This window comes from Tessaracoccus sp. MC1756 (genome assembly GCF_014164735.1).
Classification (GTDB): Bacteria; Actinomycetota; Actinomycetes; order Propionibacteriales; family Propionibacteriaceae; genus Arachnia.
Genome location: NZ_JACJFZ010000001.1, coordinates 976,126 through 1,091,468, shown reverse-complemented (window position 1 = coordinate 1,091,468; position 115,343 = coordinate 976,126). Strand labels below are relative to the sequence as shown.

Below are 115,343 nucleotides of genomic sequence, written 5' to 3'. Positions count from 1 at the left end.
CGCGCAGCCCCGGGCCAACGCCTCGATCAGGATGATCCCGAAGGACTCCCCGAAGCGGTTGGGGGCCACCAGCACGCGGGCCTGCTCCAACCAGCGGTTCCGCTCCCCGTTGCTGAGGGAGCCGAGTTCGCGGACCTGCGCCGCTCCCCCGGTGCCGGGGCCGATGGCCACAAAGGTCGCCTCGGGAACCAGATCGGCCAGGGCCGCGAAGGTGGGGTACCCCTTCCGCGGTTCGTTGAGCCGGCCGACGAACAGGACCACGTCGCCCTGCTTCGCTGCGGGGGGCACGATGGGCACCTCCACCGCGTTGGGCACGACGACCGGAGCCGCGCCCGTGACGATGCGCGCCGTCTCCGCTGCCGCTTCCGACACCGCGATGCTCTGGCGAGGCGGCAGCAGCGCCGCGCGTAGCCGGAGCGGAACGCCGAGGAGCCCGGGCCGGAAGTGGGCGTGGTGGGTCACCACGAGTGTGTTGCGGGCCGAACGCGCCACCGCATAGGCGACTCCTGGCGTCAGCGGCTCGTGCACGTGGACCAGGTCGGCGCCGTCGATCGCGGCGCGGGCCTTCATCGCCTGATCGGGCAGCACGCCCAGGTGCGCCACTGAGCCGTTGAACGGCAGGCTGACCGCCCTTCCCAGGAGGTGCACGTCGTCGTTCGACGGTCCCGTGCCCGGTGCCACCACGAAGGGCCGGTGGCCACGGCTCCTGAGCCAGGCCGCGAGCCCGAGCACGTGCGTCGCCACGCCGCCCGGCTGGTCCAGCGAGTACGGGCACACGAGCGCGACGCGGAGGCTCACACGAACACCTTGCGCAACATCAGCCAGCTCTCCGGGTGTCGCCGCACGGCATCGGCGAAGACCTCCACGGCACCCGTCATCAGTTCCTCGGCGCTGTCACCCCCGATGGGTTCCGAGACTTCCAGCCTGAGCCGGTCACCGTCGAAATACGTGGTGGTGACCCGGAGATCGGCCCCCGTGCGCCGCGCGAGGAGCGCCGGACCGGCAGGCACGCCCACGAGCGCGTCGGCCCCCGGCCACGGCACTTTGAGCCCACGGGAGGTGAGGTCACGGTCGGCCAGCAGGCAGACCAGCCGGCCGGCCGTCACGTCCTCGGCCAGCAGTCGCATCACGTCCGGTTGGTCGACGGGGTAGATGATCATGCCCATGCCGGCGCGGGCCTCGGCGAAACGCTCGTAGACCCCGTTGGGCAGGCGTTCGGCGACACTGACCACCTTGAGCCCGACCCTGGCCGCCCAGGCACCGGCGAAATCCCAGGAACCCATGTGAGGCAGCGCCAGGACCAACCCAGGACCGGCCACCGACTCTCGCAGCCTCGCCAGGTGGTCGTCGTCGATCGACACGACCCGGAGGATCTCCTCGTCGCTCCACCCCGCAAGGCTCAGTGACCAGAGGTTGTTGCGGATCCAGTTGGCCAACAGACGACGGCGTTGCCCGCTCGTCGGTTTGGCGCCGGTTGCGTGTTCCACCGAATCTGCCCACGCGTCGACGGCCGGCAGCCGCTTCAGCGAGACGAGTGGCCCGGCCAGCCGCGCGAAGGCGTCGCCGAGCCGCCGGGGCACCCGTCGGCCCACCGCCCAGACGACCGTGCTGAGGTCCACGTCAGCGGTGCCAGGCCTCGGCCAGCAGCCTGCGGGCGTCGCCGAGGAGTTGCGGCACGGCCTTGGTCTGAGCGATGACGGGCATGAAGTTCATGTCGCCCTTCCAACGCGGCACGATGTGCTGGTGCAGGTGCATGGCGATGCCCGCCCCCGCCACGTCGCCCTGGTTCATGCCGATGTTGAAGCCGTGCGGCTTCGAGACGCTCCGCACCACGCGCATCGCCTCCTGGGTGAGCTCGGAAACCTCGCGGGTCTCCTCAGGCGTCAGGTCCGTGTAGTCGGCGACGTGCCGGTAGGGGCACACCAGCAGGTGTCCGGGCGAGTACGGGAACAGGTTCATCACCACGTACGCGTGCTCGCCGCGGGCGACGACCAGTCCGTCGTCGTCCGTGCGCTTGGGTGAGGTGCAGAACGGGCAGTCATGGCCGCCCGTCGGCTTGCCCTCCCCCTCGATGTAGACCATGCGGTGGGGCGTCCAGAGCCGCTGGAACGCGTCCGGCACACCTGGCAGCGTGCCGGACGCCTCGAAGTCGTCCATCGTCACTCGCCGGCGGTGGGCGACTCGTTGGAACGCGACGCGATGAAGTCGAGGATGGTGGTCACCGCGTCGTCGACACTCACGGCGTTGCGCTGCGACCCGTCACGGAACCGGAACGACACAGTGCCGCCGTCGCGGTCCTCGCCGCCGGCGATCAGGATGAACGGGGCCTTGCCCTGCGTGGCGTTGCGAATCTTCTTGCCGAACCGGTCGTCCGAGGTGTCGAAGTCCACCCGCACGCCCTCGGCCTGCAGTTGCGCGACGACGCCGCCGAGGTACTCGTCGAACTCCGAGGCCACCGGGATCGCCGTCACCTGGACCGGCGACAGCCAAGCAGGGAACGCGCCCGCGTAGTGCTCGATGAGCACGCCCATGAAGCGCTCGATGGAGCCGAACTTCGCCGAGTGGATCATCACCGGCTGCTGGCGCGAGCCGTCGGAGGCCGTGTAGTGCAGGTTGAAGCGCTCCGGCTGGTTGAAGTCGTACTGGATGGTCGACATCTGCCAGGTGCGCCCGATAGCGTCCTTCGCCTGGATGGAGATCTTCGGACCGTAATAGGCCGCGCCACCAGGGTCGGCCACCACGGGAAGGCCCGATTCGCGGGCGATGCCCTCGAGAATCTCGGTGGCCTCGGCCCACTGCTCGTCGGAGCCGATGAACTTGTCCTTCTTCTTGCCGTCCTCGTCGCGGGTGGAGACCTCCAGCGCGACGTCGGTGAGCCCGAAATCGTTGAGCAGCGACAGGACGAAGCGCAGCAGGTGCCGCACCTCGTCCGGCGCCTGTTCCTTGGTGCAGTAGCTGTGCGAGTCGTCCTGGGTGATGGAACGCACTCGGGTCAGCCCCTGCACCACGCCCGAGGCCTCGTCGCGGTACACGGTGCCGAACTCGAAGAAGCGCAACGGCAGGTCCCGGTAGGAACGGCCCCGCGACGAGAAGATCAAGTTGTGCATCGGGCAGTTCATGGCCTTGAGGCGGTACGCCTGGCCACCCTTGACGACGTTGCCCTGCTCGTCGCGCTCGGCGTCCTCCAAGATGGGGGGGAACATGCCATCGGCGTAGTACGGCAAGTGGCCGGAGGTGTAGAACAGTTCCTCCTTGGCGATGTGCGGCGTGCCGACGTAGTCGAAGCCCTCCTGGATGTGGCGGGTGCGCACGTAATCTTCCATCTCGCGCTTGATCACACCCCCGCGGGGGTGGAACAGCGGGAGGCCGGAGCCCACGATCTCGTGGAAGCTGAACAGGTCGAGTTCGGTGCCGAGCTTGCGGTGGTCACGCTTGGCCGCCTCGTCCAGCCGGGTCTTGTAGGCCTGCAGTTCGTCCTTCGACGGCCACGCGGTGCCGTACACCCGCTGCAGGCCGGCGTTGCGCTGGTCCCCCCGCCAGTAGGCGGCGGACGTGCGGGTGAGCGCCCAGCCGTTGCCGAGGTAGCCGGTGTGCGGGATGTGGGGGCCCCTGCAGAGGTCCTTCCACGCCACCGAGCCGTCGCGGTTCAGGTTGTCGTAGATGGTGAGTTCGCCGGCGCCGACCTCGACGGAGGAACCGTCGTCGTCCGAAGCGCTGGACTTGTCGGAGATGAGTTCGAGCTTGAACGGCTCGTCAGCCAGCTCCGCGCGGGCCTCTTCGTCTGTCACGACGCGGCGCACGAAACGCTGGCGCGCCTTGATGATCTGGCCCATCTTCTTCTCGATGGACTTGAGATCGTCAGGGGTCAGCGGGTCCACCTGGAAGTCGTAGTAGAAGCCGTCGGTGATCGGCGGCCCGATGCCCAGCCGCGCGTCCGCGTGCAGGTCCTGCAGCGCCTGCGCGGTGACGTGGCCGCACGAGTGGCGCAGGATCGAGAGGCCCTCCGGGCTGTCGATCGCGACCGGCTCCACGATGTCGCCGTCGACCAGTTCGCGCTGGAGGTCCAGGAGTTCGCCGGCGACGCGCATGGCGACGACCGTGCGGTCCTCACCGAAGAGATCGAGCCCCGTGGTCGTGGTAGTCAGCTCCACCTGGTCCGCCTGGTCGTTGCGGTGGACGGTGATGACTCCACTCATGGGGCACTCCTTGTGGTGTGGTCGGTTGATCTGACGACCCCCATTGTGCCGCGTGGAGCGCAACCGTGGTAGTTGGGTCCCATCACTGCCGCGCCGTCCTGATCGCGCCGATGGAGGCGACGATGACGCAGGCCATCGCCACCCATTCCGGCCAGCGCAGCCACTCCCCCAGCACCATCCAGGCGAAGAGGGCCGCCGCGGCGGGCTCGAGGCTCATGAGGATCGAGAACGAGGCGGCCTTCAGGGATCGCCTGGCCTGGAGTTCCATGGCATACGGGATCACGGTGCTGAGCAGCGCCACGGCGGCCATCACGCCGAGCACCCTGAGGTCGCCGAACGCGCCGTCGGCCAGCAGAGTGCCCGGAACGATCAGGGCCGCGGCGCCGATGAGGCTGCCGACGGTGAGCCCACTCATGCCCTCCCATCGCCTGCCCACGGGTCCCGCCAACGCGATGTAGGCCGCCCAGAGGGCGCCGGCAGCCAGGGCTAACACCATGCCGAGCCGGTCCACGACGGTGGGGCCCGCGCCCAGCAGCACCACGCCGGTCGCCGCGAGCGAGACCCAGAGGATGTCCAGCCACCTGCGTGAACCGAGCACGGCCAGGGCCAGTGGGCCGACGAATTCGAGCGTGACGGCCAGTCCGATGGGGATGCGCTGGAAGCTGAGGTAGATCAGCATGTTCATCCCCGACAGACACAGGCCATAGGCGACGACGACCAGCCAGTCGCGGGCGCTCCGGCCAGTCACCCGGGGTCGGGAGAAGGCGAGGAAGATGACCGCGCCGATGAGGGCCCGCAGGAACGCGAGGGTGACGGGATGGGCCGAGTCGAAGATGGACTTGGCGATCGCCGCCCCGAACTGGACGGAAGCGATGGCGATCAAGACCAGGACGACGGGGCGGGGCACGGCCCGACTCTACGCTGCCAGTGCGCTCCGGCTACTGGGCGCGGTGCTGGTCGCGGAGCATCGTCAGAGTCCCGAAGCGGCGCTCGGCATGCGGGAGACTCACCTCGCGGAGGTAGTCGGCCACCTCTGCGGGGCCGTGCTGCTCGAAGTGCCGGATGAGGCTGCGGATGTCGTCGGGATGGCGGTTCTGGCTCATTTTGGCCTTCGCCTCGATCCGGTCGATCTCGAGTTCGACGCCGACGATGGCGCGCGACATGAGGCCCAACTTCTCCGCCCCGACGGCGTCGAGCACTTCGGGCTCCTCCATGCGTTCGGTCAGGGCGCTTGCGGCGCGAAGCGCTGCGTCGGGACTCGGGTCGATACGCACGGGGCCCCAGGCATGGATCGTCAGGTAGTCCCATGTGGGGACGTTGGGCAGTTCCTGGTTGGTGGCGTACCAGTGGGGCGAGACGTACGCGTCGGCGATGTCCAAGATGGCCATCCCACGGCCGGTGATCGGGGTCCGGGCCTGGGGGTTGTTGCGCACCAGGTGGGTCACCAGCACGCGGGATCGGCCGCGGGATTCGCAGTGCATGGGGACGAAGGTCGACAGCGGTCCGTCTTCATGGACGGTCACGAGATTGCCGGGACGCACCTCGGCGAGCAGTTGCTGCAGGCGGTCCTCGGGAAGGCTGAAGTGGTCTGGCACGTGCACGCAGCCACCCTAGGCGCTGGCCGTGCTGGCGCCGCCTCCGGGGCGGGTCATTTTCTGTCCACCGCGCCCCGTCCTGCATCATTGTCCTTGCATGAGAGGAGATACGTGCTCACAATTCTCTGGGCGATCGGCATCACTGCGGAGGGAATGACCGGGGCCCTGGCCGCCGGCAGGGAACGCATGGACCTCTTCGGCGTCATCATGGTCGCGCTGGTCACGGCGCTCGGTGGCGGATCCATCCGCGACGTCCTGTTCGGGCACTATCCGCTCACGTGGGTCCGCGATCCCGAGTACGTGTTGCTCGTCGTGCTCGCAGCCGTCATCACCATCTCTATCGCCGGGATCATGAAGTACTTCCGGCAACTGTTCCTCGCACTCGATGGTCTCGGTCTGGTGGTCTTCTCCATCCTCGGAGCGCAGGTGGCCCTCGACATGGAACTGGGCATCATCATCGCGGTCGTCGGTGCCGTGGTGACCGGCGTGGCGGGCGGCATCATGCGGGATCTCTTCTGTGACCGGATCCCGTTGGTGTTCCGGGAGGAGTTGTACGCCTCCGTGTCCGTCATCGCCGCGCTGCTCTTCGTGGGTCTGTTGGAGGTGGGCGTCGCCCACAATGCGGCGGTGGCCGTCACCCTGGCCGTCGGTTTCGCCCTGCGGATGCTGGCCATCAAGTTCCGCTGGCGGTTGCCCGTCTTCGAGTACCAGGATTCAGCGGTCGACGGGCGCAAGGCCCTTCGGAAGGTCGCGCTGAGCCTCCGCAGCCTCCGTCTGCTGCGCCTCCAGGACCGTCGACCCGTCATCGACGACTGAGCGCTACCGCCTCAGTTCACTGACGCGTCGCCCCGTGGAGATGACGTCCAGGTCCCACACGACGCGCTCCGACTCAGTCGTGAGGTCGACGGGGATCAAGCCCACGGAGCCAATGGGGAACCCTCGCGACCCATTTCCGGGAAGAGTCGTCCCCGAACACCACGATTTGAGTGTGGCGCATCAGCCGCAAATAGAAAAGACACCCGGCATGGCCGGGTGTCTTCTGGTGGGCGGTACTGGGTTTGAACCAGCGACCTCTTCCGTGTCAGGGAAGCGCGCTACCACTGCGCCAACCGCCCGAGGTGGAGACGGGATTTGAACCCGTGTACACGGATTTGCAGTCCGTTGCCTCGCCTCTCGGCCACTCCACCGGGTGGAGGGTTACCCTCCCCTTGTGGGTCTGGGAGAGACCTTGATCTCCGAGCGGACGACGAGATTCGAACTCGCGACCCTCACCTTGGCAAGGTGATGCTCTACCAACTGAGCTACGTCCGCTTCGCGCTACCGCTGCTCCCCTTCCGGTTTGCCGCGTTCGGCGCGTAGAGAACATTAGTCCACGGATTCAGCAAAGTGCAAATCGCCGGTTCCTCAGCGCGATCACGCGCTGACCCGTTCACCCAGCCAGTCCGCGATCACCTGCTCCACCCGCTCCAGCTCCCGGCTCAGGGTGTGCGTACCGTCCACGAGGGCGACGCGCCTCGTCGCACCCTCCTCCGGGAGCCCGAACGGGTCTTTCCTGCCTTGGACGACGAGCACCGGGACCGACACGGAGTACAACTCGGACCCCCGGTCCGCGCCCTTGGGCGACACGAGCGGGAAAGCGAGACACAGCACCGCCGAAGCACCCACCTCAGCCGCGGACCGGCACGCCACCCGCGCCCCGAACGAGCGACCACCCACGACCAGGACGCCGCCGGGCACCTGCGGCCGGAGCTGCCCGACTACCTGCACCCACGCCCGCTCGGCGTTGGCGATGGGCGGCGGCAGACTGCGACCGGCGACCCTGTAGGGCTGCTCCACCAGCGCCACGACGAAGCCCGCCTCCAGACCCGCCTTCAGCGCGGCCCTGAGATCTGCGGTCTCCACTCCCCCGCCAGCCCCGTGCCCGAGCACCATGAGGCCCGCGGCGCCTGCCGGATAGGACACGTGAGCCCGCGCATTTCCCGTGGTTGTGGGGACCTCCAGGACCTCAGTTCGCATTCTGGTTTCCGATCCGCTAGAGTTTTTCTTCGCTAGGGCGATTGGCGCAGTGGTAGCGCGCTTCGTTCACACCGAAGAGGTCGGCGGTTCGAAACCGCCATCGCCCACTCTAGTGGGGCTTTCCGACGCTGGTTTTGCCCACCGAGGGCCCGGAGGAATGAGGCGATGACAGCACCCGCGATCGTACTCGTGGCCGACGGCCCCGACGACGAAGCTGTGAACTCCTCCCTGGAGGCCATCCTCGAGGACCTCCGTAGTGCGCGCAGCGACCTCCGGGTCTTCCTCGGCCGCATCGGCGGCCCCGAGCCCCGGCTCGAAGACGTGGTGGCCCAACTCGTCGCGGACGAGGTGGCAGAGGCGGTGCTGATCCCCCTGGACCTCGTTTCCGCAGCAGATCACGCCCCCGTGCTCGACACCTTCCAGCGTTCTCCAGACATCCACCTCGCTGTCAGCCGCCCCGTGGGCCCGGCCAGCGAACTGCTGAACATCCTCGACGAGCGGGTCAGGGAAGCGTTGCACCGCGGCGGCGCCCTCGAGATCGACGGACTCATCCTCGCGGCGCCTGCCGGCGGCGACGTCCGTGGCTCATCGTTGCTGGCCCGTCGCGCCCGCCAATGGTCGGCCCACCACCGGATCCCGGTTCAGTTGGCGGTCGACGAGGGCAGCGGCAGGGCCACCGCGTCCGCGGTCGCCGCCCTGCGCGGACAGGGGCGCCGTCACATCGCCGTCGGAGGCGTCTTCCTGGCCCCCACGCCGGACTACCATGCCCACGCCCATGCGGCGTTGCGCGCCGGGGCCATCGCCGTGACCTCGCCCATCGGCCCCACTCCCCATCTGAGGCAGCTCATCCTCGCCCGCTATGCGTTCGGCGCGATGGAGTTGCTCGACGGCACCCCCACGCAGTTGTCCGCGGAGGTCTTGGAGGGCGAGGAGGACTGATCAGCTTGCGGTGGCGATTATCATCGTCTTCATGACTGACCAGTACGTCCCGAAGCTGATCAAACCGGATACCGAATGGCGCGAGCAGCTCAGCAAGATGGAGTACCACGTCCTTCGCGAGGCCGGCACGGAGCGGCCGTTCACGGGCGAATACACCGACACCGAGGACGAGGGGGTCTACGAATGCCGGGGCTGCGGCGCGGAACTGTTTCGCAGCAATGAGAAGTTCCACTCCAACTGCGGCTGGCCCAGCTTCTTCGCCCCGCTGGCGGAGGAACGCGTCCGCTACATCGAGGACAGGTCGCTGCCCGGTCGCCCCCGCGTCGAGGTGCGGTGCAGCAACTGTGACGGGCATCTGGGCCACGTCTTCGAGGGCGAGGGCTATGAGACGCCCACCGACCTGCGTTTCTGCATCAATTCCGTGTCCCTGAACCTGCGCCGTTCCTGAGCAGGGCTTCTCGGCGCGCCACCACCGAAAAGCGTGGCGCCGCGCTTAGAGTGGCGACGTGCCCGCGAATGTCACCAGCATCACTCCAGAGCCGTTCAGCCGCGCTCTCCGGGAGTTGACGGCGATGAACTGGCGTTCCGGCATCACCGCGGACGAGATCGGCTCTCCCCAGCGCATTGCCCCCTATTCGGTGGCCATCGCCGCCGAGCTGTTGGAGGACGATGAGCCCTTGGCAACGGGGCGCCTGATCCTCCTCCACGACCCGGCGGGCAACGACGCATGGGCCGGCACTTTCCGCCTCGTGACCTACGTCCGCGCCGAGGTGGACCTGGACATGGTGACAGACCCCCTTCTCCCTGAAGTCGCCTGGTCGTGGTTCACCGAAGCGCTGGAGAGCCACGGCTGCGATGCCTCGGCACTGGCCGGAACAGTGACCGCCTCCTACGGTCGAGGCTTCGGCGAGATGGTCCAGGAACCCGACAGGGCGGACGTCGAGCTGCGCTCCTCATGGACGCCCCAACTCGACGGCGCGCACTCGCTCACCCCGCATCTCGCGGCTTGGCAGGATCTGCTCGGCCAGGTGGCCGGGCAACCTCCCCTGCCGCCGGGCGTGGCCACCCTCCCGGTGGGCCGCAACCTATGACCTATGTGAACAGCAGCCGCGAGCCACTCAAGCCCGTCGTCGACACCCCTCAACTCCTGGCGGAGTGCCTCGCGGCCCTGCGCGCCGGCAGAGGGCCGGTGGCCTTCGACACGGAACGTGCGCACGGCCACCGGTACTGGGCGAAGGCCTATCTGCTCCAGATCCGCCGTGAAGGCTCGGGGACGTGGCTGATCGATCCGATCGCCTTCGAGGAGGGCGGGGAACTGGCTGACCTCAGCTCGCTCGTCGACGCGTGCGGCACCGCCACCTGGATCGTCCACGCCGCCACCCAGGACCTGCCCTGCATGCAGGAAATCAACATCATCCCGCCGCGGATCTTCGACACCGAACTCGCCGCGCGCCTCCTCGCAAAACCCGGCGCATCGCTCGGGGCCCTCCTTGAGGCCGAGCTCGGCGTCAAACTCCGCAAGGCACACTCCGCCGACAACTGGTCGCGCAGGCCGCTCCCCGAATCCTGGTTGATCTACGCCGCACTCGACGTGGACTACCTCCTCGAACTGTCCAAGGTGCTGGCCACCCACCTGGTGCTGGCCGGTCGCGAAGAATGGTCCGCGCAGGAGAACGACGACATGCTGGCGCGTTTCAGCACGCCGCCGAAGCCCCGCGAGGACCCCTGGCGGCGCCTCAGCGGCCTCACCACCCTCAGGACGCCGATGCAGTACGCCGTGGCCCGGGAACTATGGCTGGCGCGGGACGAGGTTGCCAGGCGCCGCGACCGGCCGCCAGGCTGGATCCTCCATGATTCGGCGGTGTTGGCGGTCGCCGCCCTGGCCCGCGACGCGGTACCGAGCGCGGCGCAGGTCCAGAACCTCCCGGGCTTCAGCTCCCAGCCGGGGCAGCGCTACGTGCATCACTGGCTGGCTGCACTCGAACGTGTCCGGCGCCTGCCGCCGGAGCAGTACCCTGCCAAACGCCTGCACACCCCCGGCGTGCCGCACCCCAGGTCCTGGGATAAGGCGAATCCGGAGGCAGCGTTGCGCTGGGCAGCGGTGCGGCCCGCCGTCGACGAATTGGCCTGCGACCTGGGGGGGCTCCAGCCCAGCCTGATCGCACCGCCCGCGGTGTTGCAGGAGGCGCTCTACCGTCATTCAGAGGTGACGCGAGAGGTGCTCCTGGAACTGGGCGCCCGGCCGTGGCAGGCTGACTTCCTGGCCCCCGCCATCGCGGAGGCGCTCGGTCAGGCCTGAGCGTCCTCGACGGTGACGTCGACCACCTCGGTAGAGAGCAGGTCACCCAGCACGGACAGCGCCGTGGCGGCGGCGGTGAGCCCGATGCGCTCCAGCACTTCGTCGCGTGAGCCATGCTTCAGGAATTCCTTGGGGATGCCGAAGTTGCGTACCTTCACCGCTGCGTCCTCCATCGCCAACTGTGCCCCCAGCCTCTGGCCGACGCCACCGTCGACGAGGTTGTCCTCCAAGGTGACCACGAGGTCGTAGCCGCTGGCCAGCGACACGAGGTCTGGGCTCACCGGCAGGGCCCACAGCGGGTCGACGACTGCGGCGGACACCCCCTGGTCATCGAGACGCTCGGCGAGATCCATCGCCACCCCCACGAACTGCCCGTATCCAACGATGAGCACCTTCGCCTCTTCGGGCCGGACCAGCACGTCGACGCGGTTGATCCCCTCGCCCACGTGGGCGATCTCCGGCATTTCGTCCGGCAGGCGTTCCTTCGAGTAGCGCACGACGGTGACCGCATCGTCGACCTCCACCGCATGGTCCAGCGCTGCCACCAGACGGGTCTGGTCGCGCGGTGCCGCCAGTTGGAGGTGCGGCACGATGCCCAGGAGCGTCATGTCCCACATGCCGTTGTGGCTGGGCCCGTCCGTGCCGGTCACGCCGGCCCTGTCCAGCACCAGAGTGATGCCGGCCCTGTGCAGCGCCGCGTCCATGAGCACCTGGTCGAAGGCCCGGTTCAGGAACGTGGCGTAGAGGGCGACCACCGGATGCAGGCCGGCGCGTGCCAGGCCGGCCGCGGAGACCACGGCGTGCTGCTCGGCGATACCGACGTCGAAGATCCGGTCCGGGAACGCCGCTGCGAAGCGGCCCAGCCCGGTGGGGTTGAGCATGGCCCCGGTGATGGCCACCAGGTCTGGGCGTCGCTGACCGAGCTGCACGATGGCTTCGGCGAACGCGTCCGTCCAGGTGGCCTGCACCGTCGCCGACAGCGGCTCTCCGGTGAACTCGTTGATCTTGCCGACCGCGTGGAAGCGGTCCTCCTCGTGCTCCTCGGCGGCCTGGAAGCCCCTGCCCTTGCGCGTCACGCAGTGCACGATCACCGGGCCGCCGAACTGGCGTGCCTGTTCCAAGTGGTTGGTGAGGGCCGTGATGTCGTGCCCATCGATGGGGCCGGTGTACTTGATGCCGATGTCCGAGAACATCGTCTGGGGCGCCAGGACGTCCTTCACGCCGGTCTTGAAACCATGCATGAGGTCATAGACCGGCCGCCCGAACACGGGGATGCGGTTCACGCCGCGCTTGATGACGCTCAGCGTCTTCTCGTAGCGGTGATCCGTGCGGAGGCCGGCCAGGTGGTTGGCCAGCCCGCCGACTGTGGGTGTGTAGGAGCGGCCGTTGTCGTTGACGATCACCACGAGGCGCAGGTCGCCGGCGTCAGCGATGTTGTTGAGGGCCTCCCAGGCCATACCGCCGGTCAGCGCTCCGTCGCCGACGACCGCCACGACCGTGCGGTCCTCCCCCTTGATGCGGAACCCCTTGGCCAGACCCTCAGCCCACGAGAGGGCCGATGAGGCGTGCGAGTTGCGCACCCAGTCATGTTCCGATTCGTCAGGTTCCGGGTACCCGGAGATGCCCTCCTGCTGGCGGAGGGTGTCGAAGAGAGGGGCGCGGCCGGTGAGGATCTTGTGGACGTAGCTCTGGTGACCGGTGTCGAAGATGATGGGATCTGACGGCGAATCGAAGACCTTGTGGATGGCCATGGTCAATTCGACGACGCCGAGGTTCGGGCCCAAGTGGCCACCGGTGCGGCTGACCTTCGTGATCAGGAAGCGCCTGATCTCGTCAGCCAACTGCACCAGTTGTTTCCTGGACAGCGCCCGCAGGTCATGGGGGCTGTGCACCGAATCCAACAGAGACATGCCGTCAATAGTAGGCCCTAAGAACCAATGGGCCGGGCCAACGTGCGGGCGGAGGTCACAGCCGGGGGACGAAACGCACGTCCCGGAGTGCCTGTTCGACGAGCTCCACTCCCCTGGCCACCCGGACCAGCCGGGCCTCCTCCTGCTGCAGGACGACCGCAGCCTGATCCACCGTTGCGGTGTCCACCACACCCGACAACGAGGTGCGTACCCCCGCCAGACCGCTGCGCGTCGCCACCAGTTGGGCCGCGACGAACTCCCGCGCCATCCGTGCCAGCACGACAGGGTGACGGCGCAGCACCTGGTACCCCCGGTATTCCGACGGGCAGGAGTCGAGCAGGAAAGATTCCGCCGTCTTCAGCCAGCCGCTGGACCCCGGTGGGCGCACGGCTCCGGGCCAGCCCGGCGGCACGTACACGCGGATGACTTCATCTTCATCGAACATACCTTCTATTGAAGCTCAAGGCCCGGACAAAATCGAGCGCCTGCTCCAATCGACCTCACCTTTCCGCGAGGTCAGAGGTTCAGCTCCGGATCTCCGGCGTCCCCTCCGTGCTCCCCTTCGCGGGGCCAGTGAACAAGCCAACGATCAACGCTGCGACAGCGCCGACCAACACGAAACGCTTCATCGATGCGAACATATGACCCTCCAATCGGTCCCTCCAAGCAGAACCTGACCAGATGACGCGACGCCCACGGCGACGTGAACTGCAGATGTCGGTCGGATGACGATGTTCAAACCCTCCCGGCACGCAGGGCAGGCCGCCCCGCGTCTGCTGTCCCGGCTGAGGGGAAATCGACTTCGGCCCTGGCGGTTCCCGCGAGGCGGTCGCCATGGCGCAGGAACTGGGGGTCGACCGTTAACGACACAAGAACCGGGCCGGCTCCCGAAAGGGGACCGGCCCGGTTCGTCTGCGCTCAGATCAGGCGTTGGCCAGATTACGCAGCACGTACTGCAGGATGCCACCGTGCTGGAAGTAGCTGCGCTCCCCCGGCGTGTCGATGCGGACGAGAGCCTCGAACACGGTCTCCTTGCCGTCGGGGCTCACCGCAGTGACCTTGACGGTCTTCGGCGTCACGTTGTTGTTGAGCTCGGAGATGCCTTCGAAGGAGAAGGTCTCCTCGCCGGTCAGGCCCAGGGAATCGGCGCTCTCGCCGGCCGGGAACTGCAGCGGGAGGACGCCCATGCCGATGAGGTTGGAGCGATGGATGCGCTCGTAGCTCTCAGCGATGACGACCTTGACGCCCAGCAGCGCGGTGCCCTTGGCCGCCCAGTCACGCGAGGAACCGGAGCCGTACTCCTTGCCCGTCAGCACCACGAGCGGGGTGCCCTGCTCTGCGTAGTTGACGGCAGCGTCGTAGACGGTGGTGACGGGGCCGTCGGCCTGGGTGAAGTCACGCGTGAAGCCGCCTTCGGTGCCCGGTGCGATCTGGTTGCGCAGACGGATGTTGGCGAACGTGCCGCGGATCATCACTTCGTGGTTGCCGCGACGGGAACCGTACGAGTTGAAGTCACGACGCTCCACGCCGTTGGCCGTCAGGTACTCGCCCGCGGGCGAGTCCGCCTTGATGGAGCCGGCTGGGGAGATGTGGTCCGTGGTGACCGAGTCGCCCAGCTTGAGCAGCACCCGGGAGCCGGAGACGTCCTCGACGGGCGCCGGGTCGGCCGGCATGCCCTCGAAGTACGGGGGCTTGCGGACGTAGGTGGAGTCGTCCTCCCACTCGAACGTGTCGCCGTCCGGGGTGGGCAGCGAGCGCCAGCGGTCGTCGCCGCTGAACACGTCGGCGTAACGCGAGGAGAACATCTCCGCGCTGATCGACCCGGCGACGACCTCTTCGATCTCCGCCTGGGTGGGCCAGATGTCGGCCATGAACACGTCATTGCCGTCCTGGTCCTGGCCGAGCGGCTCCGAGAAGAGGTCGATGTCCATCGTGCCGGCGAGCGCGTAGACGATGACCAGCATGGGGCTGGCCAGGTAGTTCATCTTCACGTCCGGGTTGATGCGACCCTCGAAGTTGCGGTTGCCCGAGAGCACCGCCGAGACGGCGAGGTCGTGCTCGTTGATGGCCTCGGAGACCTCGGTGATGAGCGGACCGGAGTTGCCGATGCAGGTGACGCAGCCGTAGCCGACGAGGTTGAACCCGATGGCGTCGAGGTACTGCGTGAGGCCGGCCTTCTCGTAGTAGTCCGTGACCACCTGTGACCCCGGCGCCAGCGAGGTCTTGACCCACGGCTTGCGGGTGAGGCCCTTCTCGACGGCCTTCTTGGCCACCAGTGCGGCGCCGATCATCACGCTCGGGTTCGAGGTGTTCGTGCACGAGGTGATCGACGCGATGGTGACAGCGCCGTGATCGAGATCGAAGCTCGAGCCGTCTGCCAGCGTGACGGGCACCTTCTTGACCACACGGTCAGGCGATGCGCCGTTCCCGGCGCCGTGCGGCGCGGGCGAATTGTCCGTCTCGCCGGGAGTGGGCTCGGTGGGGTCCGAGGCGTCCATCGTGGAGTTCACGGCCCTGTCGTAGCCGTTGTAGTCGGCCTCCGGCTCGCCCGCGTAGGCGACCAGTTCCTGATGGAACGCGGTCTTCGACTGGTCCAGCCTGATGCGGTCCTGGGGACGACGGGGACCGGCGATCGACGGGACGACGGTGGAGAGGTCCAGTTCGATGTACTCGGAGTAGACCGGCTCGATCGAGGGGTCGTGCCACAGGCCCTGGGCCTTGGCATAGCTCTCGACGAGGGCGATCTGCTCCTCATCGCGGCCCGTCAGGCGCAGGTAGTCGGTGGTCTTCGCGTCGATCGGGAACACGGCGATGGTCGAGCCGTACTCGGGGCTCATGTTGCCGATGGTCGCGCGGTTGGCGAGCGGAACCTCGGCCACGCCGTCACCGTAGAACTCGACGAACTTGCCGACCACCTTGTGCTCACGCAGCATCTCGGTGATGGTCAGCACGAGGTCGGTGGCGGTGGTGCCTTCGCTCAGCTTGCCGGTCAGCTTGAAGCCGACGACGCGCGGGATGAGCATGGAGACGGGTTGGCCCAGCATGGCCGCCTCGGCCTCGATGCCGCCCACACCCCAGCCGACGACGCCCAGGCCGTTGACCATGGTGGTGTGCGAGTCCGTGCCCACGCAGGTGTCGGGGTAGGCCTGCACCACACCGTCGACGCTGCGGGGGAAGACGACGCGGGCCAGGTGCTCGATGTTGACCTGGTGCACGATGCCGGTGCCGGGCGGGACCACCTTGAAGTTGTCGAACGCGGTCTGGCCCCAGCGGAGGAACTGGTAACGCTCGCGGTTGCGCTGGTATTCGATGTCGGTGTTCTGCTGGAACGCGGTGGGCGTGCCGAAGACGTCGGCGATCACGGAGTGGTCGATGACCATCTCGGCCGGCGACAGCGGGTTGACCTTGGAGGCGTCACCGCCCAGGGCGACGACGGCCTCGCGCATGGTGGCCAGGTCGACGACGCAGGGTACGCCGGTGAAGTCCTGCATGATCACGCGCGCCGGCGTGAACTGGATCTCGTGGTCGGGCTCGGCGTTCGGGTCCCAGTTCCCCAGGAACTCGATGTCTTCCTTGGTGATGTTGGCACCATCTTCGGTGCGCAACAGGTTCTCCAGGAGGACCTTGAGGCTGAAGGGCAACTTCTCGGAGCCCGGCACGGAGTCGAGCCGGAAGATCTCGTACGAGGTGCCGTTGACGTCGAGGCTCGACTTCGCCCCGAAACTGTTGACGCTCATCCTTCTCCTTTACTTGGCTGACGCCAGGTTATCTTGATATCAAGATACCGCACAAGCTGCGGGCGCGCGGCGGCGTCGCCATCCTTCGCCCATCCTAGGGGGTCAGCCGCTGCCTAAGAGGCTGGGTGGAGGATCGCGACGCACTCGACGTGGTGCGTCATCGGGAACAGGTCGAAGCCCCGGATGGAAACGGGCTCGTAGCCCTCAGCGGCGAACGTCTTCAGGTCGCGCGCCAGTGCAGCCGGGTCGCACGCGACGTAGGCGATCGCCCGTGGGCGTCGGGCAGCCACCGCCCGGACCACGCCGGCTCCCGCGCCCTTGCGCGGCGGGTCGAGCACGATCAGGTCCGCCCATTCCGGCAACTGCCGGTCAGCACGCTCGACGGGCAAGGCGTAGAACTCGCCCTCGGGCACGTTGCGCCTGGCGAGTTCAACCGCGCCGCGGCCAGCCTCGACCCCCAGCACCAGGCAGCCGGTGTCGGCCAGCGCCCCGGCGAACAGTCCGACGCCGCAGTAGAGGTCCATGGCCCGCTCCCCCGGCCCGGGACGCAATCCGTCCAGCACGGCTCTGGCCAGGGTTTCGGCGGCGTACGGGTGCACCTGCCAGAATCCGCCGGCGGCGACGGTGTAGGTCCGTCCGAGCACCTTCTGCTGCACGGGATCCGGACCCTTGAGTCGCCGGCCACTGATCATCGTCACGCTCCGGTCCGCCACGGTCACCTCCAGGTCGACGCCGGGATCGGCGAACGCCTGCAGTTCCTCGACGGTGGGCCCGGGGGCGGCGATGAGGCAACCCTGGTCCGGCAGCGGCACGATGTCGTGCGAGCGCCGGGCCCGCAGACCGACCGTGCCGTCGTCGTCGACGGCGTAGCGCACGCGGGTGCGCCAGTCGAGCAGGCCTCCGGGGATCGCCTCGACTTCGCCGTCCCAGGTCAGGCCGGCGAGCCGTTCGAGTTGCTCGGCCACCACGGCCGTCTTGAGGGCGAGTTGCGTGTCGGCATCGGCGTGCTGCCAGTCACAGCCACCGCACCGCCCGGCGATGGGGCAGGGCGGTGCCACGCGCCCGGGCGCCGCGTCGAGCACCTCCGTCACGCGGCCGCGGTCGAACTTGCTGCCGCGGTCCGTGATCTCCAGCCGGACCCGCTCCCCCGGCAAACCGCCGGTGACGAAGACGACCTTCCCCTCGAGCCGCCCGACGATGTATCCGCCATGCGCCACGCGCTCCAACATGACCTCGGTCATCATCTACCGATCCTTGGTTGAGACGCGCGACGGGTCAGGTCGTGGCGCCTGCCCGAACTGCGCAACTGATAGGGCACCGACGTCACCATGACGCCCTGCATGAAGTGCAGCCTGGTGCGGATGAGCAGCGCCGTCTGGTTGTGCAGCAACTGTTCCCACCAGTGTCCAACGACGTACTCGGGGATGTAGACGCTGACGACGTCCCGCGGATTCTCCGAGCGAAGCTCGCTGACGTAGCGGATGAAGGGGCCCGTGATCTCACGGTAGGGAGACGCGATCACCTTGAGCGGGACGCCGAAGTCCTCGTCCTCCCACTCGTCCAGGATCTGCTCCACCTCGTCGTCGTCGATGGCGACGGTCACCGCGGTGAGCGTCGTGGGCCGCGTGGCGCGGGCGAACGCGATGGCCTTGACCGTGGGCAGGTTGACCCGCTGCACCAGGATGACCCCCCGCACCCGGCTCGGGAGGGCGCGATCGGATTCCGGCGTGAGGGCCAGTTCCCTCGACACCGCCTTGTAGTGGTTCGAGATGGCGAGCATGACGAGGAACATCGCGCCCATCGCCACGAGGGCCAGGTACGCGCCGTGCGTGAACTTGGAGATCAGCACCACGAGCAGCACGATCCCGGTGAGGGAGGCGCCGATGAAGTTGATCACCCGGCTCCGCACCATCTGGCGGCGCTCCGCGGGGTCGTGTTCGGTGCGCAGCGCGACGGTCCAGTGCCGCACCATCCCGATTTGCCCCACCGTGAAGGAGATGAATACCCCGACGACGTACAGCTGGATGAGGGCCGTGACCGAGGCGTTGAAGGCCAGCACCAGGGCGATGGCGCCCAGCGACAGCATCACGATTCCGTTGGAGTACGCCAGCCGGTCACCGCGCGAGTGCAGCTGGCGTGGGAGGTACCCGTCCTTGGCCAGGATCGACGCCAGGGAGGGGAACCCGTTGAAGGCGGTGTTGGCCGCGAGGAACAGGATCAGCATGGTGGCTGTGATCATGATGTAGAAGCCGGGCTGGAACCAGTCCATGAACACCACACGGGCCAACTGCCCCGTCACCGTGGTGGCGGCGCTGTGGATGGTGTTGCCCGCGGCGTCGACGTAGTGGGTGCCGGTCAGCTCGTCGATGAGGTGCACCTTGGTGAGGTTGGCCAGCGAGATGAGGCCCACCAGCATGGTGATGGCCATGAGGCCCAGCAGCGCCAACACGGTGGCGGCGTTGCGGCTCTTGGGCGGCCGGAACGCCGGCACTCCGTTACTGATGGCCTCCACGCCGGTCAGCGCCGCGCAACCCGAGGAGAAGGCGCGGGCGAGGATGGCGATCAGGGCCCAGCCGGCCAGGTCGGCCGCGCCGTCCGGGCGCACGACGATCAGGTCTGCGGTCTCCGACTTGAGGTCGTGGCCGAGGACGAAGATGCGCAGGAGACCGATGGCGATCATTGAGAGCATGGAGACCATGAAGACGTAGGTCGGGACGGCGAACGCACTCCCGGACTCGCGCACGCCGCGCAGGTTCACGAGGGTGAGGAACGCGATCACACCGACGGCAGTCCAGGCCTCGTAACCCTCCAGGAACGGCGCCATGGCCTTGGCGTTGATGACGCCGGCGGACACCGACACCGCGACCGTCAGCACGTAATCCACCATGAGGGCCGACGCGACCGTCAGCGCGGCGTGCCGGCCGAGGTTCTCGCGCGCCACTTCATAATCTCCGCCGCCGCTGGGATAGGCATGGACGGTCTGCCGGTACGACGCGACCACGGCCGCGACGACGATGGCGACCAGCACGCCGATCTCCCAGGAGAACAGGAAACCCGCCATGCCTGCCAGGGACAGCGTGATGAGGATCTCGTCAGGCGCATACGCCACGGAGCTCAACGCGTCGGAGGCAAACACGGGCAGCGCGATGCGTTTCGGCAGCAGCGTCTCGCCCATCTGGGCGTTGGCCAGACGTCGTCCCACCACCATGCGCTTGAGCGCCGAGATCACGTTCACAACGCTCAACGTAGACCTGTTCCCCCCAAATGTCATCGGCGCACCCTGGTGCTATGTTCGGATCACACGGGTGCTCATCCCGACCGTCGGAGGAGACAAGGGTGCATATCGTCATCATGGGCTGCGGCCGCGTGGGGGCCATGCTCGCCACGGGTCTCGAGAAGCGGGGCCACAGCGTGGGGGTCATCGACCAGAACCCTGAAGCGTTCCGCCGGCTGGGCAATGACTTCAAGGGACTCACCGTGGAAGGCATCGGGTTCGACCGCGAGGTGCTGGAGGCCGCCGGCATCCGCCGCGCAGACGCCTTCGCTGCGGTCAGCTCCGGCGACAACTCCAACATCCTCTCGGCCCGCGTGGTGCGGGAGAACTACCACGTCGACAACGTGGTGGCCCGCATCTACGACCAGGGCCGCGCCGAGGTGTTCGAACGATTGGGCATCCCCACCGTCGCGACCGTCAAGTGGACCGTGACGCAGATGCTCCGCCGGCTGCTCCCCGCGGGCAGCCAGCCGGTGTGGTCAGACCCCACCGGGGACGCCCGCCTCATGCAGATCCACGTGCACAACGGCTGGGTGGGCCGCCGGGTCAGCGAGCTGTCGGCGGCCGCCGACGCGCCCATCCCGTTCCTCCTGCGGGTGGGACGCGGCCTGGTGCCGGACCGCGACACGATCTATCAGGACGGCGACCTCATCTTCGTCGCCTGCTACACAGAGCGGGTCGATGAACTCGAGACGCTCTTCGCCAACGCCCCCGGCCGGAACTAGGAGGACGAGATGCGCGTCGCCATCGCGGGAGCAGGCAACGTGGGCCGCTCCATCGCCCGTGAACTGATCGCCAACGGTCACCAGGTCCTGCTGATAGAGAAGGATCGCTCCGCCATTCACCGCGGGGCTGTCCCCGGTGCCACCTGGCTCGAGGCTGACGCCTGCGAGCTCAGCTCGCTCGAGGAGGCGGAGCTGGACCGCTACGACGTGGCCATCGCGGCCACTGGTGACGACAAGGCCAACCTCGTCCACTCCCTGCTCGCCAAGACCGAATTCGGCGTGCCCCGCACCGTGGGCCGGGTCAACCACCCGGGCAATGAATGGATGTTCGACGACCAGTGGGGCGTCGACGTCTCCGTCTCCACGCCCCGCCTGATGTCGGCCCTCGTCGAGGAGGCCGTTTCCACCGGCGACCTGGTGCGGCTGCTCACCTTCACCAAGTCGACGACCCATCTCTCTGAGATCCGGCTTCCCGTGGGTTCGCGCTTCATCGGCCACCGCATCCGCGACATCCAACTGCCCGGCGATGCCGTGCTCGTCGCGATCATCCGCGACGGGGCGCCGCTGACGCCAGAACGTGACCGCGCCTTCGAGGCGAGCGATGAACTGCTGTTCCTGGTCACCCAGGAATCGGAGCCGGACCTGGCCGAGCTGTTCGACCCGGATTCCGAGCCTGAGGAGAGCTAGGGGATGATCTCGAAGTCCGGGTTGTAGATCACCGGATTTCCGTCCTCATCGGCGAGCCTGCCCGCGACGCGGATGTGGCGCCCAGGCATGAGGCATTCGAGCCGGCTGCGGCCCATCCAGATCAGGCGAACGGTGCCGGAGCCGTCGTTGACCTCCGCCTCGAGCCAACCGTTCTCGGCATCAGAGGTGATGGAGACGATCTCGCCTCGGAGCTTCACACGGCTGCGCGGCTCGCACCGTGCCAGTTGCTGGGCCCCGCTGTCCTCGGCGCGCTGGATCAGCTCAGTGGCCTCCAACTCCTCGATCGGGGTCACCCAGCGCCGCAGCCGCTCTCGGAGCGACGTACGAGTCATTTCTCAGTCCTCCTGCGCCGCCTGCTGCTGGGCCTGCTGCGGCACCGTCATGGGGAGCAGGCTGCCAGGTGCTGCCGGCGCAGTGCCGCGACGGACGACGAGGGCGCTGAAGAACTCCCGCAGCGCCACCTGGATGTCTTCATTGGTGGGCTCGAACGTTGCCTTGCCGAGGAGAACACCCCGGAGCACCCATCCGGGGCCGGGCACCAACCAGGTGCGCGACACGTGCATGGCGGGATTGCCGTTCGGGTCTGTCATCGGCAACGACCGGCGGACCTCGGCACCGAAGGGGCCCTCGACCAGTTCGATGCGCCCCTTCTGCTGCTGGGTGGCGCGGATAATCTCGGAGCGGATCTCGGGCACCATCGACGACTTTCCGGGGCCGGCGAAGACCGCCACCTCGAGGGCCGACTGGTTACCGTCGCCCACGAGCAGGGACTGCACGATGTTGGTGTCCTTGTTGACCTGCAGCTGCAGTGACATGCCTTCGAAGGGCGTGAGCACGAGCGTTCCCAGGTCCAGGCGCTGCACCTCGTCGGCGTCGGCCTCGAGGTCCACCTCTTCGATGTCGAAGGGGCCCCAGTCACGGTCGAATTCGGCGTCCCACAGGGCCGCCTGGGCCTCGATCGGCGTCACTTCGGGCCGCGCCTCGGCTTCTGCCGGGCGGTCGTCCACTTCTTCCGCGATGCGCTTGTCCACCACTTCAGTAGCCGGCCGGCTCTGTTCGGCCTCAGCGGGGCGCTTCTTGCGTCCGAAAATCACAGGTCTTCCTTCTGATCTCAGGGTGTGGTGAAACCACCAGTTGAACCATACCCACCGATCCCGCGCGAAGTCTCATCGAGATCGTCCACAGGCGTGAAAGAGGCCGTCATGAAAGGCATGATCAGCAACTGCGCGATCCGGTCCCCGGCGCTGAGCCGGATGGGGTCGTGCTGGTCGAGGTTGATGAGGCATACCTTGATCTCGCCGCGGTAGCCGGCGTCGATGACCCCGGGTGAGTTGACGATACTCAGACCGGCCCGCGCCGCGAGACCTGACCGGGGCGTGACCAGCCCGACGTGACCGTCGGGGATGGCCACCGCGACTCCGGTGCCCACGAGGCGGCGCTCCCCCGGCGCCAACACCGCGTCCTCCGTCGTGCGGAGATCAGCGCCGGCGTCGCCCGGGTGCGCGTAGCTGGGGAGGTGCCCGACGGCAGCGACGGTGTTGATGTTCATCGCGCAATCTCGCTGAGCGCTGCGGCGAGTTCGGCGGGGCGCCGGGTGCTGACGAGCCACCGCGAGTGCGGGTCTGCCGGGTCCGCCAACTCCACCCGCACCAAGCCGTCGATGAAGGGTCTGGTGAAGAGGAACTCGCGGTTGTCGGCGCCGGGGCCGAGCGCCTGACGGGCCGCCTCGCCCTCAAGCGCGGTCACTTCGCCGATGTATTCCCGCTCGAGCCTGTTGCGCCCCGCGGTGAAGGCTTCGCCGTCGACGCTCAGGCGGGTGGCGCTGTAGGCGACGAGGCCCAGCCCGACGCCCACGAGGGTCAACGCGACGACGCTGATGGCCAACCACAGTTCGAGGTAAGCGAGCACGGCGACGGCGATACTTGCTACGAACAGGAGGCCGATCACGATCCACCACCAGGGGATGTGCAGGCGTTCGGAATAGCTCACGACAGTCACCTTAACCCGTGGGCATAATGGGCATGGATCTGGTGCCGGCGAAAGGAACCTTCATGGCAATGACCGAGAAGATCATGTGGAAACTCTATGCGGGAGCTGCAGGTGCCGTCACGACGATGGTGGTGCAGAAGACCATCACGAAGGTCTGGGAGGCCGCCACCGGTGAACCGCCGCCGGACCCCAATGATCCGGAGGCCCCGCTGGTCAACGGGCTCATCTGGGCGGCCGCCAGCGGCCTGGGGGTGGGAGTGGCGCAGCTCGTCATGAACCGCTACGTGCATCGCCGCTGGATGGCCAACTACAGCCACAACGGTCCGGGCAAGCTGCGCTCACGCCTCACCTGACCCAGCTGTCAGACGCAGTCGACGCAGTAGTACTGGCCGTTGCGTTCCTCCGCGAGCTGCGGGCGGGCCTTCACGAGGAAGCATGAAGCACACGTGAACTCGTTCGCCTGCCGCGGCAGGACGCGCACGGTCAGTTCTTCGTGGGACAGGTCAGCTCCCGGCAGTTCGAAGGATTCGGCCGCCTCGACCTCGTCCTCGTCAACCTTGCCTGAGTTCTTGTCAGCGCGACGCGACTTCAACTCCTCAAGCGAATCCTCGCTCATCTCCTCGTCGGTCTTGCGGGGAGCGTCGTAGTCCGTTGCCATCCGTGTATGTCCTTTCGTTGCCGCGATCGCGCTATGTGTACCACATCCCGCCAAAATGTGGGATACCCGCTCGGCACCTGTGTTTGCGAATGTGCACTTCCTAGCGCTCTGCCTACCGCGCGACGAGGGCGTACGCTGGTAAGTTGTCCCAGACAGTAGCCAGCCGTACGAGGAGCCCAATGGACCACTCTCTGACCCCACGGGAGATCCAGACCCGTGTCCGTGCGGGTGCCTCCATCGAGGATCTGGTTGCGGAGAGCGGAATGCCGGCCGAGCGCATCGACGCATTCGCCGGCCCAGTGCTCGCCGAACGCGAACATGTCGCCCAGACGGCCCAGGTGTCCACGGTGCGCCGTCGGGGCGAGTCCGGCACGCACAGGCGTCTCGGCGAACTGATCGCCACGAGGCTCCGCACGCGCAGCATCGACGCCGACGACGTCACGTGGGACGCGTGGCGCCAGTCAGACCTCAAGTGGCGCATCGTCGCCCGTCTCACCTCCGACGTGGAGGCGGAGTCCAGGGTGGCCGAGTTCGTGTTCGACCCCAAGGGTCGCTTCTCGGTGGCCCACAACTCCGACGCACGCTGGATGATCGGCGAGGAGGCGCGCGGCGACGCTCCCCCGGAGGAAGAGAACACCATCGACTTCCACGATGAGCTCGCCCTGGTGCGGGCCACGCAACCCGTTTCGCACCCCGGCGACGAGGTCCCTTCGTCGGAGTTGATGCACGACAGCAACGAGGACACCTCCGAACTCGACAGCCTGTATGACATGTTGAGCGGCATCAGCGAAGACTCGGTGCGCATCTACACCGGCATCCTGGACCCTGTGCAGCCGGAGGAGGCCCCAGTAGTCGCTCCCGAGGTGCAGGACGACGAGGAACCCGCCGTGGATGAAGAGGCTGAAGACCTCGCCGCCCCCGAGGAACCCGCCGAGGGGGCACCGCAGGATGAGGTCACGACGGTGATCGAGGACGAGCCGGTGACCGAGGTGGCGAAACCCACCCAGGACGCCCTCGTGGAGGCTGAGGACGAGCAGCCGAAGCCCAGCCGCCGTCGCCGTCGGGCGAAGGTGCCGAGCTGGGACGAGATCATGTTCGGCGGCCCCACCAAGTAGCAGGCGGGGCGCCCACAGCACGAAGGAACCCCCGGGCTTCAAGCGGTTTGCTTGGAGCCCGGGGGTTCTGTTTCAGCTAGTGGGCTGACCGCCTGAGGCGGGCGCGTGAGGCGCCCGGCTCAGGTGAGGGTCAGCCCCGCTTCTCGGGTCCTCCGAACATCACGATGTTGTTGAAGACCCACTCGTTGCCCTGCGAGAAGCTGTACCCACCCGCAGGCTTCGCGGTGGCCGCGTACACCGTCGTCATCGTGTAGGAACGGCACGCGCCCCTCCCCGTGGCCGGGGTGTCGCACTCGGTCTTCCACTGACGACCGGCCGAGGTGAACACGCCCTCGGTGGTTGAATCGATGTCACCCAGCGGGTTGCCCTTCCAGGCCTGACGGGTCATGTACGGCAGGTACGTCAGGTTGTTGAACGCCCACCCGCTCTCGCGGACGAACTGGCCGTTCTCCATCTTGACCACGGTGGCCCAGATCTCCGTGCGGCAACGCTCCGTCTGCGAGTACGCCTCACAGGTCGTGAACCACTGACGGCCGTTGAACTGGTGCTTGCCCGGCAGGGTGTAGGGCACCGTCGGGACGTACTTGTCCGAGGTCGGCGTGGTCGTCGGCCTGCCCGAGGGCGTGACCGTCGGCTTGACCGACGGCTTCACGGAGGGCTTGACCGACGGCGACACCGACGGGCTCGGCGACGGCGTGGCCTTCTGGGCAACGGTCAGCGTGAAGCTGGCCGTCCCCGCGTTGCCCGCCTCATCCGTGACGGTCACCATGACGGTGAACGCACCCGACTCCGAGGGCGTACCGGCGATCAGGCCAGAGACCGGATCGATGGTCATACCGGCCGGGAGCCCGGTGGCCGTGTAGGTGAGCACGCCGGGGCGATCATCGGTGGCTTCCACCTGGATGGACACCGCGGTTCCCACTGTTCCGCTCTCTGCGGCGATGGCCGAGAGCACTGGGTCGGTGACGTCCGGACCACAGGTGACGGGCGGGGCCCACGTCTCCGGCACCGGGGAGACGACCACCGGGGGGTCGGTCCAGTTCGAGCGGAACTCGAGTTCACCGATGGTGGCGAACTGGTCGGCCGTGGCGTAGTTCTCGGTGATCAGGATGCGCACATACCGGGCCTGAAGGTCCAGATCGAAGTTCGTGGCGGTGCGACCACGCGGCAGCGTCTTGGCCTCGGCCTCGGTCCACGTCGCGTTGTCGGTGCTGTACTGGATGGTGAAGTTCGACACCTGACCGTTGTCGCTGCCCTGGCGCGGCACCCACGTGAACCAATCGAGATCCTGGACCTCGCCGAGGTCGACGTTGATGGTGTGCGGCATCGACGCGATGGGGGCCGCCCACCGCGAGTGCCAGAACGTGGCACGATCACCGTCGACCATCGCCTTGGCCACGCCGTTCGGCGCGGTCTCGTTGGTAGCCTCCGACGACGCGGTGACCGAGGCCCCGCTGATGAGGTCGCCGGTGACGGGGATTGCGCTGGAGTCGACCTCGATGACCTGCTCCGTGAAGCGGCCGTCGACGTCGGTGACGCGGAACAGGTACTCGCCGCCCTCGGTCTGGTAGGTGACCGGCATCGTCAGGTGTGCGTTGCCGTCCTCGTCGGTCATGAACCGCCCCTGGATGGATGGGTCCTGGACCTTGGAGTCATTCGGGCCGACAACCTGGATCGGGTCCTTGCTGAACTGGATGGTGGCGAGGCTGTTGGGCGTGAAGCCCGACAGGTCGGCCACCAGTCGCGAGTTGTCGTGCACCCTTGCCTCGGCGTTGACCACGGCGACGCCAGGCGCAACGCACACGTCAGGTGCCCACGCGACAGGCACTGTGTACCCCGCCTCGACGGTGACCTTGCCGGTCACGACGCGGCCGTCAGAGAACGTCACCGTCGCGTCGAAGGAGCCTTCGGCGGCATAGGCATGCTCAGCGCCCACCAGATAGCGCGAGCCTGAGTGCACCGGGGTGCGCTCCTGGACCGGCGTGAAGGTGGCGTCCACCACTGGTGAGCCATCACCGAAGTCCACGGTGGCGGTCAGGGGGGCTGTCAGCTCCGAGTTGCTGCGGCCGTCGGCGTCGTCGACGGTGTCGACCTGGATCGACGTGCCGTCAGCCGAGACCTTGGTTCCCGGGGCTGCGATGGTGGCAGGCTCCACGAGCATTGCGGTGCCCGGGGCTGCCTTGGCGTCCACACCTGCGGCTGCGACGTCCCAAGCAACCTTGGGGCTGTCGTAGAAGTTGGAGTCCTTGGCCAGCAGCCTGGCGCCCATGGGCTCCATCCGCTTCATGAACTGCGTCACGTTGCGCTGTGCCTGCGGGGTCCAGCCGACCTCCGCGTGGGACATGGCGCGCGGGAACATCATGAACTCGTTCTGCGAGCCCCGACGGATGGTCTCGGACCACATCGGTCCCTCCATGCCGAGGAGGTCGTCCTCGGTCACGGCAGGCAGATTTGACTCCGCAGGGGGCTCGACGACCGACAGCGGATCCCAGGTGTAGTAGTGGTCAAGATCGCCGATGCCGGCCCAGGTGAGGCCGATGGGCGTCTTGCTCGAGTACTTCATGTCCAGGTACGCGCGCGTGGACGCGGACACGACCACCTTGGCGCCGGCCTGGATCGCCTCGTAGGTGCGCTGGGTGCCACCCGTCCAGTACTGGACGACGTCGCCCTCGGAGAGACCCGCGTCGGCGAACTCGTTCCAGCCGATGGCGCTCTTGTCGAGGCCGCGGATGATGGTGATCACCTGGCGCACGAACGACTGGTAGTCGGCATGCGGGGTGGCATGGGTCTCGTCCCCACCGACGTGGATGTACTGGCCAGGCGTCATCTCAGCCAACTGGCCGAAGATGTGTTCCAGGGCCGTCCAGGTCTGGGGATTGTTCACGTCGAGGGTGGATTCGCCCACGTTGCCGTTGTTCTGCTCGACGGTGTTGCCGTAGACGGTCGCGAACGGCCGGCTGCCCGTGCTGTTCAACTCCGGCAGGGAGTGCAGCATGGCACCGGTGTGGCCCGGCACGTCGATCTCGGGCACGATCGTGATCTGGCGCTCCGCGGCGTAGGCGACGATGTCGCGGTACTGCTCCTGCGTGTAGTAGCCGTTGCGGCCGAGCTCCTGCCGGTAGCCGAAGTGCTTGCCTGCCTCCGTCTCGGCCATCGACAGGTTCCCGCCGATGCGATGCAGGCGGGTGTAGTCGATCTCGTCACCCTCAGCGCGGCCGTCGTTGGTGATCTCGATGCGCCAGCCCTGGTCGTCTGCCAGGTGCAGGTGGATGCGCGAGATCTTCACCGATGCCAGGGTGTCGATGATGTTCTTCAGGTCGTCGACCTCGATGAAGGACCGGGCGACGTCGATCTGGGTGCCGCGGTGCACGTAGCGGGGGGCGTCCTCAACCGTGACAGCGGGCGCAGTCCATTCGGTGTAGACGGTGTCGGGCGAGTAGATCATCGGCGGCAGCAGTTGGAGGAGGCTCTGAGCGCCGTTCCAGAGTCCGTGCTTGGCCTTGGCGGTGATCGTGGCGCGGCCCTCGGCCGTCACCAGCCTGTAGGGCTCATCCGTGCTCGGGGTAGCAACGGCGGGAACCAGCGCGGGGTCCACCACGAATTCGATCGCGTTGCTGTCTGCAGCAGCCACGATGGGCAGTGCATAGCCAGTGGCGGCCCGCAGTTGCGCGGCGAGCAGTTCGGCGATGGGGGCCGCCTCGCCGGAGGCGACGATCCGGGTGTTCGCGTCGAGCGTGAAGGGCTGGCCGTCGTCCTCAGTCACCTTGACCGGCAACGGAACCAGGTTCACTGCGCCTGACGGTGGGGCCGGCGGAGTGGGTTCGGCACCGTTCCACACCTCGAACTCGTAGAGCGACACGCCCCACTTCGACCCGCCGATGGGCGTACGCTCCTCGGCCTGCATGCGCACGTACTGCCAGGCCTCGCCGACGGTGGCGGCGTTGAGGGTCTGCTTGTCCAGGCCGGCCGTGCCGTCGGGCGGGCACGTGGGCCGGATCGACGAGGTGGCGTCGGTCCAGACCGTCCCGTCATTCGACACCTGCAGTTTGTACTGCGCGGCGCAGGCGGCTTCCCAGTGGATGTTGACGTGATCGACGACGGTGGGTTCCGCCAGCTTGACCTGCAGCCAGGCCTGATCCGAGTGGTTCGAGGACCATCGGGAGGTGAGATCCCCGTCGACGGCCATCTGGTAGGTCCATCGGCCGTCGGAGAGCTCATTGCCGGAAGCCGACACGGTGGATCCGTTCGACGTCAACGCGACGTTGGTTCCGATGTCCTCGGCGGACGCCATCGTCGGCGCCACCATGGCGGCTACGCCGCTGAAGGCGACCGCCAACGCGGACACCAGGGCAGCCAGGCTCCTGGACTTTCTTCGCACGTGCATCATCGCACCCTTATCTCTCGAGGCGCGCCACGCAACTGTGGCACGGTTGCCTGCGATCCTCCCCGACCCATCGGGGCATTGGGAACCGAGGACGCCGTATTGCGAAGAGCGAGTGCGCGTTTGCGCAGTGGGATCAGTGGCTTGTCACAGGGCACTGTCGTCGAAAGGCAACGGATCCGGAGACAGCGTCGCCCGAGCCCTCGTCGCGGTCATCCGCCGCCGGTGGTGCATGCGGCACAGCACCTCGTAGCGCACCTCTTCACCCGCCGCGGTGTCACCCACCACGACCTGCGAACCCTCGGTGACCATCAACCCGTCGACGGTGCGCGCGTTGTGGGTTCCGCGGGCGCCGCACCAGCACAGCGGCCCCAGCGACAGCATCTCGAGCCTGTCTGCCAGCTCCACCAGCCGCTTGGAGCCCGGGAACAACTCCGTGCGGAAATCGGCGAGGATCCCGAACGCGTAGACGTCGAGTTGGAGTTCGTCGACGATCCGCCCCAGCTGGTCGATCTGTTCCGCCGTGTAGAACTGGACCTCGTCACACACCAGGTAGTCGACGATGCGGCCGCTGGTCAGCTCGGTGATGACGTAGCGCCAGAAGTCGAACTCCGCTGAGACCTCGATCGCGCGGGCGCTCAGCCCCAGTCTGGAGGTGATCACGCCCTGCCCCGCCCGGTCCTGAGAACTGAAGACCCGTCCCCGCCGTCCATGGGTGGAATGGACGTGGTCCAGTTGCAGGGCCATCGTGGACTTGCCACAGTCCATCGGTCCGCTGTGGAACACAAGTTCAGCCATGTCTCCTCGGCATCCTGATCGCTTCTTCGTACACCTCGACGTAGGCGTCGGCCATGTCCGGTGGCCGCAACCGCACGTCCACCTCGCGGTATCCCCGGCGCAACGCTGCAAGCCGGCCGGGTTCCGCCATCTCCCGTAGCCCGACGGCCAGCGCCTGCATGTCCGGGGCCACCAGGCGGCTGGTGGCAGGACTCAGTCCGGCGGTCAGCCGGTCGTCGCAGTACAGCACCGGCAACTCCGCGGCGCCGGCCTCGAGGATGACCATGGGCTGCACGTCGAAGCGGTACGAACTGAGCACCATCGCGTCCGCCGTCAGGTACTGCTCGGCCACGGCCTCGCGCTCGGAGAGCGACCCGAGGAACCGCACGCCCGGCCCGGCGAGGGTCTCCAGACGGGAGCGCTGGTCGCCGTCGCCGACAATGACCAGCTCGGCGCCGGGGATCCCGGCCCGGTTGAAGGCCCGGATGGCCACGTCGAGGCGTTTCTCCTTGGCGAGTCTGCCGATGCTCAGGAAGCGCACTGTGCTGCTGTCGGTCCTGCGCGGGGTCTCCACGCCGACGAAGGTGTCGGCCGACGCGTTGCGGATCTCCCGGCCGGCGATGGGCTGCGCGACGGCGGCCTCGATGTTGTCCAGCATGTACTGGGCGGGACTGGTCACGAGATCGACGTGGGCCGCGATCCACCCCAGGGAGCGCCAATCCATCCGCGTGAAGAAGCCGTTGTTGTCCGGTTCTGCCGTGCGGGGCGGCAGCGCCGAAGTGAAGCGGGGCGGCCGTTGTGAGGCCAGCGCCAGCGCGCGGGTGACCAGCACCTCGTAGCCGAGCGACCCGAACACCGCCTTCACCGGCAGTGTGCTGTGGGTGCCGGCGATATTGGCGTGGAAGGTGTGCACGTGAGGGATGTTCTGCAGCCTGGCCAGGCGGGCAGCCAGCACCACCGCTCCCCTCTCCGTCTGGGAATGCACGACGTCGAACGCGGCCTTCGCGGAGATCCTGCGGGCCCGGCGCTCCGTCGGCTGCAGCACACTCAGGTGCGAGGGCAGGCCCTCCTTGTACAGCACGGGGCAGGCGATGGTCCGCACCCCGGCTGGCGGCACCAGGTGCCGGTCCGGCGCGATGAGGGTGACGTCGTGGCCGAGGCGGGTGAGTTCCTCCAGCTGCGTCTGTACGGATCGGGAGATGCCCCCCGAGGCGGGGAAGAAGTCGTCGATCAGGATCGCGATACGCAGGCTCACCGGCCACCCCCGTGCATCAGCAGGGGGACCTCCATCTCGGCCGCAGTGAGGGAGCCGTGCATGCCCACCAGGGAGAACTCGCCGGGCGTGGCGTACGTCATCGCCGCCCAGGTACCGGTCATCGCCGCCACGACGTCCCCGATGCGCGCGGAACTCATGTTGGACACGTTGGGTCCGAACCAGCCCGCCTCAATGGCCTCTTCACGGCGGAGCACCAGCGCCCGCTCACCGAACACCGATTCCCACGCCCAGGCCAGGGCCCGGGGGTCCTCGCCGTAGATGTGGCGGAATCGGGGCTCGCCGCCCAGGTGCGAGTAGCCGGCGAGCCGCGGTTCATCCTCGACTGTGACGCGAGTGTCCTCCGGGACGTTCAGCATGCCGTGGTCGCCGGTGATGAGCAGACACACCGACGGCGGCAGGGCCTCCACGAGGTGGGCGACGTAGTCGTCGATGACGGCCAATCGGTCAAGCCACTGCCAGCTGCCCGTGCCGTGCGAGTGACCGTCCGAGTCGAGGAGCCGTTCGTAGAGGTAGACGACGTCCGATTCGCGCAGCGCTTCGGTCACGTGGCCCGTGATCTCGTCCACATCGCCCTCATTGGCCACCGGGAACAGCCGGGTACCCGCGAAGGCCACCCTGGTGAGTGCGCTGCCGGCGAACCGCCCCAGCGTCACGGCCGCGCTGGGCCGCGCCTGGGAGGCCAGGCGCTGGAACACGGTGGGCTTCTGAGCGAAGCCCTCGATGTCGTCGGGGCCGCCCTCCCAGGTGAGCGAATTGATGACCCGGCCCACCGTCGGCTCATAGAAGCTGTAGCCCATCACCCCGTGCTCACCAGGCGTGGCGCCGCAGCCCAGCGACGTCAGCGAGGTGGCCGTGGTGGACGGCACGGAGCAGGTGAGCCGGTGGCCCCGGTCCAGGAGGCCGGCCATGGTCTCCGCGTGCGCGGCGTGCTCCCTGAGCTGGTGCCAGCCGAGCCCGTCGATCAGCAGCACGACGTACTGCCGGGCCTGGGGGATCTCGATCAGGGGGATCTCACCATCGAGCCGAGCCACGACGCTGGGCAGGAGGTTGGCGAGCGACAGGTCCCCGTAGCGCGGATCCACGAACGTGAACATCAGGCGACCACCAGCTGGAGGGCGGCCCCGAAATCCACGAGTCGCTTGGCGTTCTCACCGTCCGCCGCGGGGCTCATGCGCACGGTGATGTCGTCGGGCTGCAGCACACCCGTGTAGCCATGGTCCGCCTCGCAGGTGGGGTCCTCACACGTGGCCGGGCCCAGGTCGAGCCGACGAGCGGCGCCCCAGACGATCGTCAACCAGGCTTCGTTCAGACCGGAGCGCGTCTCGGGATTGGCCATGGCCCGCGTCACCACGACCGAGTCGATGGCCCGCAGGGCGACGACCTCAGAGGTGGCGAGCGCCTCTGCGCGGCCGCCCTCCCCCTCGTCGATGTGGCAGATCTGCAGCTGCTGCTCCGTGAGCACCAGCACCGTCATGTGCCGGTGCAGTTCGTGCCCCGCGAAGGTCGCCTCGTGTTGCACCAGGTAGTGCAGCACCGGTCGCCCCTGCAATCCCATCAGCACTGTCTCGGCAACGAGGCTGGGATAGAACCCGCATTCGGCGATCTCGTCAATGAGGCCGGTGGGGAGAGTCTGGTTGTCGGCGGTCACCGGGCCATTCTGTCACGGAGCCGGATAGGTTTGGTTCATGGCCTCTCGCCCCTTCATCGCAGCCCGCATGGAAGACCGTCTCAACTCGCTGCTGAACAGCGCGCTCGACCGCAGGGGCTGGCAGGAGTCGATCATCTCCTACACCGGCTACGGCACCAGCGAACAGTTGCGCATCCTCGCCAGGGTCGTGCTGCGCCCCTCGGACACGCTGGGCATCGTGCAGGCAGCCTCTGCCCTCATCTACCGCCGGGGCTGGCGCAACTTCATGGCCGCGGCCAAGGTCAACGCCATGGTCACCGTGGTGATCGGCGACGTCCGTATCCCCGTCCAGGCAGACAGGGGCGGCTTCATCGACGTGCGCGTCCGAAACCCAGGGCTGGCGCCAGGCTGGCACTCAGTGACCCTCGAGGGCGAGGGTGGCGCCTCCGCGCTGGCCAGCGTCCAGGTGATCGGTGACGACGTGGACTTTGGCATCGTCAGCGACATCGACGACACCATCCTCAGCACCTCGCTCCCCCGGCCGATGCTCGCCGCCTGGAACTCGTTCGTGCTGACGGAACAGGCCCGCCAGGCAGTCCCCGGGATGGCGCGGCTGTACCAGCAGCTGCTCGCCCAGCACCCCGGCGCCCCCATCATCTTCATCTCGACGGGGGCATGGAACACGTTCCCCATGATCAAGCGGTTCATCTCCCGGCACGGCATCCCGCAGGGCGCGATGCTGCTGACGGACTGGGGCCCTACCAACACCGGCTGGTTCCGCAGTGGCCCGGACCATAAGCGCCGCTGCCTGCGTGAACTGGCCCGCGACCTCCCCAACATCCGCTGGGTCCTCGTCGGCGACGACGGCCAGCACGATCCGGACCTGTACGCCGAGTTCGCCAGTCTCCAGCCCGAGCATGTCCGCGCCCGCGCCATCCGCCAGTTGACTCCTGGCGAGCACACGTTGGCCCACGGCCTGCCCATGGAGGTGCCGCAGAGCGACGAAAGGTGGGAACCCGACACGGCGCCGGAGGTGCGTGCGCCTGACGGCGACGGTTTGGGCGATAAGCTCTCCAGGTTGCTGTAGTCCCACAACCTGAGGAGAGCGCCCGATGACCAAGCGGACGATCGACGACGAACTGAATGAGGAAGAACACATCCTCGACGTCGACGTCACCCAGGAGATGGAGACCAGCTTCCTGGAATACGCCTACTCGGTCATCTACTCCAGGGCACTGCCGGACGCGCGCGACGGCCTCAAGCCCGTCCAGCGTCGCATCCTCTACTCGATGGACCAGATGGGGGTCCGCCCCAACGTCAGCCACGTCAAGTGCGCCCGTGTCGTGGGCCAGGTCATGGGCCTCCTGCACCCCCACGGCGACACCGCCATCTACGACGCGCTGGTGCGCATGGGGCAGACGTGGTCCGTCCGTCTCCCCCTGATCGACGGCCACGGCAACTTCGGCTCCCTCGACGCCGGACCGGCCGCGATGCGCTACACCGAATGCCGGATGGCGCTGCCCGCGCAGGCCATGACCCGGGGCATCGACGAGAACACCGTCGACTTCAAACCCAACTACGACGGCAAGGAGACCGAGCCGGTCGTCCTGCCGGCCGCGTTCCCCAACCTGCTGGTCAACGGCGCCGCGGGCATCGCCGTCGGAATGGCCACCAACATCGCGCCGCACAACCTCGTCGAGGTGGTCGCGGGCCTCCAGCAGCTCCTGAAGAACCCCGGAATCGAACTCGACGAGCTGATGCGCCACATCCCCGGCCCGGATTTCCCCACGGGCGGCAAGATCGTCGGCCTCGACGGGATCCGCGACGCCTACGCCACCGGCCGCGGTTCCCTCAAGCTGCGTGCGACCACCCGCATCGAGAAGGTCAGCCCCCGGCGCATGGGCATCGTGGTGACCGAACTGCCCTACATGATCGGCCCCGAGCGCATCATCGAGCAGATCAAGAAGGGAGTCCAGGAAAAGAAGCTCACCGGCATCGCCGACGTCAAGGACCTCACGGACCTCGCCCACGGCACCCGCCTGGTCATCGAGGTGAAGAACGGCATCAACCCCGAAGCCCTGCTCGAGCAGCTCTTCAAAGCCACCAAGCTCGAGGACACCTTCGCAATCAACGCAGTGGCCCTCGTCGAAGGCCAGCCGCGCACGCTCACACTGAAGGAGATGCTGGAGGTCTACCTCGACCACCGCCTCGACGTCACCCTGCGCCGCACGAACCACCGGCTCGCCAAGGCCGAAGAACGCATGCACCTGGTGCGTGGTCTCATCATCGCCATCGCCGACATCGACGACGTGATCGCCATCATCCGTTCCTCCGACGACGGCGCCCAGGCGAAGGAACGCCTCATGGGCGCCTTCGACCTGGACGACGCGCAGGCCACCTACATCCTCGATATGCAGTTGCGGCGCCTCACCCGGTTCTCAACCATCGAGTTGGAGAAGGAAGCCGACGAACTGGCCACCACCATCGCCGGCCTGCGCGAGATCATCGAGGACCCGGCGGTGCTCCGCCGTCTCGTCAGCACGGAGCTGGCCGCGATGGCCAAGGAGTTCGGCACCCCGCGTCGCACCATCCTGCTGGCCTCCTCCGGCGTGCCCACCACTGTGAAGGCCGCGCCTCTCGAGGTGCCGGACCATCCCTGCTGGGTGCTCCTGAGCGGCACGGGCCTGGTGGCGCGCACCAGCGACTTCGGCCCGCTCCCCACCGAGGGCCGGGCCGCGCACGACGTGGTCATCGCCCGGGTGAAGACGAGCGCCCACGGCGAATTCGGCGTGTTGACCAACCGCGGCCGCGTCATCCGCTGCCGCGCCATCGAGTTGCCCACCGTCCCGCTGACGGCTTCGGGAACCAGCCTCCAGGGCGGCAGCCTCGCCCACGAACTGTGGCCCCTCGACCCCGGCGAGCGGGCACTGGGCCTGACCACCTTCGACACTGAGTCGCCGGGGCTGGCCATCGGTACCCGCCACGGCATCGTCAAGCGGGTCCGCCCGGATCTCCTGGTGCGCGACTCGTGGGAGGTCATCGCCCTCAAGGACGGCGACGAGGTGGTCGGCGCAGTCGAACTGCACGACGAGTCGAAGCATCTGGCCTTCCTCAGCACCGATGCCCAACTGCTGCATTTCCCAGCGTCCATCGTCAGGCCCCAGGGCCGCACCGGTGGAGGGATGGCCGGCATGAAGCTGTCCCCCGGCGCCACCGCGGTCTGGTTCGGCGTGGTCGACTCCGCCACGGACGACGTGGTCACCATCTCCGGCTCCTCGACCTCCCTGCCCGGTACCGAAACCGGCTTGGCGAAGGTCACGGCGCTGTCCGAGTTCCCGGCCAAGGGCCGAGCCACGGGCGGCGTGCGCGCGCACCGCTTCCTGAAGGGCGAGGACACCCTCCTCATCGCCGCCATCGGCCCACGCCCAGTGGTCGCCGCGGCGTCGAGCGGTTCGCCGGTGGAACTGCCGCGCGAACAGGGCCGACGCGATGGCTCCGGGACTCCGCTGTCTCAGCCGGTGACGATGCTGGCGGGCCGTGATGCAGGCGTCGCTCCCCGGACAGAGCCCGGCGACACCCTCTTCGGGGAGTAACATTTCCGCGACGAAGGGATGCACCTCGCATGAGCGACTTTGACGACCTGATGGCGGCCAACAAAGCCTACGCGGCGGATTTCACTGATGGTTACTTCGACGGCATCGCCAAGGCGGGCGTCTGCATCGTGACCTGCATGGATTCGCGCATCGAGCCACTCGACATGGTCGGGTTGCGGATCGGCGACGCGAAGATCCTGCGCTCCCCCGGGGGACGGGTCACCACGTCGGTGGTCACCGGCTGCGTGCTGAGCGTCCAGCTCCTCCAGGTGGACCGCATCATGGTGGTGCCGCACACCCGCTGCGCCATGGCTTCCGGCACCGATGAGGATCTCCGCAGGGTCATCTCCGCCAAGACCGGCACGGACACGTCCTGGCTCTCGTTCGGGGCCAACCCCGATCAGGCTTCGCGGCTCCGCTCGGACGTGGACATGATCGCCAACCACCCGCTGATCAAGGGTCACGCGGAGGTCGGCGGCTTCATCTACGACGTTGACACCGGCCTTCTGACCCAGGTCCTCTAGCTCGCTGCTCGCCACCTCGGGGGGTGCTGCCTAGCTGAGCGCGGCGAGCGCGTTGCGCACGTGCTCCTCGCTCAGTTGGGCGGCGCGCTCCCCGTCGCCGGTTTCCAGGGCGTCGACGATGTGTACGTGTTCTTGGACCAGCCTGGCGCGCAGTTCCTCCCACTGCGCCAGGCGCTCTTCAGCGCTGAGGATCCTCTCTGCCACCGCCTCGCGGATCGCGATGGTCATGTCGCGGATGAGCCGGTTCTCGCCGGCCGCGGCGATGGCGACGTGGAACGCGGTGTCCAGGTCGTTGAACGCGGCGGGCCGGGTCACGGTGACCATCTCCTCGGCGAGGCGCCTCACTTCTCCCATCGGCTGGCCCACGGCAGCCAGCGCGGCGGCGCGCTCCAGCACCACGCGCGTCTCGGTGATCTCGGCGAAGGAGACTGCCTCCAGCGCGACGTGCAGTTTGAGCATCCGGCCGAAGGCGACCCCCTGCCCCGTCCCGACGGTGGTACCGCCGGCCCGCCCGGTGGCCGAGCTCAGCACGCCTTGGGCCTGCAGCACCTTGATGGCCTCACGGACCGCGCTGCGGCTTGCCCCGAGCTGGCTGGAGAGCTCGCGCTCGTTGGGCAGCCTGTCACCGGCTCCGAAGCGCCCGGCGAGGATCTCGCCCGTCAGGTAGTCGAGCGCGTTCTCAAAGCCGCCGGTGGTCATAGCACCCCATTGTGTCCCATCCAGTTGACAGCCGCGTCTCCAGAGCTTATGGTCTGACCATTAGTAATGGTCAGACCATATGAACGACGGAGTTCACCGATGTTGCTGGAAACCTTCCAACCGGTCACAAACCCCCTGGGGGCCCAATGGCTGTCCGCGCTCGTGGCGGCCGTCCCGGTCATCGCGATGCTCATCACCCTCGGCGCGCTGCGCTGGAAGGCCCATCTCGCCGGCCCCTTCTCCTGGGCCACGGCTGTGCTGGTCGCCGTCACGGCCTTCGGCATGCCGCTGACCACGGCGCTGGCCACCAGCGTGCACGGCTTCGTCTACGGCCTGTTCCCCATCATCTGGATCCTGCTGACCGCCATCTGGATGTACGAGGTCACGGTGGCCTCCGGCCGCTTCGATGACCTGCGACGGACCTTCTTCCTGATCTCCGATGACCCCCGGATCCTCGGCCTCCTCATTGCGTTCAGCTTCGGCGGCCTCCTCGAGGCCCTCGCCGGCTTCGGCGCCCCCGTCGCCATCACCGCCGCCATGCTGATCGCCATCGGCTTCTCGCCCCTGCGCTCTGCGCTCATCGCACTGCTCGCCAACACCGTCCCCGTCGCGTTCGGCGCCGTCGGCCTTCCGGTGCTGATGGCCGCCAAGACGGGCGGGTTCGACGACGTGCTGGCCATCTCCCCCATCACCGGCCGGCTGACCGCACTGCTGTGCCTCGTGGTGCCCTTCCTGCTCCTCGCGGTGATGGACGGAAAGCGCGGCCTCCGTGAGGGCTGGCCCTTCGGCCTGGTCGTCGGCGTCACCTTCGGCATCGCCAAGTGGATCGTGTCCGCCACGCCCCTCTACAACCTCACCGAGGTGTTCGCTGCCGTGAGCAGCGTCATCGTGGCCATCGCCTTCCTCAAGATGTGGCACCCGAGGGGTGGCGCGGAGGCGGCCGAACGGATCGGCATCAAGATCGACCCCGCCGTCGAGAAGGACGCTCCGGTCGATGCCCGCCGCACCTCGGGCGAGGCACTGACCGGAAGCCGGATCATGATGGCACTGGTGCCCTACCTGCTCGTCATCGTGGTGTTCGGACTCGCGGCCCTGCCGCCGGTGAAGGCCGCGCTGGCCGCCACCGACGTGAAGTTCGCCTGGCCCGGCCTGGGCGGGCTACTGGACGTCGCCGGCAACCCGGCCGCTCACCAGTCCTACACGCTCGCCTGGGCGTCGACGCCGGGCATCCTGCTCGCCTTCGTGGCCATCGTCACCGGCCTCATCTACCGGATGGGCATCGGAGAGATCTTCGGCGTGCTGTGGACCAACGCGAAGAAGCTGCGCTTCGCGATGCTCACCATCGGCAGCGTCGTGGCGCTGGCCTACGTGATGGGCGACTCGGGCCAGACCCTGGCGCTCGGCCTCTTCTTCGCAGGCGCCGGCGCCCTCTACCCCTACGTGGCCCCGGTCCTCGGCTGGATCGGCACCTACGTGACCGGCTCCGACACGTCGGCCAACATCCTGTTCTCCAGCCTCCAATCCGGAGTGGGCGCCGAGATCGGCCCAGGCTCGCACCTCGGCACCGAATCGATGCGCGCGCTGCTCGTCGGCTCCAATGCGGCCGGCGGCGTGGTGGGCAAGATGATCTCGCCGCAGTCGCTGACGATCGCCGCCACCGCCATCGGCATCGCCGGCGCCGAGTCCACGATCCTGCGCCGCATCATCGGGTGGAGCTTCGTGCTGCTCGCCCTGCTGTGCCTGCTCTCCGGGCTCATGTCCACCCCCGTGCTCTCCTGGCTGCTCCCCTGATCCCCCGAAAGGCCACTGCCATGAACGCCAGCCCCCACGTCGCGTTGTTCGCCACGTGCATCACCGACACCATGAAGCCGTCGGTGCCCATCGCCACAGTGCGACTCCTCGAGCGCCTCGGTTGCCGCGTCTCGTACCCGGAGCGCCAGACCTGCTGCGGGCAGATCATGACCAACACCGGTTATTGGGACGAGGCGGTGCCCACCGTGCGCAATTACGTGCGCTCGTTCGGGGACTACGACTACATCGTCGCCCCCTCGGGTTCCTGCGTCGGTTCCGTGCGGGAGCAGCACCCGATGCTCGCCCGCCACGCCGGCGATGCCGGCCTCGAACGCGACGCTACGGCGGCTGCGACCCGCACCTACGAGTTGAGCGAGTTCATCGTCGACGTGCTGGGGGTCACCGACGTGGGCGCCTACTTCCCGCACCGCGTGACCTACCACCCCACCTGCCACTCGGTGCGGGTCGCCAAGGTGGGCGACCGCCCCCTGAGGCTGTTGAGGGACGTGCGCGGCATCGACCTGATCGACCTGCCGAAGGCCGAGGAATGCTGCGGCTTCGGCGGCACCTTCTCTCTCAAGAACCCTGACGTGTCCATCGCCATGGCCTCCGACAAGGCCCGCCATGTGCGCACCACCGGCGCCGAGTACCTGGTGGCCGGTGACCACGCGTGCCTGATGAACATCGGTGGCGTGCTGCACCGCGGCCGCTCCGGCGTCAAGACCATCCACCTGGCCGAAGTCTTGGCCGCCACCGAGGAGGACGCGCGATGAACCGCCGCACCCCTGAGCCCGGCTCGTGGCTGGGCATCCCCGAGTTCCCACAGGCAGCGAAGGCGAGCCTGCAGAACGCGGAGCAACGCAAGAACCTCACCCACGCGACGTCGACCATCCGGGCCAAGCGCATCGTCCGCGCCTCGGAGGTGCCCGAATGGGAGGAGTTGCGCACCGCGGCGGCCCAGATCAAGGACCGCGTGGCACGCCACCTCGAGCGCTATCTCCTTCAGGCGGAGGAGACCATGACAGCAGCCGGCATCACCGTGCACTGGGCACGTGACGCAGCTGACGCCAACCGCATCGTCACGGACATCGCCAAGGCCAAGGGCGTCGACGAGGTGGTCAAGATCAAGTCGATGGTCACCCAGGAGATCGACCTCAACGAGCACCTGGAGGCAGAGGGCATCGCCGCCTGGGAGACCGACCTGGCCGAACTCATCGTGCAGTTGGGCCATGACCTGCCCAGCCACATTCTCGTGCCCGCCATCCACCGCAACCGCTCCGAGGTGCGCGAGATCTTCAAGGAGGAGATGGGCCGCTATGGGAGACCCGCCCCCGAGCCCATCTCCGACGACCCGTCCGAACTGGCCGAGGCCGCCCGCCTGCACCTGCGCGAGAAGTTCCTGCGGGCGAAGATGGCGGTCTCCGGCGGCAACTTCATCGTGGCCGACACCGGCACGCTCGTCATCGTCGAATCCGAGGGCAACGGCCGCATGTGCCTGACCCTCCCCGAGACGCTGGTCTCCGTCGTCGGCATCGAGAAGGTGCTCCCGACGCTGGAGGACCTCGAGGTGTTCCTCAAGTTGCTCCCCCGCTCGTCCACCGGCGAGCGCATGAACCCGTACACCTCGATGTGGACGGGCGTGACGCCCGGCGAAGGCCCGCAGGACCTCCACGTGGTGCTGCTCGACAACGGACGCACCGATGTCCTGGCCGATCCCGAGGGCCGCGCTGCGCTGCGCTGCATCCGCTGCTCCGCCTGCCTCAACATCTGCCCCGTGTACGAGCGGGTGGGCGGCCACGCCTACGGGTCGCCGTACCCCGGCCCCATCGGCGCCATCCTCGGCCCGCAGCTGCGCGGCATGGACGACGCGAACACCCGCGCGCTGCCGTTCGCCTCGACGCTGTGCGGCGCCTGCAACGAAGTCTGCCCGGTGCGGATCCCGTTCACCGACATCCTGGTGCACCTGCGCCACAAGGCCGTCGAACACAAGACGGCCAAGCACCCCACCGGTGAGCAACTGCTGATGAAGGGCGCCGGCTGGGTGATGAAGGACGGCCGGAACCTGGCGTCGGTCCAACTCGGTAGCCGCTTCGCTGGCCGCATTTTCCGCGGCAAGTGGCTCGGCCCGATGCCCATCCCCCTGGCCTCGCGCTGGCTGCAGGCCCGCGACGCCGAAGCCCCACCCACGCAGACCTTCCGCCAGTGGTGGAAGGACGAACACGAAGGAGACGCAGAATGAGCGCGCGTGAAGAGGTGCTGCAACGCATCCGGCGAGCCACCAAGGACGTCACCGAGACGGATCCGATGATCGACGTGCCCGTCGACTGGGCCTACGGCCGCCCCCTGGGCACCAAGGACGTGATCGCGGACTTCGTCGAGAAGGTCGAGGACTACAAGGCCGCGGTCCGCCGCTGCGCCCCCGACGGGGCGGCGGCCATGATCGTCGAAGCCCTGGAAGCGTTGGACACGAAGAGCATCGTGGTGCCGGCGGGGTTCCCCGAGGCGTGGGTCGCGGCGCTCCGACATGCCGGCTTCGCGCTGCACCGCGACGACCCGCAGTTGACCCACGCCGAGCTGAACGCCATCGACGCGGTGGTGACGACGGCGGCGGTCGGCATGGCGGATTCGGGCACGATCGCCCTCGACCACAGCGAGGGTCAGGGCCGCCGCGCCCTGACACTGCTCCCGGACCGCCACATCTGCGTGGTGCACGAGTACCAGGTGGTCAGCGACGTTCCCGAGGGCATCGCCCGGCTGGCTCCGGCGATCCGCGAGCGTCGCCCGGTCACGTGGTTGAGCGGCGGCTCAGCGACGAGCGACATCGAGTTGAGCCGGGTCGAGGGCGTCCACGGGCCGCGCCACCTCTCCGTCGTCCTCGTCGCTGATTGACGCTGGCCCGGCGGGCGGGGACCAGCGTCAGGCGTCGATGCGATCCGCTTCGAGCGCGTAAGCACCCTCGATGATGAACTCCTTACGGGGGGCCACGTCGTTGCCCATGAGGACTTCGAAGACACGCTCGGCCGCTTCTGCATCGTCGACGGTGAGCCTGCGCAGCATCCGGTGCTTCGGGCTCATCGTGGTGTCTGCCAGCTGGTCCGCGTCCATTTCGCCCAGGCCCTTGTAGCGCTGCGGCTCCTTGAACTTCTGTCCCCGCTTGGTGAGTTCGAGCGACTTGCGCTGGTACTCGGCATCCGAATACGTGTAGATGTACTTGTCGTAGCCCTTCTTGGGGTTGATCAGCTCGAACCGGTGCAGGGGCGGAACGGCTGAGAACACGCGGCCGGCCTCCACAAGGGGGCGCATGTAGCGGAAGAAGAGCGTGGCGAGCAGGCAGCGGATGTGGGCGCCGTCGGAATCCGCGTCCGCCATGAAGATGACCTTGCCGTAGCGTGCCGAATCCACATCGAAGGAGCGGCCGGAACCGGCGCCGACCACCTGGATGATCGAGGCGCACTCGGCGTTCTTGAGCATGTCGCCGATGGAGGCCTTCTGCACGTTGAGGATCTTGCCGCGGATGGGCAGCAGCGCCTGAAACTCCGAATTGCGGGCCACGTTCGCGGTGCCCAGTGCGGAGTCGCCCTCCACGATGAACAGTTCCGTGCTGTCAACTCCGGTGGAGCGGCAGTCCTTCAGCTTGGGCGGCAACGTTGAGGATTCGAGGGCATTCTTGCGCCGCTGGGTCTCCCGGTGCGCGCGGGCCTGCACGCGCGTGCGCGCGGCCGAGACCACCTTCTCCTGCAGGGTGCGGGCCATCTGGCGCGTCTTGGGGGCGGTGAGGAACTTGCCCATCTCCGACTCCACGACGCGGGCCACCAGCCGGTTGACGGCGGGCGTGCCCAGCACCTCCTTGGTCTGCCCCTCGAACTGCGGCTCGGCGAGACGCACCGTCACGACGGCGGTCATGCCTTCGACACAGTCTTCCTTGACCACCTCTTCGCCGGCCTTCAGGAGCCCGCGGGTGCCCTCGTAGGACTTGACCAGCGCACGGGTGAGGCCCCGCTCGAAGCCCTGCACATGGGTGCCGCCCTTCGGGGTGGCGATGATGTTCACGAACGACTTCAGCACCGTGTCGTAGCCGGTGCCCCAGCGCAGCGCGATGTTCACGTCGAGGTCGCGTTCCACGTCGGTGGGTGTCATCGCGCCACTGGCGTCGAGCATGGGCACGGTCTCCACGAAGGAGTCCCTGCCCTCCAGCCGGATGATTTCGGTGAGCGCGGCGTCAGGCGCCAGGAAATCAGCGAACTCGGCGATCCCGCCCACGTGCAGGAACGTTTCGACGGCGGGTTCGCCGTCGCGCGCATCCGTGACCTCGATCTTGAGGCCGGGCACCAGGAAGGACGTCTGACGCGCGCGGTCGTGAAGGTGGCGGAGGGACAGTTCCGCGTCTGCGAGGAAGATCTGCCGGTCCGGCCAGTACCGCACCCGGGTGCCCGATGTGGCCTTGGCCACCTTCTTGATCTTGCGGATGCCGCTGCTGGGGGTGAAGTCCGCATCGGGGCCTTCGCCGTCGAAGATGCCGGGCACACCGCGGCGGAAGCTCATCTCCCAGGTGCTGCCGTCGCGGTCCACCTGGACATCCAGGCGCGACGACAGGGCGTTGACGACGGAGGCGCCGACACCGTGCAGGCCGCCGGTGGCCGTGTAGGACGAGTTGCCGAACTTGCCGCCGGCATGCAGCTTGGTGAAGACCACTTCGACGCCGCTGAGCCCGGTGCGGGGTTCCTTGTCCACCGGCACACCGCGGGCGTGGTCGTGCACGCTCACGGAACCGTCGGCGCCCAGGGTCACCTCGATCTCCTCGCCGAAGCCAGCCAGCGCCTCGTCCACGGCGTTGTCGATGATCTCCCAGAGGCAGTGCATGAGGCCGCGGGTGTCCGTCGAGCCAATGTACATGGCAGGCCGCTTGCGCACGGCCTCGAGCCCTTCGAGGACGAGAAGGTTCTTCGCCTCGTAATCACGGGACAGCGGTGGGGTCTTCGGGGTCTGCACCCAGACAGGTTACCCGTGCGCACCGACTGACCGTGTCAGTGAAACGCGGCCGCGGCGCCCAGGGAACATTCCGCGCCCCGGGTACGTTGATACATGAGAAGGTAAGAAAGATAAGGCAGGAGGCCATGATGACCGAACTCGCAACGGATCCCACCCTGACCGCTGTCGATCGCTGCGATCGCTGCGGCGCCCAGGCCTACCTGCGCGTATTCCTCCAGTCCGGCGGTGAGTTGCTCTTCTGCGCCCACCACGCCGCTGCCCACAAGGAGAAGCTCCTTGAGGTGGCCACCCGGATCCAGGACGAAACCAGCAGGCTCAACCAGAACTGAGCCAGCGCTGAATGAGGGCCCGCGCAAGCGAGGCCCCAGCAGGGAGGATCACCTCACCCGCAGCCAAGGCGGCGGCGAGATCTGACCGGGTGTAATACGCACCCTCAGAGATCTCGTCGCCGTCCACTGTTATCTGCGCATCTTCGGCACGGGCCTGGAACCCGAGCATCAATGAACGAGGCATGGGCCACGGCTCGGAACCGAAGTACGTCAGGGACGTCAGCCGTGCCCCCACCTCTTCGTGCACCTCGCGGTGCACCGCCTGTTCGACAGACTCACCCGCTTCGATGAACCCTGCGATGACCGAGATGCGTCCGCGCGCCCACTGCGCCTGCCTGGCCAGCAGCAGCCTGTCGTCGGGATCTGTGACCGCCACGATGACGCACGGGTCGATGCGGGGGAACTGCAGTGCTCCGCAGCCGGTGCAGATGCGCCGGGCACCCGCCTGATCCGGCCTGGTGCCCGAACCACAGTTCTCGCACGGCGGCTGCCCGGCGTGCCACCGGGCGAGCGCGACGCCGGTGGCCAACGGGTCCAGTGAATCCGGATTGGTGTCACGCCAACTCATGGCCTCGCCAGAGACTGCGTCGACGCCCCGGGCGAACCAGGCCACACCGTCGACGATGCCCAACAGGATGTCTTCAGGCTGCCGCTCCCCCGGCGACCGGAGGGCGCGCGGGCGTCCCTGCTCCGACGCGATCGCGCCCTCGGCGTCCACCTCGACGACCACGGCGCCCCTCCACAGGGCCTCCACCTCAGCTGCACCGCGCCCGATGGGCAGCCGGTCCAGCGGGGAGCGATCCAGCCACCTGCTCATGAATCAGCAACCTCCAGCGCCCCGTCGACGAGGCCGACGGGGGCCTCCACGAACCGCAACTGGTCCGTCAGCACATGGTAGAACGCCGCACCCACGACAGCCGGGTCCACTCCACGGGCCTCCGCCCAGGCCTGCCGGTACACCGCGAGTTGTAGGGGCTCTGCTGCCTGGTTGGAGGTCTTCCAGTCCACGACGAGGTACTCGAGCCCGTCCCGGGGCCAGGCGTAGACAGCGTCGATGCGACCGCGCAGCACGTGCGGGCCGCGGCGCATGAGGAACGGCACCTCGACGCCCATCGGCATCCGGTGCGCGAACTGACCGGCCTCAAAAGCCTCGATGAGCCTGGTGAGTTCTCCCGTGGCCACCGTGGGTTGCGCCTCCAGTTCCTCCAGCGAGGCGGGGAGTAGGAAGCGTTCCTGAAGCCATTCATGGAACCTGGAGCCCACGCGGGCGGCCGTCGAAGGTCTGCGGGGCATGCGCCGCAGCAGTCCGGCCGCGAACGCGCTTTGGTCCGTCTGCAGGGCGATCAGCGCGGTGGCTGACAGCCCGTCCGGCAGCGCCACCGAGCGGTGTCCGCGGCGCTGGGCCAGTTCGGTGAGGTGCCTGATGCTCTCGTCCCAGGCGGCGACAGTGGCGGCGTCCTCGTCCGCTATGACACCCGACTCCCACGTCCATCTCAACTGGTCCTGTTCGGTGGCATCGGCCAGTTCGGTGGCCCGGGTGATGAGCTCAGCGGCCGACGCGCGCCGCGCGATGCCGGCCTCGTCGAGTTCGACGGGCCAGACGGCCCGGGCCGGCTCTGCCGGGATGGGGTTGGTATCCGACGAGCGGGAGGCGTTGTCGAGGTACGTGCCGGCCGCCTCGCAGAGTTCGCGGATCACGGTGAAGTACGGGGACTCTGCCCGGGGACGGATGTTGCCGGGCGTCCAGAGGTGGGCCGAAGCCAGCAACAGGCGTTTGGCGCGGGTGGCGGCGACGTACGCCAGCCGGTCCTCCGAGAGGCGGTGTTCGTCCTTCAGTGCGTCGCGGTACGCGTCGATGCCCTTCTTGGTGTGCTCCCCCAGTTGCGGAATCGAGCCCGCGTCGCCGCGCAGCGGCGCGGGCAGCACGTCGGCCCGCTGGGGCCACACTCCGGACCTCGACTCCGAGGGGAAGACCTTGTCGACGAGGCTGGGCAGGAACACCGTGTCCCACTCCAGGCCCTTCGCGCGGTGGACGGTCATGAGCTTGACCGAATCCTCCTCGCTGGGCACGGCCTGCATGAGGCCTTCACCGTGTTCGGATTCGGCATCGAGGTAGGCGATCAGACCGGTGAGGCTGCCGTCGCCATCGACGTCGACATAGCTGGCCACCTCTGCGACGAACCTGGCGACCTGCGTGGTGTCGCCTCCGGTAGCGATGAGTTCGGCCTCCAACCCGAGGGTGGCGATCACCCTCGTGACGAGGTCTGCCACCGGCTCGGAGGCATGCCGGCGGAGGGTGGTGATCTCGTGGTGGAAGCGGCCGAGCCGCCGGCGTCCCTCCGCGCTCAGCGGCGCGTCCCCGGGGTCCGCCACTGCGTCGAGCAGACACACCACCTCGCCCGGGTCTGCCTGCGTGACGGCCCTGATGAGGTCGTCGCTCTCCAGGGTGTCGACGGCGGATTGCGTGGCCAGTTCGCGTGCCCGCGCCCCCAGCACCTCCATGTCGGTCAGCCCGAGGTTCCACCGCGGCCCGGTGAGAAGCATGGCGACCTCCGGGTTGGCCGTCACGTCGTCCAGCACGCGGAGGGTCGCGACGATGGGGGCCACTTCGGGGAGGCCCAACAGCCCACCGAGGCCGACGATCTCGACGGGCACGTCGCGGTCACGCAACGCCTCGAAGATGGGCGCCAGCGCCGCGTTGCGCCTGACCAACACGGCCTGGTCCTTCCAGGACCGGCCGTCGTCATGCTGTGCGATGACGGTCTCCGCCATCCAGTCGACCTCGTGGCGGAAGGTGTCGAACATGGCTGCTGCCACCGCTCCGGCCGGCGCCCCCTCGGGAGCCACGAGCGACACACCATCCTCGCCCGGAGCGGCATGCAGCCCGGAAGCCAGCGAGTTGCCCACCTCCAGGATGCGGTGGCCGCTGCGCCGGTTGATGCTGAGCGTCTGGCGTTCGGCGGGGGCACCGTCTGAGCGGCGGAACTGGTAGGAGAACTCGAGGATGTTGCCGGAGGCGGCGCCCCGCCACCCGTAGATGGCCTGGTAGGGGTCTCCGACAGCAGTGACGGGGAAGCCCATCGCATCCGAGTGCACCGGCCCGGTGAAGAGGCGCCGCAGCAGTTCGGCCTGTGCGGAGGACGTGTCCTGGTACTCGTCCAGGAGCACCACCCGGAACCGGTGGCGCAGTTCGCGGCCCACATCCGGGACCTCCGTGACGAGCCGGACGGATTCGCGCAACTGGTCCGCGAACTCTACGACGCCGAGACGGCGCTTGAGTTCCTGGTAGCGCATGACCAGCGAGAGGAGCTCGCGACGCTCCTCGGTCGCGTCCAGCGCCTTCGCCACGTCGCGCATGACCTTTCCCCGGAAGAGCGGCGCTTCGAGAAAGGCCTTTTCGCTCTGCGCCGACTGCTCGAGGATCTGGCGGGGGGTCACCAGGTGGGAGGCCATCTCGGCGTCCAGGGAGAGGACCCGTTCCGGGATGGAGTGGTGACTGAGGCGGCTGATGCTCCGGAACGGCCCCGGCGCATCCGCCACCACCCTGGTGGCGAGGCGGAACCGGCTGGCTCCGGTGATCATGACCGGGTCCCTGTCGATGCCGATGCGCAGACCGAACTCGCTCACCAGGCGGGCGGCGAAGGAATCGTAGGTCATCACCAGTTCGGCGCCCTCGCCCTCCGCGCCGGTCAGCACCCTGGCGCGCGCAAGCGCATCAGCCACCCTGCCGGCCAACTCTGCCGCCGCCTTGCGGGTGAAGGTGAGTCCCAACACCTGTTCCGGACGGACCTGACCGGTGCCCACCAACCAGACCACCCGCGCGGCCATGACGGTGGTCTTCCCACTGCCTGCGCCGGCGATGATCACCGCCGGCTCGAGCGGCGCGGTGATGCACGCCAGCTGCTCGTCCGAGAACGGAATCTCCAGCGCGTCACAGAGTTGCTGAGGATCTGTGAACAGCCGGGAACGGATGGGGTGGATGGTCATCGGTGGCCTACCTTCCCCGGCGCGGCGAGTGCCGGGCACGAAGCCTTGAAGGGGCAATAGCGACAGGCGGCGCACTCGGCCGCCTCGAACCGGCCGCTGCGCAGGATGTCCACGGCGGTGGCGATCCTGTCGTGCACCCAGGTGGGCCCCACTGTGAGTTCCTCCCCCTCGATGGCCGGCACGTCGTCGATGGATGGCTGTTCCACCACCGACGGGAGCGTTTCGCCGCCCCGCAGGAACATCAGAGCGGGCGGCGCGACGCCGGTGCCCCGGCCGGCCACGTCGTTGAAGGCGCCGAGGCTGGCCGCCAACTGATAGATGCCCAGCTGCGGGTTGTCCACCACCTCCGGTGACCGCTGCACTTTCCTGGCCGTCTTGAGGTCCACGACGCGCAGCCTGCCGTCGGCAGTGCGCTCGAGCCTGTCGACGGTGCCCCGGAGCACCACCCGTTCCCCCGCCACCTCCAGCCCCACTTCGAACGACTTCTCGACGGCCAGGAGCTCGTGCGGGTTGGTGGTCTGGTAGTTCGCGAAGCGCTCAAGGGCAGCAAAGATCTCCGAGCGTTCAGTGGCCGACAACCACTCGGTCTCGAACGGGATCTTCTCCCAGACCTCGTCCAGCCTGGCATGCATCTGTGCGGCGGTGAGCCCCTCGGTGGCGGCGTGCTTGGCCACGACGTGGACGACGTCACCCACCGAAGCGCGCGACTGCCGGGACGGCTCCGCCTGGGCTCGCCGCGAGAGGAACCACATGCGCGGGCAACTGAGCAACTGCGCCAGCGAGGACCCGTTGAGGTGGATGGGGCCACGGTGTTCGTGCGCGGTTCCGCTCGTGTCGCGCATCCCCCACCAGGTGCCGGGCGAGGCACCCGGGAAAGCCGACGCCCCGTCGGGGTTCTGCACCGTGGCCATGGCCGCGAGCCGCAGCGCCGCGGCGCGCCGGAGGCCCGGTGCCGCTGTCTCATCCGTCATGACCCGCCGCAGTTCGCCCACCAGGGCTGAAGCGGACAGGAGTTGGCCCGGCCGACCGTTGACGCGGTGGACCTCCACTCCGAGCTCACCGAGGAACCGGGAGGGGCGCCCGCCCTCGCCGTCGACGCCCTGCACCGCCGAGACGTGCAGGCCGGCGCGGGCACGGCTACAGGCGACGTAGAACAGTTGCCGCTCAGAGGACAGGTGTGATGCCTGCCCCGGGGCGGCGAGGCCGTCGGGGCCGAGGCGATCCGGGTCCACGAGCAGCCCGGCCCGGGTGAGGCGGGGCCACAGCCCCTCCTGGACGCCGATCACCCAGACGCGTTCCCACTCGAGGCCACGCGTGCGGTGCGCCGTCACCACCCGGACGCCCCGGCCGCCGATGTCGAGTTCGCGGCCGGTGTCTGCCGGGATCTCCTGCCCGGACAGCTCGGCGATGAAGGTGCGGGCACCGGCGCCACCGCGCAGGTCATCTGCACGGGAGGCCTGTTCGAACAACTCGACCATGGCGTCCAGATCCGCGTCTGCCCGACGGGATCCGCGCAGCGCGCGCTCCTGCAGCTGCTCCGGCCACCCCGTTGCCGACCACAGGTGCCACAGCACCTCCTGCACCTCTGCGCCCCGCTCCGCCAGCGCCGTCCCCTCGGCCAGCAACCCGGCCAACGCAGCGGCCTGGGCCGCTTCTGGGAGGTCGATGCCCTCCAGCAGCGACGGCTCGGAGAGTGACCTGCTGAGGAGCACCGCCGACGTGCCCTCAGCCCGGTGCCGGGCGAGGAGCGCGCGGCCCAGCCGTCGCTGGCCCACGCCGTCGAGGCCGCAGAGCGGCGAAGACATCAGCAGGCGGGTCTCGTCCGCCTCCGGAGCGCCACCGTCGGCGCAGATCCGCAGGGCGAGCAGCAACACGGAAACGGCCGGTTGTTCGGCCAGCGCGATCTCGTCACCGGAGACATCGACGGGGACGCCCAACCTGACGAGTTCCTTGGCCACGGCGCTCAGTTGCGCGCGACCGGCCCGGGTCACCACCACCAGGTCTGCCCAGGACAGACCGTCCTGCGCCACCGCGGACCTCAACTGCGCGGCGACCTGCGCCAGTTCCGCGGATTCGTTGTCGTAGACCGACACCGTGACCACGCCGCCGCCGAGCACGGCCGCGACGGGCGGTGAGGCCAGGCGCTGATCGAGGCGTTGCCGCAGGACCTCCAGCGACTCCGCCAGCGCGGCCCGGCTCCGGAAGCCGCCCGTCAGCTGCGCCCTGCCGGCACCTGGAAGGGCCGCCAGGTCAGCCATTGCGGTGGGGCTGGCGCCGCGGTAGCCACCGATCCGTGAGTGCGGATCCCCCACCGCCAGCACCGGCAGGCCCAACCGCGCGAGGTCTCCGACGAGACCGACCTGTGCATGGTCCGACTCGTGCGCGTCGTCGACGAGGACGGCGTCGAACGCGGCGCGCACTCCCCCGGCGACCGACTGCTCGGTGAGCAGCAGCCGCGTACGGTAGACGAGCTCGGCGTAATCCAGCGTGCCCGCGAAATCTGCGACGGTGAGGTACTCCTCGATGAAACCGGCGGCCGCCCGGAACAGTTCGTCGCCGCCCGCGGTGGCCATGGCCGCGATGGACTCCGCGTCGAGTGACAGCTGGCGCGCCCGCGCCAGCACCTCTCGCAGTTGCCGGGCGAACGCCCGGGTGCCGACCGCGGCCCTGAACTCGTCCGGCCAGGCCTCCGGGCCCATCCCCTCCAGGAGTTCGCGAATCCGGGCCTCCTGCTCCGGCGCCCGGAGCAGGCGCCAGGGGCTGTCCTCGTGGGGCCAGAACCGGCGCAGCAGGCCGAGGGACAGGCCGTGGATGGTGGTGACGTGAGCCTCGGTCTGTGCCCTGTCGAGCCTGCGGGTGATGTCACGGCGAAGCGTCTGCGCCGCGGCACGGGAGTGGGCCAACACGACCAACCGCTCCAGCGTGGACCCCCCCGCGACCCTGGCCGCAGCCGCCTCCGCGATCAGGGTGGTCTTGCCCGAACCGGGCCCACCGAGCACCACCGTCACGCCGTTGGTGGGCGTCGCCAACTCCGCCTGTTCGGCCGTGAGGCCCGGCATGACGACATGGCGGGGCGGCACCACTCGGAAACTCATGGGCACCATGCAACCATCCTGGGGCGACAAATTCACGCCAGCCCATGCCATGCTGGGATCAGGAGGTCGGGCATGAACGAGCGGATCACCACTGAGATCGACGGGTTGACGCTGAACCTGAGCAACCTGCACAAGCCGCTGTTCCCCAGCGGGTTCACCAAGGGCGAACTGATCAACTACTACGTCGAGATCTCCGAGGTCCTCCTCCCGCACCTGCGGGACCGGGCCCTGACCCGGGTGCGCTTTCCCGACGGCACCACCGGCGACTCGTTCTACGAGAAGAACGCCCCCGCCGGCACACCGGCCTTCGTTCAGACCGTGGACGTCGCCACCAGCGCCGGCACGGTCAGCTACGTGACGGCCACCCAGCGGGCGGATCTCGCCTGGTTGGCGAACATCGCGTCGATCGAGCTGCACACCCCGCAGTGGCGCACGACGGAGGCGACCGCCCACGAGGACGGAATCGTGATCGACGGCGAGGACGAACCCCGGGCGACCTCACTGGTTGTCGATCTCGACCCCGGTCCCGGCGTCACGCCGGACGAGATCGCCAAAGGCGCCATCATCGCCGCCACGACGCTGGCGGAGGTAGGGCTCGAGTCGCACCCCAAGAGCTCTGGGAACAAGGGGCTCCAGCTGACGGTGCCCATCGCGCCCACCCCCGCCTCGCAGGTGTACCAGTTCGCCCAGTCCTTGGCCCGGCACCTCTCCCAGCGGCATCCCCAGCGCTTCGTGGCCACCATGGCCAAGAACGCCCGGGCCGGGTTGGTCTTCGTCGACTTCGCCCAGAACCTCGCGGCCCGCAACACGGTGGTCGCCTATTCGGTCCGCGGCCTCGAGGTGCCCTCGGTGGCGACTCCCCTCACCTGGGAAGAGGTGGCGGCCCTGGGCTCCGACACGCCGGTCCGGACACATCCCACCGCCATGCTGGAGCGGGTGCAGAAGCTAGGCGACCTCTGGCAGTCCACGCTGCCAACAGCCACAAGCCCGGCGCTGCCCGGCCCCCTTGCCTGAGAGGATGGTGTCCATGACGGACCAGTCGACACCGCAGCCCCGCTCCGAGCGCGCGCATTACGTGCGTGAGCCCGCCCCCTGGGTGGCCGGGTGCAGCGACACCGGCCGGCGGCACCGCTCCAACCAGGACGCCATGTGCCTGGCGGTCCGGACAGAACCCCGCTCCGAGGCGGTGCTCGCGGTCGCCGACGGTGTCACCACCGCCCATGGTTCCGAACTGGCCTCGTTGGTGGCCACGGAGGCAACGGTCGAGACGCTGATCAACGCGCTGAACGCCGGGACACCGGCCAACGTGGCCTTCGTGCAGGCCTTCGCCGCCGCCAACGACGAGGTGCTCGCCGCGGCTGAAGACCCTTCGGCGTGCACACTCATCGCGGCCGCGATCCTGCCCGGCATGATCGCCGTCGGCAACATCGGCGACTCCCGTGCCTACTGGTTCAGCGACGACGGCTCAACAGACCTCCTCTCGGTCGACGACTCCATGGCGCAGGCGCGCATCATGCTGGGCATGTCCCGCGACGACGCCGAGCAGTCCAACCAGGCCCACGCCATCACCAAGTGGCTGGGTCGCCAAGCCACCAACGTCACGCCGTCGGTCGTCACCCTCCAGCCCCAGAGCAACGGCTGGCTCATGCTCTGTACCGACGGGCTGTGGAACTACGCGAGTTCCCCGGAGGACATGTCGGCGCTCTTCAGCGCCTGCGTCAGCCGCTGCCCGAACCCTCCCGCGCTGGCCGAGTCGCTCGTCGCGTGGGCCAACGAGCAGGGTGGCAAGGACAACATCACCGTGGTGGTCGCACGCATCGAGCAGTGACGCCTGGCCCTTGGCGGCGCCGCTAGAGTTGGCCGCATGGAGATCAAGATCGGCATCACCGACGTCGCCCGCGAAGTCAGCATCGACACCACTTCCTCGTCCGACGAGGTCATTGCGCAGTTGCGGGAAGCGATGGAGAACTCAGGGCTCCTGGAACTGACGGACGTGAAGGGCCGCCGGGTCGTCATCCCCGCCTCGCGCGTCGGCTACATCGACATCGGCAGCGCCAGCACGCGAACCGTAGGCTTCGGAGCGGTCTGAGACACCGGCTGCGGTAGAGTGGGCCCTCGCGGGCGCACTCTGCCCGTCTCCGGTCGCGGCTCCCGCGCCGTGAGCTCACTCGAAAAGGTCAGTACCCTGAGCGACAACGAGATTGCAGGCAGCGACACATTCGCTGACCTCGGCATCCACGAATCCATTACCTCGGCGTTGGCAGAGACGGGCATCGTCCATCCCTTCGCCATCCAGACGCTCGCCATCCCGCTCGCCCTGCAGGGCGCCGACGTGATCGGCCAGGCCCGCACCGGCACCGGCAAGACCCTCGCCTTCGGCGTCAGCCTGTTGCACCGCATGGTCACCCTGTCGGACGGCGAGAAGCCCGCGCACGGCAAGCCCCGTGCCCTCGTCGTGTGTCCCACCCGTGAACTCGCGCTGCAGGTCGGGCGCGACATGGACATGGCAGGCAAGCATCTCAAGATGCGCGTCCTCACCATCTACGGCGGCACCGGCTACGACGAGCAACTCGACACTCTCGCCACGGGCATCGACATCGCCGTCGGCACCCCGGGCCGCCTCCTGGACCTCGCGGACCGCGGGGCGCTCGACCTGGGCAACGTGCAGGTGCTCGTCCTCGACGAAGCCGACGAGATGCTCGACCTGGGCTTCCTGCCCGACATCGAGCGGCTGCTGCGCAAGACGCCCAAGAACCGCCAGACCCTGCTGTTCTCCGCGACCATGCCGGCGCCCATCCTGGCGCTGGCCCGCGCCACGCTGAACAAGCCCATCAACATCCGCGCCGAGGGCCACGACGCAAAGATGACCGTCCCGGACATCGAGCAGTTCGTGTACCAGGCCCACGACCTCGACAAGCCGGAAATGGTCGCCCGCCTGCTCCAGGGCCGCGAGACCACGAAGGTGATGGTCTTCTGCCGCACCAAGCGTGCCGCGCAGCGACTCACCGATGAGCTGGTCGATCGCGGCTTCGCCGCCGCTTCCATCCACGGCGACCTCAACCAACAGGCCCGCGAGCGCGCGTTGAAGAAGTTCCGCTCCGGCACCATCCAGGTGCTGGTGGCCACCGACGTCGCGGCCCGCGGTATCGACATCCCCGACGTGAGCCACGTCGTGAACTACGAATGCCCCGACACGGACGCCACCTACGTGCATCGCATCGGCCGTACCGGCCGCGCGGGCAACAACGGCGTATCCGTGACCCTCGTGGACTGGCAGGATCTGCACCGCTGGAAGATGATCGCCCAGATGCTGGACCTCGAGCTCGCGGAGCCGGCCGAGACCTACTCGTCATCACCGCACTTCTACACGGACCTCGACATCCCCGAGGGCACCAAGGGCCGCGTGCCCGGCACCATCGCGGCCAAGGAGCGGGCTGAGACCAGCCTCCGCGGCACCGGCGAACGTCGGGCCAGCCAGCGCACCGCAGCCGAGGCCGGCGCCCCGCGCCGTCGTCGCCACCGGGCGACGGAGGCGGAGGGCGACCAGCCGGCGGCCCAGCCCGCGGCGGAGCGCAAGCCGCGACGTCGTCGCCGCCGCACCCGCGCCGGGGTTGAGGTCAAGCCCGAGAGCTGAGCCTCAGCTCAGTAGGACATCTGCATCGCCGACCGGACCTCATCGAGGGTCTGGTCGGCGATTGCGTTGGCGCGCGCATTGCCAGCGGCCAGCACTGATTCAAGGTGGCCGGGGTCAGCCTCGAGCTCCGCGCGTCGGGCACGGATGGGGGCGAAGTACTCGTTGACCGCTTCGGTGACGAGCTTCTTCAACCCGCCGCCGCCACCGTCGCCGACCTCGGCCGCGACATCCTCCGGTTCCCTGCCCAGGCAGAGACCCGCGAGGTTGACCAAGTTGGACACCTCCGGACGGTTCGCCGGATCATAGGTGATGTGGCGGTCCGAGTCCGTGACGGCGCGCTTCAGCAGCTTGGCGGTCTCGTCGGCGCTCATCCGCAGCTCGATGGTGTTGCCCTTGGACTTCGACATCTTCGTGCCGTCCAGGCCCAGCACCGTGCCGGACTTCGAGAGCAGCGCCTCGGGCTCCGGGAACACCGGCCTCGACGCGTCCGCCCGGCCGTACCGCTCGTCGAAGCGACGGGCGATCACGCGCGCCTGCTCGATGTGTGGCAACTGGTCCTTGCCCACTGGCACCAGGTTGGCGCGGCAGAAGAGGATGTCGGCCGCCTGGTGCACCGGGTAGGTGAGCATGAGGCCCGACATGGGGCGCTCACCCGTGTCGTCGAGTTCGGACTTCACGGTGGGGTTGCGCCGCAGCTCGGCGTCGGTCACGACGGACAGGAAGGGCAGCATCAACTGGTTGAGGGCGGGCACAGACGAGTGGGTGAAGATCGTCACATCGGCCGGGTCGAGGCCGATGGCCAGGTAATCGGTGAGCAACGAGTAGACCCGCTCGCGCAGGGGGCCCACGCCGTCGCGGTCCGTGATCACCTGGTAGTCGGCGATGATGACAAAGGTCTCCACGCCCTGCTGCGCCAACCGGACGCGGTTCTGCAGCGAACCGAAGAAGTGGCCGATGTGCAGGTGCCCGGTGGGGCGGTCGCCGGTGAGGATGCGGAACTGCGACGGATCCTTGGCGAGGGCCGCTTCGATCTCCTTGCTACGCGCGGTTGAACGTGCGAGCGACGCGTCGATGTCGAGGGAGATCTCTTCGGTGGACATAGGATTAACCTGCCTGGGGTGAGTGGGTGTGGCCCAAGCTTAGCCAACCGTGCCGGGTCAGACGATCTGGCCGCCCCTGCGCCTGATCCTGGCGAGCAGGTCGCGGAAGCCGGACTTCCGCGTCAGGTTGGCGCCGAGTGGGTTGTTCTTCTTGCCCAGGCCGTGGTAATCGCTCGACCCCGTGCGCAGCAGCCCGAGGCGGCCACCCATCTCGAACAGGAGTGAGCGGGCGTCGTCGTCGTGGTCCGGGTGGTCCACCTCGATGCCCTCCAACCCGTAGTCCCGCACGAGCTGCTCCAGGTAGGGCGCGTCGATGACCTCGCGTCCCCTGCGCGCCCACGGATGGGCGATGACGGCGACACCCTTGGCGCCGTGGATCAGTTCGATCGCCCGCTCGAGCGACGCCGCATACCGCTTGACGTAGCCGGGCCGGTCCTCGTCGAGCCACACCTTGAAGGCCTCGTCGCGGTCCGCGATGTAGCCCTTGGCCACCATCGCATCCGCCACGTGGGGACGGCCGATGGCCGGCGCGCCCATCGCCACCCGGTTGACGTCGTCGATGGTCAGTTCCAGACCTGCGGCGTTGAGCTTCTCGATCATCATGGGCAGGCGGTGGCTGCGGCCGTGCCGGATCCGCGCCAGTTCCTCGCCCAGGTCACGGTCGTAGATGTCGCAGCCGTACCCCAGTAGGTGCACCGCGCGACCCTCCACCTCTGTGGACATCTCGATCCCGCACAGGACCTTCAAGCCGATGCGCTTGCCTGCCTCCTGCGCCTCGAGAACTCCGCCGAAGGTGTCGTGGTCTGTCAGCGCGATGGCGTCGAGCCCCGCCTGGAACGCCTTCATCACCAGCGTCGTCGGCGTGTCGGTGCCGTCCGAGACGCGCGAATGAGTGTGCAGGTCGATTCTCATGGCCCTCATCCTAGGGACTGGTGAACCCGGTTTTGGCTGGCCGTGGATAAGTCTCACGGGCAAGTAGTCTGGGGTCATGGATCTGGACTACACCCACACTTATGCCGCAGACCCCGAGCGCGTCGTCGGTCTCCTCCGCAATGAGGACTTCATCGCCGATGTCGCTGTGCACGCCGGTGCCACCGAGCACAGCGTCGACATCACACCGGACGCGACGACGCTGATCATGTCGCTGCCGGTGCCTGCCACCATCGCCAAGTTCATCGGTTCCTCCATGAAGCTCAAGCAGGTGTTCCGCTTCGGCGACGTGGCTGCAGACGGCAGCGTCCGCGGCACCGTGGACGTGGACGTCCCCGGAATGCCCGTGGACGTGACGGCCGACGCCGAGATGCTCCCCCAGGGTGACGGCACCACGCAGGGCCGCTACACGGGGGACCTGAAGGTGAAGATCCCCCTGGTGGGCAAGAAAGTCGAGGCGCAGGTCGAGCCGTACATCCGTGACGCCTTCGCCGGTCTGGAGCGCCGCGCGGCTGATTGGCTCAGCCGCTGACGTGAGACGGCGGCCTCAGCCGGCCTTGCTGGCTGAAGCCTCCTCGCGCCGCCTCTTCGCAGCCTCGACGGAGGCCTTGAGCGCAGACATCAGGTCGATGACGTCGCCCGTGGGTGCGGACCGGTCCGTCTGCTCCGGCACCTCGGCGCCCGCAAGCTTCGCCTCGACGACCTCGAGGAGCGCGGCGCGGTAGGAATCTGTGTACGCCTCCGGGTCGAACTCGCCCTCCAACTGCGCGATGAGGAGCTTGGCCATCTCGATCTCCGCGTCCGAGATCTTGACCTCCTGCGACGGAGCGGCGAACTCGCCGTTGCGCAGTTCATCCGGCCAGTACATGGTGTGCATCAGCAGGAGGTCGCCCTGCGCGCGGATCAGCGCCAGGGATTCGCGGCTGCGCAACGCTACCTTGACCACGGCGACTTTGTTCTCCTTGGCGAGCGCCTCGCGCAGCAGCACGTAGGGCTTCTGGCCTGCTGCCTCCGCCTCAAGGAAGTACGTGCGCTGGAAGAACGTGGGATCCACCTCGTGCTCGTCCACGAACTGCACCACGTCGACGCTCTTGAGCGTGCTGAGCGGGAGGTTCTCGAAATCTTCATCCGTCAGGATGGCAAGGCGCCCGTCTGCAGCCTCATACCCCTTGGCGATGTCCGCGAACTGGACCACCTCGCCGCACTTCTCACACACGCGCTGGTAGCGGATGCGGCCCCCGTCGGTGGAATGCACCTGCCGGAAGCTGATGTCCTTGTCCTCCGTGGCCCCGTAGAGCTTCACCGGGATGGAGACCAACCCGAAGGACACCGAGCCTTTCCAGATTGAGCGCGGCATGTCAGCTACCTCCCTGGTATTCTACCTTGTCATTCCAGAGTAGTTCGTGGTTCTCGAGCAGCGCCTGCACCTGCGGCTGTCCCCAGGCCTGGTCGATGGTGAGCCCCTTGGCGATGGCTGCGGCGTCTGCGACGTCCACCCCTGGCTCCTCGCTGAACCAGGCGATCATGGCGCGTGGCGGGCACTGCGCGAGCACGACCTGGCCGTTGGCCGGGTCCTCGCCGGGCACCACCGCTGCCTCATCGACCTCTGCGACGACGATGGTGCGCTCCCCGTGCTGGGCCAGACCTGCCACCGAGGCGAGCACCATGGCGGCGTGTTCGGCAGCTTCCGACTCGTCCTCGCCGTACTCCAGTTCCGCCAGCAGTTCGGGCGTGTCGGTGTAGGCCGTCCGGTTCTCGACGGCAGGCTCGCCCAGGAGCATGCCGAGCTCGTCAGACGCGATGGGGATGAACACCAGTTGACGCTTCACGGACCCCACCCTAGTCCCGCACTGTGACACAGAGGAGGGGTTTGCTGCGCGGGCCGCGGAATTCGGGGTAGGTTCGTGCTGCCATGAAGCTCTTGTCACGCCTCGTCGTCGCGTTCCTCACTGCCGTCGCGCTGGTCGCCTGCGGCGCGCCGGCCTCCGCTCCCCCGCAGACCATCGAGCTGGAAATCACGGACCCGCCCGCCGCCACCCAACGTATCGAGGTGGCGCTCGGGGCGGAGGTCACGATGCGGATCACGACGGCCATCGCGGACCACGCCCATCTGCACGGCTACGAACTGGAGGAGTTCACGGAGGCGGGACAGACCATCGAGTGGACCTTTACCGCCGACATGGCGGGCAGCTACGAACTCGAGTCCCACACGACCGACAGCATCTGGGCAGACGTGGTGGTGTCGTGATCCCGCTGCACGGGATCGCCTCACGCTCAGACCTGCCCCTCCCGTTCCCTCTGGTCGTGGCCGGCGGGGCCGTCGTGCTGATCATCACATTCTGGGTGGCGATCTTCGCGTGGAAACGGTCCCGTTTCCAGCAACAGCAGGGGCGCGAAATGCCACGGCTCACGCGCTTCGTCGACTCCCCCGTCGTCTCCCGCACGCTGAGGGTCATCGTCGCCCTCATCTGGCTGCTGATGGCTGCGGCGCTGTTCCTGGGGGTCGACCGCATCGACAACCCCGCGCTGGGCTTCGTCTACGTCCTGGTGTGGGTGGGGCTGGTCCCGTTGGCGCTGCTGTTCGGCGACGTTCACCGTCGCACGAACCCTCTGCGTCTCCTCCTCCGCTTCAGGGGCGCCACAGCCCCGGCGCCATTCCAGTCGACGGCATCGGTTCTTCCCGCGGCCCTCGCGCTGCTGGCCTTCCTCTACCTCGAACTGGTCCAGCCCGGTGGCGCGACAGTGCCCGTCCTCCGCTGGTTCGCCGTCGGATGGCTCGTCTGGGTCACTGCAGGCGTGCTGCTGCGGGGCCAGCGCTGGATCCAGCAGGCGGAACCCTTCGAGGCCTATGCGACGACGGTCGCCCACATGTCGCCGTGGGCCCGCAACGCGCGCGGCGTCCTCCTCTGGACCAACCCGGTGCGGAATCTGGCGTCCTGGCGCGCCCCCCGGCACTTGGCGCTCTTGGCCTCCGTGCTGCTGGGCGGCACCCTTTTCGACGCCCTCTCCAACACCGGCCTCTGGGTCCGCGGCACCCAGGAGCTGGACGGATGGCTCTGGCCTGTCAGCACGCTGGCGCTCCTGGCCGCCGTAACGCTCATCTACGGGCTGTTCTGGCTGGGCACCCGGCCGTACCGCGGGCTCTCGATGGATGCGCTCGCTCCCGGGCTCGTCCCGCTGGTGGTGGGCTATGCGCTCTCGCACTACGGCACCATGCTCTACCTCGAGGGCCAGCGCACACTCATCCGGTTCAGTGACCCGTTGGGCCGTGGCTTGAACCTCTTCGGCACCATCGAAGCCGCACCGGACACTGCGCTGTTCATGTACCCGACGTTCATCGCCGTGGCGCAGGTGCTGCTCATCGTCGGCGGGCACGCGCTCGGCGTGCTGGTGACGCACGACATCGCGCTGCGGAGCGCCCCGGCCCAAGTGAGGATCCACCTGCCCCTGCTCACCATGATGGTGGTCTTCACCATGGGCGGACTGCTGCTGATGTTCGGCGGCTGAGCTTCACAGGGTGTTGTCCGACGGGCCCGAGGTGTTGTCCGGATCCAGCCGGGTGTTGTCCGTTGCCAGTGCGGTGTTGTCCGTTGCCCTGAAAGGCGTGACCCGGGAGAGGGCCGCCATCTAGCGTCTCCGGCATGAACTCCTCCAGCATCACGCCCCTGTGTCCGTCCCCCGCCGCCCAGCAGACACCGCCGCAGGCCGTCCGCCTGATCCACGTGCTCCTCGAAGCGATGGCAGGCCGGAGGGCCCTCCATCAGGTGCGGCCGTTGCTGTCCGCCACGTCGTTCATCCGGCTGGCTTCCTACGCCGACACGGGGCTCTTCCGCCGGATGGCTGTCGGGCCGCTCAAGACCCAGATGCCCACGCCCCGCGCGGTGGAGGCGACGGTGTCACTCCTCTGCGCCTCGCGCATCATCAGCTGCGCGATCCGCCTGGACGTGCACCGGGACCGGTGGGTCTGCACGGAACTCGCCGTGCTGCGCCCAGCCGCCATGATGGCGGCCTGAGGATGCCTCAGACCGCTCCGGCGGGCCTGCCGTGGCAGACCTTGTACTTCTTGCCGGAACCGCAGGGGCAGGGCTGGTTGCGGCCCACCTTCGGCTCCGACTTCGTCACGGTCACCCCGGTACGCGTGGCCTCACCGGTCTCGTCCGGCGCAGAGTAGGAGAGGTTCCTGTCGCTCTTGCGCTCGAGGCCCCTGGCCAGTGCGGCCGGGAGTTCCTGCTGGGGCTCCTCAGCCGGGACCTGGATCTTCGGGGTCTTGACCCTGTGGGCCGTCTTGGAGGGGAGGCTCTCGGTGAGGGAATCGACACCGACCGCAGACCCGTCGCCGTCGGTGACCAGGCCCACGTTCAACTGGGGCTCGGCCGCCGGCGCAGCCACCTCGAGGTTGAACAGGTAACCCACGACCTCTTCCATGAAGGCGTCCATCATGGCGTTGAACATGTCGCCACCCTCGCGCTGGTACTCGACCAGCGGGTCGCGCTGTGCCATGGCCCGCAGGCCGATGCCCTCGCGGAGGTAGTCCATCTCGTAGAGGTGCTCACGCCACTTGCGGTCGAGCACCGTCAGGAGGACCTGGCGCTCCAACTCGCGCATGGTGTCCTCACCCAACTGCTCCTCACGCTTCTTGTAGGCGGCGTCCGCGTCCTCGAGGAACATCTCGACCAGTTCGCCCTGCTCGGGCAGGTCGTCGGCGATGTCGTCCATGTCGATGGACACCGGGTACAGCGTCTTGAGTTCGGTGAACATCGTCTCGATGTCCCAGTCCTCCGGGATGCCGACGGTGTGCTGACGCACCACGTCGCTGACGACGCGCTCGGTGGCGGCCTTCAGCTGGGCCGAGACGTCGGCACCGTCCAGCACCTGGCGACGGTCGCCGTAGATGGCGTGGCGCTGGCGGTTCATCACGTCGTCGTACTTGAGGACGTTCTTGCGCATTTCGAAGTTCTGACCCTCGACCTGCTTCTGCGCGCCCTCGATGGACTTCGACACCGACTTCATGTCGATCGGCACGTCGTCGGGGACCTTCATCATGAGCAGCGCGCGCTCGAGCAGCTCCGGGCGGAAGAGGCGCATGAGGTCGTCGCTGAGCGACAGGTAGAACCGCGACTCGCCCGGGTCCCCCTGGCGACCGGAGCGGCCTCGCAACTGGTTGTCGATGCGCCGCGACTCGTGACGCTCAGAGCCGACCACGTACAGACCGCCGAGCTCAACGACCTCTTCGTGCTCCACCTTCACCTGGTCCTCGAGCGCCTTGAGCGTCTCGTTCCATCGGGCTTCGTACTCCTCGGGCGTCTCCTGGGGGTCCAGGCCCTCCTTGCGCAGCTGGAGGTCCGCGAGGAACTCGGGGTTGCCGCCCAGCATGATGTCGGTGCCTCGGCCGGCCATGTTCGTCGAGACAGTGACCGCACCCTTGCGGCCGGCCTCCGCGACGATGGCGGCTTCGCTCTCATGGTGCTTGGCGTTGAGGACCTTGTGCGGGACGTTGGCCTTCTTCAGCAGCGCCGAGAGCACCTCGGACTTCTCGACGGAGGCCGTACCGATGAGAACAGGCTGGCCCTTGGCGTGCCGCTCCGCGATGTCGCGGACGATGGCCTCGTACTTGGCCTCCTGCGTACGGTAGATCAGATCCGCCTGGTCGACGCGTACCATGGGTCGGTTGGTCGGGATCGTGATGACGCCCAGACCGTAGATCTTCTGGAACTCGCCCTCTTCCGTCTTCGCGGTACCGGTCATGCCGGCCAGCTTCTCGTACATGCGGAAGTAGTTCTGCAGCGTGATGGTGGCCAGCGTCTGGTACTCGTCCTTGATCTTGACGCCTTCCTTCGCCTCCAGCGCCTGGTGCAGACCCTCGTTGTAGCGACGGCCGGCCAGCGTGCGGCCGGTGTGCTCGTCGACGATGAGGACCTCGTCGCCCGCGAGGACATAGTCCTTGTCGCGCTTGAACAGTTCCTTGGCCTTGATGGAGTTATTCAGGTAGGAGATGAGCGGCGTGTTGGCCGACTCGTAGAGGTTCTCGATGCCGAGTCGGTCCTCGACCTTCTCGATGCCCGGGGCCAGGACGGCGATGGTGCGCTTCTTCTCGTCCACCTCGTAGTCGACGTCACGGCGCAGCGTCAACGCCATCTCGGCGAACACGGGGTACCACTCGTGGTTGTCCTCGGCGGGGCCGGAGATGATCAGCGGCGTGCGGGCCTCGTCGATCAGGATGGAGTCGACCTCATCCACGACGGCGTAGTGGTGGCCGCGCTGGACCATGTCAGCCTTGCGCAGGGCCATGTTGTCGCGGAGGTAGTCGAAGCCGAACTCGTTGTTCGTGCCGTAGGTGATGTCGCAGTTGTAGGCGGCACGGCGCTGTTCGGGAGTCATCGACGTCAGGATGGCGCCCACTTCCAAGCCGAGGAAGTGGTGAAGGCGGCCCATCTGCTCGGACTGGTACTTGGCGAGGTAGTCGTTCGTGGTGACGACGTGCACGCCCCTGCCGCTGAGGGCATTCAGGTAGGACGGGAGGGTGCCGACAAGGGTCTTGCCCTCACCGGTCTTCATCTCTGCGATGTTGCCCCAGTGGAGGGCGGCGCCGCCCATGATTTGTACGTCGAAGTGACGCTTGTCGAACACGCGGACCGACGCCTCGCGGACGGCAGCGAAGGCTTCCGGCATGATGCGGTCCAGGGACTCCCCGTCCGCGATCCGGTCACGGAACTTCTGCGTCTCTTCGCGCAGCTCCGCGTCTGACATCGCCTGGAACTCTTCTTCGATGGAATTGACCTGGTCGGCCACCTTCCGCAGCTTTCGGAGCTGTGCTCCCGAGCCGAGGCCGCTCAGAAAGTCCATGATTCCCACGGGGCGCATCCTTCGTGTCGCGTTGCGTGCCGGGCCGGTGCCGACTACCGCCAGCCATCCTAACCCCACTCACCAAGGGCCGCAGTACAGCGCTCGCCCCGACTCTTCAGCGGGGGCGAGCGCTGTGGGCCGGTGGCTCAACTCACATCGAGCTGGATGACGCCGTAGTTGTAGGCCTTGCGGCGGTAGACCACAGAGGGACGGCCGGATTCGGCGTCCTGGTACAGGAAGAAGTCGTGGCCGACGAGTTCCATCTCATCCAACGCCTGCGCCAACGTCAGGGGCGCAGTCTCGAAGACCTTCTCGCGCACGACGAGCGGGCCGTCGCCGGTCACCACGAGGCCGGCGACGTTCGTGACGGGCACGCCCTGCTCCTCTTCCTCGGCCGCCTCGGGTGCGGGAGCGAACTCGGGGACGGCGCCGGTGCGCAGGCCACGGTGGGTCTTGCGCCGGTCTGCCGCCCGACGAAGCTGGGACTTCAGTCGGTCGAGGGCTATCTCAAATGCAGCGGTCTTGTCTTCGGCATTGGCTTCGGCACGGATCACGGGTCCCCTGCTCCGCAGAGTCAACTGGACCGTGGTCGCGTCGGACGGGTTCCTCGTCCCCTCGGATGCCTGGAATTCGACTTCAACCCGAATGACCCGGTCACGCAACCGTTCAATGGTTGCCAAGCGCTCGCTGACGAACTCCTTGACCTCGGGGCTGATCGTGCACTGACGACCTGTGACGACGATGTCCATCTTATCCTCCGTCTATCAGGGCTTATGCCCACTGACGACTTACTACACGCCCGGGAGGGATCCCGGCCGGTATGCACAACGCCGCAGGTCGCCCAGCGAGCTGGGCCTGCGGCGTGTCCATGTACCAACGCTACCCTCACCCTCAAGGGTGCGTCACGCGTTTGCAGGTGTGTCCCGGAAGTTTCTCCGCCTGGGCGATCACGGCGCCGCCCAGCACCGGCACGCCCGCCGCCCGCAAGGCGCGGACCGATTCCCGCAGCGAGGCACCCGAGGTGGCGACGTCGTCGACCACGATCACCGGCGACCCGTCTGCCTGCGCCACCATGGAGTGCGCCAGGTTGCTGCTGCGCTGGAGCTTCCCCAACCCTGACTGGTCCTCCCCCGAGCGTGACCGCGACAGCAAGGGCCTCCATGGCATCCCACAGCGCCCGGCGGCCCGGGCCGCGAGCCACCGGGCATGGTCGAATCCCCGCTCCCGCACTGCCGAGGGCCGCGACGGCACGGGCACCAGAACCGCGTCCGGCGGGGGGCCGAGCCCCACCACGGCACGGGCGAGGATGTCTCCCAGCGCGGCGCCCAGGTGCAGGCCGCCATCATCCTTGTACCGGGGGATCACGTGTTCGAGCACAGGGCGGTACTGACATGCCGCCACCAGCGGCACGTCGAGCCCACGGTCGATCAGTTCCGGCGGATCAGAGAGCAATGCGCGGCAACCGGCACACAGCCCCCAGCCCGGGGCCTGACAGCCGGGGCACGATGCTCCGAGGAGCAGATCAGCGGCGGCGTGGAAGAAGGTCAACACACCCCCACTGTGGCCAACGCGGGGGCTGCTCCACCGTTGTCCACAGATCAGCCGGGATAGGCCACCGCGGTCACCTCGTCCGCCAGGCGGGTCCACCGGGTGCGTGCCTCGTAGCGCCAGGTCACGTCCAGGTCGGTCGTGACCGCTATCGGTCCGCCGCCCAGACGCACGTTCGACGCGATGTCGACGATTCCGCCGGTGATCGCGCCCAGGTCCTGCACCACCGAGCCGTCCAGTTGCGCGGTGAAGATCGAGCGCACACCAGCGCTCGTGGCGGCCACCGCCAGGGACGTCTCCGCCTGCCAGGTGGGCGCCACCGGGTCCGTCAGTGCATCACCGGCGGGCGCGACGATCTCCAACGGCCGCCACTGGGTGGCGGTGACCGGGTTGGCCCCCAGGAGGGAGGCCACGCCGAGCGTCGGCACCCCTCCGACGTCTGCCACGATCAGGACCCGTGCGCGGGAGGGCGACACGGAGAAGTCTCTGATCCGGCCCACTCCCACCTCCGCGCTGACCAGTTGCGCCTGGCCCTCACGGTCGATGGTGGCCATGCGGGGGGTCCCGCTCATGTCGTCGCCCAGGAGCCACAGCGCACCCAGCACGAATTGAGGAGAGCGCAGGTTGCTCAGCGGGAGGTCCACCTTCGAGACGGGGCCACCCAGCCCACCTGTGGACAATTCGGTGCGGTCCTCGTTGATGACGGCCATGCTGCCCCCGTCGACGGAGACAGCCACGTCCGCCACCCGGAAGCCGATCTCCGGCATGATCTCGAATTCGTCCTGGCCGGTGATGCGACCCACTCGTGAGCGACGCACGCCGAACAGGTCCGTGGCCGCCGCGCGGGACAGCACCTGGTAGCCCTGTTGCGTGGCCAGTTCGAGCACGCCGTTGGCCGAAGCGCCCGGGATGGGTACCGTCCGGCCGCCCTCTCTCGTGACGATCATGCCCGTGACGCGCGGGATGGACGTGAGCGTCCACAGCAACTGGGCGCCCAGCCGGCGCAGGTCGTCGTCGCCCAGGACCACGGGCAGCCGGGCGAGGTCCACGGTCACCACGCCGCTCTGGTCGATGGTGGCGCCGCCATCGCCGAGCCTGACCCCCCGCGGCAGCGCGTCGATGACCGAGCGGCTGATCTCCTCGGCCGGGCCCCTGAACAGGGCCTGCAGCACGTTGCTGGGGGTGAGGAGCGATTCCGGCAGGTGGATGGGGTCTGGCACCACGTGCGCGCCCACGCGGCTCATGAAATACAGCGTGACGCGCGAATAGTAGCGCTCAAAGTTGTAACGGGTCAGTAGGAGCCCGTCGGGCGGGGCGCCGATCCGCCATTGGCCCTCCTGCTCGACGAGGCCGAAATCATGCTCGAACGGTTCGGTGTGCGCGGTGTAGCGATGGGTCTCGTCCACGTGTCCGATGGCCGTACCGGTGGCCGCCGCGGCATCCATCCCGCCGGTGACTTCGCCGTCGAACACGAGGGCGTCGACGGGGGCCCAGACCGACGCCGCCTCGCTGGTGAGGTACTCCCGGGCGATGGCGTATTCACCGTCGGGGTCTGCCATCGCCTGAAGGAAGCCCTCAACGAGACGCACGGGCGTCATATCCGCGCTCGGCGGCTCCGGGGCGATGTCGATGCCCCGTGGCTGCGCGGCCAGAGGCACCTGCTCGACGGGCCCGGACGTTGCGATCGTGGTGCAACCGGTCAGTGAGAGCAGGAGTGCCGTGAGAGCGGCGACAGCACGTCTCATGCGCTCACCTCCTTGTCATCGGCCGGCACGACGGCCAGCGGCGAACTGGTCAGTTCATGCCCCGATTCCCGGGGCAGTGTCAGCCGGAACTGGGCGCCGCGCCCCGGTCGCCCCCAGGCCGTCAGCCACCCGCGGTGCAGCCGGGCGTCCTCCATCGCAATCGCCAGCCCCAAACCCGTGCCGCCCACCAGCCGGGTGCGGCTGGGATCGGCGCGCCAGAAGCGGTCGAAGACGCGGGCCGCGTCCTCCGCCTTGAAGCCGACGCCGTAGTCGCGCACGGTCACCGCCACCGCGTCATGGTCCGAGGCCACCCTGATCACCACCGGCCTGCCCTCGCCGTGTTCGATGGCATTGGTGATCAGGTTGCGCAGGATCCGCCTGACCCGGCGGGTGTCGACTTCCGCAGTTGTGCCCTCGTCCACCTGTTCGAACCGCAGCTCGACACCCAGGGCCCCAGCCATCGACCGGCTCCCTGCCACCTCTGCGGCGACCAGGGACGCGACGTCGGTCTCGTCCAGGGCGAGCACCGCCGCGCCCGCGTCGAATCGCGAGATTTCCAGGAGATCCGCCAGCATGAGGTCGAACCGGTCGATCTCGAGGCTCATCAGTTCCGCCGAGCGCGCCGTGATGTGGTCGAAATTGCTGCGCGCATCGTGCAACACATCCGCGGCCATCTTGATCGTGGTCATGGGGGTGCGCAGCTCGTGGGACACGTCGCTGACGAAGCGTTGCTGCAGTGTGGACAGCGTCTCGAGCTCACGGATCCGCTGCTGAAGCTCTGCGGCCATCCGGTTCATGGAGGTGGCCAGCACCGCCAGGTCGTCCGTACCGCGGACCAGCATGCGCTCCCCCAGCTGGCCGGAAGCCAGCTGCAGCGCGGTGGTGCTGGCCTTCCGCACCGGCCTCACCACCTGCACCGTGACGAGGTAGGAGATCAACCCGAGTGCTGCCACCAGCGCCACGCCGGCGGCGATGACGGCGCCCTGCAGGGCGCTCAGGGTCTGCAGTTCCGTGGTCATGGGAAAGATGTAGAACACCGGGTAGCGCTCCCCGGTCTCACCGATCAGGGCGGCACCGATGGCCCAGCCGGGTTCCGGCTGCATTGTGGGGTCAGTGAAGACCACCCGCGTCGGGGTGATGAACATGCCCTGGTCCTGCTCCACCCGGTTGCGTAGCTCGACCGGCACGGACTCGGCGCGGATGCCGGTGGAGGTGAGGCTGGAGACCGGCCCCTGGATCACCACCCGGTACTGCGCCGCCTGGGCGTCGGCGAGGTCTGCCAGCCGGCTGAGAGATTCATGGATCGCCGCGCCGCGCGCCTCCGGCGTGCGCAACTGCTCCTGCATGAAGGCATAGACGCCGGAAGCCTCGTTCAGCGCCGCCTGGCGCTTCGTCTCGACGACGCCCGCCGTGGCCTGACGCATCAGGACGACCCCGGCCAGCGTCATCAACGCCATCGACAGGCCGAGCGTCGAGATCAGCACCCGCAGCGGCAGGGAGCCCCACCACAGTGCCTTGAGCCCTCGCGCGGGACGTGCCCGGGTGCTGTCAGTTCTGCGTTTCACCGGCGCGGTATCCAATGCCGCGGACCGTGATCACGATTTCGGGGTGCTCCGGGTCCTTCTCGATCTTCGCCCGCAGCCGCTGTACATGCACATTGACCAGGCGGGTGTCTGCCGAGTTGCGATAGCCCCACACCTCATCGAGGAGGGCCTCGCGGGTGAAGACGTGGGCCGGGCGGCGTGCCAGGGCCAGCAGCAGTTCGAACTCCAGCGGGGTGAGCGGCAGGTGTTCCTCGCCCCGCTTCACGAGGTGGGACGAGACCGAGATCGCCAGATCGCCGATGGTCAGGATGTCCGAGCCCACTTCCCCGCTGGTGCGGCGCAGGCGGGTGCGGATCCGGGCGATGAGTTCCTTCGCCTTGAACGGTTTGGCCACGTAGTCATCGGCCCCCGCCTCGAGGCCGGCCACCACGTCCGAGGTGTCGGACTTGGCGGTCAACATGACGATCGGTACGCCGGATTCGGCGCGGATGTCGCGGCAAACGGAGACTCCGTCGCGCCCCGGCAGCATGAGGTCGAGAAGCACGAGGTCAGGACGGGACTGTCGGAACTCCTGCAACGCCTCGTTGCCCGTCCCGCACCGGACGGTCTCGAACCCCTCCTGGCGCAGGACGATCTGCAGCATCTCTGAGAGCGCCGCGTCATCGTCCACTACCAGTATCCGGGCTTTGCCCTTGGCCTCGGTCACCCCAGCCTCCTTGCTCTGCCGTCAATGGTAGCGAGAGGCCGTGGACGTCACACTGCAGTCATCCGCAGCGGGCCTCCCGGCATGGTGTGCAGCATCCGCAAAGTCTCGGCGTTCTCGTCGAAAATGGTCGCGATCCTCAGCGAAGCGTCTCTCCACCCATCACCGCGGTGCAACGCAGCGTAGCGGGTTTCCAGCTGGCCCAGAGTGGCCTCGACCTTACGCATCCGCCAGTTGCGGGCACGGGGCGACGTGGCCGAGGGCCCTGTCCTGGCGACGGCGCACTGCAACTCGGTGGCGGCGCACATGGTCACCGCCCGCTCCAGCAGCATGTTGGTCACCATCCTGGCCTGCTTGCAACCCGTGACGATGCGTTCGACGCTCTCGGCGAAGGCCAGTTCCTTGCGCTCCTTACGCGTCACGTCCGCCACGTGGCTGTCCTGCCCGTCGCCGGTCCATTCGCTGTTCCGGATCCGGCCCTTGTTCGCGCGGACGGTTGCCACGATCTGTTCCTGCTGCTGCATGACGTTGCCCCACTGGCCCGCCGCCTCCCCGAGGAGATCAGGGGAACGCCTGCTGGCCCCCAGCCAGGCATGGTGGGCGCTGATGGCCGTCAACCGGGAGTTGATGCTGATCCAGAGACCCACCGCCTCCGCTGCGATCCAGGGTGCCCGGATGGTCTGGCCCAGGTTCTCGAGGCGGCTGAGGACGAGGAAGTTCTCCACCACGTCGTTGCGCATCGCCGTCCAGGCGAGGCTGCGCGCGGAGGACAACGAGTTGCTGATCGCGTCATAGCGTGGGCTGCTCACGAGTTCATCCCTCCGAGGCTGTCGGTGGCCTGCGTTTCGTTCTGGTCGTAGTTGTTGGAGGCGGCGTCCAGCGCCATCGCCTGAGCTTCGGCCTCGAGCCCAGCGTCAGAGGCGGCCTGCACGCTGCTCTCCACCGCGGTGCGGTAGGGCGGCACCGCCTCAGTCATCACGCCGAACATGGCTCCGGGCTCCGGCGTGGACATGATCGTGTCCTGCATGGGCTTCGACCGGTCCGCGAGGTCGCTCCAGTTGGTGGATTCCCTGCGCAGTTGATCTGTGTTCACCGAGTAGTCGGAACCACCGGTGGAACTGTACGTGGAGGTGGGCTGCGCGAAGGAGGTGCTGCCCGATGGGCGGGTGCCCGTCTGGCTGCCCGTGCTGGTGTACGTGGGGCTCGTCGAGGTGTTCGTGGTGCCGTCCTGGGGACGCACGCCCGTCTGGTGGCCCCCGTCATACTCGAAACCACCGCCAGACTGCGAGCCCGGCGAGTTGGTGCTGGGATCGGTCTCCGAACCGCTGGCATCCCCGGCGGCCACCGGACCGCCCGGGTAGTAGCCGGTCGACGGGGCCTGGGTGCCACCCGGCCCGCTGCTGCCGGGCAACGTCGTGCCTGGAACGGTGGTGCCTGGAACGGTGGTGCCGGGTGCCGTGGTGCCGGGTGCCGTGGTGCCGGGCGCCATGGCGCCCGGGGCGTAGGAGCCGCTGCCGGGTCCCTGCTGGTAGACCGACTGCAGGCCGGTGGCCTGGACGCCTGCGGTGGGAGCGGTGTTCCTGCCATCCCGCTGGCGGACCTTGCTCAGTGGGGTGTCCGGGACGCCGTCTCCGTCCGTGTCGACGAGCGGGTCCTCGATGATGCGACCGTCACTGTCCACTGCGACCAGCTGATCGAGACCGCTGCGACGGAGGGCCTCCCGGAGCTGCTCCGCGTCCAGAGAGTCCTCCGTGCCGGCTGCCATCAGGCCCCCACCGGGCGCCGTGAAACCGCCAGGGCCGAACATTGCCCCGGACGTACCGGAACCCGACGGTCCGAACAGCGACGGGCCAGCGAGCCTGCCGGCCTGCGCCCCCTGCAGCATGGTGGGGATGCCACCACCTGCGGCGCCGGGGCCGGCCGACATCATCGGCTGCATGGCGCCCGCCCCACCCGGGGCGGCGCCCACGCCACCCACGGTGGCGTTGGGAGGCATCATCGCGGGGGGCATCGCTCCTGCCCCGCCACCCTTCTTCCCACGGGTGCCGGAACCGCGCAGTGCCATCGCGGCGGCCTTCCTCCGTCGACGGTCCTCGCGGTTCTTGTCCGTCTCGGCGCCCGTGACTTCGCCGGGCACGGCGTATTCGTCCTCGTCCAGCGCGCCCCAGGGATCCGGCGCCAGGGGTCCGTCGATCCGGGCATGCAGTTGGGGTGAATCGAAGCGTACTTCGTCGCCCTTGTTGTGGTCCGTCATCGGGTTCCCTTCGCCATGATGGTGAGCAGGTCTCGCTGTGCCTGGAAGAACTCACCGGCCAGCTCCTCGTGTTCGCCGGGCACGAAGTGGGGCGGGTGGTAGTTGGCATACGCGCTGCGTGCTGTCTGCAGCACAGCGGCGGAGATGTGTTCGGGGGTGGCGGTGCGCAACCAGTTCCGGTCGAACCGAACGGCCTCGGCCAGGCCCGACCAGGTGAGCGACACGGAGACGGGACCACGCTGGGCCACCGTCTTCTCACCGTCGATGTCGGCCCACCTGATCTCGTGGTCCGGCCTGTCCCTGAGTGCCGCCTGTCGCTCGCCCAGGGCCACGATGCGCTCCTGCACGGCGTCGAAGTCATCCCACGTGAGGGTCGACTCGGGATCCGGAGTTGGCTCCGGCAGAACGGTGAAGTCCAGCGGATCAGAGGCACCGGCGGATCGTAGCGAAGCGGCGAAGAAGGCCTCTTCGAAGGCGTCCTCCAGCGTGCGGTTGGGTCCGAGGATCTCGCGCCAGCGCGGTGAGACGTGCACCTTCGTGAGTTGCCGGACATCCTCGTCGACCCAGATCCGCACCGCGAGCCGGGCATCGGCGAAACCGTGCGAGGGGTGCCACTCGTGCGAGTCGTCGGCGACGGCGGCTGCCTCAGCGACAACGTCTGTTGGAGGAGCCAGGATCTCGTCGTCGAAGTCGTCGTCGGTCACGAACGGCCCTCCTCGGTAGCGGCATACCCCCGAAGTCTTACATGCGGAGGGGTCACCTCTGTGACCCGCAATGGTCAGTTCAGAGCGGGTTCGTCCGTCCATGTGGACCATCTTCCGGGGAGGCCGCCCATGCGTCGCAGCACGCGGCGCCACAGGCCGTCCGGATTGCCGAACACGTCGTCGGCGCGCACCTCTGTGCGGAACCACGAGCCCCGGATCAGTTCGCCCTCGAGTTGCCCGGGCGACCACGAGGAGAGACCGACGAAGAGCCGCAGACCGACGAAGGAGGATTCGAGCAGTTCGCTCGGGAACCGGAGGTCCACAAGCCCGACATCGCCCGCGAGCCGCTCCCAGCCGGGCGGTTCCACACCTTCTGCGGCCGGCTTGCCCAGGGCCAGCACCACGTCGCTGTTGACCGGGCCTCCTTCGAAGAGGATGCCAGGTGGGCTGAGAAGCGGTGCGAAGTGAGCCGCGGCGGCCTCCGGCGGCATGTCCGAGACCATGTTGAGGCAGACGCCGACGGTGCCCTCGAGGTGGTGCTCGACGATCAGGACGACCGAACGGTCGAAGTAGCCGCCGCGCCCAGGCTGGGTGGCGACGAGCAACTGACCCACGGCGATCGCACCGGTATGCATGCCCACCACCCTAACGGGCCCGCGTGACGAGGGCGGCAAAAAACCTCGTGCCCACCCGCTGGTCAGCGGGTGGGCACGAGGCACAGGGGTGGAGGTGGCGGGAATTGAACCCGCGTCCTCAAGAGATGTTCCAGGACTTCTCCGGGCGCAGCCGACATTGTCGTTTTCTCGGTCCCTGCACTCTTCGTCGGCAAGTCGCAGACAGACCCAGCATCAGTGAAGTCCCGAGTAGCCCCTGATACGCAAGCTACTCAGCAAGCCTTCTAAATGAGGCCAGGTACCGGACCGAAGGCTCGTCCGGGCTGACCCTTCGGTCGCTGATCAGGCAGCGAGAGCGAAGTCAGTGCTGTTGTTGTTGGCACTTATTGGTTTCCACGCAGCGTTTACGAGATAAACGTGGATCCTCGGCCCGCTTCTCCTGGGACTACCGTCCCGAGTCGAAACCAGTCACCCCCTGTTGAGTTGTTCACACCATTCTAGCGCATGTCAGCGAATCGCCTGCTTCGGCCGCTGCGTCCTCGCGAGCAGGAACGGCTCGAGCCGGCCGGTGCCGGACTGTCCGTTGAACGCACGGACGGACGCCCAGATCGTGCCGCCGAACCAGGCCAGCCACGCCAGGAACAGGAAGCCCTCAGCCCCGAACACAATCCCCAACAGGAACGCTGCTGCGGCCACGGCAGCAGCCGTCAGTTGCAGACTCAGGGCCCGGCTCGCCTCCCACCAGACCCGGCTACCCGGCGTGGCCACAGCCTTGACGACGACCGGACCGAGGAACCAAGTGAAGAGCCCGGACAGCTGGGTCAGGCCCGCTCCGAGGTTCTCTGCGGGGGCGGGCTGACCGGGCCTCGGCCTGGTGAGCACAGCGGGAGCGATGCGGGCCAGTCCCACCAGGGACCGGTTCAACTCCACGCGGTCGCGGGCGTTCAACGCGAGGTCCAGACGCCGATCCAGCTCCGCCTCATCGATGGAGCGGTCCGCGTAACAGGCCTGCAGGTGGTCCACTGCACGGTCTCGCTGCTGGTCGGTCACTCCGGGGAACTGCTGGTACTCGCTCATGCATCCATTGTCGTCGGAGGCCCGCCTCTGCAGTACCGGGAAGCACCCTGAAAACGACCCTGGACGGGCCCGGGTCAGGGTCTCAGCGGTTGTTGTACTTGTTGCGGTGCGCCAGTGCCCGCTGCATCTCGCGCTGAGCATCGCGCTCGGCGATGGCGTGGCGTTTGTCCCAGTCCTTCTTGCCCGTGGCGACGGCGATCTCAACCTTCGCGTAGCCGTCCTTGAAGTACAGGGACAACGGGATGAGGGTGCGGCCCGAGTCGTCCGTGGCGCGGGAGAGCTTGTCGATCTCCTTGCGGTGCAACAGTAGCTTTCGGGTACGGCGGGCAGAGTGGTTGCGCCAGGTGCCGAACTCGTACTCCGGGATGTTGGCGTTGATGAGCCACGCCTCGCCCTGCTCATCGACGGTGGCGTACGCCTCCGCGATGGTGGCGCGGCCTGCACGCAGCGTCTTGACCTCGGTACCCGTCAGAACAAGGCCGGCCTCGAACACGTCACCGATGTGGTAATCGTGTCTGGCCTTCCTGTTCTGTGCGACGAGCTTCTTTCCGGTCTCCCTGGGCATCCGGTAATTAAACCACGCCTCAGTTGAACCAGCCGGACAACGGGTTCACGACCCGGCCGTTCTGCCACACCATCAGGTGCAGGTGGCAACCGGTGGAGTAGCCCGTGGAGCCGACATAGCCGATGACCTGGCCCTGCTTCACCCGGGTACCCACGCCCACGATGTAGTGGGTGGCGTGGTTGAAGCCGGTCGTGACATAGGCTCCCCGGACATAGCCGTGGTCAATCATCAGCCGGTTTCCATAGCCGCGGTTGAAGTAGCGCTCCGTCACAACGCCGTCCGCGGGCGCGCGGAGGGGGGCGCCGCACGCGGCGCCGAAGTCGGTACCGTCGTGCAGCTTGCGGTAGCCGAGCACGGGGTGCAGGCGCATGCCGTACCTGGAGGTCAGGCGACCCTCGACGGGTCGGATGAAGACGGAATTGTTGCGAGAGGAGCTGGATGATTTCTTCGGCGCTGAAGCGGCTGCCGCGGCCTGCGGTTTCGGGGCCGGCTTCTTGGCGGCCGCCGCCTTGGCAGCCGCTGTCTGTGCGGCAGCGTCGCGGGCCGCCTTGTCACGGGCAGCCTTGTCGCGGGCAGCCTTCTCGCGAGCGGCCTTTTCTGCGGCGGCCTTCTTCTGCGCTTCGATCCGCTGCTGGATGCGCTTCTCGACGTCGGCGTTCTCGGCCACGAGTTCGCGCTGACGCGTCTCCTCGGCGACGACCTGCAGGCGGGCGCTCTCTTCGGCCTTGTCCCTTGCGGCCACCAGGTCGGCGACCTGGGCCCGCAGTGCCTCGGCCTGCTCCTGAACCGACTGCTTCTCGTCGAGTTGACGAGCGGCGGCCTGCCGGGCCTCGTCGGCGACATCGCGCGCGGCGTCGGCGGCCTGGCGGGCGTCGTCAGCAGCCTGCTGGGCAGCATCGGCCCGGGACTCCGCGTCCTCCAGGGAAAGTCGGCGCATCTCCAGTTCGTCGAGTTGCACCGCCGAGGAGGTCATGAGGTTCTGGGCCAGCTGCGCACGCTGGTTGAGGTTCGACGCGTTGACGTCGGTGAAGATCAGGGCGAGGTTGACCAGGCCGGTGCTGTGCTGGGTGGTGACCAGGATCTCTTCGTTCAGCCGGCCGTTGACCGAGTCGAGGGCGGCCTGGGCTGCTGCGACGTCGGCCCTGGCCTGGTCGAGTTCATGGTTGGCCACTTCGAGCTTCTCGGTGGCGACGTCCAGTTCCTGTTCGGCGACGGCGAGCTCGTCGGCGCGCTGCCTGTCGAGATCCTCCGCGGCGCGGAGTTCCGATTCGGCCTTGGCCAGCTTGGCGCCGGCGTCGGCCAGCTGCGCGCGGGCCGCTCGGGCGTCCTCGACGGCCGAATCCCGCGCGGCTTCAGCGTCGTCGATGACGGAAGCCTGGCGCGCGATCTCGCGCTGGAGGTCTGCCTTGCGATCGGTCAGATCATCAGCCTGGGCTGGTGTCCAACTCGCGAATCCCAGGAGGACTGCCAGCACGCCGGCGACGATGCCACGGGGCAGACCTGAGATCCATGTGCGAACTGCGGGCGGGGGGGGAAGTTCCCGGTTCACGCTCGTCTCCTTATCAGATACGCAGATATCTTCTGGTTGCGAGCAGCGTCGGGATGATGGCGAGGCCAACACCTACCGCTGCAATGGACACAATGGCAGCCGCCAACTCTCCCCAGCCAATCCAGGGTAAAGCGGCGATTGAGGTTCGAGCGTTCTGGTCGATGATGAACCAGTAGCCCAGCGTGAGGGTTGCCGCAGCGATGACGACACCGATGAGGGCGGCGATCAGTGCCTCCAGCAGGAACGGCAGGAGGATGTAGATGTTCGACGCGCCGACAAGCCGCATGATGCCCATCTCTCGCCGCCTCGAGAACGCGGCCATGCGGATGGTGTTGACGATCTGCAACGCAGCGGCCAGCAGGAGCAGCAGGCTCATGGTGATCGTGGCCCACTGCAGGGCGCCGAACCACTTGAAGATGGGCTCCAGGATGGAGTTCTGGTCTTGCACCGCCTGCACGCCCTGGAGCCCGCGAGCCTCACTGGACACGCCTGCGTAGTTCTCCGGGTTGTTGAGCTTCACTCGAAAGGAGTCCTGCATGTCTTCCACGGTGCGGGAGTTGACGGCCGGCGAGTCCCTGAAGACGCGCTGGAACTCGGCAAGGGCCACTTCCTTGGACTCGTAGACCACCTCGGAAACCTCCGGGTTGGCCTCCAGGGTCTGCCGGATGGAGTCGCGCTGCGCGTCGGTGGCGCCCTTGCCGGGCTCGCAGCGGCCGCCCTGGGTGTCCGGAGTGCAGAGGAACACCTGGACGGTGATTTTGTCGTACAGAGTGCGCTTGGTGAGGTCGACTTCCATCGACGTCAGGAGTCCGGCCCCCAGGAGCGCCAGCGAGACGGACATGGTGACGACGACCGCGATCGTCATGGCGATGTTGCGCTTGAGACCGGACCAGGTTTCGCGAAGTGAATGCCGCATGATGTGTGAACTCTCCCCTACGCCGAGCCGTAGATGCCCTTGGCCTGGTCGCGGACGAGTTCCCCGTCGCGCAGTTCCAGGACCCGGCGACGCATCTGGTCGACGATGGACGAATCGTGGGTGGCCATGATGACGGTGGTGTCGACGCGGTTGATCCGGTCGAGCAGTTTCATGATGCCCACCGATGTTTCGGGATCGAGGTTGCCCGTGGGTTCGTCGGCGATGAGGATCTTGGGGCGGTTCACAAAGGCGCGGGCGATGGCGACGCGCTGCTGCTCGCCACCGGAGAGCTCCTCGCAGGGCCGGTCCTCCTTGCCGGCGAGGCCGACCATCTCGAGGGTGTCCGGGACGACGCGGCGGATCTCCCGGCCGGGGCGCCCGATGACCTGCAGCGCGAACGCCACGTTCTCATAGACGGTCTTGCCGGGGAGCAGCCGGAAGTCCTGGAAAACCGTGCCGATCTGGCGACGGAGCCCGGGGACCTTCCACTGCGCGAGCGTGCTGAGGTTCTTCCCGGCGACGTACAGGGTGCCCTTCGTCGGGCGATACTCGCGGAGGATGAGCCGCAGGAAGGTGGACTTGCCGGAACCGGACTGGCCGACGAGGAAGACGAACTCTCCCCGGGCGATCTCGAGGTTGACGTTCCTCAGGGCAGCGCGTTGCTGTCCTGGATAGAACTTCGTGACGTCCTCGAACGTGATCACAGGGGCACTCCGACGGTTGGGGAAGAAGCTGAGAAACTCTCAGCGCGAACGAGTCTAGGTGAGCCGGACTCCCCAGTGCCCAGCGACACGCCGTGGGTCAGGCGCCCGTCTCGGCCTTCTTGCGCCAGCGGATGCCGGCGTCGATGAAACCGTCGATGTCGCCGTCGAACACTGCATCCGGGTTGCCCACTTCGTGCTCAGTGCGCAGGTCCTTGACCATCTGGTATGGGTTCATGACGTAGGAGCGCATCTGCGCACCCCACGAGTTGCCGCCGTCGCTCTTGAGCGCGTTCATCTCCTTCTCGCGCTCCTGACGGACCCGCTCCAGGAGCCTGGACTGGAGGACGCGCAATGCTGCGGCCTTGTTCTGCAGCTGCGACTTCTCGTTCTGACAGCTCACGACGATGCCGGTCGGCAGGTGAGTGATGCGGACTGCGGAGTCAGTGGTGTTGACCGACTGACCACCGGGGCCAGAGGAGCGGAAGACGTCGATGCGCAGATCCGACTCCGGGATGTCGATCGAGTCGGTCTCCTCCGTGACGGGGAGCACCTCCACGCCCGCGAAGGAGGTCTGGCGGCGGCCCTGGTTGTCGAAGGGCGAAATGCGTACGAGCCGGTGGGTGCCCTGTTCGACCGACAGCGTGCCGTAGGCGAAGGGCGCCTTGATGGCGAACGTGGCCGACTTGAGCCCCGCCTCCTCGGCGTAGGACGTGTCGTAGATCTCGGTGGGGTATCCGTGGCGGTCCGCCCAGCGCAGGTACATCCGCATGAGCATCTCGGCGAAGTCTGCGGCGTCGACCCCGCCCGCCTCGGCACGGATGGTGATCAGGGCGTCACGCGGGTCGTAGTCACCCGAGAGCAGCGTGCGGACCTCGAGCGCCTCAATGTCCTTGCCTAGCTTGTCCAACTCACGGAGGACCTCCGCGGTGGTGTCGGCGTCGTTCTCCGCCTCGGCCAGCTCGAGCATCAGTTCCGCGTCGTCGAGACGCGAGCGGAGACCGACGAGCCGGTCCACCTCGCCCTGCTTCGCGGACAGCTGGCTGGTCACGCGCTGGGCGTTCTCCTGGTTGTCCCAGAGGTCCGGGGCCGCCACCTGCTCCTCAAGTTCGGCGATCTCGGCGCGGACCTTGTCAAGGTCGGCGACGGCCTCGATGGAATCGAGGGAATGGCCGAGGTCGGTCAGGCGGGAGGAGAGATCATCATTAGCCACAATCGATCATTCTACCCCGCGACGCCGGTTTCGCGCTGTCCAGCGTGTTTGCCGGGAGCTGGGCCAAGCTCAGGTAAGACTGGAGGCAATGTTTGGGTACGCGCCTGACCAGCGGTTATTGTCACAGCCGACGGCCTGACAGTGACCACACGATGAAGGACGAGACTTGATGAAACGGATCGGCGCAGGACTTGCGGCGTTGCTGACGGCGACGTTGGGCATCGTGGCACTGCCACAGACCGAGGCGGCCGCAGAGGTCGATGTCTACACCACCCCTGGCACCCACATCCTGAACGGACGCGAATGGCGCACCAGCTGCGAGCCCTACTCCTCGACGGTTGACCGCTGCCGGGCCGAGATCAAGGCGACCGTGGTCAAGGTCGAGGCCGGCCAGTTCGTGGAGGTCACCGACTGGGCCTTCAACAACCTCACGTACAAGCCGAGCCCCCGCTCCAATTGGAAGGGCAACCCGCTCGGGGAAGCCGGCGACTACGTCATCGACGGGCGGCAGTGGCGCACGGAGTGCGACACCGCACAGACCGGCAACGACGCGTGCCGCAGCTACATCCTGACCACGGTCTACGGGGTCAAGACCATGACCCCGCGCACCTACGAGCAGTCCAATCAATGGGTGTTCAACAACATCGTGCGCTTCAGCGTCACACCCCCGCCGCCCACGCCGACCGTGCCGCCCAAGCCGACCTTCTGCAACGCCGCCCCGCTGCCGGCCGGTTTCGCGCTCACGGACACGGGTCGCCCCTACGTCATCAAGGCGCCCTACACCCCCGTCGACATGTACAACCCGACCTCGATCAGCAACTTCATCAGGAACACTTCCAGGGCCAGCAACGACGCGACGACCGCCAAGGCGCGTGAGGACCAGAAGTGCCTGGCGCTGCTCGCCGCTGGGCACCTCATGAACGGATCGGAAACCACCCGGAACGCCGCCGGCGAGATCGTGCGCTGGTTCCCGTATATGTTCCGCTTCAGCGCCAACCCGACGACGGACGACCTGACGGCGCCGTGGCATTCCGGCCTCGCGCAGGGCGGCGTCCTGACCACGTTCACGCTCCTGACGGACCTCACCGGTGACCGCTCGTGGCTCACCCGTGGTGCGGAAACATTCCGCAGCTTCGAGGTGCCGGTCTCGGAGCCCGGCGGCATCCTCAACCGCGACACCGAACACGGTTTCCTCTGGTTCGAGGAGTACCCCACCACCAAGGACGGCCAACCGCTGCCCACCACCGTGCTCAACGGCCACATGGAGGCCCTCATCGGGCTCAACCTGTGGCACCGACGCATGGTCGCCGAGCAGTCCGCCGGCCGCACCCCCGTCAGCCAGCCAGCTGAGATCAAGGCCCTCGTCGACGAGGCCCTCAGCACGTTGGAGCCCATGCTCGACCTGCACGAGGTGGACATCGACGGCGGCACACTGACCAGCTACGACGCCGTGCGCGGCTACCCCGCCGCACCGCTGCGGGTCAACGGCGCCTCGACGTTGAAGGTGACCTCAGCCGCCCTGAACAACAAGGCGGTCACCCTCCCCCGCACGTCGGAGACCTGGGATCGCGACGCCTACCTCGTCAACGGCGACTTCGCCACCGTGAAGGACGGCATGCCCGAGGGCTGGACCAGGCTCGGCAGTGCCACGTACTCCGGGCCCACCAGCGGCCACTACCGCATCCGCTCGGGAGGCAACGCCTGGCAGGGGCTGGAGTTCGGCTGGGCGGAGAACCCGAACAAGGGCATTCCGTCGAGCTGGCTGCAGGACATAGCCGGCAAGCCCATGACGTTGACCCTGCGCGCCTCCATCTCCTACCCCAGCGGCAGGGCCGGCGCTTCGGGTCGCATCGCACTGTACGAGCAGTGCGGCACGGACGTGAAGCTCCATTACGAGAACGTACTGCGCGGCAGTGGGCAGTGGGCCGACTACACCTTCGGCTTCAACGCCCCCAAGGCCGGCTGCGACCTGCGGGTTCAGTTCATGGTGAGCCCTTACAACCGCGACGACACCGTCTTCCTCCTCGACGACGTGCAGCTCAGCTCGCAGCAGACCATCGGCTCGTCCCTGAAGCCCGCCTACGACCTGAAGGTCTACCGCACGCCGGAGAACATCCTGTCGCTGACGGGTTCGGGCAAGGCCACGGTTCAGGCCCACTACAACGGTCGCTGGCAGGATTTCGCCACGGTCGACCTGACCGCGGAGCGCGTCGACATCGTGATCCCGGAGCGGTTCACGGGCCGCAACATCCACCTCGGCTACCACGAGACCCACGTCGGTGAACTGATGGCGCTCTACCGCGCCTTCCCGCAGCACGGGTACCTGCTCGAGTACGCCCAGCGCTGGGCGCCCATGGCACCCTCCGTGCACCACACGGTGCCCAGGCCCACCACCACCACCACGTCGAGGGTGGGCACGAGCACCATGAGCATCGAGAGCGTCATCGACGAGGCCTACGAGTACCCGCTTGTCGACCAGTTCACCGGTCTGCCCTACGAGGAACTCGAGATGCTCGACGAACTCGCGAAGCCGGCGAAGTGATGCGGCGCCTCGGCACCATCCTGGTGGCCAGCGTCGTCGCGTTGCTGGGCGTGGTGGTTCCCACTCCCGCTGCGGCCGACGTCGACGTGTACACGACGGAGGGGACGCACAACGTCAACGGCCGCCTGTGGCGCACGGACTGCTCCATGTACTCCACCACCGTCGAGCGGTGCCGCACGGAGATCCAGGCCACGACGGTGACGTTCAGCGGGAGTCGCTACGTCGAGCAGCGGGGATGGGTGTTCAACAACCTCACCTACAAATCCAGCCCTCGGGCCTCGTGGTCCTTCATGAACCCACTGGTCACCCCCGGCGACCACACCGTGAACGGCCGACGGTGGCGCACCGAGTGCGACACCGCCTGGACGGGTTCCGGGGGCTGCCGCTCCCAGCTCATGGCCACCGTGATCGAGAAGGGTCCCACCGGGCAGTACCAGACGGTCAACAAGTACGTGTTCAACAACATCGTGCACGTCACCCCGGTGCCGTGCGTCGTGTCCCAGGCCCAACTGCGGGCGGATGTGAAGATCCCCACCACCGTGCTGCAGGGCTGCACGAAGTCGGCGCAGAACGCCACCTGGGCAGCCGTGGACTTCCCCGTCGTGCTGCCCGACGGCTACCGCTTCATGTCCACCGCGTTCTACCGCCTCTCCGGCAGCACCTGGCGGCTGGCCGTGCGCAGCAGCGCGAACTGGCAGGTCTGCCAGTGGGCCCGCGACAACGGTGCTCCGCAGGACCTGGTCACCAAGCACCTCGCGTTCTGCGCGCGGTGAACCCGGTGTGCGCTGAGCGCGATCGCCTGTCACAATAGGGGTCGCCGTTCGGCGTTTCGGGGCGCATAGCTCAGTTGGTTAGAGCACCTGCCTTACAAGCAGGGAGTCGGGGGTTCGAGTCCCTCTGCGCCCACCATCCCCGACACCGAGACGAGGTTGAGCGATGAACGCCACAGACTTCCCCATCACCCGGTGGACGACGCGGCATTCCGGCACGAACGGCTACGTCTCATCCTGGGGACCCATGCTCTCCGGCGTGACTCCGGTCGCCGTCCCCTAGTCCCGATCGCCCCTGCGGGCCGGTCGGGCGATGTTTTCCTGGCGATCCGACCGAGAGACACCCCCATGGACGACACCCGACGCTTCTTCCCCCGTTACGGCTCCTTCACCGAGGCGCTGCGCATCGGCGCGGTCCTCCGCAAGGAGACCGTCGGCGGCATCCTGCTCGTTGCAGGCGCCGCCCTCGCCATCATCTGGGCCAACTCGCCCGCCGCCGAACACTACTTCGCGCTGCGTGACTTGGAGATCGGCTACGAACCCTGGCACCTGCGCCTCAGCATCGGCGCGTGGGCGGCCGACGGGCTGCTGGCCATCTTCTTCTTCCTGGTCGGGCTCGAGTTGAAACGCGAGTTCGTGGCCGGCGACCTGCGCAGCGTCCGTACGGCCATGGTCCCGATCGCGGCGGCTGCCGGTGGCGTGGTCGTGCCGGCGCTCATCTACGCGGCGATCGTGCGCCCTTATCCGGGGCTCCACCATGGTTGGGCCATCCCGACGGCAACGGACATCGCGTTCGCTGTGGCGGTGCTGGCGATCATCGGATCACACCTTCCCTCCGCCCTGCGCATCTTCCTCTTGACGCTCGCAGTGGTGGACGACCTCCTGGCCATCAGCATCATCGCGATCTTCTACACGGACAGCGTCCACTTCGTGCCGCTGCTGCTCGCGCTGCTCGCCATCGCTGTCTACGGGTTTGTGGCGCAGCGCTACCGGGCGTTCTTCGGCCTGCGACCAGCAGCTGCATGGTTCGTCCTGCTGCCCATCGGCACCGTCGCCTGGGCGCTGATGCATGCCTCGGGCATCCACGCGACCATCGCCGGCGTCCTCCTCGGCTTCACCATCCCGGTGCTGCACCGCAGCAGCGCACCCCCCGAGGTGCAATCGCGCCCCGGCTTGGCCGAGGAGTTCGAACACCGCTTCCGCCCCCTGTCCGCAGGCTTCGCGGTGCCCGTGTTCGCGTTCTTCTCGGCAGGCGTGGCGCTCGGTGGCTGGGACGGCATCAGGGAGGCCGCCACGCATCCCCTGACACTCGGTGTCGCGGCCGCCCTGGTCCTGGGCAAGCCCATCGGCATCGTGACGACGACCTGGCTCATCACGCGGGCCACGCGGACCAGCCTGGACCCGGCGCTCCGATGGACCGACCTGATCGGGGTGGGGCTGTTGGCCGGCATCGGGTTCACGGTGTCGCTGTTGGTGGCCGAGCTGAGTTTCGCGGCGGGCACCGTCGAACACCACACCGCCAAGGTGGCCGTCCTCGGCGCCTCCGTCATCGCCGCCGTCGTGGCCTCCATCCTTCTCAGCGTGCGCAACGGCCGATACAAGAGGATCCAGGCCCGCGACCAGAGGGACGCGGACCGCGATGGCGTGCCCGACGTCTATCAAACGGGACCTGAAGACATCACGTGATGGCACTGAGATTCCCACGCCGAACCGCCCTAGTGTCCGCCGTCGCGGGGCTGGCAGGGGTCGCGACCGGCGCCGGCTTCGAGCCGCTCGGGTGGTGGCCGCTCTCCATCCTGGGAGTGCTCGTGCTCGGCGTCACGGTGCGTCGGGCCCGCACCTTCCCGCAGGGCATCGTGGTGGGATCCGCCTTCGGGCTCGGCCTGGCCGGGCCCACCCTCGCCTGGATGTCCGTCATCAACGTCGCGGCCACCGTCGGGCTGGTCCTCCTCATGGCCTCCTGGTACAGCGCCCTCGGCGCCCTCCTCCATGTCGCCCACCGCACCCGGTGGTGGCCGCTGCTCGCCTCGGGCGCTTGGCTCGCCGTCGAGTACGGTGCAGCGCATTTCCCGTTCGGCGGCTTCGGCTGGCTGCGGCTGGGTTACGCGATGATCGACTCGCCACTGGCGGGCCTGCTCCCCTTGGTCGGCGTCGCCGGAACGAGCCTCGCTGCCGCGCTGCTCGCCAACCTCGCCGCCTGGCTCGTGGCTGGGCTGTCCTGGCGTCGCCTCATCCCCGTCGTGGTGGGAGCCGCGCTCATCGCCACCGCGGCGGCCCTCGGCGGCGCGGTGCCCCCGGCGCCGGCCGATCGCATGGCCGAGGTCGGTTGGGTGCAGGGGGGCGCCCCTGGCGGCGGGGTGTACGGGCTGGGTCCGCTGCGGAGCACGACCAGCAACCATGTCGAGGCCACAACCGACCTCGCCGCCGCGATTGCGGCCGGCAGCGAGAACCGGCCGGATTTCATCGTGTGGCCCGAGAACTCCACAGACCTCGATCCAGGCACCGACCCCGAGACCGGGAAGTTGGTCGAGACGGCGCTCACCACCGTCGGGACGCCCATCCTCGTGGGGGCGATCCTCGATGGGCCAGGCCCTGATCAGCGGCGCACCGCGAGCCTCTGGACGACCCCGGACGGGGAGGTCGGCCCCACCTACGTCAAGCGGTCCATCGTCCCGTTCGGGGAATGGATCCCCTTCCGCGACGTGCTCCTCCCCCTCATCCCGGACCTGCGCTACGTCGGTAGACAGTCGGTGGCGGGGGCGGGTCCGGGGTTGCTGGACGTCCGCCTCGCAGACGGCACCCCGGTGACGCTGGGTGTGCTTGTCTGCTTCGACGTCGCGTTCGACGATGTGGCCCACGACCTCGCCGGGGCAGATCTCCTGGTGGTCCAGAGCAGCAACGCGATGTACCAGGGCACGGCCCAGATCGAGCAGCAGTTCGCAATCACCCGGGCCCGCGCGGCTGAGTTGAGGCGCGAGGTGCTCGTTGTCACCACGAGTGGCGTCTCAGGGGCGATAGACGCCTATGGCCGGGCTACATCGCGGGAGACCGGCCCGGGGGCCGCCTCCGGGGTGGAGAGCCTCCCCGTGCGCAAGGGGACCACCCCGGCCTCGTGGCTGGCCGGTCCGCTCGCCCTCGCGGTGACCTCACTGACCGTCCTGTGGCTTTTCGGCGTGGCCATCGCGCCGAGGAGCAGGGCGTGGAGGAAGGTGTCCCCGGCCAGTTCCGGGTGATAGGTCGCGCCGATGATGGTGCCTTGGCGCACCGCGACCGGCTCGCCGTCCCTGGCGGCGACCACCTCCACGTCGGGCCCGATCTCCTCGATGCGCGGCGCGCGGATGAACACCCCGCGCGCCGTCGCGCCGCCCCGGAGATCCAGGTCCGCCACGCCTGAGGCCAGTTGGGCCCCGTAGGCGTTGCGGCGGACCGTCACGTCCAGGCCGCCCACCGTCGGCAATCCTGCCAGGGCTTCGGGATCGGCCACCCGGTCCGCCAGGAGGATCAGCCCGGCGCAGGTGCCGAGCACGGGCAGACCCTCGTCGGCGCGCCGCCTGATGGCGCTGAGCAGCCCCGATGGACGGGCCAGCCGCGCCATGGCTGTCGACTCTCCCCCGGGCAGGACCAGCGCCCCCACGGCGTCCAGATCCGACGGCGTGCGCACGCGCACGGCGGAGGCTCCGAGCCGTTCGATCAGCTCGACGTGCTCCCGCACTGCGCCCTGAAGGGCGACGACGCCGACGATCACCAGCCGCGCTCCGCGAGGCGGTGGGGTGCGGCGAGGTCGGAGACGTTGATGCCGACCATGGCCTCACCCAGCCCCCGGGAGGCTTCCGCGATCGCCGCGGGATCCTCGAAGTTCGCCGTGACGGCGACGATGGCCCGGGCCCGTTTCTCCGGGTTGCCGGACTTGAAGATGCCGGAGCCGACGAACACTCCGTCGGCGCCCAGCTGCATCATCATGGCGGCGTCCGCCGGCGTGGCCACGCCACCGGCGACGAACAGCACGACGGGCAACTTGCCGGCGCGCGCCACGCTGCGGACCAGTTCGAACGGCGCGGCCAGTTCCTTGGCGGCGACGAACAGCTCGTCCGCGGACTTGGCGCCGAGCTCTCTGATCTGACCCTTGATGGTGCGGAGGTGCTTCATGGCCTCCGAGACGTCGCCGGTGCCGGCCTCGCCCTTGCTACGGATCATCGAGGCGCCCTCGGTGATCCGACGCAGCGCCTCACCCAGGTTGGTGGCGCCGCAGACGAACGGCACGGCGAAGCGCGACTTGTCGATGTGGTGCACGTAGTCGGCCGGCGAGAGCACCTCTGACTCGTCGATGTAGTCGACGCCGAGGCTCTGCAGCACCTGGGCCTCGACGAAGTGTCCGATGCGGGCCTTGGCCATCACGGGGATCGACACGGCGTCGATGATGCCGGAGATCAGGTCCGGGTCGCTCATGCGGGCCACGCCGCCCTGCGCGCGGATGTCGGCGGGTACGCGCTCGAGCGCCATGACGGCGACGGCACCGGCGTCTTCGGCGATGCGGGCCTGCTCCGGGGTGACGACGTCCATGATGACGCCGCCCTTCAGCATCTCGGCGAGGCCCTTGTTGACGGCGGCACGGTCTTCTGTGGTCAGGTTTTCGGTCATGGTGGCAATCGTCGCGGTCCGGAGCTGGCCCAGTCCAGATCCAGTTCCAGCCAGTTGAAGTGGTCCAGTTGTCGGGTGGGCGCGGTCAACGAAGTACATTGGAGCCCGCGCTGGACTTGAGGAGGTGGCATGGCCAACCCGTATGGACGTCGTGGCCTTCCTCCCGAAGAGGCGGTCCCCGCACCGCAACGGCAATCGGCGCCGCCCGCGCGGCCGGCCACCAGGCCGGGCACCCCCCGCCGGGGGATCGTGCCCCAGGATGACGGCCGCGACGGCGACACGCGCCGGGCGTGGTTCACCGTCGCGATCCTCCCGCTGGTGATCGCCGCGGTCGTCGGCGTGTTGTGGCTCGTCTTCGGCGAGCGTGGCGACGGCGGCACGACCGCCCTGCCAGCCCCGGTCAGTTCGAACTCCGAGCAGCGCACACCCAGCGCCACGCAGTCCGAGGAACCTTCGGTGGCGCCGAACGAAGCACCGCACACGCCCGCTGAGGGCGATCCCAGCCCCACACCGGCCGCTGACACGACCACGGCCGCCCCCGCACCGGCGGAGAGCCCGCAGCTCCCGACCGGACCGGAGGAGGAGCCCAGCCCGGTGTCGTCGACCCCAGGGGGCGTCCGGCTCGAACTCAACGGCACCGTCCTCGACATGCCCCCCGGCTGGCAGCTCTACGCGGACGAAGTGGTGCAGGACGAGCGGCGGCTCGTCCGCATCCGTGAACTGGCCACCGACGTGCGGATCCAGGCTGTCAGCCTCACCAATGTCACCGGAGCGCTCGACGAGGCCTGCCTGGAGCTCATCAGCGACCACCGGCAGCTGTTCACCGGCGTCGCCGAGGGCCTACCGGTCACCGTCCCCCTGACCGGCCAGGGCCAGGGCGCCTCCTGCAACTTCACCGGCACCCGCGCCAGCGACGGGGTGCCCAACCGGGTGGAGTTCACCATGTTGCAACTCGACGACGGCACCACGCTCGTGTTCCGCGACACCATCCCCTCCACCGTCCCGGAGGATTCCCCCGCCCTCGCGCAGCTGGTCACCATGGAGTGTGCGGCCGCTGAGAGCTTCGGGATCTCGGTGAATCAGTGCGCGCTCACTCCTGGCCAGGCCGACGGCTGAGCTGGTCGAAGACCGGCCGCAACGCCATCCACCACTGCTCCCGCGGGCGCTGAGCGTCCCAGTCCATCCCATCGGTCACGGTGCGCAGCGGGGCCAACAGCCCCGGGGCCGAACTCGACGCCGCGACATAGTTCGCCTGGCCGGCCCTGAGTTGCTCGTCGACGTTGGACACCGCTGTATAGGCCAGCCGCGTGGCGTTGATCCTGTCGAACGGCGTCGGGCTACCGCCCTGCTGCACGTGCCCGATGACCGCCTGCCGCACGGAGTAGAGCCCCTTGCCCTCGGCCTCGAAGAGCCGAGCCACGACATCTGAGGTGTAGTGCTCGCTGGCTTCCTCGCCCATCACGGCGAGGTAGAACGAGCGTCCGGACTCGAACGCGTCGACGAGCGCCTCCACGTCGGTGGCCAGCTGCTCCAGCGTCAGGCCCGTTTCGGGCAGGTACGCCTTCTCAGCGCCCCCGGCGATGCCGCCCACGAGGGGCAGGAAGCCACAACCCCGGCCCATCGTCTCGACGACGAACGCGCGCTTGCTGGCGGATGCCGACATGCGCACCATGTCGATGGAGTCGACGACAGTGTTGAGCGCGGTGTCGGCGCCCACCGCCATGGGCCAGGAGGGCAGGTTGTTGTCGATGCTGGCCGGCAACAGCGCAATCGGGATGTTGAACGCGGGATAGCGCTTGCGTTCGCGTTCCATCATGTCGACGGTGGCGTAGGCGTGGAAACCGCCCATGACCAGCAGGGCGTCGACGCGGAACTCCTCCAGGGAACGGGCCATGGCGTACAGGTCCGTCTCTGTGGGTACGTAGCGACGCGTGCCGAAGGCGGCGCCCCCGGTGTTGGCCATCCCCTCCACGTCGTGCCAGTAGACCTCGTGCAGGTCACCGGACACCAGGCCGGGAACGCCGCCCTGGACGGCGAGCATGTGGTATCCACGGTCCAGCCCGGAGCGCACCGCCACCCTCGCCAACTGGTTCATGCCGGGGGCGAGCGCCCCGGCATGCATGATCGCGATGCGCTTGGCGTCGGGCGCCATCTCGACGGTGGGCCGGGCCTCTGTCAGCACCCGGTAGATCTCGATCATCGTGGTGAACCCGACGCCACGGGAGCGTACCGCGGAGTCGTACTCCCCCGCCTCGATGAACGCCCCGATCCGGTGCGTGTCCTCCACCGCCTTGAGCAGCGGGACGGCGATCACCCTGTCACGGTGCACACCGACGAGCACCGGCTCGGTGTCCTCGTCAGCCTGCAGGACCTGGCGGACCGCCTCGACGCCACACGCGGTGGCCATCCAGCGGTCGTACGCGGACGGCGTGCCGCCGCGCTGGACGTGGCCCAGGATGGTGATCCGGGCCTCCTCGCCGGTGCGCTCGCGCAGTACCTGCTGGACGCGTTCCGCGGTGATCCGCACACCGTCGCGGTCTGCTGCGCCCTCGGCGACGACGATGATCGAGTCGCGCCGGCCGGCTTCGCGGCCCCGGGCGAGCACCTCCGTCATCCGGTCCTCCCACCCGGCACGCGGCGGCGATTCGGGCAGGAAGGTGTAATCGGCGCCACCCGCGATGGCGGTCATGAGCGCCAGATAGCCGCAGTGCCTGCCCATCACCTCCACGACGAAGGTGCGACGGTGCGACTCCGCGGTGGAGCTGATGGCGTCGATCGCCTCGGTGATGCGGTGCATCGCCGAGTCCGTGCCGATCGTCATGTCGGTGCCCACCATGTCGTTGTCGATGGAGCCGACGAGGCCGGCGATCCGCAACTGACGGTGCGACGTCGCCTGTTCGGCGCTGATGCGCCCAGCGGCCCGCAACTCCTCGACGTACTCCGGCCAGGCCAGGCACAGCGCCCGGCTGCCGGTCAGCGACCCGTCGCCGCCGATGACGATGAGCCTGTCGATGCCGCGCCCGATCAGGTTCTCGACGGCCTTCATCTGGCCCTCGCGGGTCTTGAACTCCATCGAGCGGGCGGTGCCGATGACTGTCCCGCCCTTCGGGAGGATGCCGGAGACGTCGCTCCAACTCATCTGGGTGATGTGTGCACCACCTGCTATGGCGCCCTGCCAGCCCTCCTTGATGGCGAAGACTTCAGCTTCTTCGTGGATGCCCGCCCGCACAATGGCGCGGACTGCGGCATTCATGCCCTGCGCATCGCCGCCAGATGTCATGACGCCGATGCGGGCCGTCATCGACGTCCGCCCTTGGGGCGCACGACCTTGGTGGCCTGCCAATCAGATGCGACGTTCGCCGTACGGGTGAGGGAGAGCCCGGCGATGGTGACTCCTTCGGCCACGGAGGCCGCGTCGATGAAGCCGGAGCGTCCGACCTTGGGGGTGAGCAGCCAGATGTAGCCCTCGTCGCCGAGGTCCGTCATGGCGTCGACGAGGCCGTCAGCCACGTCTCCGTCCTCGTCCCGCCACCACAGAATGGCGACGTCCACTGCCTCCAAGGGGTCTTCGACCATCTCCGCATCAATGGTGTCCATGATGTCGTCACGCAGGTCGGCGTCGACGTCCTCGTCCCAGCCGAGCTCCTGAACGACCATCCCGGGTTCGAGCCCGAGTAGGTCTGCTCCAGCCATCCCTTCGTGCGTGGGGTCCTTGTCTTGTGCGATATCCACGCCCCAAGCCTGCCAGATGCGGCGCGGGATTTCACTTGGGGCTCAGTTGCGATGCAAAGGCGGGACCGGTCTGACCGACCGGCCCCGCCCTTTCTGCGGATGTTCAGGCAGCCTCAGGCGTCGCCACCAGCGTTGCCGGAGGTGCCCGCGGTGACGTCGTTCAGGCGGTACTTGGCGTACGCCTCGATCGCCCACTCCTGCGGGATGTCACCCTGGTGGGCGAGCTGCTGCAGGACGGCCACCGCGACCGACGGACCGTCGATGTGGAAGAAACGACGGGCGGCTGCGCGCGTGTCGGAGAACCCGAACCCGTCGGCGCCCAGCGTGGTGTAGCTGCCCGGTACCCACTGGCGGATCTGGTCCGGCACGGCGCGCATGTAGTCGCTGACCGCCACCACAGGGCCGGGGCGGCCTTCGAGCTTCTGCTCAACCCAGATCTTCTCGTGCTCCGCGAACGGCTCGGTGAACTTCTTCGCTTCGGACTCGAGGCCCTCGCGCCGCAGCTCACCCCAAGACGTGACCGACCAGACGTCGGCGACGATCCCGTAGTCGTGCTTGAGCAGTTCCTGGGCCTCCAGGGCCCACGGGACGCCGACGCCCGAGGCGAGGATCTGAGCACGGCGTGCGTCTTCGCCCACGCCGTCGAAGTTGCCGGGCTTGAGGAGGTACATACCGCGGAGGATGCCCTCCACCTCGACACCCTCAGGCTCAGCCGGCTGCACGAGGGGCTCGTTGTACACCGTCAGGTAGTACATGACGTCCTCGGGCTGCTCGCCGTACATGCGACGCAGGCCGTCCTTGACGATGTGCGCGATCTCGTAACCGTAAGCCGGGTCGTAGCTGAGCACCGCGGTGTTGGTGGAGGCCAGTACCGGGGAATGACCGTCCATGTGCTGGGTGCCCTCACCCGTCAGCGTGGTGCGCCCGGCGGTGGCGCCGATCATGAAGCCGCGCGTCAGCTGGTCTGCAGCGGCCCAGATGGCGTCGCCGGTGCGCTGGAAGCCGAACATCGAGTAGAAGACGTAGATCGGGACCATCGGCTCACCGTGGGTCGAGTAGGACGACCCGGCGGCGGTGAACGCGGCGACCGAGCCGGCCTCGTTGATGCCCGTGTGCAAGATCTGGCCGTTCTTGGCCTCGCGATAGCTCAGGAACAGCTCGTTGTCGACGGGCGTGTAGTTCTGGCCGTGCGGGTTGTAGATCTTGATGGTCGGGAAGAACGCGTCCATGCCGAAGGTGCGCGCCTCGTCAGGGATGATCGGGACGACGCGGGGAGCGAACTCCTTGTCGCGCATGAGGTCCTTCAGCAGACGGACGAACGCCATGGTGGTGGCCACCTGCTGGTTGCCGGAACCCTTGCGGGACGAGTCGTAGCTCTTGTCCGGCGGCAGCGAGATGAACTTGCGGTCGCCGCGACGCTCGGGCAGGTACCCGCCCAGTTCACGGCGGCGGGCCTGGAGGTACTGGATGCGCGGGTCGTCCTGACCGGGGTGCAGGTACGGAGGACGGTACGGATCCTCCTCGAGCTGCGCGTCGGTGATGGGGGCGTCGACGCGGTCCCGGAAGCCCTTGAGGTCGTCGAGCGCGAGCTTCTTCATCTGGTGCGTCGCGTTGCGGCCGGCGAAGTGCTTGCCGAGGAAGTAGCCCTTGATCGTGTGGGCGAGGATGACCGTCGGTGCCCCCGTGAATTCGGTGGCGGCCTTGTAGGCGGAGTACACCTTGGTGTAGTCGTGGCCACCGCGCGAGAGGCGCCAGATCTCGTCGTCGCTCCAGTCCTTGACCATGGCCGCGGTACGCGGGTCACGCTCGAAGAAGTGCTTGCGGACGTAGGCGCCGTCGTTGGCCTTGAAGGTCTGGAAGTCACCGTCGGTGGTGGCGTTCATCAGGTTGACGAGCGCACCCTCGGAGTCGTTGGCCAGCAGCGGGTCCCAGCCGCGGCCCCACACCAGCTTGATGACGTTCCAGCCGGCGCCTCGGAAGAAGGCCTCGAGTTCCTGGACGATCTTGCCGTTGCCGCGCACCGGGCCGTCGAGCCGCTGGAGGTTGCAGTTGACCACGAAGGTGAGGTTGTCGAGTTCCTCGTTGGCAGCCAGTTGCAGGGCGCCACGCGATTCGGGCTCGTCCATCTCGCCGTCGCCGAGGAACGCCCAGACCCGCTGATCCGAGGTGTCCTTGATGCCGCGGTTGTGCAGGTAGCGGTTGAACTGCGCCTGGTAGATGGCGTTGATGGGGCCGATGCCCATCGACACCGTCGGGAACTCCCAGAAATCCGGAAGCTGGTGGGGGTGCGGGTAGCTGGGGAGGGCGCGGAGGTCGCCGTCGACGAAGTGGCTCTTCTCCTGACGGAAGCCGTCGAGGTCGTCCTCGTCGAGGCGGCCCTCGAGGAACGCCCGGGCGTACATGCCGGGCGAGGCGTGGCCCTGGAAGAAGATCTGGTCGCCGCCGCCGGGGTGGTCCTTGCCACGGAAGAAGTGGTTGAAGCCCACTTCATAGAGGGTGGCGGACGAGGCGTAGGAGGCGATGTGGCCGCCGACGCCGACGCCGGGGCGCTGCGCGCGATGCACCATGATGGCGGCGTTCCAGCGGAGCAGACGACGGATGCCGCGCTCGAGCTTCTCGTCACCGGGGAAGGCGGGCTCGCGGCTGGCGGGGATGGTGTTGACGTAATCCGTACCGGTCAACGACGGCACGCCGATGTGGCGCTCACGCGCGCGTTCCAACAGCTTCAGCATCACGTAGCGGGCGCGGTTGCGGCCGCCCGCGTCGATCACACCGTCGAGGGACTCCAGCCATTCGGCGGTCTCCGCGGGGTCGATATCGGGCAGATTGGTGGGCAGCCCATTGAGAATGGGTCCGGCCTCGTTCTGACTCACGAAGTATTCCTCTCGATGTCGGCAGGTCAAGCGCCAGAGGCGCGATGGCTCAACATTACCGCGCAGCGGCGATTGTGATATTCACCCTATCCACGGTTGAGGCTGCCGGTGCCGACCGAGGGCTAACGGTGCCGGTTGGCGTGCCTCAGGAGTTCCTCCGCAGGCCAGGTCGTGATGATGCGGTCCGGGTGGATGCCCGCCTCGGCCGCGCGGGTGGCCCCCAGGGGCAGGTAGCCCAACTGGTCCGGGGCGTGCGCGTCGGTACTGATGGCGAACAGGCAACCGATGTCGTTGGCGAGCTCCAGTAGCTCCAGCCGCGGGTCGGCCCGGTCCGGCCGAGAGTTGACCTCGATGGCGACGCCGAACATTTCGCAGGCAGCGAACACCAGGTCGGCGTCGAACCGCGACTCCCCGCGCCAGGAACCGTCGGATCGCCGCTTGCGGCCGGTGCAGTGGCCCAGCACGGTCGTGTGCGGGTTGGCGATGGCCGCGATCATGCGCCGGGTCATCGTGGCCTCGTCGTCGTCCAGCCTGGAGTGGACGGAGGCGACGACGACGTCCAGCCGGGCGAGGAGGTCCGGCCCCTGGTCCAGGGCCCCGTCAGCGAGCACGTCGACCTCGATGCCCTTGAGGATCCGGATCTCGCGCTGCTCTTGGATCTCGTCGATCTCGTCCCACTGTGCCAGCAGGCGCTCGCGGCTCAGCCCGCGGGCCACCTTGAGCCGCGGCGAATGGTCCGTGATGGCCAGATACTCATGGCCCAGGGCCTCAGCAACGGCGGTCATCTCCGCGAGGCCGGCCCCACCGTCGGACCAGGTGGTGTGGGTGTGGAGGTCGCCGCGCAGTTCCATCCCGCTCACACGCCGATGCCGAGGCCCGCGACGCTACCGAGCACGGTGACGGCCGGGGGCCGGATGCCCGCCTCCGCTGCCAACGCTGCGATGCCGGACGCGTCGCCGCGCACCACCTGCATGGTGGGCAGGCCCGCATCCGCGACCACGGCGGCGGGGGTGTCTGCGGGCAGGCCGGCCGCGATGAGGGCGGTGGTGATCTCCGGCAGGTTCTTCACGCCCATGAGGATGACGATGGTGTTGCCCGCCGTGGCGAGCTTCTCCCACGCCACGTCGTTGCGTTCGTCGTTCGGGCCGACGTGGCCCGCCACGACGGTGAAGCCGGTTGCGACGCCGCGGTGGGTCACGGGGATGCCGGCCAGTTCCGCGGCGGCGATGGACGAGGAGATGCCGGGGATGATCGAGACGGTGATACCAGCATCCTGGAGCGCCAGCCACTCCTCTCCCCCGCGGCCGAACACGAAGGAGTCGCCACCCTTGAACCGCACCACGTCGCGCCCCGCGGATGCCTGTTCGATCAGGATCTCGTTGATCCGCTCTTGCGGCGTGAACGGACCGCGCGGCACCTTCCCCACCTCGATGAGTTCGGCGCCTGCCTTGGCCTCATCGAGCAGTTGTAGCGGGACGAGGCGGTCGTAGACGATCACATCGGCCCGCTGGAGGGCCTTCAGCCCTGCGACGGTGATCAGGTCAGGATCGCCGGGGCCACCGCCGAGCAGTGTGACGTGGCCGGTGCTCGTTTCGTTCATGGGCGCACAGCCTAGTGCGGCGACGCCTCAGGCTTTGACCTGGTCTCCCATGAAGGCGTCCACGTCGGCCTTCGTGGCCCGCAGCTTGGGGTCGTGCTTCAGGTAGTGGGCCGTCTCCCGGGCGATCAGGCCCGAGAGGACGAGCAGGCCGATCAGGTTCGGCAGCGCCATGAGGCCGTTCATGATGTCGGAGAACGACCAGACGATGCCCAGCGGGACGGTGGCGCCGATGTAGACCACGACGGTGAACGCGATGCGGTAGACGATCGTCATCCTCGCCCCGAAGAGGCGCTCGACGCAGCGGTCGCCGTAGTAGGACCAGCCGATGATGGTGGAGAACGCGAACAGGATCACGCCGATGGCCACGACGTAGCCGCCCCACTGGCCGGGAAGCCCGTGGCTGAAGGCCATGGAGGTGAGGACGGCGGGGCTCGCGTCGGCGTCCCACACACCGGTGGTGACCAGGACCAGGCCGGTGCAGGACACGACGATGAGCGTGTCGATGAAGGTCTGCGTCATCGAGACGAGGCCCTGGCGCACCGGGTGCGTGGTCTTGGCCGCGGCCGCGGCGATGGCCGCCGATCCCATGCCGGACTCATTGGAGAAGATGCCGCGGGCCACACCCATCTGGACCGCCAGGATCAGCGAGCCGAACGTTCCACCGGCGATGCCGCTGCCGGTGAACGCCTGCCCGAAGATGAGGCCGAGCGCGGTGGGGAGCTCCGCGAAGTTCACCACCAGGATGTAGAGGGCCCCGAGCACGTAGAACACGATCATGACCGGGACCAGCGCCGCTGTGACGGTGCCGATGACACGGATGCCGCCGAGGATCACGAGCCCCACGAGGACCGCCATCACGATGGCGGAGATGGTGACGGGCACGCCGAACGCGTCGTGCAGGTTGGCGGCGACCGCGTTGCCCTGGGTCATGTTGCCGATGCCGAAGCTGGCCAGCACCGCGAAGACGGCGAAGATGATGCTGAGCGCCACACCCCAGCCACCGGGCAGCGCCTTCTTGAGGTAGTACTGCGGGCCGCCCGACGACTCGCCCTTCGCGTCCACCGTGCGGAAACGCACCGCGAGGAACGCTTCGGAGTACTTCGACGCCATCCCGACCAGGCCGGTGACCCACATCCAGAACAGGGCGCCGGGGCCGCCGATCGCGATGGCCGTGGCGACGCCCACGATGTTGCCGACGCCGACCGTGGCGGCCAGCGCCGTGGTGAGCGCCTGGTATTGCGAGATGTCGCCGTCCTCGGCGTCCTTGTCGTGCCGCTCCAGCAGTGCGAGCCGCAGGGCGGAGCCCAGCGTGCGGAACTGGATGCCGCGCAGCTTGATCGTCAGCCAGAGGCCGGTGAGCAGCAGCAATGGGATGAGGAGCCAGGGTCCCCATACGAACCCCGCGACTGCGTCCAGAATCTCCTGCAGCCGATCCATTGTGGGTCCCTCCGTGTGCGTTTCACCGTTGACGGACAAAAGCTAGCAACCTGCGGGCCCGCCCGGGGGCGAATTCACCGTCGTGTCGCGCAGCGTTTCAGGCAGGCAGGCGGAGGAGGTAGGTGTCGTGCACCCATCCGTGATGCTGCTGGAGTTGGGCGCGCAGCGCCGAGATCTCGTCGATGACCTTCGCCAATGGGCCGTTGGCGAGCACTTCGTCATCCGAGCCGAGGTAGGCCCCCCAGTAGATCTCCAGGTCCGGGAACTCCGCGACGAGCCCACGACAGGCCAGCGCCGGGTCCTCGAACACCACGACGTCACCCAGGTCCGGGCGGTATTCGGCCAATAGGCGCTCACCGGTGGTGAGATGCACGGGCGCACCGTGCAGCGCCAGTTGGTGGGCCGCGGCGAGCACCTGGAGGGCGCTCACCCCCGGGATGACCTTCACCTGCAGGGACATGGAGGCGCGCAGTGCGTCGATCACGCGCAGGATCGAGTCGTACAGCGCCGGGTCCCCCCAGGCGAGGAAACCGACGACCGTGCCGTCCGGCAGGCCGCTGATGATCTGCACGTAGGTGGCCAGCCGCGCGGCGTCGAGGTCGTCGTCGGGGTGCTGGTGGGCGGGGTCGAGCACCGTGATGATGCGGTGCGCGTGCCGCACGTGCCTGCGGATCAGTTCGCTGCGGCGCCAGACGAGATCCGAGCGGTCCTCCCGGTGATCCGCCACCACGAAGGCATCGACGCGGTTCATCGCCTCGACGGCGTCCAGCGTCAGCTGGCCGAAACCGCCGGGACCCATGCCGATGACCAATACCTCGTGACTCACGGGGACCACCCTAGCGACACCACTAGGCTGGCCGGATGGATCCCCGTCCCGGCACCGCCCCTGCGCTCATCTCGTCTGCACGTGCACGCTCAGGGTTGCTGAAACGGCTCGCCGGCGCCACGTCCGAGATGAACACGGCGACGCTGACCGCCCTGGTGGCACGCCACGAGTGGTTCGGACAGCTGGACGCGGAGTCGCGCTCCTGGATCGGTGTCCTCGCCCGCTCCGGCATCGACGGGTTCGTGACCTGGTTCTCGGGCGAACCCTTCGTGCCCGAATCCGTCTTCGACGCCGCCCCCCGCGCCATGGCCCGTCGCATCTCGCTGCAGCAGACGGTGGACCTCGTCCGCACCACGACGGAGGTGGTGGAGGAGCAGATCCAGCACCTCCTCCCCCGCGGCGACCGCCAGCCGCTCCAATTCGGCATCGTCCACTACTCGCGGGAGATCGCCTTCGCGGCCGCCGCCATCTACGCGCGCGCCGCCGAGGCCCGCGGCGCCTGGGATTCCCGCATCGAGGCCACCATCGTCGACGCCGTAGTACGGGCCGAGACCGACGAATCCGTCATGTCGCGGGCCTCGACGCTGGGCTGGGACACGGATTCGAAGGTCGCCGTCGCCATCGGTGGCGCGCCGGAGACCGACGTGCTCGACGGCCTGCGCCGCGCCGCGGCGAAACTCTCGTTGGAAGTGTTGGCCGCGCCGCAGGGCGACCGCCTCGTGTGCATCTTCGGCGGCGACCGGGTCAGTGACCCGGTGGAGGCCTGCGAGCGGATCAGCCAGCTGGAGGAGCATTTCGCGCCGGGCCCCGTCGTCGTCGGCCCCACCGTCGAGAACCTCGCCGGTGCGCCCAAGTCGGCCCGCGCAGCAGCCTCCGGGTACCGCGCCGCCAAGGCCTGGCCGGAGGGCCCCACCACTCTGTTGTCCGAGGACCTGCTCCCCGAGCGTGCGCTGGCCGGCGACGGCCACGCCCGCCGCATCCTGTCCGGCGAGATCTACCCCTCGTTGGCCGCCAGCAAGGAACTCCTCGAGACGTGCGTCGGGTTCCTCGACTGCGGCTCATCGATGGAGGCCACGGCCCGTGCGCTCTTCGTGCACCCCAACACCGTGCGGTACCGCCTCAAGCGCATCCAGGACGTGACCGGCTACAACCCGGCGGATCCGCGCGAGGCCTACGTGCTGCGGCTGGCCATCACCCTCGGCCGCCTCCACGGCTGAATCACCGCCGCGCAATTCACCGCTACCGACAACGCTTCCCCTCGCCACCGCGCGTGCGGGCCGACATGGTGTTGTCGGGAAGTGACAACGGCCGTACGGGGATTTTCGTGACATTCGATCCCGCCTCCCGGACGGCGAGCAGGCAGGGTTGTCATGTGCTTGTGATCGTCGCGCCCGGACAGGGTGCCCAGACCCCCGGATTCCTCGCCCCCTGGATTGCCGACCCCGCGCTCGCTGAGCAGTTGGCGCGGCTGTCCGAGGTGAGCGGCATCGACCTCGCCCACTACGGGACAGAGGCCGACGCCGACACCATCCGCGACACCGCCATCGCCCAGCCCCTCCTGGTCGCCTCGGCGCTGCTGAGCGGCCGGGCGCTGCTCGGCGACGACGCGACCACGGTGGGCATGCTCGCCGGGCACTCCGTCGGCGAACTGGCCGCCATGGCGCTGGCCGGTGCCATCACCGACGAGGACGCGCTCGTGCTGGTGCGCGAGCGGGGCAGGGCCATGGCGGAGGCCTCCGCCGCGCGGCCCACCTCCATGACCGCCGTCATCGGCGGCGACCGCGACGAGGTGCTGGCCGCCATCGAGGCCGCAGGTCTCACCCCGGCGAACAACAACGGTTCGGGCCAGATAGTGGCCGCGGGCACCGTCGAGCAACTCGAGGAACTCGCCGCCAACGCCCCGAAGCGAGCCCGGCTGTTCCCCCTGAGCGTGGCGGGCGCCTTCCACACCGTGCACATGGAGCCCGCCGTCGCCCACCTCACCTCCGTGGCCGCGGGCGTGACCCCCGGTGAGCCCGTGACAGCCCTGCTGTCGAACCGGGACGGGGCCGTCGTCGGCTCGGGCGCCGACGCGCTGCAGCGGATGGTCAACCAGGTGGCCAACCCCGTGCGCTGGGACCTCTGCATGGAGGCCATGGCCGGGCGCGGCGTCACCGGGCTGCTCGAACTCACCCCCGCCGGCACCCTCACAGGCATCGCCAAGCGCAACCTCAAGGGCGTCGAACTGTTCAACCTCAACACCCCAGACCAACTCGACGAGGCACGCAGCTTCGTCCAGAACCACACCGAATCGGAGTGACCCAGTGGCACTGAAGACCGCAACCGGCGCGCAGTACGCGCGAATCCTGGCAGTGGGCGGCGCACGTGGCAGCCGCGTCGTGACCAACGAAGAAATGTGCACGATGATCGACTCCACCCCGGAGTGGATCCAGCAGCGCACCGGCATGACCGAGCGTCGCTGGGCCGCCGACGGTGAGGACGCCGAGACGCTGGGCGTGGAGGCCGCAGCCAAGGCCATCGAGCGCGCCGGGCTCCAGCCGGCCGACATCGACGCCATCATCGTGTCGACGGTGTCCCATTTCATGCAGACCCCTTCGCTGGCCGCCATCATGGCCGCGAAGCTGGGCATGCCCGCCCCCGCCGCGTTCGACATCTCGGCCGCCTGCGCGGGCTTCTGCTACGGCGTCGGCATCGCTGAAGGACTCGTCCGCTCCGGCTCCGCGAAGAACGTCCTCGTCCTGGGCGTCGAGGTCCTCTCTCGCTACACCAACATCGAGGACCGCTCCACCGCGTTCCTGTTCTCCGACGGCGCCGGCGCGGTTGTCATCGGGCCCTCCGACGAACCGGCCATCGGCCCCACCGTGTGGGGATCCAAGCCCGAGGCGCACGACGTCATCGAGATCGACGACTGGCGCACCATCGAGGCCGGCAGCACACCCCACATCCACATGGATGGCCGTGAGGTCTTCAAGTGGGCGACCGGCTCCATCGTCGAGAAGGCCGTGGAGACCCTCGAAGCCTCGGGCCTGACGCCCGAAGAGCTCGACTGCTTCATCCCCCACCAGGCCAACAACCGGATCACCGATTCGATGTTGCGTCACCTCAAGCTGCCCGAGGACGTCGTGGTCGGCCGCGACATCATCCGCATGGGCAATTCGTCTGCGGCTTCGGTTCCGCTGGCGATGGAGGCCCTGCTCGAGTCCGGGCAGGCCAAGAGTGGGGACAGCGCTCTGATCATCGGTTTCGGCGCGGGCCTCGTGTTCGCAGGCCAGACCGTCATCCTGCCCTGACCCCTACACTCAACCCATTCCCACCACCAGAAAGTAAGGAGCCATCATGGCCAGCACTGAAGAGATCCGCGCCGGTATCGCCGAGGTCGTCAACGACATCAACGGCAACGCGGTCGAGGACGTGACCCAGGACAAGTCGTTCGTCGACGACCTCGGTGTCGACTCCCTGTCGATGCTCGAGATCATCAACGACCTCCAGGACAAGTTCGACATGGAGATCCCCGACGAGGACGCCAAGAACCTCAAGACCGTGGGCGACGCTGTCGCCTACATCGAGCGCGGCGCCAACTGACGACGTAGAACCCCGTGAGAGGCCGGTTCCCGGTTTCTCACGGGGTGCACCAACCGGGTGCTGGGTGTCCCGTGAGACGCCGGCTCTGACCCCGCTCCCCTCTCACCCCAACTCATCCCCCGCCTCTGAGGAGAAACATGTCCGACGCGATTGTGATCACTGGCATCGGCGCCACCACGCCGCTGGGCGGCGACGTCGCCAGCACCTGGGAAGGCCTCCTGGCAGGCCGGTCGGGCGTCACCGCCCTCGATGAGGAATGGGCGCAGGACCTCCCCTCCCGCATCGCAGCCAAGGTCGCCGTCGACCCGAGCGAGGTCATCGAGCGGGTCGAGGCGCGCAAGCTCGACCGCTCCACGCAGCTCGTGCTCGTCGCCGGCCTCGCGGCCTGGGCCGACGCCGGCTTCGGTCTGGGCGAGGACAACCCGGTGGACCGCGACCGGTTGGGCGTCGTCTGCGCCACCGGCATCGGCGGTCTCCAGTCGCTGCTCGGCAACTGGGACGGCATGCGCGACAAGGGCCTGCGCGGCGTGTCCCCCTTCACCATCCCCATGCTGATGGCCAACGCCCCGGCCGCCAACCTCGGCCTGAAGCTCGGCGCCCGCGCCGGCATCCACACCCCCGTGTCCGCCTGCGCGTCGTCCAACGAGGCGATCGCCTGGGGCATGGACATGCTCCGGCTGGGCCGGGCGGACATCGTCGTGGTGGGCGGCGGCGAGGCCGTCATCCATCCGCTGCCGCTGGGCGCGTTCGCCAAGATGCAGGCGCTCTCGCGCCGCAACGACGAGCCCACGCGCGCCTCGCGTCCCTGGGACGTGGACCGCGACGGCTTCGTGCTCGCCGAAGGTGCCGCCATCATGGTGCTGGAGCGCCTCGATGCGGCCAAGGCCCGCGGGGCGAAGATCTACGGCACCGTGCGCGGTGCGGGCATGTCCGCCGACGGCCACGACCTGGTGCAGCCGGACCCGGACGGCTACGGCCAGTCCCTCGCCATGACCCGTGGCCTCCAGGAAGCCGGCCTGACGCCGGCCGAGATCGTGCACATCAACGCCCACGGCACCTCGACCCCTCAGGGCGACGTGACGGAGGCGGGCTCGATCCGCAAGGCGCTGGGCAGCCACGTCGACCATGTCGTGGTGAACTCCACCAAGTCGATGACCGGCCACCTGCTCGGTGGCGCCGGTGCGCTCGAGACCCTGGCCACGGTGCTGTCGCTGAAGAACCGCATCGTGCCGGGCACCATCAACGTCGACAACATCGAGCCCGATCTGGGGATCGACGTGGCCACGGAGAACCGCACGCTGCCCGAGGGTGACCTCGCCGCCGTGAACAACTCGTTCGGCTTCGGCGGCCACAACGTGGCCATCGTGGTGAGCAACGAGAACATCACCGACTGACCTCCTGCTGAACCAGTTCGGGCCTGTGCGGCGAAAGCTGCACAGGCCCGAACTGTTCGCTGTCCAGGGTCAGACGACCTGGTGCAGCCAGCGCACGGGGGAATTCTCGGCGGCGTAGCGGAAGACGTCGAGTTCCTCGTCCCAGGGAACGCCGAGCAGCCTGTCGAGCGCGTGGTGGAGGGGCTCGCCGCCCAGGGCGTCGTTCGCCAAGGCGTGGCGCAGGCGGTCCTCGGGCACGAGGATGTCGCCGTGCACACCCACCTGGGCCGTGAAGGCTCCGAGCGAGGGGGTGAAGCAGTATCGCTGGCCGTCCGAGCCCGCCGTCGGTTCCTCGGTCACCTCGAAGCGCAGGTGTCCGATCTGCGCCAGGGTCGACGACAGCACGGCGCCGGAGCCGACGTTGCCCGCCCAGGAGTATTCGGAGCGACGCGCGCCCGCCTCTGCGGGCTGCTGCGTCCAGGAGAGTTCAATGCGGCGGCCGAGCGCCGACCCGAGGGCCCATTCGATGTGCGGGCACAGCGCGGCAGACGCGGAATGGATGAGGATCATCCCCTGCGCCTGGCTACCGGTGTGACGAGCGTTCATCTCGGTTGTACCTCCTGGTTGGGCTGGATTGCCTTCCCCTGCGATCGAGCCCAGCCAGGCGGTGTGCCCCCATTGTGCCCAGGTTTCCAAGCGACACGCAATGCGATAGACAAGACCCATGCGTGCGAGCCTCGAATCCGTACTGAACTACCCGGACGCCATCTCCCAGGTGCAGGCCACCAGGAACGGTGTGCTGTGGCTCGCCACGATCGCCGCTGAGGACGGCCGCGTCACCGTGCGGCAGCGCAGCCACGACGGCGCGGTCAGCGATCTGACCCCGGAGGCCAACGTCCGCTCCCGCACCATGGAGTACGGCGGCGGTGCCTACTCGGCCAACCGCGAACTCCTCGTCTACTGCGACGACCGCACCCGCCGCGTCTGGCTGCTCGACGCCGACGGCACCCGGCGGCCCCTCACCCCGGCGGATTCCCAGTACGTCTACGGGGGCCTGCACCTCAGCGTGGCCAACGGTTTCGTCCTCGCCGTACGCGAGGACCACTCTGCTGAACCCGAGCCCCGCACCGAGATCGTCACCCTCAGCCTGGACGACGACCAGCCGGACGCCGGGCGGGTCATCGCCACGGGCGCCGACTTCTACGCGGGGCCGACGGTGGCGGGGCACTTCGTCGCCTGGTACCAGTGGAACCACCCGGCCATGAGCTGGGACACCGCGGAGGTGTGGCGGGCGCCCATCGGCGACTGGTGGGACGCCGACCTGCTCTACGGGCGCGAGGACGTGTCCGCCCAGCACCCCGTCGGTCTCCCCGAGCTGGAGGCGTGCGCCTACGTCACCGACGAGTCCGGATTCTGGAACTGGCGCGTGCACCACGGCAACGAGTGGCGGGTGGACCGCGACTGCGCCGGCCCCACCTGGGTGCTCAACCGGCCCGTCGCGGCCGTCACGCGCGACAACACGCTGGCAACGGTCCAGTACATCGACGGCAAGGGCACTCTCGCCCTCTGGAACGTCGAGACCGGCGAAGTGACCGAGCCGCTGGTGGGCACCACCGACATCGAATCCATCGCCGCGTACGGCGACTGCCTCTATGTCGTGGCCGAATGGGCTGACCGGCCTGCCACGCTCGTCGAGTTGCGCTCCGGTGGCGGCAACCTCGCGCTCGCGGGGCCGCCAGGCATCGCGGAGGAGTTCGTGGCCGCCCCTTCCGCCATCTGGGCGGAGGGCCCCGCCGGTCCGGTGCACTCCTGGCTGTACCGCCCCGAGCTCACCAACCCGCCCCTGATCGTGCTCACACATGGCGGCCCGACGTCGATGGCCACCGCCTCCTACAACGCCGCCACCCAGTTCTGGGTGTCGCGCGGGTTCGCGGTGCTGGATGTGAACTACTCCGGCTCAACGGGGTTCGGCCGGGAGTACCGCAACCGCCTGCGCGGGCGCTGGGGCGACCTCGACGTCGACGACGTGGCCGCCGCCGTCCGCGAGGTCACCGGCCAGGGGCTGGCAGACCCCGCCCGCGTCGCGATCACCGGCGGCAGCGCCGGCGGCTTCACGACGCTGCGCTCGCTCACCACCACCGACGTCTACGCCGCGGGCGTCAGCCGGTACGGCATCGGGTACCTGCCCACGCTGGCCACCGACACCCACAAGGCGGAGTCGCGCTACCTCGACGGCCTGATCGCCCCGTGGCCGGAGGGCCGCGACCTCTACGAGGAACGCTCCCCCATCAACCACCTCGACAACCTGAGCACCCCCATGCTGGTGCTCCAGGGCCGCGACGACAAGGTGGTGCCGCCCGCCCAGGCGGAGCAGCTCGCCGACGCCGTGCGTGCCAAGGGCCTTCCGCTGGCGCTCGTGATGTTCGACGGCGAGGGCCACGGCTTCCGGGGCATGGCCGCGCGGCGTGCGGCTCTCGAAGCTCAGGTCTCCTTCCTGGAGCAGGTCTTCGGCATGCGCCACAGTAGCGACGTGCCGGTGCTGGAGATCGAGAACCTCGACTGACCCTGTCCTTGTCGGTTCGGCAGTGCCTTCCCTTCTCCCCGTGGGGCGTGGATAATCCCCACAAGGGGCAGGGGGGAACATGCTGCAACGTCCGGAGGAACCACGCGTCCTGGCGGCAGTCAGGCAGGAGCTCGCCGGCACGCACGACGCCGTCGTCGCGCAGCAGGCGGGCGGCGCGCCCCCACTGCACGAGGTGCTGCGGGACCCTGAGGTCCTGGCCACGCTGCTGGAGATGACCCGGGGAACCTGCGCCTACTGCGAACGGCCCGTCGAGGCGCACGGCAGCGATGCGGCGACCACCACGCAGCACCGCCCGGCATGGGGCGCCGTCGGTCTGGACGGTTCGGCCGACCTCGCTGCCTACGGCTGGCTCGCCTACAGCTGGGAGAACCTGTTCCCCGCCTGCCCGGACTGCATCCGCACCCGCGGCACCCGCTTCCCGGTGGTGGGGGCCCGTGCCACGACGCCCGAAGAACTAGTCGACGAGGACGCCCTCCTGCTGGATCCGCTCCTCGACGATCCGGTCATGCATCTGCGGCACGCACCGGACGGCACCGTGCAGCCCCTCACGGAGCGGGGCCGGGTCTCCATCGACCTCCTGGCGCTCAACCGAGAGGCGCTCGTCCGCGCCAGGCGCGCGGTGGGCGAAGGAGAGTGGGACGCCGACGACGAGTCGTTCCGCACGCTGCGTCGACAGACGGGCCGGAGCACGATGCGGCTCGCGATGGCGGAAGCGCCGCCCGTCGGCCCCGAGTTGCCACCGACGCCGAGCCAGGGATACGACCTGAGCTCCGCCGTCGCGGGGCAGGAGCAGTACTTCGGAACGGCGCAGTGGATCGAGCGCGTGGTCATCAGGAACTTCCGGCCCATCCGCGACCTGGACCTCGACTTCTCCAGGTCCACCAGCGGCCGGGGGCCCTGGACGGTGCTGCTCGGCGAGAACGGTTCCGGGAAGAGTTCGGTGCTCCACGCCCTCGCTCTCACGCTGATGGGCGGCGACCAGCGACGCGCCCTGAGCATCGACGCCCGAGCGTACCTGCGGCACGGGGCGCGCAAGGGCTTGGTGCAGGTCTACCTCTCCGGCCGCACCGAACCGCTCGAACTCGCCTGGGCGAAAGGTGACACGGAGTTCACCGGCCCCGAACCCGTCCCCGCCCTGCTGTTGGGGTACGGCGCCACGAGGCTCCTGCCGCGGGGAACGCCACCGGGCCCGGACAACCGGGTGGTGCGGGTCGACAACCTCTTCGACCCACTGCTCCCCCTCACGGACCCCACGGCCTGGCTCCTGACGCTCGACGACGCGACGTTCGGTGATGTCTCCCGTGGCATCCACGGAATGCTCGCGCTGGACCCCTCCTCCGGCCTGGAGCGTCGGCGTGGGCGGGTCATCCTGCGGCAGGGTAGTTCGATCTCCGACCTCGCCTCCCTCAGCGACGGCTACCAGTCCATGGTGGTGATGGCCTGCGACATCCTCCGCAGCGTCCTGCGGCTGTGGAGCCACGCCTCGCTGGCAGAGGGCATCGTCCTGCTCGACGAGATCGGCGCGCACCTGCACCCCCGCTGGCGACTGCGCATCGTCGGCGCCCTCCGTGACCTGCTGCCGCGCGTGCAGTTCGTCGTGACCACGCACGACCCCCTCTGCCTCCGCGGCATCGTCGACGGGGAGGTGGTCGTGGTGCGGCGCAACAACGACGGCGACGTCATCACACTGACCGACCTGCCGCCGGTGACCGGCATGAGCATCGAACAGTTGCTCACCTCGGAACACTTCGGCCTTGGCAGCACCGACGACCCCGAGGTCGCGGAACTGTGGGAGCAGTATTACAGGCTGAAGGCCCTGACGAAGCCCACCGACGAGGAGGCGGCGCGGCTCGAGCGCGTCCGCTCCCGGCTCGACACCCTGGAGCAGCTGGGCACCACCGAGCGTGAACGGCTGCTCCTGGCCTCGGCGGACGACTACATCGCCTCCCGCCGCCAGAGCGGCGACGCGGAGGCACCCACCACGGCTGAGGTCACCGCCCGCCTGACGGCGCTCTGGGATGAACACCTCCCCCGGAGTTGGCGATGAGGCGGGTCAAACGTCCGAAGCCGCCCAAGAGTTCGTCGAGCGTGGAGACGCTCCGGGAGCGCGAGCAGGTCCTGGAGTATTACCAGCGGTGGGACGGCAGGACGCCCTACGCGACCACCGGATTCCGCGCCTACAAGGCCGACGACATCAGGCCCACGCTGACCGAAGCGTTCTTCGGGAAGTGCGCCTACTGCGAGACCTACTACGCCTCCAGCCAGCAGATGGCCATCGAGCACTACCGGCCCAAGGGGGCCGTCACCATCAACGGCACCCTGGTGCCGCCCGGCTACTACTGGCTCGCCAGCGAATGGACCAACCTGCTGCCGTCGTGCACCGACTGCAACAGCGGCCGCAGGCAGGAACTCCCCGGTGCCGAAACGCGCACCGTGGGGAAGGCCAACGCGTTCCCGCTCGCGTCGGAGACCACCCGTGCCACCGCCCCCGGCGAGGAGCGCCGCGAGAAGCGGCTGGTACTGCACCCCTACCTCGACTTTCCGGAGAGGCACCTGACGTTCACCTGGGGCACCGGCACCGTCGAGGACGGCTGGGTCGGGCCACGGCGGGGAAGCAGGAAGGGCGCCGCGACCATCGAGGTCTGCGCCCTGCAGCGTCGCGGCCTCCGTCGTGCCCGGCGCGAGCGGCTGGACCTGCTCCAGGCGCATCTGCGCAGCGCACTGGACGCCCAGCGAAACGTCCAACGCCACCCAGACGACGAGGCCCTCGTGGAACAGTTGCGCCGACGGATCAGCGACATCAGGCAGTTCACCAACGACGACGCACCGTATGCGGCCATGTGCCGTGAAGTGGTCGACGACTTCTTCGAGCATCAACTCGGCATGTGACGACAGGAGCACCATGACCAACGGCTACGGGAACCCCCGCCTCACGTGCGACATCGTGATGAAAGGCGGCATCACCAGCGGCGTGATCTATCCCCGCGCGGTGGCTGAACTCGCCCGCACCTATCGCCTGAGCCAGGTGGGCGGCGCCTCCGCCGGCGCCATCGCCGCCGCGGCCGCAGCGGCCGCCGAGCTGGGGCGGCACACCGGCGGCTTCGAGGAGCTCGACCGGATGCCCGCCGAGCTCGCGGAACCGGGCCCGGGGGGAAGGTCCACGTTGGCGACCTTCTTCCAGCCGACGCGCACCGCCGCGCCTCTGTTCCACGTCCTCTTCGGGGCCGCGGAGGCCACCGGCAACAAGACGTGGGCCATCATCAACGGGCTCCTGCGCCACTTCCCCGCTGCGGCCATCCTGGGGGCGCTGCCCGGGCTGGTGCTCATCGCCCTGGGATGGTTGGGCGACGGCGTCGGCGCCGGGGCCGCGATCGTCGGTGGCGTGCTCGTCCTGCTCGTCGGTGTGGCGGCCGCCGTCGGCTGGGCGGTGCTGCGACGGTTCGGGCGCGTGGCCGCGGACGGCTACGGGATGTGCACCGGGATGCCCGGTGACAACGCGGGTCAGGGCGCCGCGCTCACCCCCTGGCTGCACGCCAAGATCCAGTCGTTGGCCGGCCGCGACCCCGCCGCTCCCCCGGTGACCTTCGGTGACCTGCGACGCGCCGGGGTGACGCTCCGCACGATGACCACGAACCTCACCAGACACCAGCCCATGGCGATGCCCTGGAGCGCCAGGGAGTTCTTCTTCGACCCCGAGGAGTTCCGCGGCCTCTTTCCTGCTGAGGTCGGCGACTGGATGGTCGCGCACCCCGCGCCGGGGGTCACCCCCGTCGCCCAGGAGCATCTCCGGCCGTGGCCGGCCGAGGACGACCTCCCCGTGATCGTCGCAACCAGGATGTCGCTGAGCTTCCCGGTGCTGATCAGCGCGGTACGGCTCTGGGCCGTGGACTACACGGAGCCCGCGAACCAGGAGGCTCCCCGCGAGCAGAGGACCGCGTCGAGCGTCTGGTTCACCGACGGGGGTCTCTGCGCCAACCTCCCCGTCCACTTCTTCGACACGCCGCTGCCGCGGCACCCCACGTTCGCCTTCAACCTGGGCCCGTTCCCACCGGGCCGCGAGAAATCACCAGAGCAGGAGCACAACAGCTACCTGCCGACGAGCAACGTCGGCGGGCTGCAGAGGCCCTGGTTCCCGCTGCCCACCGCCGGGATGGGGGCGTGGCTGTCCTTCGGCGCGCTCATGGTCCACACCGCCCGCGAATGGGTGGACGGGGCCCAGATGGTGATGCCTGGTTACCGCGACCGCATCGTCACCGTGCACCACGACGAGTCCGAGGGCGGCATGAACCTGTCGATGCCGCCCCAGGTGGTATCCGGCCTCGCCGAACGGGGACGGCTCGGTGCCGAGAAACTGGTGCGCACCTTCGCCGGGCCGCAGCCGGGCGTCCTGCCGGCCAAGGGCTGGGACAACCACCGGTGGATCCGGTTCCGGACGGCTGCGGGCGGGCTCGGTCGATGGCTGGTCGCGCTGGAGCGCAACTACCGCGACACCTCCTCCGGAGGCACCCCGTACAGCGAGTTGGCCGGGCCGGGCGCGACGGCTCCGCTGCCGTCCTACCGGCCGAGCGCCGCCGAGCGGGAGGTCATCAACGACCGGGCCGCCGGGATGGTGGCGTTGGCCGACAAGTGGAAGAACAGCGACGCCGGTGCCTCCACTGCGCCGCGCCCCGCGCCGCAACTGAGGCTCGTGCCGGACGACGGCACCGCGTCGGGGCTCGACCTCACTGAGGACGTGGCCGAGGGGTGATCCGCCGGCTCAGGCCGTCAAGCGCGGCCCGAAGACGGCCGTGCCGATGCGCACGCACGTCGAGCCGTGGGCGACTGCAAGCTTGAAGTCGCCCGACATGCCCATGCTGAGTTCGTCGTAGCCACCGCCCAGGGCGTCACGGATCCTGGCCTGCACGTCGAGGAGGTCGCGGAAGCAGGCGGCGACCTCTGCGTCGTCGTCGCTGAAGACCGCCATCGTCATCAGCCCGCGGACGTCCAGCGCCTCGAGGGGCTGCAACTTCCGCGCGAACCCGACGGCGTCCTCAGGCGCGATGCCGGACTTCTGCGCCTCCCCGGAAGTGTTGACCTGCACCAGCACCGGGAGCCGCCTGCCGAGCGCGGCGCAGCGGCGGTTGAGGTTCTCCGCGAGGCTCAGAGAGTCGAGCGACTGGAGTTCTGCGGCGAGTTCCGCCACCGGCTTGGCCTTGTTGGACTGCACGTTCCCGATGATGGCGAACCCGATGCCCTCGTCGGCGAGCTCGGCGTGCTTGCCCACCATCTCCTGCACCCGGTTCTCCCCGAACAGGGTGTAGCCGGCGGCGTGCGCCTCGCGGATCTGGTCCGCGCTTTGGTACTTCGACACCGGCATGATCCGCACCGACGCCGGGTTGCGGCCGGCGGCCCTGGCCACCTCGTCGACTTCGGCGCGGATCCGCTGCAGGTTCTCCGCGATCGTCACGGCCACCTGGCTCCCAGCGAGATGACTCCCAGCGCCGCGAGCACCGCGAAGATGATCGCGAGGCCGGCGTAGCGGTCCGTCACCTCAGCGGGCACCCGCTCGGTGCCGACGGACTGCCGGATGGCGTCGTAGACCTCGTCCAACTGACCGGCGGATTCCGCCGCGTACTTCTTGCCGCCCGAGAGCCTAGCGATCTCACTGAGCTCCCAATGGTCGACGGCCACGCGCTGGCGCTGCCCGTCCTGCTCGACGAAGCCGTTGTCGGTGCCGAACGCGATGGTGTAGACCGGCACGTTCTGTTCCTTGGCCTTCTCCGCGGCGCCGGCCGAGCTGCGTCCGATGTTGGTGGCACCGTCGGAGAGCAGCACGACGGCGGCGGGGGCCACCGCGTCGGGGTCGGACGGGTCCGGCGGCACGAGCTTCAGCGCGTCGAGGCTCTTGTAGACGCCCTCGCCCACCGCAGTCGAGGGCGCGAGCATCAGGGAGTCGATGGCGCGTTGCACCACGCCGCGGTCGATGGTGGGCGGCACGATGAGGTCCGCCGTGCCCGCAAACGAGACGAGGGCCACGTTGAAGCGTTCCGGCAGGGAGTCCACGAACGCCTTGGCCGAATCCTGCGCCGCCTGCAGCCTGTCCGGCTCGACGTCCTGCGCCTCCATGGACCAGGACACGTCGATGGAGACCACGACGGTGGCGCGGTCACGCGGCTTGTCGACATAGTCCTTCGGGATCGCCCAGGCAACGATCAGCGCGGCGAGAGACAGCAGCCCGAGGAGCACGGCCCCGTGCCGCTTCCAGGCGGCGTCCTTGGGCACCACGAAGCGCAGCCGGGAACTCATCGGGCGCGGCTTCGACGTGCGGGCCGACAGCACCACGTACAGGACGGCGATCAGGGGGATGATCACGAGCGCCCACAACCGGTACGGGGCCATGAACTCCATCATCAACGGCATCATCGCGGCCACCTCGCGGCCATGAAGACCGCACCCAGCGCCGCCACGACGGCGAAGCCGAGCGCGATGAACGCATAGGTGGCGGTGATGGGTTTGGCCACGTCCTCGTACCCGATGACCGAGCCGACGTCGCGATAGGCCGTGGCCAGCGCCTCCCTGTCGTCGGCGCCCACGGCACGGGCGCCGGTGATGTCTGCGATCTGTTCAAGCGTGGCCGTGTCCGGCGCGACGTTCTCGCGCTGGCCGTCGATGTCGACGAACCCGTTCTGGGTGCCGTACGCGATGGTGAAGATCGGGATCTCCTCGTTCTTGGCGCGCTTGGCCGGCTCGTCAGGCGTTGGGCCCTCGGTGTTGGTGCCATCTGACAGCATCACGATCATGGCCGGGGCGGGCTCTTCGCCGTCGCCGCCGGGTGGGGCGAGGTCCACCGCGCGCAGGGCGGTGGTGATCGAATCGCCGATGGCGGTGCCGTCGGCCAGTTCCAGTGCGGTGATGGCACGCTCGGTGGCGCCCCGGTCCGTCGTCGGCGGGATGGCGATGGTGGGCCTACCCGACATGGCCACCACGGCGACATTGAAGGAGTCCGGCAGGTCGCGGACGAATTCCACGGCGGCCTGCTTGGCAGCGTCCAGCCTGTTCGGCTCCACGTCCTCAGCCGACATGGAGAGAGACACGTCGACGATCATCACGACGGTGGCGCGCTCGCGCGGCACCTTCTCCGTACCCAGGGGGTTGGCGTACGCCAGACCGAGGGCCACCAGGGAGCACAGCGACATGGCCACGAACACGTGCCGCGTCCACCGACGCTGTGAGCCGACGACGCGGCCCAGCATGCCCGTGTTCGTGAAGCGCAGCGCAACCCGGCCCTTCAGCCGCAGCAGGATCAGGTACACGAGGACCAGCACCGGCAGCAGCGCCAGGGTCCAGAGTCGTCCGGGGTTCGCGAACTCCGGGAGCCAGGACCAGAGCCAGCTCACTTGCTCACCCCCTGCGGGGGCTGGTGCAGCATGCCGGCCACCTTGCGGTAGTGCAGCACGAAGCGCGCGATGTCGGTGACCCAGTCGCGGTCCGTGCGCAGCTGGATGTGGCCGGCGCCGGCCCGGCGCAGCGCGATCTTGATGCGTTCGCGCTGGGCGCGCGTCGCGGCGTCCATGCGGCGCTTGGCCGCGTCGTCGGAGGTGTTGACGTAGCGCGCGAACGAGGTCTCCGGGTCACGGATGAGCATCTCGCCCACGTCCGGGAACTCCAGCTCGTGCCTGTCGATGACCTCGATGCAGAGCACCTGGTTGCGCACCGCCAGCCGACGGATGGCGCGCTCCCACGGGGGCGGCACGTTCGGGTCGAGCTCGGAGTCCCCCGGCGTGAGGAAGTCCGAGACCACCACGCGCATGCCGCGGCGGCGCTGCGAGCGGGTGAGCTGCTCGATGCCGTCCTCCAGCTCGATGGTGCCGGGCGTGTTGTCCGGCACGATCGGCTCCGTGAGGAGCTTGCGCAGCAGCCCGTAGAGCGCGGTGCGCCCGGAGCGGGCGGGCAGCCGCTTGACCTGGTCCGGCAGCATCATCATCCCGCCGAAGCGGTCGCCCATCTTCTGCGAGAGGAACCCGATGGTCGCGATGGCCGCGATGCCGAGGTCGCGCTTGGTGATCCCCTCGGTGCCCCAGTTCATCGACGGCGTGACGTCCAGCAGGGCCCAGACCTCCAGCTCGCGGTCCGCCATCGTGTCGCGCACGTGCGGCACCGTGGTGCGGGCGGTCACGGCCCAGTCCATCTTGCGCACGTCGTCCTGCCCGGGATGGTAGACCCGGGCGTCGTTGGTGTCGGTGCCCGGCCCGGGGAGGAGACCCAGGTGGTCCCCCTGGAGGAAGCCCTCGAGGCGGCGCACGATCGTCAGTTCGAGGCGTCGCAGGGCTGCCTCGGGGGCCAACTTGTTGAGGGGCACCGTCGGCCCGGTGGGCGCGCGCAGCACCGAATATTCGGCCGCCTCAGTGCTGGGCACAGCCAGTGACGGCCCCTTCTGGGGGCCGTCGTAGGTGAAGCCCGGTTGCGTCAAGGATCAGCTCCGGCCGGGCTGGTGGGCGTGCGCCTGGTGGCTGGCCTGCCGCTGCTGTTCGTTCCACACGGGGGTGGGCGCCGGCACCATGGCGAGGATGCGGTCCACCACCTCTGCGGTGCTGACGTTGTCCGCCACTGCGTCGAAGCCCAGCACGATGCGGTGGGCCATGACGTCCTTGGCCACGGCCTGGACGTCCGTGGGCAGGACGTAGTCGCGGCCGTTGATGAGGGCCAGCGCGCGGGCGGCGGCGACCAGGCCCAGCGTGGCGCGCGGCGAGCAGCCGATCTGGATGACCCCTTCAAGGTCCGGCATGTTGAAATCTGCCGGGGTACGCGAGGCGAGCACGAGCCGCACGATGTATTCGGCGACGAGGTTGTGCACGAACACGTTGGAGGCCATGTCCTGGAGATGACGGACGAGATCCGGATTCAGGACCCGCTCCGCGACGGGCGGGCTGACGCTCATCCGGCGCAGGATCTCGAGTTCCTCATTGCCGCGGGGGTAAGGGACGTCGACCTTGACCAGGAAGCGGTCGCGCTGCGCCTCGGGCAGCGGGTAGACGCCCTCGGACTCGATGGGGTTCTGGGTGGCGATCACGATGAACGGCTTCGGCGCCGGGTAGGTGACGCCGCCGATCGAGACCTGCTTCTCAGCCATGAGTTCGAGCATCGCGGACTGCACCTTGGCCGGGGCGCGGTTGATCTCGTCGGCGAGGACGAAGTTGACGAAGACGGGGCCGAGTTCGATCTCGAAGCTCTCCGCCTTGGCCGAGTAGATGCGCGTACCGACGATGTCGGACGGCACCAGATCCGGCGTGAACTGCACGCGGGCGAAGTCGCCTCCCACGACGGTGGCGAACGAGCGCACCGCCAGGGTTTTGGCCACGCCCGGCACGCCCTCCAGCAGGCAGTGTCCCTTGGCCAACAGGGCGACCATCAACTGCTGCACCATGTGCTCCTGGCCGACGATGACCCGCTGCACCTGACTGATCGCCTGGCCCAGCACCCTGGCCGCGTCAGCGACCGTCTCGGGCAACTGGGTGACTGCGGTCGGCTCGCTCACGCG

General features: G+C 68.4%; 100 protein-coding genes, 5 tRNA genes, 1 other RNA gene and 1 pseudogene (1 of these 107 running past the window's edge). 41 read left to right on the top strand and 66 right to left on the bottom strand.

The window, feature by feature from the left end; genetic code table 11:
• The 6 genes from H5393_RS05080 to H5393_RS05055 all read right to left on the bottom strand — a co-directional run.
• Positions 1 to 798: the 5' portion of a glycosyltransferase family 4 protein gene (locus H5393_RS05080; protein ID WP_182765694.1), read on the bottom strand. 225 nt of this gene lie to the left of the window's left edge; the window shows 798 of its 1,023 coding nt (coding positions 1-798); its start codon is at positions 796 to 798; its stop codon lies off the left edge, out of view.
• Positions 795 to 1,619: a hypothetical protein gene (locus H5393_RS05075; protein WP_182765693.1), complete on the bottom strand. Its 825-nt coding sequence runs from the start codon at positions 1,617 to 1,619 to the stop codon at positions 795 to 797. Before H5393_RS05075 ends, H5393_RS05080 begins: the two co-directional genes overlap by 4 nt.
• A gap of 1 nt (position 1,620) precedes the next feature.
• Positions 1,621 to 2,157 carry an HIT domain-containing protein gene (locus H5393_RS05070; RefSeq protein WP_182765692.1) on the bottom strand — a complete coding sequence of 179 codons (537 nt, stop codon included), beginning with the start codon at positions 2,155 to 2,157 and terminating at the stop codon, positions 1,621 to 1,623.
• Between the two features lie 2 nt (positions 2,158 to 2,159).
• The gene (thrS, locus tag H5393_RS05065) at positions 2,160 to 4,196 is read right to left on the bottom strand and encodes a threonine--tRNA ligase (RefSeq protein ID WP_182765691.1); all 2,037 of its coding nucleotides are present in this window, start codon (positions 4,194 to 4,196) and stop codon (positions 2,160 to 2,162) included.
• An 82-nt stretch (positions 4,197 to 4,278) separates the two neighbouring features.
• On the bottom strand, positions 4,279 to 5,103 hold the full coding sequence (locus H5393_RS05060; RefSeq protein ID WP_182765690.1) for an EamA family transporter: 825 nt from the start codon (positions 5,101 to 5,103) through the stop codon (positions 4,279 to 4,281).
• 31 nt (positions 5,104 to 5,134) lie between these two features.
• Positions 5,135 to 5,797, bottom strand: coding sequence for an FMN-binding negative transcriptional regulator (locus H5393_RS05055; protein WP_182765689.1), 663 nt, complete (start codon positions 5,795 to 5,797; stop codon positions 5,135 to 5,137).
• 105 nt (positions 5,798 to 5,902) lie between these two features.
• Between H5393_RS05055 and H5393_RS05050 the strand changes: the two genes are divergently transcribed.
• Positions 5,903 to 6,607, top strand: coding sequence for a trimeric intracellular cation channel family protein (locus H5393_RS05050; protein ID WP_370585930.1), 705 nt, complete (start codon positions 5,903 to 5,905; stop codon positions 6,605 to 6,607).
• Positions 6,608 to 6,831: 224 nt separating this feature from the next.
• On the opposite strand, the gene H5393_RS05045 is transcribed toward H5393_RS05050, so the two are convergent.
• From H5393_RS05045 to H5393_RS05030, 4 genes are all read right to left on the bottom strand, one after another.
• Positions 6,832 to 6,906: transfer RNA gene (locus tag H5393_RS05045), tRNA-Val, on the bottom strand.
• A gap of 1 nt (position 6,907) precedes the next feature.
• A tRNA-Cys gene (locus tag H5393_RS05040) sits at positions 6,908 to 6,978 on the bottom strand.
• A gap of 51 nt (positions 6,979 to 7,029) precedes the next feature.
• Positions 7,030 to 7,102, bottom strand: a tRNA-Gly gene (locus tag H5393_RS05035).
• A 102-nt stretch (positions 7,103 to 7,204) separates the two neighbouring features.
• A complete protein-coding gene (locus H5393_RS05030; protein WP_220488164.1) occupies positions 7,205 to 7,753 on the bottom strand; it encodes an alpha/beta family hydrolase in 549 nt (182 codons plus the stop codon).
• An 89-nt stretch (positions 7,754 to 7,842) separates the two neighbouring features.
• On the opposite strand from H5393_RS05030, the gene H5393_RS05025 reads away from it, so the two are divergent.
• The 5 genes from H5393_RS05025 (at position 7,843) to H5393_RS05005 (ending at position 11,045) form a co-directional block, all read left to right on the top strand.
• A tRNA-Val gene (locus H5393_RS05025) sits at positions 7,843 to 7,914 on the top strand.
• A gap of 58 nt (positions 7,915 to 7,972) precedes the next feature.
• On the top strand, positions 7,973 to 8,746 hold the full coding sequence (locus H5393_RS05020; protein ID WP_182765686.1) for a sirohydrochlorin chelatase: 774 nt from the start codon (positions 7,973 to 7,975) through the stop codon (positions 8,744 to 8,746).
• A gap of 31 nt (positions 8,747 to 8,777) precedes the next feature.
• On the top strand, positions 8,778 to 9,194 hold the full coding sequence (gene msrB / locus H5393_RS05015; protein ID WP_182763407.1) for a peptide-methionine (R)-S-oxide reductase MsrB: 417 nt from the start codon (positions 8,778 to 8,780) through the stop codon (positions 9,192 to 9,194).
• A gap of 58 nt (positions 9,195 to 9,252) precedes the next feature.
• A complete protein-coding gene (locus H5393_RS05010; RefSeq protein ID WP_370585929.1) occupies positions 9,253 to 9,837 on the top strand; it encodes a DUF3000 domain-containing protein in 585 nt (194 codons plus the stop codon).
• Positions 9,834 to 11,045 (top strand): HRDC domain-containing protein, encoded by a 1,212-nt coding sequence (locus H5393_RS05005; protein WP_182765685.1) that lies wholly within the window; start codon positions 9,834 to 9,836, stop codon positions 11,043 to 11,045. The genes H5393_RS05010 and H5393_RS05005 overlap by 4 nt, the downstream gene beginning before the upstream one ends.
• Here the strand turns inward: H5393_RS05005 and dxs are convergent.
• The 5 genes from dxs to H5393_RS04980 all read right to left on the bottom strand — a co-directional run bounded on the left by dxs (position 11,036) and on the right by H5393_RS04980 (position 19,927).
• The gene (dxs, locus tag H5393_RS05000; protein ID WP_182765684.1) at positions 11,036 to 12,955 is read right to left on the bottom strand and encodes a 1-deoxy-D-xylulose-5-phosphate synthase; all 1,920 of its coding nucleotides are present in this window, start codon (positions 12,953 to 12,955) and stop codon (positions 11,036 to 11,038) included. The genes H5393_RS05005 and dxs overlap by 10 nt on opposite strands.
• Positions 12,956 to 13,010: 55 nt before the next feature.
• Positions 13,011 to 13,400: a hypothetical protein gene (locus H5393_RS04995; protein WP_076058785.1), complete on the bottom strand. Its 390-nt coding sequence runs from the start codon at positions 13,398 to 13,400 to the stop codon at positions 13,011 to 13,013.
• Between the two features lie 478 nt (positions 13,401 to 13,878).
• Positions 13,879 to 16,692 carry an aconitate hydratase gene (locus tag H5393_RS04990; protein WP_182765683.1) on the bottom strand — a complete coding sequence of 938 codons (2,814 nt, stop codon included), beginning with the start codon at positions 16,690 to 16,692 and terminating at the stop codon, positions 13,879 to 13,881.
• 113 nt (positions 16,693 to 16,805) lie between these two features.
• Positions 16,806 to 17,936 (bottom strand): class I SAM-dependent RNA methyltransferase, encoded by a 1,131-nt coding sequence (locus H5393_RS04985; protein WP_182765682.1) that lies wholly within the window; start codon positions 17,934 to 17,936, stop codon positions 16,806 to 16,808.
• Entirely contained in the window at positions 17,933 to 19,927 is a 1,995-nt protein-coding gene (locus tag H5393_RS04980; RefSeq protein ID WP_182765681.1) for an APC family permease, read from the bottom strand. The genes H5393_RS04985 and H5393_RS04980 overlap by 4 nt, the downstream gene beginning before the upstream one ends.
• 53 nt (positions 19,928 to 19,980) lie before the next feature.
• On the opposite strand from H5393_RS04980, the gene H5393_RS04975 reads away from it, so the two are divergent.
• Entirely contained in the window at positions 19,981 to 20,691 is a 711-nt protein-coding gene (locus H5393_RS04975) for a TrkA family potassium uptake protein (protein WP_182765680.1), read from the top strand.
• Between the two features lie 9 nt (positions 20,692 to 20,700).
• Complete coding sequence (locus H5393_RS04970) at positions 20,701 to 21,378, top strand: TrkA family potassium uptake protein (protein WP_182765679.1); 678 nt, start codon at positions 20,701 to 20,703, stop codon at positions 21,376 to 21,378.
• On the opposite strand, the gene H5393_RS04965 is transcribed toward H5393_RS04970, so the two are convergent.
• From H5393_RS04965 to H5393_RS04950, 4 genes are read right to left on the bottom strand one after another with little or no spacing between them, the layout of a single operon-like run.
• Entirely contained in the window at positions 21,375 to 21,731 is a 357-nt protein-coding gene (locus H5393_RS04965) for an OB-fold nucleic acid binding domain-containing protein (protein ID WP_182765678.1), read from the bottom strand. The genes H5393_RS04970 and H5393_RS04965 overlap by 4 nt on opposite strands.
• Before the next feature lie 3 nt (positions 21,732 to 21,734).
• A complete protein-coding gene (locus H5393_RS04960; RefSeq protein WP_182765677.1) occupies positions 21,735 to 22,493 on the bottom strand; it encodes a DUF3710 domain-containing protein in 759 nt (252 codons plus the stop codon).
• A gap of 17 nt (positions 22,494 to 22,510) precedes the next feature.
• On the bottom strand, positions 22,511 to 22,948 hold the full coding sequence (dut, locus tag H5393_RS04955) for a dUTP diphosphatase (protein ID WP_182765676.1): 438 nt from the start codon (positions 22,946 to 22,948) through the stop codon (positions 22,511 to 22,513).
• Positions 22,945 to 23,388 carry a DUF3093 domain-containing protein gene (locus H5393_RS04950; RefSeq protein WP_182765675.1) on the bottom strand — a complete coding sequence of 148 codons (444 nt, stop codon included), beginning with the start codon at positions 23,386 to 23,388 and terminating at the stop codon, positions 22,945 to 22,947. Before H5393_RS04950 ends, dut begins: the two co-directional genes overlap by 4 nt.
• A gap of 62 nt (positions 23,389 to 23,450) precedes the next feature.
• Here H5393_RS04950 and H5393_RS04945 point away from each other — a divergent pair, with 62 nt between their 5' ends.
• Positions 23,451 to 23,741: a DUF4235 domain-containing protein gene (locus H5393_RS04945; RefSeq protein ID WP_083665330.1), complete on the top strand. Its 291-nt coding sequence runs from the start codon at positions 23,451 to 23,453 to the stop codon at positions 23,739 to 23,741.
• Between the two features lie 8 nt (positions 23,742 to 23,749).
• Here H5393_RS04945 and H5393_RS04940 read toward each other — a convergent pair whose 3' ends face one another.
• Positions 23,750 to 24,046 (bottom strand): DUF4193 domain-containing protein, encoded by a 297-nt coding sequence (locus tag H5393_RS04940; protein ID WP_076058767.1) that lies wholly within the window; start codon positions 24,044 to 24,046, stop codon positions 23,750 to 23,752.
• A gap of 143 nt (positions 24,047 to 24,189) precedes the next feature.
• Between H5393_RS04940 and sepH the strand changes: the two genes are divergently transcribed.
• Positions 24,190 to 25,161 (top strand): septation protein SepH, encoded by a 972-nt coding sequence (gene sepH / locus H5393_RS04935; protein WP_255436255.1) that lies wholly within the window; start codon positions 24,190 to 24,192, stop codon positions 25,159 to 25,161.
• A gap of 130 nt (positions 25,162 to 25,291) precedes the next feature.
• Here sepH and H5393_RS04930 read toward each other — a convergent pair whose 3' ends face one another.
• The 5 genes from H5393_RS04930 to H5393_RS04910 form a co-directional block, all read right to left on the bottom strand.
• Positions 25,292 to 29,545, bottom strand: a complete 4,254-nt coding sequence (locus H5393_RS04930) for a family 20 glycosylhydrolase (RefSeq protein ID WP_182765673.1) — start codon at positions 29,543 to 29,545, stop codon at positions 25,292 to 25,294.
• 144 nt (positions 29,546 to 29,689) lie between these two features.
• Positions 29,690 to 30,340, bottom strand: coding sequence for a thymidine kinase (locus tag H5393_RS04925; protein ID WP_076058760.1), 651 nt, complete (start codon positions 30,338 to 30,340; stop codon positions 29,690 to 29,692).
• On the bottom strand, positions 30,333 to 31,574 hold the full coding sequence (locus H5393_RS04920; protein ID WP_182765672.1) for a glycosyltransferase: 1,242 nt from the start codon (positions 31,572 to 31,574) through the stop codon (positions 30,333 to 30,335). The genes H5393_RS04925 and H5393_RS04920 overlap by 8 nt, the downstream gene beginning before the upstream one ends.
• Positions 31,571 to 32,689 (bottom strand): alkaline phosphatase family protein, encoded by a 1,119-nt coding sequence (locus H5393_RS04915; RefSeq protein WP_182765671.1) that lies wholly within the window; start codon positions 32,687 to 32,689, stop codon positions 31,571 to 31,573. Before H5393_RS04915 ends, H5393_RS04920 begins: the two co-directional genes overlap by 4 nt.
• A complete protein-coding gene (locus H5393_RS04910; RefSeq protein WP_076058754.1) occupies positions 32,689 to 33,243 on the bottom strand; it encodes a DUF5998 family protein in 555 nt (184 codons plus the stop codon). The genes H5393_RS04915 and H5393_RS04910 overlap by 1 nt, the downstream gene beginning before the upstream one ends.
• Before the next feature lie 37 nt (positions 33,244 to 33,280).
• Between H5393_RS04910 and H5393_RS04905 the strand changes: the two genes are divergently transcribed.
• Genes H5393_RS04905 through H5393_RS04895 form a run of 3 tightly spaced genes read left to right on the top strand, consistent with a single transcriptional unit; the run spans position 33,281 to position 37,339 of the window.
• Complete coding sequence (locus tag H5393_RS04905; RefSeq protein ID WP_182765670.1) at positions 33,281 to 34,309, top strand: App1 family protein; 1,029 nt, start codon at positions 33,281 to 33,283, stop codon at positions 34,307 to 34,309.
• Between the two features lie 25 nt (positions 34,310 to 34,334).
• Positions 34,335 to 36,815, top strand: a complete 2,481-nt coding sequence (locus H5393_RS04900) for a DNA topoisomerase (ATP-hydrolyzing) subunit A (protein WP_182765669.1) — start codon at positions 34,335 to 34,337, stop codon at positions 36,813 to 36,815.
• 29 nt (positions 36,816 to 36,844) lie between these two features.
• The gene (locus tag H5393_RS04895) at positions 36,845 to 37,339 is read left to right on the top strand and encodes a carbonic anhydrase (protein WP_076058748.1); all 495 of its coding nucleotides are present in this window, start codon (positions 36,845 to 36,847) and stop codon (positions 37,337 to 37,339) included.
• Positions 37,340 to 37,369: 30 nt separating this feature from the next.
• On the opposite strand, the gene H5393_RS04890 is transcribed toward H5393_RS04895, so the two are convergent.
• Positions 37,370 to 38,038, bottom strand: coding sequence for a FadR/GntR family transcriptional regulator (locus tag H5393_RS04890; RefSeq protein ID WP_182765668.1), 669 nt, complete (start codon positions 38,036 to 38,038; stop codon positions 37,370 to 37,372).
• Positions 38,039 to 38,137: 99 nt separating this feature from the next.
• Between H5393_RS04890 and H5393_RS04885 the strand changes: the two genes are divergently transcribed.
• Genes H5393_RS04885 through H5393_RS04870 form a run of 4 tightly spaced genes read left to right on the top strand, consistent with a single transcriptional unit; the run spans position 38,138 to position 42,718 of the window.
• Positions 38,138 to 39,829, top strand: coding sequence for an L-lactate permease (locus H5393_RS04885; protein WP_182765667.1), 1,692 nt, complete (start codon positions 38,138 to 38,140; stop codon positions 39,827 to 39,829).
• Between the two features lie 20 nt (positions 39,830 to 39,849).
• A complete protein-coding gene (locus tag H5393_RS04880; protein ID WP_182765666.1) occupies positions 39,850 to 40,602 on the top strand; it encodes a (Fe-S)-binding protein in 753 nt (250 codons plus the stop codon).
• On the top strand, positions 40,599 to 42,068 hold the full coding sequence (locus H5393_RS04875; protein WP_182765665.1) for a LutB/LldF family L-lactate oxidation iron-sulfur protein: 1,470 nt from the start codon (positions 40,599 to 40,601) through the stop codon (positions 42,066 to 42,068). Before H5393_RS04880 ends, H5393_RS04875 begins: the two co-directional genes overlap by 4 nt.
• Positions 42,065 to 42,718 carry an LUD domain-containing protein gene (locus tag H5393_RS04870; RefSeq protein ID WP_182765664.1) on the top strand — a complete coding sequence of 218 codons (654 nt, stop codon included), beginning with the start codon at positions 42,065 to 42,067 and terminating at the stop codon, positions 42,716 to 42,718. The genes H5393_RS04875 and H5393_RS04870 overlap by 4 nt, the downstream gene beginning before the upstream one ends.
• Positions 42,719 to 42,745: 27 nt before the next feature.
• On the opposite strand, the gene H5393_RS04865 is transcribed toward H5393_RS04870, so the two are convergent.
• Positions 42,746 to 44,818, bottom strand: a complete 2,073-nt coding sequence (locus tag H5393_RS04865) for a DNA topoisomerase IV subunit B (RefSeq protein ID WP_182765663.1) — start codon at positions 44,816 to 44,818, stop codon at positions 42,746 to 42,748.
• A 128-nt stretch (positions 44,819 to 44,946) separates the two neighbouring features.
• Here H5393_RS04865 and H5393_RS04860 point away from each other — a divergent pair, with 128 nt between their 5' ends.
• The gene (locus H5393_RS04860; protein WP_143570855.1) at positions 44,947 to 45,147 is read left to right on the top strand and encodes a hypothetical protein; all 201 of its coding nucleotides are present in this window, start codon (positions 44,947 to 44,949) and stop codon (positions 45,145 to 45,147) included.
• Here H5393_RS04860 and nudC read toward each other — a convergent pair.
• Genes nudC through H5393_RS04845 form a run of 3 tightly spaced genes read right to left on the bottom strand, consistent with a single transcriptional unit; the run spans position 45,134 to position 52,229 of the window.
• On the bottom strand, positions 45,134 to 45,964 hold the full coding sequence (gene nudC, locus H5393_RS04855) for an NAD(+) diphosphatase (protein ID WP_182765662.1): 831 nt from the start codon (positions 45,962 to 45,964) through the stop codon (positions 45,134 to 45,136). The genes H5393_RS04860 and nudC overlap by 14 nt on opposite strands.
• Positions 45,961 to 49,134, bottom strand: coding sequence for an ATP-dependent DNA helicase (locus H5393_RS04850; protein WP_182765661.1), 3,174 nt, complete (start codon positions 49,132 to 49,134; stop codon positions 45,961 to 45,963). The genes nudC and H5393_RS04850 overlap by 4 nt, the downstream gene beginning before the upstream one ends.
• Positions 49,131 to 52,229 (bottom strand): ATP-dependent DNA helicase, encoded by a 3,099-nt coding sequence (locus tag H5393_RS04845; RefSeq protein ID WP_182765660.1) that lies wholly within the window; start codon positions 52,227 to 52,229, stop codon positions 49,131 to 49,133. Before H5393_RS04845 ends, H5393_RS04850 begins: the two co-directional genes overlap by 4 nt.
• A gap of 72 nt (positions 52,230 to 52,301) precedes the next feature.
• Here H5393_RS04845 and ligD point away from each other — a divergent pair, with 72 nt between their 5' ends.
• The 4 genes from ligD (at position 52,302) to H5393_RS04825 (ending at position 55,863) form a co-directional block, all read left to right on the top strand.
• Positions 52,302 to 53,243, top strand: a complete 942-nt coding sequence (gene ligD / locus H5393_RS04840; RefSeq protein WP_182765659.1) for a non-homologous end-joining DNA ligase — start codon at positions 52,302 to 52,304, stop codon at positions 53,241 to 53,243.
• Between the two features lie 13 nt (positions 53,244 to 53,256).
• Positions 53,257 to 54,057, top strand: a complete 801-nt coding sequence (locus H5393_RS04835) for a PP2C family serine/threonine-protein phosphatase (protein WP_182765658.1) — start codon at positions 53,257 to 53,259, stop codon at positions 54,055 to 54,057.
• 36 nt (positions 54,058 to 54,093) lie between these two features.
• Positions 54,094 to 54,318, top strand: a complete 225-nt coding sequence (locus tag H5393_RS04830; protein ID WP_076058722.1) for a DUF3107 domain-containing protein — start codon at positions 54,094 to 54,096, stop codon at positions 54,316 to 54,318.
• Between the two features lie 69 nt (positions 54,319 to 54,387).
• On the top strand, positions 54,388 to 55,863 hold the full coding sequence (locus tag H5393_RS04825; protein ID WP_370585928.1) for a DEAD/DEAH box helicase: 1,476 nt from the start codon (positions 54,388 to 54,390) through the stop codon (positions 55,861 to 55,863).
• 8 nt (positions 55,864 to 55,871) lie between these two features.
• Here the strand turns inward: H5393_RS04825 and trpS are convergent, their stop codons facing one another.
• Positions 55,872 to 56,963: a tryptophan--tRNA ligase gene (gene trpS, locus H5393_RS04820; RefSeq protein ID WP_182765656.1), complete on the bottom strand. Its 1,092-nt coding sequence runs from the start codon at positions 56,961 to 56,963 to the stop codon at positions 55,872 to 55,874.
• 57 nt (positions 56,964 to 57,020) lie between these two features.
• Entirely contained in the window at positions 57,021 to 57,875 is an 855-nt protein-coding gene (locus tag H5393_RS04815; protein ID WP_182765655.1) for a PHP domain-containing protein, read from the bottom strand.
• A 76-nt stretch (positions 57,876 to 57,951) separates the two neighbouring features.
• Here H5393_RS04815 and H5393_RS04810 point away from each other — a divergent pair, with 76 nt between their 5' ends.
• A complete protein-coding gene (locus H5393_RS04810) occupies positions 57,952 to 58,425 on the top strand; it encodes a DUF2505 domain-containing protein (protein ID WP_182765654.1) in 474 nt (157 codons plus the stop codon).
• A 15-nt stretch (positions 58,426 to 58,440) separates the two neighbouring features.
• Here the strand turns inward: H5393_RS04810 and H5393_RS04805 are convergent, their stop codons facing one another.
• Both H5393_RS04805 and H5393_RS04800 read right to left on the bottom strand, forming a co-directional pair.
• Positions 58,441 to 59,250: a Ku protein gene (locus H5393_RS04805; RefSeq protein ID WP_182765653.1), complete on the bottom strand. Its 810-nt coding sequence runs from the start codon at positions 59,248 to 59,250 to the stop codon at positions 58,441 to 58,443.
• A gap of 1 nt (position 59,251) precedes the next feature.
• Positions 59,252 to 59,722 carry a hypothetical protein gene (locus H5393_RS04800; RefSeq protein ID WP_182765652.1) on the bottom strand — a complete coding sequence of 157 codons (471 nt, stop codon included), beginning with the start codon at positions 59,720 to 59,722 and terminating at the stop codon, positions 59,252 to 59,254.
• An 83-nt stretch (positions 59,723 to 59,805) separates the two neighbouring features.
• Here H5393_RS04800 and H5393_RS04795 point away from each other — a divergent pair, with 83 nt between their 5' ends.
• From H5393_RS04795 to H5393_RS04785, 3 genes are all read left to right on the top strand, one after another.
• Complete coding sequence (locus H5393_RS04795) at positions 59,806 to 60,141, top strand: hypothetical protein (RefSeq protein WP_182765651.1); 336 nt, start codon at positions 59,806 to 59,808, stop codon at positions 60,139 to 60,141.
• Positions 60,138 to 61,400 carry a hypothetical protein gene (locus tag H5393_RS04790; RefSeq protein WP_182765650.1) on the top strand — a complete coding sequence of 421 codons (1,263 nt, stop codon included), beginning with the start codon at positions 60,138 to 60,140 and terminating at the stop codon, positions 61,398 to 61,400. The genes H5393_RS04795 and H5393_RS04790 overlap by 4 nt, the downstream gene beginning before the upstream one ends.
• A 134-nt stretch (positions 61,401 to 61,534) precedes the next feature.
• The gene (locus tag H5393_RS04785) at positions 61,535 to 61,906 is read left to right on the top strand and encodes an Rv3235 family protein (RefSeq protein WP_182765649.1); all 372 of its coding nucleotides are present in this window, start codon (positions 61,535 to 61,537) and stop codon (positions 61,904 to 61,906) included.
• Between the two features lie 7 nt (positions 61,907 to 61,913).
• Here H5393_RS04785 and secA read toward each other — a convergent pair whose 3' ends face one another.
• The 17 genes from secA to prfB form a co-directional block, all read right to left on the bottom strand.
• Positions 61,914 to 64,745 (bottom strand): preprotein translocase subunit SecA, encoded by a 2,832-nt coding sequence (gene secA, locus H5393_RS04780; RefSeq protein WP_370585927.1) that lies wholly within the window; start codon positions 64,743 to 64,745, stop codon positions 61,914 to 61,916.
• A gap of 137 nt (positions 64,746 to 64,882) precedes the next feature.
• Positions 64,883 to 65,485, bottom strand: a complete 603-nt coding sequence (hpf, locus tag H5393_RS04775) for a ribosome hibernation-promoting factor, HPF/YfiA family (protein WP_182765648.1) — start codon at positions 65,483 to 65,485, stop codon at positions 64,883 to 64,885.
• A gap of 142 nt (positions 65,486 to 65,627) precedes the next feature.
• Complete coding sequence (locus tag H5393_RS04770; protein ID WP_182765647.1) at positions 65,628 to 66,287, bottom strand: phosphoribosyltransferase family protein; 660 nt, start codon at positions 66,285 to 66,287, stop codon at positions 65,628 to 65,630.
• A 47-nt stretch (positions 66,288 to 66,334) separates the two neighbouring features.
• Positions 66,335 to 68,029 carry a GerMN domain-containing protein gene (locus tag H5393_RS04765; RefSeq protein WP_182765646.1) on the bottom strand — a complete coding sequence of 565 codons (1,695 nt, stop codon included), beginning with the start codon at positions 68,027 to 68,029 and terminating at the stop codon, positions 66,335 to 66,337.
• Positions 68,026 to 69,525, bottom strand: a complete 1,500-nt coding sequence (mtrB, locus tag H5393_RS04760) for an MtrAB system histidine kinase MtrB (protein ID WP_255436331.1) — start codon at positions 69,523 to 69,525, stop codon at positions 68,026 to 68,028. Before mtrB ends, H5393_RS04765 begins: the two co-directional genes overlap by 4 nt.
• A 52-nt stretch (positions 69,526 to 69,577) precedes the next feature.
• Positions 69,578 to 70,279, bottom strand: coding sequence for an MtrAB system response regulator MtrA (gene mtrA, locus H5393_RS04755; protein WP_076058703.1), 702 nt, complete (start codon positions 70,277 to 70,279; stop codon positions 69,578 to 69,580).
• 47 nt (positions 70,280 to 70,326) lie between these two features.
• Positions 70,327 to 71,085: a hypothetical protein gene (locus H5393_RS04750; RefSeq protein WP_182765645.1), complete on the bottom strand. Its 759-nt coding sequence runs from the start codon at positions 71,083 to 71,085 to the stop codon at positions 70,327 to 70,329.
• Positions 71,082 to 72,530: a hypothetical protein gene (locus tag H5393_RS04745; protein WP_182765644.1), complete on the bottom strand. Its 1,449-nt coding sequence runs from the start codon at positions 72,528 to 72,530 to the stop codon at positions 71,082 to 71,084. The genes H5393_RS04750 and H5393_RS04745 overlap by 4 nt, the downstream gene beginning before the upstream one ends.
• A complete protein-coding gene (locus H5393_RS04740; RefSeq protein WP_182765643.1) occupies positions 72,527 to 73,234 on the bottom strand; it encodes a hypothetical protein in 708 nt (235 codons plus the stop codon). Before H5393_RS04740 ends, H5393_RS04745 begins: the two co-directional genes overlap by 4 nt.
• Before the next feature lie 74 nt (positions 73,235 to 73,308).
• A complete protein-coding gene (locus tag H5393_RS04735; protein WP_182765642.1) occupies positions 73,309 to 73,869 on the bottom strand; it encodes a YqgE/AlgH family protein in 561 nt (186 codons plus the stop codon).
• Between the two features lie 86 nt (positions 73,870 to 73,955).
• Positions 73,956 to 74,324, bottom strand: a transfer-messenger RNA (tmRNA) gene (gene ssrA, locus H5393_RS04730).
• A 31-nt stretch (positions 74,325 to 74,355) separates the two neighbouring features.
• Positions 74,356 to 74,925, bottom strand: a complete 570-nt coding sequence (locus H5393_RS04725) for a DUF1707 domain-containing protein (RefSeq protein ID WP_182765641.1) — start codon at positions 74,923 to 74,925, stop codon at positions 74,356 to 74,358.
• Positions 74,926 to 75,007: 82 nt separating this feature from the next.
• On the bottom strand, positions 75,008 to 75,490 hold the full coding sequence (gene smpB / locus H5393_RS04720) for an SsrA-binding protein SmpB (protein WP_182763455.1): 483 nt from the start codon (positions 75,488 to 75,490) through the stop codon (positions 75,008 to 75,010).
• A 19-nt stretch (positions 75,491 to 75,509) separates the two neighbouring features.
• Positions 75,510 to 76,964, bottom strand: coding sequence for a M23 family metallopeptidase (locus H5393_RS04715; protein WP_182765640.1), 1,455 nt, complete (start codon positions 76,962 to 76,964; stop codon positions 75,510 to 75,512).
• Positions 76,965 to 77,052: 88 nt separating this feature from the next.
• A complete protein-coding gene (ftsX, locus tag H5393_RS04710; protein WP_220488162.1) occupies positions 77,053 to 77,955 on the bottom strand; it encodes a permease-like cell division protein FtsX in 903 nt (300 codons plus the stop codon).
• Positions 77,956 to 77,972: 17 nt separating this feature from the next.
• Positions 77,973 to 78,659, bottom strand: coding sequence for a cell division ATP-binding protein FtsE (gene ftsE / locus H5393_RS04705; RefSeq protein ID WP_076058684.1), 687 nt, complete (start codon positions 78,657 to 78,659; stop codon positions 77,973 to 77,975).
• A 97-nt stretch (positions 78,660 to 78,756) separates the two neighbouring features.
• Entirely contained in the window at positions 78,757 to 79,869 is a 1,113-nt protein-coding gene (gene prfB, locus H5393_RS04700) for a peptide chain release factor 2 (RefSeq protein WP_182763458.1), read from the bottom strand.
• Between the two features lie 169 nt (positions 79,870 to 80,038).
• Between prfB and H5393_RS04695 the strand changes: the two genes are divergently transcribed.
• The 5 genes from H5393_RS04695 to lnt all read left to right on the top strand — a co-directional run bounded on the left by H5393_RS04695 (position 80,039) and on the right by lnt (position 86,414).
• A complete protein-coding gene (locus tag H5393_RS04695) occupies positions 80,039 to 82,411 on the top strand; it encodes a D-glucuronyl C5-epimerase family protein (RefSeq protein ID WP_182765639.1) in 2,373 nt (790 codons plus the stop codon).
• Entirely contained in the window at positions 82,408 to 83,184 is a 777-nt protein-coding gene (locus H5393_RS04690) for a hypothetical protein (RefSeq protein WP_182765638.1), read from the top strand. Before H5393_RS04695 ends, H5393_RS04690 begins: the two co-directional genes overlap by 4 nt.
• 59 nt (positions 83,185 to 83,243) lie before the next feature.
• Positions 83,244 to 83,320: transfer RNA gene (locus H5393_RS04685), tRNA-Val, on the top strand.
• Positions 83,321 to 83,529: 209 nt separating this feature from the next.
• Positions 83,530 to 84,867, top strand: coding sequence for a Na+/H+ antiporter NhaA (nhaA, locus tag H5393_RS04680; RefSeq protein WP_182765637.1), 1,338 nt, complete (start codon positions 83,530 to 83,532; stop codon positions 84,865 to 84,867).
• Entirely contained in the window at positions 84,867 to 86,414 is a 1,548-nt protein-coding gene (lnt, locus tag H5393_RS14480) for an apolipoprotein N-acyltransferase (protein ID WP_255436254.1), read from the top strand. Before nhaA ends, lnt begins: the two co-directional genes overlap by 1 nt.
• Positions 86,415 to 86,431: 17 nt before the next feature.
• Here lnt and pdxT read toward each other — a convergent pair.
• Both pdxT and pdxS read right to left on the bottom strand, forming a co-directional pair.
• A pseudogene (gene pdxT, locus H5393_RS04675) lies at positions 86,432 to 86,893 on the bottom strand (pyridoxal 5'-phosphate synthase glutaminase subunit PdxT); the annotation flags it as partial.
• A 29-nt stretch (positions 86,894 to 86,922) separates the two neighbouring features.
• Positions 86,923 to 87,819 (bottom strand): pyridoxal 5'-phosphate synthase lyase subunit PdxS, encoded by an 897-nt coding sequence (gene pdxS, locus H5393_RS04670; RefSeq protein ID WP_182765636.1) that lies wholly within the window; start codon positions 87,817 to 87,819, stop codon positions 86,923 to 86,925.
• A gap of 129 nt (positions 87,820 to 87,948) precedes the next feature.
• Here pdxS and H5393_RS04665 point away from each other — a divergent pair, with 129 nt between their 5' ends.
• Positions 87,949 to 88,935, top strand: a complete 987-nt coding sequence (locus H5393_RS04665; protein ID WP_182765635.1) for a hypothetical protein — start codon at positions 87,949 to 87,951, stop codon at positions 88,933 to 88,935.
• Here the strand turns inward: H5393_RS04665 and H5393_RS04660 are convergent.
• The 7 genes from H5393_RS04660 to cobF all read right to left on the bottom strand — a co-directional run bounded on the left by H5393_RS04660 (position 88,910) and on the right by cobF (position 98,287).
• Complete coding sequence (locus H5393_RS04660; RefSeq protein WP_182765634.1) at positions 88,910 to 91,120, bottom strand: 6-phosphofructokinase; 2,211 nt, start codon at positions 91,118 to 91,120, stop codon at positions 88,910 to 88,912. The genes H5393_RS04665 and H5393_RS04660 overlap by 26 nt on opposite strands.
• Positions 91,117 to 91,512: a DUF3052 domain-containing protein gene (locus H5393_RS04655; RefSeq protein ID WP_076058662.1), complete on the bottom strand. Its 396-nt coding sequence runs from the start codon at positions 91,510 to 91,512 to the stop codon at positions 91,117 to 91,119. The genes H5393_RS04660 and H5393_RS04655 overlap by 4 nt, the downstream gene beginning before the upstream one ends.
• A 152-nt stretch (positions 91,513 to 91,664) precedes the next feature.
• Positions 91,665 to 94,424 carry a pyruvate dehydrogenase (acetyl-transferring), homodimeric type gene (aceE, locus tag H5393_RS04650; protein WP_182765633.1) on the bottom strand — a complete coding sequence of 920 codons (2,760 nt, stop codon included), beginning with the start codon at positions 94,422 to 94,424 and terminating at the stop codon, positions 91,665 to 91,667.
• Positions 94,425 to 94,546: 122 nt separating this feature from the next.
• Positions 94,547 to 95,275 (bottom strand): PHP domain-containing protein, encoded by a 729-nt coding sequence (locus H5393_RS04645; RefSeq protein ID WP_182765807.1) that lies wholly within the window; start codon positions 95,273 to 95,275, stop codon positions 94,547 to 94,549.
• A 5-nt stretch (positions 95,276 to 95,280) separates the two neighbouring features.
• A complete protein-coding gene (cobA, locus tag H5393_RS04640; protein ID WP_182763466.1) occupies positions 95,281 to 96,024 on the bottom strand; it encodes a uroporphyrinogen-III C-methyltransferase in 744 nt (247 codons plus the stop codon).
• Between the two features lie 27 nt (positions 96,025 to 96,051).
• A complete protein-coding gene (locus tag H5393_RS04635; RefSeq protein ID WP_182765632.1) occupies positions 96,052 to 97,461 on the bottom strand; it encodes a sodium:alanine symporter family protein in 1,410 nt (469 codons plus the stop codon).
• 97 nt (positions 97,462 to 97,558) lie between these two features.
• Positions 97,559 to 98,287 (bottom strand): precorrin-6A synthase (deacetylating), encoded by a 729-nt coding sequence (gene cobF, locus H5393_RS04630; protein WP_182765631.1) that lies wholly within the window; start codon positions 98,285 to 98,287, stop codon positions 97,559 to 97,561.
• A gap of 128 nt (positions 98,288 to 98,415) precedes the next feature.
• On the opposite strand from cobF, the gene H5393_RS04625 reads away from it, so the two are divergent.
• From H5393_RS04625 to H5393_RS04605, 5 genes are all read left to right on the top strand, one after another.
• Positions 98,416 to 99,504: a CdaR family transcriptional regulator gene (locus tag H5393_RS04625; RefSeq protein ID WP_255436328.1), complete on the top strand. Its 1,089-nt coding sequence runs from the start codon at positions 98,416 to 98,418 to the stop codon at positions 99,502 to 99,504.
• Between the two features lie 155 nt (positions 99,505 to 99,659).
• On the top strand, positions 99,660 to 100,586 hold the full coding sequence (locus tag H5393_RS04620; protein ID WP_182765629.1) for an ACP S-malonyltransferase: 927 nt from the start codon (positions 99,660 to 99,662) through the stop codon (positions 100,584 to 100,586).
• A 4-nt stretch (positions 100,587 to 100,590) separates the two neighbouring features.
• Positions 100,591 to 101,577, top strand: a complete 987-nt coding sequence (locus H5393_RS04615) for a beta-ketoacyl-ACP synthase III (RefSeq protein ID WP_182765628.1) — start codon at positions 100,591 to 100,593, stop codon at positions 101,575 to 101,577.
• 46 nt (positions 101,578 to 101,623) lie between these two features.
• Positions 101,624 to 101,869 (top strand): acyl carrier protein, encoded by a 246-nt coding sequence (locus H5393_RS04610; protein ID WP_143570849.1) that lies wholly within the window; start codon positions 101,624 to 101,626, stop codon positions 101,867 to 101,869.
• Between the two features lie 137 nt (positions 101,870 to 102,006).
• Entirely contained in the window at positions 102,007 to 103,263 is a 1,257-nt protein-coding gene (locus tag H5393_RS04605) for a beta-ketoacyl synthase (RefSeq protein ID WP_182765627.1), read from the top strand.
• A 69-nt stretch (positions 103,264 to 103,332) separates the two neighbouring features.
• On the opposite strand, the gene H5393_RS04600 is transcribed toward H5393_RS04605, so the two are convergent.
• Positions 103,333 to 103,848: a DUF3145 domain-containing protein gene (locus H5393_RS04600; RefSeq protein WP_255436253.1), complete on the bottom strand. Its 516-nt coding sequence runs from the start codon at positions 103,846 to 103,848 to the stop codon at positions 103,333 to 103,335.
• 118 nt (positions 103,849 to 103,966) lie between these two features.
• On the opposite strand from H5393_RS04600, the gene H5393_RS04595 reads away from it, so the two are divergent.
• The 4 genes from H5393_RS04595 to H5393_RS04580 all read left to right on the top strand — a co-directional run bounded on the left by H5393_RS04595 (position 103,967) and on the right by H5393_RS04580 (position 110,573).
• Positions 103,967 to 105,805, top strand: a complete 1,839-nt coding sequence (locus tag H5393_RS04595; RefSeq protein WP_182765626.1) for a S9 family peptidase — start codon at positions 103,967 to 103,969, stop codon at positions 105,803 to 105,805.
• Positions 105,806 to 105,884: 79 nt separating this feature from the next.
• Positions 105,885 to 107,873: an AAA family ATPase gene (locus H5393_RS04590; RefSeq protein ID WP_182765625.1), complete on the top strand. Its 1,989-nt coding sequence runs from the start codon at positions 105,885 to 105,887 to the stop codon at positions 107,871 to 107,873.
• 41 nt (positions 107,874 to 107,914) lie between these two features.
• On the top strand, positions 107,915 to 108,715 hold the full coding sequence (locus H5393_RS04585; protein WP_182763475.1) for a hypothetical protein: 801 nt from the start codon (positions 107,915 to 107,917) through the stop codon (positions 108,713 to 108,715).
• A 13-nt stretch (positions 108,716 to 108,728) separates the two neighbouring features.
• The gene (locus H5393_RS04580; RefSeq protein ID WP_182765623.1) at positions 108,729 to 110,573 is read left to right on the top strand and encodes a patatin-like phospholipase family protein; all 1,845 of its coding nucleotides are present in this window, start codon (positions 108,729 to 108,731) and stop codon (positions 110,571 to 110,573) included.
• A 9-nt stretch (positions 110,574 to 110,582) separates the two neighbouring features.
• On the opposite strand, the gene H5393_RS04575 is transcribed toward H5393_RS04580, so the two are convergent.
• The 5 genes from H5393_RS04575 to H5393_RS04555 are packed head-to-tail and all read right to left on the bottom strand — an operon-like array spanning position 110,583 to position 115,340.
• Positions 110,583 to 111,272: a YggS family pyridoxal phosphate-dependent enzyme gene (locus tag H5393_RS04575; RefSeq protein ID WP_182765805.1), complete on the bottom strand. Its 690-nt coding sequence runs from the start codon at positions 111,270 to 111,272 to the stop codon at positions 110,583 to 110,585.
• Positions 111,269 to 112,225, bottom strand: a complete 957-nt coding sequence (locus H5393_RS04570; RefSeq protein ID WP_182765804.1) for a VWA domain-containing protein — start codon at positions 112,223 to 112,225, stop codon at positions 111,269 to 111,271. Before H5393_RS04570 ends, H5393_RS04575 begins: the two co-directional genes overlap by 4 nt.
• Positions 112,225 to 113,202, bottom strand: coding sequence for a VWA domain-containing protein (locus H5393_RS04565; RefSeq protein ID WP_182765622.1), 978 nt, complete (start codon positions 113,200 to 113,202; stop codon positions 112,225 to 112,227). Before H5393_RS04565 ends, H5393_RS04570 begins: the two co-directional genes overlap by 1 nt.
• On the bottom strand, positions 113,199 to 114,221 hold the full coding sequence (locus H5393_RS04560) for a DUF58 domain-containing protein (protein WP_182765803.1): 1,023 nt from the start codon (positions 114,219 to 114,221) through the stop codon (positions 113,199 to 113,201). Before H5393_RS04560 ends, H5393_RS04565 begins: the two co-directional genes overlap by 4 nt.
• Before the next feature lie 57 nt (positions 114,222 to 114,278).
• Positions 114,279 to 115,340 carry a MoxR family ATPase gene (locus tag H5393_RS04555; RefSeq protein ID WP_076058619.1) on the bottom strand — a complete coding sequence of 354 codons (1,062 nt, stop codon included), beginning with the start codon at positions 115,338 to 115,340 and terminating at the stop codon, positions 114,279 to 114,281.
• Positions 115,341 to 115,343 lie beyond the last annotated feature (3 nt).

Bases quoted from the DNA above. Each gene is read 5' to 3' on its own strand.
- H5393_RS04900 (WP_182765669.1), top strand. From the start codon at position 34,335: ATGACCAAGCGGACGATCGACGACGAACTGAATGAGGAAGAACACATC.
- H5393_RS04880 (WP_182765666.1), top strand. From the start codon at position 39,850: ATGAACGCCAGCCCCCACGTCGCGTTGTTCGCCACGTGCATCACCGAC.
- nhaA (WP_182765637.1), top strand. From the start codon at position 83,530: ATGGACGACACCCGACGCTTCTTCCCCCGTTACGGCTCCTTCACCGAG.
- H5393_RS04835 (WP_182765658.1), top strand. From the start codon at position 53,257: ATGACGGACCAGTCGACACCGCAGCCCCGCTCCGAGCGCGCGCATTAC.
- H5393_RS04860 (WP_143570855.1), top strand. From the start codon at position 44,947: ATGACCGAACTCGCAACGGATCCCACCCTGACCGCTGTCGATCGCTGC.
- ligD (WP_182765659.1), top strand. From the start codon at position 52,302: ATGAACGAGCGGATCACCACTGAGATCGACGGGTTGACGCTGAACCTG.
- H5393_RS04895 (WP_076058748.1), top strand. From the start codon at position 36,845: ATGAGCGACTTTGACGACCTGATGGCGGCCAACAAAGCCTACGCGGCG.
- thrS (WP_182765691.1), bottom strand. From the start codon at position 4,196: ATGAGTGGAGTCATCACCGTCCACCGCAACGACCAGGCGGACCAGGTG.
- H5393_RS04785 (WP_182765649.1), top strand. From the start codon at position 61,535: ATGAACTCCTCCAGCATCACGCCCCTGTGTCCGTCCCCCGCCGCCCAG.
- pdxS (WP_182765636.1), bottom strand. From the start codon at position 87,819: ATGACCGAAAACCTGACCACAGAAGACCGTGCCGCCGTCAACAAGGGC.
- trpS (WP_182765656.1), bottom strand. From the start codon at position 56,963: ATGTCCACCGAAGAGATCTCCCTCGACATCGACGCGTCGCTCGCACGT.
- H5393_RS04600 (WP_255436253.1), bottom strand. From the start codon at position 103,848: ATGAACGCTCGTCACACCGGTAGCCAGGCGCAGGGGATGATCCTCATC.
- H5393_RS04995 (WP_076058785.1), bottom strand. From the start codon at position 13,400: ATGTTCGATGAAGATGAAGTCATCCGCGTGTACGTGCCGCCGGGCTGG.
- H5393_RS04745 (WP_182765644.1), bottom strand. From the start codon at position 72,530: ATGACGGACCACAACAAGGGCGACGAAGTACGCTTCGATTCACCCCAA.
- H5393_RS04845 (WP_182765660.1), bottom strand. From the start codon at position 52,229: ATGAGTTTCCGAGTGGTGCCGCCCCGCCATGTCGTCATGCCGGGCCTC.
- H5393_RS04990 (WP_182765683.1), bottom strand. From the start codon at position 16,692: ATGAGCGTCAACAGTTTCGGGGCGAAGTCGAGCCTCGACGTCAACGGC.
- H5393_RS04580 (WP_182765623.1), top strand. From the start codon at position 108,729: ATGACCAACGGCTACGGGAACCCCCGCCTCACGTGCGACATCGTGATG.
- H5393_RS05020 (WP_182765686.1), top strand. From the start codon at position 7,973: ATGACAGCACCCGCGATCGTACTCGTGGCCGACGGCCCCGACGACGAA.
- H5393_RS04635 (WP_182765632.1), bottom strand. From the start codon at position 97,461: ATGGATCGGCTGCAGGAGATTCTGGACGCAGTCGCGGGGTTCGTATGG.
- H5393_RS04915 (WP_182765671.1), bottom strand. From the start codon at position 32,689: ATGTTCACGTTCGTGGATCCGCGCTACGGGGACCTGTCGCTCGCCAAC.
- H5393_RS05005 (WP_182765685.1), top strand. From the start codon at position 9,834: ATGACCTATGTGAACAGCAGCCGCGAGCCACTCAAGCCCGTCGTCGAC.
- lnt (WP_255436254.1), top strand. From the start codon at position 84,867: ATGGCACTGAGATTCCCACGCCGAACCGCCCTAGTGTCCGCCGTCGCG.
- H5393_RS04610 (WP_143570849.1), top strand. From the start codon at position 101,624: ATGGCCAGCACTGAAGAGATCCGCGCCGGTATCGCCGAGGTCGTCAAC.
- H5393_RS04890 (WP_182765668.1), bottom strand. From the start codon at position 38,038: ATGACCACCGGCGGCTTTGAGAACGCGCTCGACTACCTGACGGGCGAG.
- H5393_RS04815 (WP_182765655.1), bottom strand. From the start codon at position 57,875: ATGAGAATCGACCTGCACACTCATTCGCGCGTCTCGGACGGCACCGAC.
- H5393_RS04925 (WP_076058760.1), bottom strand. From the start codon at position 30,340: ATGGCTGAACTTGTGTTCCACAGCGGACCGATGGACTGTGGCAAGTCC.
- H5393_RS04595 (WP_182765626.1), top strand. From the start codon at position 103,967: ATGCGTGCGAGCCTCGAATCCGTACTGAACTACCCGGACGCCATCTCC.
- H5393_RS04940 (WP_076058767.1), bottom strand. From the start codon at position 24,046: ATGGCAACGGACTACGACGCTCCCCGCAAGACCGACGAGGAGATGAGC.
- H5393_RS04645 (WP_182765807.1), bottom strand. From the start codon at position 95,275: ATGGAACTGCGCGGCGACCTCCACACCCACACCACCTGGTCCGACGGT.
- dut (WP_182765676.1), bottom strand. From the start codon at position 22,948: ATGAACATCAACACCGTCGCTGCCGTCGGGCACCTCCCCAGCTACGCG.
- H5393_RS04930 (WP_182765673.1), bottom strand. From the start codon at position 29,545: ATGCACGTGCGAAGAAAGTCCAGGAGCCTGGCTGCCCTGGTGTCCGCG.
- cobA (WP_182763466.1), bottom strand. From the start codon at position 96,024: ATGAACGAAACGAGCACCGGCCACGTCACACTGCTCGGCGGTGGCCCC.
- H5393_RS04625 (WP_255436328.1), top strand. From the start codon at position 98,416: ATGAACACGGCGACGCTGACCGCCCTGGTGGCACGCCACGAGTGGTTC.
- H5393_RS04975 (WP_182765680.1), top strand. From the start codon at position 19,981: ATGTTCGGATCACACGGGTGCTCATCCCGACCGTCGGAGGAGACAAGG.
- H5393_RS04985 (WP_182765682.1), bottom strand. From the start codon at position 17,936: ATGATGACCGAGGTCATGTTGGAGCGCGTGGCGCATGGCGGATACATC.
- H5393_RS04660 (WP_182765634.1), bottom strand. From the start codon at position 91,120: ATGACGGCCCGCATCGGCGTCATGACATCTGGCGGCGATGCGCAGGGC.
- H5393_RS04765 (WP_182765646.1), bottom strand. From the start codon at position 68,029: ATGAGACGTGCTGTCGCCGCTCTCACGGCACTCCTGCTCTCACTGACC.
- smpB (WP_182763455.1), bottom strand. From the start codon at position 75,490: ATGCCCAGGGAGACCGGAAAGAAGCTCGTCGCACAGAACAGGAAGGCC.
- H5393_RS04875 (WP_182765665.1), top strand. From the start codon at position 40,599: ATGAACCGCCGCACCCCTGAGCCCGGCTCGTGGCTGGGCATCCCCGAG.
- hpf (WP_182765648.1), bottom strand. From the start codon at position 65,485: ATGGACATCGTCGTCACAGGTCGTCAGTGCACGATCAGCCCCGAGGTC.
- H5393_RS04805 (WP_182765653.1), bottom strand. From the start codon at position 59,250: ATGCCGCGCTCAATCTGGAAAGGCTCGGTGTCCTTCGGGTTGGTCTCC.
- dxs (WP_182765684.1), bottom strand. From the start codon at position 12,955: ATGTCTCTGTTGGATTCGGTGCACAGCCCCCATGACCTGCGGGCGCTG.
- H5393_RS04695 (WP_182765639.1), top strand. From the start codon at position 80,039: ATGAAACGGATCGGCGCAGGACTTGCGGCGTTGCTGACGGCGACGTTG.
- H5393_RS04810 (WP_182765654.1), top strand. From the start codon at position 57,952: ATGGATCTGGACTACACCCACACTTATGCCGCAGACCCCGAGCGCGTC.
- msrB (WP_182763407.1), top strand. From the start codon at position 8,778: ATGACTGACCAGTACGTCCCGAAGCTGATCAAACCGGATACCGAATGG.
- H5393_RS04945 (WP_083665330.1), top strand. From the start codon at position 23,451: ATGGCAATGACCGAGAAGATCATGTGGAAACTCTATGCGGGAGCTGCA.
- H5393_RS04570 (WP_182765804.1), bottom strand. From the start codon at position 112,225: ATGCCGTTGATGATGGAGTTCATGGCCCCGTACCGGTTGTGGGCGCTC.
- H5393_RS04725 (WP_182765641.1), bottom strand. From the start codon at position 74,925: ATGAGCGAGTACCAGCAGTTCCCCGGAGTGACCGACCAGCAGCGAGAC.
- H5393_RS04970 (WP_182765679.1), top strand. From the start codon at position 20,701: ATGCGCGTCGCCATCGCGGGAGCAGGCAACGTGGGCCGCTCCATCGCC.
- ftsX (WP_220488162.1), bottom strand. From the start codon at position 77,955: ATGCGGCATTCACTTCGCGAAACCTGGTCCGGTCTCAAGCGCAACATC.
- H5393_RS04885 (WP_182765667.1), top strand. From the start codon at position 38,138: ATGTTGCTGGAAACCTTCCAACCGGTCACAAACCCCCTGGGGGCCCAA.
- H5393_RS04870 (WP_182765664.1), top strand. From the start codon at position 42,065: ATGAGCGCGCGTGAAGAGGTGCTGCAACGCATCCGGCGAGCCACCAAG.
- H5393_RS04795 (WP_182765651.1), top strand. From the start codon at position 59,806: ATGAAGCTCTTGTCACGCCTCGTCGTCGCGTTCCTCACTGCCGTCGCG.
- H5393_RS04850 (WP_182765661.1), bottom strand. From the start codon at position 49,134: ATGACCATCCACCCCATCCGTTCCCGGCTGTTCACAGATCCTCAGCAA.
- H5393_RS04905 (WP_182765670.1), top strand. From the start codon at position 33,281: ATGGCCTCTCGCCCCTTCATCGCAGCCCGCATGGAAGACCGTCTCAAC.
- H5393_RS04965 (WP_182765678.1), bottom strand. From the start codon at position 21,731: ATGACTCGTACGTCGCTCCGAGAGCGGCTGCGGCGCTGGGTGACCCCG.
- H5393_RS04665 (WP_182765635.1), top strand. From the start codon at position 87,949: ATGGCCAACCCGTATGGACGTCGTGGCCTTCCTCCCGAAGAGGCGGTC.
- H5393_RS04605 (WP_182765627.1), top strand. From the start codon at position 102,007: ATGTCCGACGCGATTGTGATCACTGGCATCGGCGCCACCACGCCGCTG.
- nudC (WP_182765662.1), bottom strand. From the start codon at position 45,964: ATGAGCAGGTGGCTGGATCGCTCCCCGCTGGACCGGCTGCCCATCGGG.
- H5393_RS04655 (WP_076058662.1), bottom strand. From the start codon at position 91,512: ATGGCTGGAGCAGACCTACTCGGGCTCGAACCCGGGATGGTCGTTCAG.
- H5393_RS05070 (WP_182765692.1), bottom strand. From the start codon at position 2,157: ATGGACGACTTCGAGGCGTCCGGCACGCTGCCAGGTGTGCCGGACGCG.
- H5393_RS04830 (WP_076058722.1), top strand. From the start codon at position 54,094: ATGGAGATCAAGATCGGCATCACCGACGTCGCCCGCGAAGTCAGCATC.
- H5393_RS04735 (WP_182765642.1), bottom strand. From the start codon at position 73,869: ATGCATACCGGTGCGATCGCCGTGGGTCAGTTGCTCGTCGCCACCCAG.
- H5393_RS04590 (WP_182765625.1), top strand. From the start codon at position 105,885: ATGCTGCAACGTCCGGAGGAACCACGCGTCCTGGCGGCAGTCAGGCAG.